Here is a 112,073-nt window from a genome sequence, read left to right on the forward strand (position 1 = left end):
CCCTGTACATGGAAATGCTCGAACGCGCGGTGAAGTCGATCCGCAAGGGCGAGCAGCCCAACCTCGACCAGCCGCTGGGTGGCGGCCCGGAAATCAACCTGCGTCTGCCGGCCCTGATTCCCGAGGACTACCTGCCCGACGTGCACGCACGCCTCATCCTCTACAAGCGCATCGCCTCGGCGGTGGACGAGGACGGTCTCAAGGACCTGCAGGTGGAGATGATCGACCGCTTCGGCCTGCTGCCCGAGCCGACCAAGAACTTGGTGCGCCTGACCCTGCTCAAGCTTCAGGCCGAGCAACTGGGCATTACCAAGGTCGATGGCGGCCCGCAGGGTGGACGCATCGAATTCGGCGCCAGCACGCCGGTCGATCCGCTGACCCTGATCAAGCTGATCCAGAGCCAGCCCAAGCGCTACAAGTTCGAAGGCGCCACGTTGTTCAAGTTCATGGTGCCGATGGAGCGCGCCGAGGAGCGTTTCAACGTCATCGAGGCGCTGTTCGAACGCCTCACGCCGAAAGCCGGTTGATATGCCCGATGAGCGCTTGATCGATACCCTGCAACCGCGCCCTCGGTTGTGGCTGGGCAGTGTCGAGTTCAGCGCTTTCGAACCGCGCAACGGCAAGATGCAGCGCTACGTGCAGCACCGCGCAGCGCTGGCCTACGGCTACGCGGGCGAGTATGTCAGCGGCCCGCGGCCTACTGCCGTGGCACGCCAGTGGAACAACCAGAGCGCTCGGATCCAGCGCCAGCCGGCCGCCGAGCGGGCCCTGCGTGAGCAGCTGCAGGGCATCGGTTTCAAACTCGCCACCCGTCAGAGCAAGGCTCTGCCCGAAAGCGCCGGCGAAATCTTCGAGCTGCCCAGCGATGCCGCCTGGCTGCGTTTCATCCTCAACGAACTGCCGGGGTTGCGCGAGCAAGGCTGGGAAATCGAATACGCCGAGGATTTCGCGTTCGACCTGACGCCGGTAGAGCGCTGGTACGCTGCAATCGAAGAAGGGCCGGAACGCGACTGGTTCGATCTGGAGCTGGGCATCGTGGTCGACGGCGAGCCGTTGAGCCTGCTGCCGATCCTGCTCAACCTGCTGCGCAGCCACCCCGAGTTGCTCAACCCGGCGCACCTGGCGCGACGGCGCGACGACGAGCAGATTCTGGTGCCCATCCACACCTCCCACCTCGGCTTCCAGCGAACCCTGCAGGTCGCCCTGCCCTATGGGCGGCTGAAGCCGGTGCTGGCGACCCTGGGCGACTTCTACCTGCGCGAGCCTGGGGAAACCTCGATCCGCCTGGCTACAGCCGATGCCACGCGCCTGGAAGGGCTGCAGGCATTGTCCCTGGACTGGCAAGGCGGCGAGCAGGTACGCCATTTCGCCGAACGGCTGCGTGACATTCGCCATTGCCCGGTGGCAGCGCCCGAGGGCCTGAATGCAACCTTGCGCCCCTACCAGCTGGAGGGCGTGAGTTGGATGCAGGCCTTGCGGCAGCTGGAAGTGGGCGGCATCCTGGCCGACGACATGGGCCTGGGCAAGACCCTGCAGACCCTCGCCCACCTGCTGATCGAGAAACAGGCGGGGCGCCTGGATCGCCCGGCCATGGTGGTGATGCCCACCAGCCTGGTGCCCAACTGGCAGGACGAGGCTGCCCGCTTCGCGCCGACCCTCAAGGTCCTCGCGCTGCACGGTGCCGCGCGCAAGAAACACTTCGCCCATCTGGCCGACTACGACGTATTGCTGACCACCTATGCCCTGCTGCCCAAGGACATCGAGGTGCTCGAGCGGGTGCCGCTGCACGTATTGGTACTCGACGAAGCCCAGTACATCAAGACCCCTGGCAGCAAGGCCGCGCAGACGGCGCGCCAGCTCAACGCGCGGCAACGCCTGTGCCTGAGCGGCACGCCCCTGGAAAACCACCTGGGCGAACTGTGGTCGCTGTTCCATTTCCTCATGCCCGGCTGGCTGGGTGACAGCAAACAGTTCAGCCGCAACTACCGCGTGCCGATCGAAAGGCGGGGCGACGAGGCACGCTTGCAGCATCTGAACGCGCGCATCAAGCCGTTTCTGTTGCGTCGGACCAAGGAGCAGGTGGCCACCGAGCTGCCGGCCAAGAGCGAGATCGTCCACTGGGTCGAACTCAATGACGCACAGCGCGACGTGTACGAGACGGTACGCCTGGCCATGGACAAGAAGGTCCGGGCCGAGATCGACCGCAAGGGCCTGGCGCGCAGCCAGATCATCATTCTCGAAGCGTTGCTCAAGCTGCGCCAGGTCTGCTGCGACCTGCGTCTGGTCAACAGCGTTGCGCCGCCTGCACCAGGGCACAGCTCGGGCAAGCTGACCAGTCTGCTGCAATTGCTCGACGAACTGCTGGGCAACGGTCGACGCATTCTGCTGTTTTCCCAGTTCACCTCGATGCTGGGACTGATCGAACAGGAGCTGCACAAGCGCGGCGTGCCCTATGCGCTGCTCACCGGTACCACCCGCGACCGTCGGGCACCGGTCAAGGACTTCCAGGACGGCAAGCTGCAGATCTTCCTGATCAGCCTCAAGGCCGGCGGGGTGGGCCTGAATCTGACGGCGGCGGACACGGTCATTCACTATGACCCGTGGTGGAACCCCGCAGCCGAGCACCAGGCCACCGACCGCGCCTACCGAATCGGCCAGGAGAAACCGGTGTTCGTCTACAAGCTGATCACCCGTGGCACGGTAGAGGAAAAGATCCAGCGCCTGCAGCAGGAAAAGTCGGCCCTGGCGGCGGGCGTTCTCGATGCCCGCGAAGGCAGCGACTGGCGCCTGCAGGGCGACGATATCGACGCCCTGCTCGCACCGCTGCCCAGCCCTCCCTCCCAGCGCCGCTGAACGCAGGTTCAGTCGAGGAAATCGGCGACCGTTTCGCGCTGCCCCAGCAGGAACCCATCGGCCACCAGGCGCAGAGGCTGCAAGTCGGTATCGCTTCGACCGGCCTCGATCAACTGCGCGAAATAGTGGTAGAGCAATGGGTATTCGCCTGTCGTGGCGAGCGTCTGTGGCACGTCGTCGATCAGCAGGTGTGCACCGCCATGGGTCAGGCGCAGGCAGCCTTCGGCGCAGCGCACCTCGATCTGCCAGAGTTCGTCGTGGCCGTGGTCCCAGTCGAACGCGGCGCTGACCGTCAGGCCGGTGGCGTCACTCATGGTCAGGTCGGCCGCAATCGGCGCCTGCCGGTTGCCGGGAAAGCGCAGGCTGGCGTGGGTGACGAACAGCGGTTCGGGCAACACGTGGCTGATGATCGACAGGGCGTTGATACCCGGATCGAACACACCCAGCCCCCCGGCCTGCCAGATCCACTGCTGGCCCGGGTGCCACTTGCGCACGTCCTCCTTCCACTGGACCGTGACCGCCTGCAGCTGCTTGCCCACCAGCCAGGCCCGCGCGGCCTCGACACCTGCGGCGAAGCGCGAGTGCCAGGCGAACAGGCACGTCACGCCCTTCTCGGCGGCCAGTTCGACCAATGCCATGGCCTCACCGAGGCTGGCGCAGGGTGGTTTTTCCACCAGCACATGCTTGCCGGCCTGGAGGGCTTCACGCACTTGTGCATAACGGCCCTGGGGCGGCGTGCAGAAGGCCAGCGCCTGGATGTCCGGGCCGTTAGCGAGCAGCTCGCGCAGGCTGCCGAAATGCGCGACACCGGGGCAAGGTGCCCCCAACGTGGCCACTGCGGCCAGCTCGAAGGCCGGGTTGTCGCGCAGGGCGGGCACATGCTGATCCTGGGCGATCTTGCCGTAGCCGACCACGCCGAGACGAATGGGGGACATCGTTCACTCCTTTTTTATTGTTTGGCTCGGGCGTTATAGCAGTTACGCGGCTGCCGGCATACGCAGCGGCGTACAAGCGGCCAACGGGGATCGGACCGGGACTTGCATGCAGTCGGGCTGTCCATCACCGAAGTTGCGAGCCCGCCATGCCCGACCGCGCCCTGCCAGACCGCCCCATGCCCCCTGCCCTGCGCTTCATGCTGGCCGCCCGCCGCAGCGAGCTGGAAGGTCTGCGCGGACTTGCCGACACCTGCGAACTGGTGACCTTGATCAGCCGCCTGGTCCACGCGCTGCAGCGCGAGCGGGGCTACACCAATGTCTACCTGGGCAGCCAGGTCGAAACCTACCGCAGCCAACTCGACCTGCATACGGAACAGGCGCGGGCACTTGAACAGGACGTGCTGCAGCGGTTGCAGGCCATGGACCTGAACGCGGCCAGCGCTGCCGACCGTGCCCGCCTGTTCAATCGTGTGGCCTACGTGCTGCACGGCTTCGACGAACTGCCCGGCCTGCGCCGTCGCATCCGCGAACGTCTGCTGAGCCCCAGCGTCGCCACGGCGGCCCTGACCCGCCTGGTGGGTGGGCTCATGGCCGTGGTGTTCGAAGCGGCCGACACCGCCATTGATCCGAGTATCACCCGAGTGCTGGTGGCGCTGTTCAATTTCATGCAGGGCAAGGAGCTGGCCGGCCAGGAACGCGCCACCGGCGTGGCGGGCTTCTCGGCAGGCTTCTTCGATGCCGGTGTGCAGGAGCGCATCCTGCACCTGACGCAAAGCCAGCAGCGCTGCTTCCAGACCTTCGGCGAGTTCGCCGACCCAGTGGCCGGGCAGCGCTGGGCCGACCTGCAGCACAGCGAGATCACCGCACAGTTGCTACGCCTGCGCGAAGTGGGTATGCGCACCTCGGCGCAACACCCCGTGGACCCCGGCCTGTCGCAGCTGTGGTTCGAGCTGCACAGCCAGCGCATCGACCAGATGCACGAGGTAGAGACACACCTGGCCGAACAACTGCTCGCCAGCTGCCAGAGCAGCATCAAGCTGGCCAATGCCGACCTGGACAACCACCGCGTGCTGCTGCAACGCCTGGCCAGCCTGGAAACCATGGGCTGTGGCGATGCCCGCCTGTTCAGCGTGCAGGCCAGCGATCTCGACAGCCCGGCGCCCGACGGCCACGGCCCGCAGATGGGCCGCTCGTTGCTGGACCTGCTGCAGGCCCAGACCCACCGCCTGCAGGACGCCAACCTGCAGCTGGACGAAGCACGCCAGGCGCTCAACGAACGCAAGTTGGTGGAACGCGCCAAGCAGTTGCTGATGAACGAATACGCGTTGAGCGAGAGCGAGGCCTACACCCGACTGCGGCAATCGGCGATGTCGCGCGGGCTGCGCATGGTCGACATGGCGCAGAACGTACTGGCCGTGGCCGGCAAGGGTTGATGCCGACATTGCGCCCTATTTGCACATCCCACGGGCGGCATGCTCCGCATCCGTGCACGGTGACGCGGCCTGAAGCTGGCAAACGGCCGCAGCGCCTGGCGCAGGCCGCCTTGGCACGCAACCTGCTTTGAGACCAACAGGACCGCAGCCACCTGTGGTCGACATTTCGAATCCTGGACAACGGTGTCCACGCGCTCCCGACAGCATTGCCGGGAACGGGTGAACGCCGTTTTTTTTGCATTTTTTTTTGGCCGCCACCAGCAGGGGAATCAGCGATGGATGACAAGCCTTTCAAAGGACACCCGGAAAGCGCACACGACGCCAGGCGTCGGCACTTTCTCAAGCAGTCGTTGACCGTCGCCGGTGCCGGCGCAGCCCTCGGCCTGCTGCCACCGGGACTGTCTTCGGCGGTGTGGGCGGCGGGCAGCGACGGCCTGGAAACCACCACGGCCAAGCTGGGCTTCATCGCCCTGACCGACGCCGCGCCGCTGTTCGTCGCCGACGAGAAAGGCTTTTTCGCCAAGCATGGCATGACCGGAGTGGAAGTGCTCAAGCAGTCCTCCTGGGGTACCACGCGGGACAACCTGGTGCTGGGCTCGGCCGCCAATGGCATCGACGGTGCGCACATTCTCACCCCCATGCCCTACCTGATCGCGGCCGGCAAGGTCACCCCCAACAACCAGCCGGTGCCGATGTACATCGTCGCGCGGCTGAACCTGGCCGGCCAGTGCATCTCGGTAGGCAACGAACACGCGGACCTGGCGCTGGGCCTGGATTCCGCGCCGTTCAAGGCCGCGCTGGCCAGCAAGCGGGCCAGTGGCAAGGCCGTCAACGCGGCGATGACCTTCCCCGGCGGCACCCATGACCTGTGGTTGCGCTACTGGCTGGCGGCAGGCGGGATCGACCCGAACAAAGACCTGTCGACCATCGTCGTGCCGCCGCCGCAGATGGTTGCCAACATGAAGGTCGGCAGCATGGACAGCTTCTGCGTGTGCGAGCCGTGGAACGCCCAGCTCATCAACCAGAAGATCGGCTACACCGCCAACACCACCGGCGAGATCTGGAACAAGCATCCGGAGAAAGCCCTGGCCCTGCGCGCCGACTACGTCGACAAGAACCCCAACGCGACCAAAGCACTGCTCAAGGCGGTGATGGAGGCGCAGATGTTCTGCGAGCAGCCACAGAACAAGGAAGAAGTCGCGCAGATCTGCGCCAAGCGGCGCTGGATCAACGCGCCTGTCGCCGACATCACCGAGCGCATGAAAGGCAACTTCGATTACGGCAACGGCAAGGTGGTCAACAACAGTCCACACATCATGCGCTACTGGGATGACTTCGCCTCCTACCCATTCAAGAGCCACGACCTGTGGTTCCTCACCGAGAACAAGCGCTGGGGCTACCTGCCCAAGGACTTCGACAGCCAGGCCTTGGTCGCCAAGGTCAATCGCTCCGACTTGTGGCGCCTGGCCGCTGCGGAACTGAACGTGCCAGCGGCGCAGATTCCCGATTCCGACTCGCGCGGCATCGAAACCTTTTTCGACGGCAAGACCTTCGATCCCCAGAACCCCCAGGCCTATCTCGACAGCCTGTCCATCAAGGCCCTGGCCTGATGTTTCCCGCACGCACCGGAGGTCATCATGAATGCTGAAGTGAAGAAGCTGCACAGCGCCGCGCAAGCGGTCGCCAAGGCTCAGGTCAAGCCGCCGGTACTGGCGGGCCTGCTGAAGAACACCCGGCGCTTCGTGCTTCAGCAGTGTCTGCCGCCGGTGGTGATCGGTGCCCTGCTGTTGCTGGTCTGGCAATTGGTCTGCAGTGGCAAGGGCGCAGCGCTGCCGCCGCCCACTCAGGTCATCACCGACACCTGGGAGCTGATCGTCGATCCGTTCTACGACAACGGCGGCAATGACAAGGGCATGGCCTGGCAGTTGCTGGCGAGCCTGTCGCGGGTCGCCTATGGCTACGCCCTGGCCGTGGTGGTGGGGATCAGCCTGGGCGTACTGGTGGGGCAATCGACCTGGGCCATGCGCGGGCTCGATCCACTGTTCCAGATCCTGCGCACCGTGCCACCCCTGGCCTGGCTGCCGCTGTCGCTGGCCGGCTTCAAGGACAGCTATCCTTCGGCGATCTTCGTGATCTTCATCACCGCCATCTGGCCGATCATCATCAACACCTCGGTCGGCGTGCGCAACATTCCCGAGGACTACCGCAACGTGGCCAAGGTGCTGCGCCTCAATGGCGCGGAATACTTCAGCAAGATCATGCTGCCGGCTGCCGCGCCCTACATCTTTTCCGGCCTGCGCATCGGCGTCGGCCTGTCGTGGCTGGCGATCATCGCTGCCGAGATGCTGATCGGCGGCGTCGGCATCGGCTTCTTCATCTGGGACGCCTGGAACGCTTCGCGCATCAGCGACATCATCCTCGCCCTGGCCTACGTGGGGGTGGTCGGCTTCTGCCTCGACCGCCTGGTGGCGATGGTCGGACGCCTGGTCACCCGCGGCACTTCGCAAAGCTGAGGAGGCAACATGAGCCATTACTTGAGTATCGAAAACGTCGACAAGCACTTCGAGCGCGATGGCGTTACCAGCCAGGTGCTGCGCGGCATCAACCTCAACGTCGCGCGCGGTGAGTACATCTCCATCATCGGCCATTCAGGCTGCGGCAAGTCGACGGTGCTGAACATCGTCGCCGGGCTCATCGAGTCGAGCAATGGCGCGGTGATCCTCGACGGCAAGGAGGTGCGCCAGCCGGGGCCCGATCGCAGCCTGGTGTTCCAGAACCACTCGCTGCTGCCCTGGCTGACCGTCTATGAAAACGTCGCGCTGGGGGTGGACAAGGTCTTCAAGCGCAGCAAGAGCAAAAGCGAACGCCACGCCTGGACCTTGCACAACCTGGAAATGGTCAACATGACCCACGCCCTGCACAAGCGTCCGAGCGAGATATCCGGCGGCATGAAGCAGCGCGTCGGCATCGCCCGCGCGCTGGCGATGCAGCCCAAGGTGCTGTTGCTCGACGAGCCGTTCGGCGCGCTGGACGCGTTGACCCGCGCCCATTTGCAGGACGAGGTGATGCGCATACAGAGCGAGCTGCACAATACCGTGATGATGATCACCCACGATGTCGACGAGGCAGTGCTGCTCTCCGATCGCATCGTGATGATGACCAACGGCCCGGCAGCGACCATCGGCGAAATCCTCACCATCGACCTGCCGCGCCCGCGCAGCCGACTGGCCCTGGCCGACGACCCGAAGTACAACCAGTACCGCCTGGCGGTGCTCAGCTTCCTCTACGAGAAGCAAGGCAAAGTCATCGAAGCGGTGGCCTGATCCACCGCATTGATCGCCGACGCGGCTCGCGCCGCTGCTACAGGGGAATGCAACCCTCCTGTAGGAGCGGTCCGTGGCCGCGAAACGGACGACGCGGCGCATCTGTCAATCCGCGGTGCCCTTTTCGCGGCCGATGACCGCTCCTACGTTGACCGCCCTCCTGTAGCAGCGGTCCGTGGCCGCGAAACGAGCGCCGCGGCGCATCTGTCAATCCGCGGTGCCCCTTTCGCGGCCGATGACCGCTCCTACGGGATACTTGCCGCGGGGCGCGGGCGAACGAACGCTGGTTGGGGTCGGTCTACTGAATGCCGACCAGCGCGTGCAACCCGTGCAAATTTGCAGGCAACGCCTGCATTAATCTGCATTGAAAGCTGCAAACTTGCCTGTCACGATCGCCTGGTCCGCTTATTTATCTCAGGAAATCAATAACAAGCAGGGATTCAGCGATGACAGCTCAGGTCTTTCCCCCGCCCCAGCGCTCTTCCCTGGGGCTCGACGATCAGGTACTCGGCGAAGTCCGCAACCATATCGGTCACTTGACCCTCAACCGGCCTGCCGGTCTGAATGCACTCACCCTCGACATGATCCGTACCCTGCGCGGCTACCTGGATGCCTGGGCGCTGGATCCGCACATCCATGCCGTTGTAATGCGCGGCGCCGGCGACCGTGGCTTCTGCGCCGGTGGCGACATCCGCAGCCTCTACCACAGCCATCTCAACCAAGACGCCCTGCGCGAAGTGTTCTTCAACGAAGAATATGCGCTGGACCAATGCCTGCATCTGTACCGCAAGCCAGTCATGGCGCTGCTGGACGGCTATACCCTAGGCGGTGGCATGGGCCTGGCGCAGGCAGCCGAGCTGCGGGTAGTCACCGAACGCAGCAAACTGGGCATGCCCGAAGTGGCCATCGGCTATTTTCCCGATGTCGGCGCCAGCTACTTCCTGAGCCGTATCCCCGGCGAAATCGGCACTTACCTGGGGGTTACCGGCATCCAGATCGAGGCGGCCGATGCACTCTACTGCGGCTTGGCCGACTGGTACCTGGAAAGCGACCGCCTGGCCCTGCTGGACGAGCGCCTGGACAGACTGCAATGGAGCGACAACGCCCTCAAGGACCTGCAGGGTGTGCTTGCCCGCCTTGGTGTGCAAACGCTCGCGGATGCCCCGCTGCACCGCTTGCGGCCGGCCATCGACCACTTTTTCGGCCAGGACGACCTGACCAGCCTGGTCGAACAGCTGGAACACGTGAACGTCGCCGACAGCCAGGCGTGGGCACAGAACACCGCGCGGCTGATGCGCACCCGCTCACCGCTGGCCATGGCGGTCACCCTGGAGCTGCTGCGCCGCGGTCGCCACTGCTCCCTCGAGGAATGCTTTGCCCTGGAGCTGCATCTCAACCGCCAGTGGTTCGAACAGGGCGACCTGATCGAGGGCGTGCGTGCTTTACTGATCGACAAAGACAAGAACCCGCGTTGGAACCCACCGACGCTAGACCGGCTTACCCGCGCACGCGTCGAGCCATTCTTCCAAGGCCTCTGAGGCCGGAGTCTGCCATGCAAGACCTGGAACTGAGCGAAGAACAGATCATGATCCGCGACATGGCGCGCGATTTTGCCCGCGCCGAAGTGGCGCCCCATGCCCGTGCCTGGGAACAGGCAGGCTGGATCGACGATACCCTGGTGGCGCAGATGGGTGCCCTTGGCCTGCTGGGCATGGTGGTGCCCGAACAATGGGGTGGCAGCTACACCGATTACGTCGCCTATGCCCTGGCCGTCGAAGAGATCTCCGCTGCCGACGGCGCGCTGGGTGCATTGATGAGCGTGCACAACTCCGTAGGCTGCGGCCCGCTGCTCAACTACGGCAGCCCGGCGCAGCAGGACACCTGGCTGGCCGCCCTGGCCAGCGGCGAGGTCATTGGCTGTTTCTGCCTCACCGAGCCCCAGGCCGGTTCCGAAGCCAACAACCTGCGCACCCGCGCCGTGCTCGACGGCGAACATTGGGTGATCGACGGCGCCAAGCAGTTCGTCACCAATGGGCGACGGGCCAAGCTGGCCATCGTGTTTGCGGTCACCGACCCGGAGCTGGGCAAGAAAGGCCTGTCGGCCTTCCTGGTGCCCACCGACACCCCAGGTTTCAGCGTCGACCGCAGCGAGCACAAGCTCGGCATCCGTGCCTCCGACACCTGCGCAATCACCTTGAGCCAGTGTCGCGTGCCGGCCGCCAATCTGCTCGGCGAACGCGGCAAGGGCTTGAACATCGCCCTGTCCAACCTCGAAGGCGGCCGCATCGGCATCGCTGCCCAGGCGCTTGGGATCGCGCGGGCCGCCTTCGAAGCGGCGCTGGGTTACGCCCGTGAACGCGTGCAGTTCGGCAAGCCGATCATCGAACACCAGAGCGTGGCCAACCTGCTGGCCGACATGCAGGTGCAGGTCAACGCTGCACGCCTGCTGGTGCTGCACGCCGCACGCCTGCGCAGTGCCGGTCTGCCCTGCCTGTCCGAAGCTTCGCAGGCAAAGCTGTTCGCCTCGGAAATGGCCGAACGGGTCTGCTCCAGCGCCGTACAGGTGCACGGGGGCTACGGTTATCTCGAAGATTACCCCGTGGAAAAGTATTACCGCGATGCACGCATCACCCAGATCTACGAAGGCTCGAGCGAGATCCAGCGCATGTTGATCGCGCGCGAGCTGCGCAACTATCTGCTGTAGTGCCGCATGCAACACGTGCCATCGAGGGGGGCTGGTCGACGACCAGTCCCCCTTTTTGCTCAATGACCCTTGAACTGCGGCTCGCGCTTGGCGATGAACGCCGCCATGCCTTCTTTCTGATCTTCACTGGCAAACGCCGCGTGGAACACCCGCCGCTCGAAGCGCACGCCTTCGGACAGGCTCACTTCGAAAGCGCGGTTGACGCTCTCCTTGACCATCATGGCGATCGGTAGCGACTTGGCTGCGATCTGCTGCGCAACTTCCAACGCCTCGTCGAGCAGTCGGTCGGCGGCCACGATACGGGCAACCAGCCCTGCCCGCTCCGCTTCCTCGGCGCCCATCAAACGACCGGTCAGGCACAGCTCCATGGCCTTGGCCTTGCCCACCGCATGGGTCAGGCGCTGGGTGCCGCCCATGCCCGGCAGCACGCCCAGCTTGATCTCCGGCTGGCCGAACTTGGCATTGTCGGCGGCCAGGATGAAATCGCACATCAACGCCAGCTCGCACCCCCCGCCCAAGGCAAAGCCGGCCACGGCAGCGATCATCGGCTTGCGCCGATTGGCGACCCGGTCGCTCTCATGGAACAGATCGTCGAGGTAGATCTGCGGGTAGCGCAGCTCTGCCATTTCCTTGATATCGGCGCCGGCGGCAAACGCCTTGGCAGACCCGGTAAGGACGATGCAACCGACCTCGCGATCGCTTTCCAGGCGATCGAGCGCCTGGTTCAATTCGTCGATCAACTGGGCGTTGAGGGCATTCAACGCCTGCGGCCGATTGAGCGTGATCAGGCCCACGCGACCGCGAGTTTCCAAGAGGATGGTTTCAAAAGCCATGGCATGTCTCCAGATAGAGGCATTGTCTGCCTCGCTGATTATTGTTGTATCGACCCCTGGGCGGCGAACTGCCCAGGATCGCGTCGTGTTTGTAGCATTCTGAAACCTGATAGCGGACATTCTTTCGCCGCAGCTCGGCACCACCTGGGCGTGCAAACCTCCAATGGATGCTACGGTACAGACCTGCGACACCCTGTGCCGGCGTGTCCACGTCACTTCACAGCCCACTCCAGGAGGTCCCCCATGCTTCGCCTGTCCATGCTGGCGCTTGCCAGCGTCTTCGCCCAGCCACTGCTGGCCGCCGATTCATCGCCCACCTATGGTCCCGAACTGCAGGGTTTCGATTATCCGTACACGCTGCAACATTACGCCTTCGAGTCCCAGGGCAAAAGCCTGCAGATGGGTTATATGGACGTTGCTGCCAACGGCAAGGCCAACGGCCGCACGGTGGTACTGATGCATGGCAAGAATTTCTGCGGCGCCACCTGGGAAAGCTCGATCAAGGCCCTCAGCGATGCCGGTTACCGGGTGGTCGCGCCCGACCAGATCGGCTTCTGCACCTCCAGCAAGCCTGAGCACTATCAATACAGCTTCCAGCAGTTGGCCAACAATACCCATGACCTGCTGACCCGTATCGGGGTCAAGGAAGCGGTGATCATGGGCCACTCCACCGGTGGCATGCTCGCCACTCGCTACGCCTTGATGTTCCCCGAAGACACCGAGCGCCTGGCCATGGTCAACCCCATCGGCCTGGAAGACTGGAAAGCCATGGGCGTGCCCTATCGCAGCGTCGACCAGTGGTTCGACCGTGAAACCAAGGTCACCGCCGAAGGCATCCGCAACTACGAGCGCACCACCTATTACGGTGGTCGCTGGAAGCCTGAGTATGACCGCTGGGTAGACATGCTTGCGGGGTTGAACAAGGGTCCGGGGCATACCTTGGTGGCATGGAATTCGGCGCTGATCTACGACATGATCTTCACTCAGCCGGTGGTCTACGAGTTCAAGGACCTGCAGGTGCCGACCCTGCTGCTGATCGGCGACGCCGACACCACGGCGATCGGCAGTGACATCGCACCGCCCGAAGTCAAGGCCACGCTGGGCAAATACACCGTACTGGGCAAGCAGGCCAGCCGGCTGATTCCTCACAGCACCCTGGTGGAATTCGCCGGGCTTGGCCACGCCCCGCAAATGGAGGAGCCGGCGCGCTTCCACAAGGCCCTGCTCGACTGGCTGGACACTCCCCAGAAACCGCTTTGACAAGAGGCAACCCCCCATGCGAATAGCCGTCATCGACGACTGGCAATCGGTCGCTGAAAACGTGGTCGACTGGACCCCGCTGCAGGCCGTAGGCGACCTCGACTTCATTCACGATTACAGCGGCGGGAGCGCGGCGCTGGCCGAGCGCCTTGCGCCCTACGCCATCATCTGCGTGATGCGTGAACGCACGCTGTTCGACGCCGGCCTGCTGGAACGACTGCCGCAGCTCAAGCTGCTGGTGACCGGCGGCATGCGCAACGCAGCCATCGACCTGCAGGCGGCGACCCGGCTGGGCATCCAGGTGGCCGGCACGGACAGCTACAAGCACGCCGCGCCGGAACTAACCTGGGCACTGCTGATGGCGCTGACCCGCGACCTGCTCGGTGAAGCGAACTCGCTGCGCGCTGGCGGTTGGCAGATCGGCCTGGGTGGCGATCTGCACGGCAGCACACTGGGCCTGCTGGGCCTGGGCAGTATCGGTGAAAAGGTGGCGCGCTTCGGTCAGGCGTTCGGCATGCGCGTGATTGCCTGGAGTCAGAACCTGACACCCGAGCGTGCCGCGCAGGTGGGCGTCGAATACGTGAGCAAGCAGCAACTGTTCGAGCAGGCCGATGTGCTCAGCGTGCACCTGGTGCTGAGCGAACGCAGCCGGGGGCTGGTCGATGCCCAGGCGCTGGGGTGGATGAAGCCGGGCGCGCGGTTGGTCAACACGTCGCGCGGCCCGATCGTCGACGAAGCAGCGTTGATTCAGTCCCTGCGTGATGGGCACCTGGGCGGCGCGGGGCTGGACGTGTTCGATCAGGAGCCCCTGGCGCTGGACCATCCGTTCCGGACCCTGCCCAATGTGCTGGCAACGCCGCACATCGGCTATGTCAGCGGCAACAACTATCGGCTGTTCTTCAGCCAGATGATCGAAAACATACTGGCCTGGCATTCGGGCCAGCCAGTGCGCCTGCTGACCCGCTGACCGCAACCCTCAGTCGATCAGGCCGGCACTGCGCAATGCCGCTGTCGCCTGCTGCCAACGCGGATGCCGGCGGTACTCGAAGTCGGCGTGGCTCCGCCCGCGCATGGCGGCGATGCGTGGCGAGGGCTGCACGCCCATGCGCTGCGCCGCGCTCAAGGCCAGCTCGGCCGCCGCCCGGTCGTTGCACACCAGGCCCATGTCGCAACCAGCGCCAAGGGCCGCCTCGATACGGCTGGCGGCGTCGCCGACCACATGGGCGCCGGCCATCGACAAGTCGTCGCTGAAGATCACCCCTTCGAAGCCCAGCTCGCCGCGCAATATGTCCTGCAGCCAACGGCGCGAAAAGCCGGCTGGGTTGCTGTCCACCTGGGGGTAGATGACATGGGCCGGCATGACCGCCGCCAGCTTGCCCGCCAGCCGCGCGAATGGCACCAGATCGCAGGCGCGAATCTGCTCGAGGCTGCGCTCGTCGGTGGGAATTGCCACGTGAGAATCGGCTTCCGCCCAGCCGTGACCGGGAAAATGCTTGCCGCATGCCGCCATGCCTGCCGCATTCATGCCACGGATGAACGCGCCCGCCAGCAGCGTGGCCCGCTCGGGATCGCCTTCGAACGCGCGGGTGCCGACCACGGCGCTGTGCCCGTGATCCAGGTCCAGCACCGGCGCAAAACTGAGGTCCAGCCCGACCGCCAGTACTTCGGCGGCCATCAACCAGCCGCAGTGCTCGGCCAGGACGGCCGCATCCGCGTGGTATGCCAGCTCGCGCATGGCCGGCAGGCGCACGAAGCCCTGGCGTAGCCGTTGCACGCGTCCACCCTCCTGGTCCACCGCCAGGATCAGGTCGGGCCGCACCGCGCGGATGGCGGCGGTCAATTCGCGTACCTGACGCGGATGCTCGATGTTGCGCGCGAAAATGATCAACCCGGCCACTTCGGGCTGGCGCAGCAGATGGCGGTCCTCTGCGCTGAGCCAGGTACCGGCGACGTCGACCATCAGGGAGCCTTGCAGACGAGCGCTCATGGATTTTCCTTGTAGAGAGGGATCTGGAGGGCGACCGGGCACACGTCAGGCCTTGGCAACCGCCGGGGCGCTCTTGCTGCGTGGCCGCAATTGAGCGGCGGCCATGGCCTGGTCGGTCACCGCACTCTGCGCGCGCATGCCTGCAGCGAGGAACGGCACCATCAAGCGCATTACCTGTTCGATCGAGGTATCGACGCCGAAGTCGGTTTCCGCGATGGCACGCAGTGCCTTGATCCCGGACATGCTGAAGGCGGCAGCGCCCAGCATGAAATGCACGCGCCAGAACAGTTCGAGGGGGGGAATGCGCGGTGCGGCTTCGTTGACCAGCAGCATGTAGCGACGAAAGACCTTGCCGTACATGTCTTCCAGGTAACGGCGCAAGTGACCCTGGCTCTGGCTGAAGGCCAGGCCCAGCAAACGCATGAAGATGGAGAGATCGTTGCCGCTGCGCGGCTGGACCACGAGCGCCTGCTCTACCAGAATTTCCAGCAGCTCTTCGAGGCTGGCCTTGGGCATCGCGCTGGTCTGCCGCCGTTCCAGCTCGCGGTCGAGGCTGGCACAGAAAGGCCCGAGAAATCTGGAGAATACCGCCTGGATGAGCGCTTTCTTCGAACCGAAGTGGTAGTTCACCGCCGCCAGGTTGACCCCGGCCTTGCTGGTGATCAGGCGCAGCGAGGTTTCCGCGAAGCCTTTCTCTGCAAAAAGCTGTTCGGCGGCATCGAGGATGCGTTCAACGGTTTCCGACTGGGCCATGGCAACTCCGCCTGACAAACACTTGTTTGAAACATACGTTTCAAAGTGCGTGACTGTCAAGTCCATACAGGCTTTTCGTGGCCATGCGGTCACGTATTAAAGCATACAAATTCATCGCCTTAGCGCAGCATGCGAACTTCGGCAGGCGACGCGCCCGGAAAACGGTATTGCCAAGGGCCATCTACTGTATATAATCCCAGTCACTGTACAAAAAGACAGAGCCATCGACATGTTGAAATTGACGCCACGCCAAGCTGAAATTCTGGCCTTCATCAAGCGCTGCCTTGACGACAATGGCTTTCCACCTACCCGTGCGGAAATTGCTCAGGAACTGGGGTTCAAGTCACCCAACGCGGCCGAGGAACACCTCAAGGCCCTGGCGCGAAAAGGCGCCATCGAGATGACTCCAGGCGCTTCGCGGGGCATCCGCATCCCCGGCTCCGAAGCCCGCAACGACGACGCCAGCCTGCCCGTCGTCGGGCGCGTCGCTGCTGGTGCGCCGATTCTGGCGCAGGAACACATCGAAGAGTCCTGCAAGATCAACCCGGGCTTCTTCCATCCTCGCGCCGACTACCTCCTGCGCGTACAGGGCATGAGCATGCGTGACGTCGGCATTCTCGACGGTGACCTGCTGGCCGTGCACACCTGCCGCGAAGTCCGCAACGGGCAGATCGTGGTGGCGCGCATCGGCGACGAAGTCACCGTGAAGCGGTTCCAGCGCGAAGGCAACAAGGTTTTCCTGGTTGCGGAAAACCCCGACTTCGCACCCATTGAAGTCGACCTCAAGGATCAGGATCTGGTCATTGAAGGTCTGAGCGTCGGCGTCATTCGTCGATAAGGAGGCATCATGCAGTTTCCCCTGTCACCCCAACAAGCACAAATGTCGCTGTTCGAAGCATTCATGGCTGCACCGGTAACGCCGCTGTTCAAGGAGGCCGTAGAATCGCCCTGGACTGTCGCCGATCCGGATGTATTCAGCGAGATGTCTCTGCGTGGTGCCGCGGGGAACTGCCTGAACCTGCTGGCACCCATGCTGCGGGAATTGAGCGAAGAGCAAGACGCGCGCTGGTTGACGCTGATCGCTCCGCCGGCAAGCCTGACGCAGGCCTGGCTGCGCGATGCAGGGCTCAATCGCGAACGCATATTGCTGCTGCAGCCGCGCGGTATGCAAAGCGCCCAGCAGTTGGCGTGCGAGGCGCTGCGCCTGGGGCGCAGCCATACCGTGGTGAGCTGGCTCAACCCACTGCCGTCCGTGGCGAGGCAGCAATTGATGGCAGCGGCGCGCCAGGGCAGCGCACAGAGCCTGAACATCCGTTTGGGGTGATACCTGCGGTCAAACGATACTGCCCGCCAAGGCCAGCGCAAGGCGCTCGCTGCGTGGCAGGATCAGTGCAGGACGTGCGGCCCGTCGTCCTTGTCGATTTCGCCTTCCACCAGCTTGCCGGCCATCTGCACACCGACACTGAGCATGGCCTTGGCCACTTCCACGTGCTGGCCCTGCAGGAATGCCTTGGCATCTTCGGAAAAATTCAGCGTCACCAGCGAACCTTCGTCCTCGGCACGACGCAACTCGATGCGGCCGTCAGGCAGCTCGACAATCTCAAGAAAGGACGTTGGCATAAGGACATGTTCTCCACGAAAGGCGGGCATTGTAGCAGTGCCAGTGCAAATCAGCACTCACTCAGCCCTTCGCGGAAACGAACGGTCAGGCCCTTGAGCTGCTGACGCCAGCTTTCGAGCACCTCGCGGCTGAGTTCCGGCTCTTCCACTTCATCCAGATTGACTGCCTGGATGAGTGGCTGGGTCACATCGCCCTTGGGCTTTTTGGGCGCCTTGGGCGGCACGAACAGCGCGCTGTGCGCCGCAAGCAGTTGCGCCAGCCAGGTATGCGAATGCTGGGCCAGCTCCACCAACTCCGCCAGCTCGGGAATGGACGTGCCGTCGAGCGCTTGCGGGGTCAGCAGGTTTTCCGCACGGGCAGTGCCGGCCTGAGGCAGGCGGTAATAACCAGCGATCTCGTGACACAGCCCCAACAATGCACCGTACAGGTGGAACAGCGCGGATTCGCGCTGCGCCTGCAGCTGAGCCTGCGCATTGATGGCCTGGCCCAGTTCGGCCTTGCCCATGGCTTCCAGCGCCAGCCCGGCGAAATAGATTTTCTGGTTGGTACGGGTATAGAGCTCATAGGCCATGCTGGCGATCTCCGCAGTGAACACTCGACTGCCACAGTGTCGGGAACCTGCCCAGCCAGTGCAAGCCACAAATGAAAAGGCCGCACAGCCCTGGGGACGGTGCGGCCTTGGTGCTGACAGCGCTTCAGCGCTTGTCTTCGACCTTCCACGTCTTGCCGTCGTAGAACGCCTTCCAACCGGTCGGTTTGCCCTCGACCTCGCTCTGCACGTACTGCTCCTTGGTCTTGCGGCTGTAGCGAATCACGGTCGGACGGCCGTCCGGGTCCTTGATCGGCGCGTCGAACAGGAAGCTGTACTTGGGATCGATCTCATCCTTGTGCGGGATGATCTCGAGCACCAGCGGGGCACGGGTTTCGCGGTTCTTCGGAAACTGGCTGGCTGCCAGGAACAGACCCGATGCGCCATCGCGCAGCACGTAGGTGTCGTTGACCTTCTCGCACTTGAGCTCGGGCATCTTCACCGCGTCCATCTTGGGCGGTGCGGCTTCGCCACTCTTGAGCAGCTTGCGGGTGTTCTTGCACTCCGGGTTGGTGCAGCCGAAGAACTTGCCGAAACGGCCGGTTTTCAACTGCATCTCGCTGCCGCACTTGTCGCATTCCAGGCTGGGGCCTTCATAGCCCTTGATGCGGTAGTTGCCCTCTTCGATCTCGTAGCCAGGGCAGTCGGGGTTGTTCCCGCAGATGTGCAGCTTGCGCTTTTCATCCAGCAGGTACGCATCCATGGCGGTCGCGCAGACCGGGCAGCGATGCTTGCCGCGCAGAATCTGCGATTCGGACTCGCCTTCGTCGTCGGCCGCGATCTCGTCGCCTGGAATCAGGTTGATGGTGGCCTTGCAGCGTTCCTTGGGTGGCAGCGCATAGCCCGAACAGCCCAGGAACACCCCGGTGGATGCGGTGCGGATCATCATCGGCCGACCGCATTCGCGGCAGGCGATGTTGGTCAGGGTCGGCAGGTTGGCGCGCATGCCGCTGTCGGCCGCACCGGCAACGTCCAGTTTGCCCTTGAAGTCGCCGTAGAACTCGTCGAGAACGTTCTTCCAGTCGCGCTCACCGTGCGCCACATCGTCGAGGTTCTCTTCCATGCCGGCGGTAAAGCCGTAGTCCATGAGGTTGGAGAAGCTTTCGGACAGCCGCTCGGTGACGATGTCGCCCATCTTTTCCGAGTAGAAGCGACGGTTGTGCAGCGCCACGTAGCCACGGTCCTGGATGGTCGAGATGATCGCCGCGTAGGTGGACGGACGACCAATGCCGCGTTTTTCCATCTCCTTGACCAGGCTGGCTTCGGAATAGCGCGCAGGCGGCTTGGTGAAGTGCTGGGTAGGGTCCAGCTGCAGCAGCTTGAGTTGCTCACCCTGGTTCATTTCCGGCAGCACGTCGTCGTCGCCCGGCTTGCTCATCTGTGGCAGCACACGGGTGTAGCCGTCGAACTTGAGGATACGGCCCTTGGCGCGCAGCTCGAAATCAGCGGCAGCGACGGTAACGGTGGTCGACAGGTACTGGGCAGGCGGCATCTGGCAGGCGAGGAACTGGCGCCAGATCAATTCGTAGAGGCGCTCGGCATCGCGTTCCATGCCGTTCAGCTTGCTCGGATGAGTGTTCACGTCCGATGGGCGAATGGCTTCGTGCGCTTCCTGGGCGCCCTGCTTGCTGCCGTACACCATCGGTGCTTCCGGCAGGTACTTCTTGCCGAACTCGTTCTCGATGTAGGCGCGGGCCATCTCCACGGCGTCGACCGACAGATTGGTCGAGTCGGTACGCATATAGGTAATGTAGCCGGCCTCGTACAAACGCTGCGCCATCATCATGGTCTTCTTCACGCCGTAGCCCAGGCGGTTGCTCGCGGCCTGCTGCAGCGTGGAAGTAATGAACGGGGCCGACGGCTTGCTGCTGGTCGGCTTGTCTTCGCGCTTGACGATGCTGTAGCTGGCATCCTTGAGCTTGGCCAGCGCGGCCATGGCGTGGGCTTCGTTCAGGGGCTTGAAGGCTTCGCCGTTCTCGCGAGCCACTTCGAAACGCACCTTGGCGGCCTTGGCCGACGCCAGGTCGGCGTGCACTTCCCAGTATTCCTCGGGATTGAACGCGCGGATTTCACGCTCACGCTCGACCACCAGCTTCACCGCGACAGACTGCACGCGACCAGCGGACAACCCGCGGGCGATCTTCTGCCAGAGCAGCGGCGACACCATGTAGCCAACCACGCGGTCGAGGAAACGCCGCGCCTGCTGGGCGTTGACACGGTCGATGTCCAGCTCGCCGGGGCGGGAGAAAGCTTCCTGGATGGCCTTCTTGGTGATCTCGTTGAACACCACACGCTTGTAGCGGCTGTCATCGCCACCGATGGCTTCGCGCAGGTGCCAGGCAATGGCTTCCCCCTCGCGGTCCAAGTCCGTCGCCAGATAGATGGTGTCGGCGTCCTTGGCCAGCCGGCGCAGTTCCTCGATGACCTTTTCCTTGCCGGGAAGGATCTCGTACTTGGCCTTCCAGCCCTGGTCTGGATCGACGCCCATGCGTGCCACCAACTGCTTGCGGGCCTTTTCCTTGGGCGACAGCGCCGGCGCGTCGGCAGCCGCAGCCTTGCCGCGCTTGGCGGCCGGCTCCTTGCTGGCGCTCGCCGAACCGCTGGTGGGCAAGTCTCGGATATGGCCGATACTCGACTTCACCACGTACTGGTCACCCAGATACTTGTTGATGGTCTTGGCCTTAGCCGGGGATTCCACAATGACCAGCGATTTGCCCATGGATCGGAAAATTCCTGAATACTTGAAATGAAAGGCATGCGGCGCCTTGCGAGGCCCCGCTATATATAGTGGTGAGAACGTGAGGTCAAGCGCCGAGGTTCAAGCGGTCGGCGCCTGCGGAACGGAAAACAGGCTGGGTTCGGCCTTCACCAAAGCAAAGCGCGGGACGCTCTCGCCGTCAACCTCGACCGACTCCAGGAACATGCTCAGCGGGCGCACCCAGAGGCCGAATTCACCGTACAGCGCCTGGTAGAACACCACTTCCTGTTCGTCCTCGGAACTGCGCGCGACGCCGTAGACACGATACTCGGGGCCTTTGTAATGACGATAGAGCCCTGGTTGTATATGCATGTTGCGCCTCGCTTGAAATACTTTTTCGAATGAACCGGGAAAAAACAAAACCGGGACACTGGGCCCCGGTTCGTTCGACTCGCTCGTCAGGACTAGACGCGCTCGAAGACCGTGGTGATGCCCTGCCCCAGGCCTACACACATGGTGGACAGGCCGAAAGTGCCGCCATTCTGCTTCATGACATTGAGCAAAGTGCCGGAAATTCGTGCGCCTGAACAGCCAAAAGGATGCCCCAGGGCGATCGCGCCGCCATGCAGGTTAACCTTCTCGTTCATCTTGTCGAGCACTTTCAGATCCTTCAGCACAGGCAGGGCCTGTGCGGCGAAGGCTTCGTTGAGTTCGATGAAGTCGATGTCGGCAATGCCCAGACCTGCGCGCTTGAGCGCTTTCTGGGTGGCCGGAACCGGCCCGTAGCCCATGATCGCGGGGTCGACGCCGGCCACTGCCATGGAGCGGATTACCGCCAATGGCGTGATGCCCAGGTCCTGGGCGCGCTGCGCCGACATCACGATCATGCACGAGGCACCGTCGGTGATCTGCGACGAAGTACCGGCCGTGACCGTACCGCCCTTCGGGTTGAAGGCAGGCTTGAGCGCCGCAAGGCTTTCCAGGGTGGTGTCGGGGCGAATCGTTTCATCGTAGTCGAAGACCTTGATGAAGCCATTTTCGTCGCAACCCTGCATCGGGATGATCTCGTCCTTGAACTTGCCCTGGACCGTGGCCTGATGGGCCAACTGGTGCGAGCGCACGCCGAAGGCATCCTGCTGTTCGCGAGTGATGCCGTGCATTTTACCGAGCATCTCGGCGGTAAGCCCCATCATGCCCGAGGCTTTCGCGGCGTACAGCGACATGTGCGGGTTCGGATCCACGCCGTGCATCATGCCGACATGGCCCATGTGCTCGACGCCGCCGACCACGAACACGTCGCCGTTGCCGGTCATGATCGCCTGGGCGGCAGTGTGCAGCGCACTCATGGACGAGCCGCACAACCGGCTGACGGTCTGGCCGGCTGCAGTGTGCGGGATCTGCGTCATCAGCGACGCCATGCGGGCGATGTTCCAGCCCTGTTCCAGGGTCTGGTTGACGCAGCCCCAGATCACGTCCTCGACTTCGGCCGGATCGACCTTGGCATTGCGCTCCAACAGCTTGCTGATCAGGTGCGCCGACATGTCCTCGGCGCGGGTGTTGCGGTGCATGCCGCCTTTGGAACGGCCCATGGGGGTGCGACCGAAGTCGACGATCACCACGTCTCTAGGATTCAAGCTCATCAGTCATTCACCCTTGTTCTGTACGTTGGCCGCTTGCCCGAAGAAGGTCTGGCCAGCACGCGCCATTTCACGAAGCTTCTGCGTAGGCTGGTACAGCGGACCCAGTTCGGCGTAGCGGTCGGCCAGTTCCACGAATTCGGCCACGCCCAGCGAATCGATGTAGCGCAGCGCCCCGCCGCGGAACGGAGGGAAACCGATGCCGTAGACCAGGCCCATGTCGGCCTCGGCCGCGGTTTCGACGATCCCGTCTTCGAGGCAGCGTACGGTTTCCAGGCACAGCGGGATCATCATCCAGTTGACGATGTCCTCATCGGAGACCTCGCGCTGTTCGTAGATCACCGGCTTGAGCACGTCCAGCGCCGCAGGATCGGCCACCTTCTTCGGCTTGCCGCGCTTGTCGGTTTCGTAGGCATAGAATCCCTTGCCGTTCTTCTGCCCCAGGCGATTGGCCTCGTACAGCGCGTCGATGGCGGAGCGACGCTCGTCTTTCATGCGATCCGGGAAGCCTTCGGCCATCACGTCACGGCCATGATGGCCGGTGTCGATGCCGACCACGTCCATCAGGTAGGCCGGGCCCATGGGCCAGCCGAATTTCTCCATGACCTTGTCGATGCGCACGAAATCGACACCGGCGCTGACCAGCCGGGCGAAGCCGCCGAAGTACGGGAACAGTACGCGGTTCACCAGGAAGCCGGGGCAATCGTTGACCACGATGGGGTTCTTGCCCATCTTGCGGGCATAGGCCACGGTGGTCGCCACGGCAACCTCACTGGACTTCTCGCCACGGATCACTTCGACCAGCGGCATCATGTGCACCGGGTTGAAGAAGTGCATGCCGACGAAGTTTTCCGGACGCTTGAGTGCCTGGGCCAGCAGGTTGATGGAAATGGTCGAGGTGTTGGACGCCAGGATGGTGTCGTCCTTGACCTGCGCCTCGACTTCGGCCAGCACTGCCTGCTTGACCTTAGGGTTTTCCACCACCGCTTCGACGACGATGTCGACATGACCGAAATCGCCGTAGGACAGCGTCGGACGAATGTCGTTGAGCGCTTCGGCCATCTTCGCCGGGGTCAGGCGACCTTTTTCAACGCGCGCGCCGAGCAGCTTGGACGCCTCGGCCAGGCCCTGTTCGATGCCCTTCTCGTTGATGTCCTTCATCAGGATCGGCGTGCCCTTGAGCGCCGACTGATAGGCGATGCCACCGCCCATGATGCCAGCGCCCAGCACGGCCGCCTGACTCACATCGCGGGCCACCTTGTCGTAGCCACGGGCCTTGCGCTTGAGCTCCTGATCGTTGAGGAACAGGCCGATGAGGCTTTGCGCAGCCGAGGTCTTGGCCATCTTGGCGAAGCCGGCGGCTTCGATTTCGAGGGCTTTCTCGCGACCGAAACTGGCTGCTTTCTGGATGGTCTTGATGGCCTCGACCGGCGCCGGATAGTTGGGCCCGGCCTGGCCGGCGACGAAGCCCTTGGCGGTTTCGAACGCCATCATCTGTTCGATGGCGTTGAGCTTGAGCTTGACCAACTTGGGCTGGCGCTTGGCCTTGTGATCGAACTCGCCGCTGATGGCGCGCCTGACCAGGTCTAAAGCAGCAGCTTCCAGCTTGTCCGGCGCCACCACCGCATCGACCGCACCCACCTTGAGCGCATCGTCGGCGCCGTTTTCCTTGCCCGACGCAATCCACTCGATGGCATTGTCGGCGCCGATGATGCGCGGCAGGCGCACCGTGCCGCCGAAACCTGGGTAGATGCCCAGCTTGACCTCGGGCAGGCCGATCTTCGCTTCGCTGGACATGACCCGGTAGTCGGCAGCCAGGCACATTTCCAGGCCGCCGCCCAGGGCGATGCCGTTGATGGCGGCGACCGTCGGCACTTCGAGGTCCTCGAAGTCGCTGAAGATGCGATTGGCCTGCAGGTTGCCCGCGACCAGCTCGGCTTCGGGCAACTTGAAATTCTCGACGAATTCGGTGATGTCCGCACCGACGATGAAGACGTCCTTGCCACTGGCGACGATCACGCCCTTGACCGAAGCGTCGGCCTTGATTGCCGCGATCGCTTCGCGCAGCTCTTCGAGCGTGAGGCGGTTGAATTTGTTGACGGACTCGCCCTTGAGGTCGAACCGCAGTTCGACGATGCCGCTTTCAAGAGCCTTCACCGTGATGGCTTTACCTTCGTAAATCATCCACTGATCTCCACGATATGGAAGCTGAACAGTACACGCCTGACGCTGGATAAAAGGGGGCGATACATGGCCGCCGCTCTCTGTAGCCAGGCATACCCGTCAGCGCGGTAGTCGGGATAGTGCTGGAGCGTGACTGAAAAACGCTCGATTCATACGCCCGTTTGATTGGGCTGCGTGTACATTCACGGAATTGCGGGCGATTGTCAAATGCCGCGCCGGCCGCGAGAAAACGCGACTTTGCGGTCATTTCTGGAATGCGCAGAAACGCGCACCTGCGACAGCCTGCCGCAGGCATATGACGATAGCTCGAGACAACGATCAAGCCAGTGCTTGCAGGACCTTTGCAATATCCTGAAGCACCTTTTCGTCACCCTTTTCGCCCCAGTACAACGCGAGCATCTGCGGCCCGGCTTCGAGCTTGTAGACGTCGGCGGGCAACGTGGCCAAGTGAGGCAGCAGCAGCGGATCGATACAGGCTTCGCGCCACTGGTTGCACCAGACCCCCGGCTCGGTCTGCCAGTAGCTCCAGCTGTCGACCCTGCCCTTGCGGCGTGGCCGATGGTATTGCGCACAGGGGTCGGGTGGCTCGACGCTGAGCCAGTGCGGCCACTGCTGGGGAGCCAGCTGCATGGCCAGGCCCATCCGCCGCGCCTGCAGGCGCACGGCCATGCGGCCGCTCTGGCTGCGCGACGGCCGCAGCCATACCATGGGGCTGAGAATCAGCGCAAGGATTGACACGACTATCCACACCGTCATAAAGAGTACACCCGCTAAGCGTTTCAAATAGATCGGCGAGGGTTGTTCATGTTGCGCCCCGCCTAAACAGTCCATACTCAAGCTATCGCAATCGTCAGGAGTGCTTCTCATGCCCTACCAACACATTCTGGTCGCCGTCGACCTCACCGAGGAGTGTGACCCGGTCATCAAGCGGGCCCGGGAGCTGGCGGTCAGCAACGGCGCCAAGCTCTCGCTGGTGCACATCGTCGAACCCATGGCCATGGCTTTCGGCGGGGACGTGCCGATGGACCTCTCGCAGTTGCAGCAGCAGCAGTTCGATCAGGCCAAGGAGCGCCTGGAAACGCTGAAGGTCAAGTACCCGGACCTTGTCGTCGGCGATTGCCACCTGACCTACGGCCAGCCGCGTCAGGAGATTCACAACCTGGCGAAGAAATCGGAATGCGACCTGGTGGTGGTCGGCAGTCATGGCCGTCATGGCCTGGCATTGCTGCTTGGTTCGACAGCCAACGACGTGTTGCACGGTGCGCCGTGCGACGTTTTGGCGGTGCGCCTGGTCAAGCGCGCCGAATAAGGATCATCAGCGGGGCCGAGCAGCAGCTGCGGCCTCGCTGATGATTCCAGGGTCGAGGGCTCAGGCGTCGAGTTCGGCCCAGCGCTCGACCATGACTTCCAGCTCGGCCTGCGAGGCTTCCAGCTTGGCCATCACTTCCGCCGTCTGCGCGGCAGGCCGCTGATAGAACCCGGCATCGGCCATCTCGGCTTCCAGCGCAGCGATTTCCTGCTCCTTGGCTTCGATCTGGCCCGGCAGGGCTTCCAGCTCGCGCTGCAGCTTGTAGCTGAGCTTCTTCTTGGCGGGCGCCGGTGCTTCCACAGGTGCAGGCTCTGCGGCCTTGACCACGGCGCTGTTGAGCTCGGCCTTGCCTGACTTGTTCTCGGTCACGCCGAGCAGCTTGGGCGAGCCGCCTTGGCGGATCCAGTCCTGGTAGCCACCGACGTATTCGCGAACCTTGCCCTCGCCTTCGAACACCAGCGTGCTGGTGACCACGTTGTCGAGGAAGGCCCGGTCGTGGCTGACCATCAACACGGTACCCTTGAATGCGGACAGCACTTCTTCGAGCAGTTCGAGGGTCTCGACGTCGAGGTCGTTGGTCGGTTCGTCCAGCACCAGCAGGTTGGCCGGCTTGCTGAACAGCTTGGCCAGCAACAGGCGCGCACGCTCACCGCCCGACAGGGCCTTGACCGGCGTGCGTGCGCGCTGGGGGCTGAACAGGAAGTCGCCCAGGTAGCTCAACACGTGGCGGCTCTGACCGTCGATGTCGATGAAATCGCGGCCCTCGGCAACGTTGTCGATGACGGTCTTTTCCAAGTCGAGCTGGTGACGCAACTGGTCGAAGTAGGCGACGTCCAGGCGCGTGCCGACGTCGACCGAGCCGTTGGTGGGCTGCAGGTTGTCGAGCATCAGCTTGAGCAGCGTGGTCTTGCCGGTACCGTTCGCCCCCAGCAGGCCGATACGGTCCTCGCGCTGCAGGACCATGGAGAAATCCTTGATCAGCATCGGCCCACCCGGATGGGCGAAGCTGACGTTGTCGAGGACCATCACCTGCTTGCCGGACTTGTCTGCGGTATCGAGCTGGATGTTGGCCTTGCCGGTGCGCTCGCGGCGTTCGCCACGCTCCACACGCAGTGCCTTGAGCGCACGCACCCGGCCTTCGTTGCGGGTGCGTCGGGCCTTGATGCCCTGGCGGATCCACACTTCTTCCTGGGCCAGGCGCTTGTCGAACAGCGCGTTGGCGGTTTCCTCAGCCGACAGCATGGCCTCTTTGTGCACCAGGAAGCTGGCGTAGTCGCCGTTCCAGTCGATCAGGCCGCCGCGATCGAGTTCGAGAATGCGCGTGGCCAGATTCTGCAGGAAGGAACGGTCGTGGGTAATGAACAGCACCGCGCCCTGGAAATCCTTGAGGGCTTCTTCGAGCCAGGCGATCGCGCCGATGTCCAGGTGGTTGGTCGGTTCGTCGAGCAGCAGCAGGTCAGGTTCGGACACCAGCGCCTGGGCCAGCAGGACGCGGCGGCGCCAGCCACCGGACAACTGCTTCAAGGTCTTGTCGGCAGGCAGCTGCAGGCGGCTCAGGGTGCTGTCGACCAGTTGCTGCAAGCGCCACCCGTCACGGGCTTCGAGATCCTGCTGGACGTGCATGAGCTTGTTCAGGTCTTCGTCGGTGACGATGTTCTGGCTCAGGTGATGGTACTCGGCCAGCAGCGCGCCGACCCCGTCCAGGCCCTCGGCAACCACGTCGAACACAGTCCGGTCGTCGGCCACCGGCAGTTCCTGCGGCAGCTCGCCGATCTTCAGCCCCGGCGCACGCCAGACGGCGCCGTCGTCGGGTTTCTGCACGCCCTTGACCAGCTTCAGCATGCTGGATTTGCCAGTGCCGTTGCGGCCGATGATGCACACCCGCTCACCACGGGCGATCTGCCAGGACACCTTGTCCAACAACGGCATCGCGCCGAATGCAAGGGACACATCGCTGAATTTGAGCAGGGTCATGAGCTTCTCCAAAAACCGGGCGCGCATTCTAACCGACTTTTGCCCTGGCAGACCGAAGGCGGCAATAAAATGAATGATCCTGAACGCTTTCATCGCGCCTGCCCTAGAGGCTAAGCTAGGCTCACTTCTTTAGTGCTGGCACTGCCGACACTTGTCACGTCTTTTCTGCCTGGAAGTCTCATGCGCAGTCGCCTGTTCAGCTTGTTGTCCTGCCTCATCCTCTCCGCATCCAGTGTCGCCAACGTCCAGGCCGCCGACCTGGCCACGCAGCGTCAATACTACGACGAGGCCAAGCGCGCCCTGGCCAAGGGCGACAGCGGCCCGTACATGCGCTACGCCGCCGAGCTTCAGGACTACCCGCTGGAGGCCTACCTGGCCTACGACGAGCTCACCCCGCGCCTGCGCAGCGCCAGCAACGCCGAGATCGAAGGCTTTCTCGCCAAGCACGGCGACCTGCCCCAGGCCAACTGGATGAAACTGCGCTGGCTGCGGCAGCTGGCCGAGCGCGGCGAGTGGGCGCCGTTCGTCAAATACTACGACCCCAAGCTCAACTTCAAGGAGCTCGACTGCCTGTACGGCCAGTACCAGCTGAGCAACAGCCAGCTGCGCGCCGAAGGCTATGCCAATGCCGACAAACTGTGGCTCACCGGCAAATCGCTGCCCACGGCCTGCGACGGGCTGTTCCAGCGCTGGGCCAGCGAAGGCCAGCTGACCGAGAACAAGCGCTGGCAGCGCGCCAAGCTCGCGGCCCAGGAGCGCAACTACCCGTTGGCCACCAGCCTGGTGCAAAGCCTGACCAGCCTGTCGAGCCAGGGTCGACTGCTGCTGGATGTCGCGCAGAAACCCGAACTGCTCGACCAACCGGCGCGTTTCATGCCGGTCGACGAAGCCATGTCCGACGTGGTCGGGCTGGGGCTGCGCCGCCTGGCCCGTCAGGACCCGGAAAAAGCCATGCGCATGCTCGACAGCTATGCCAGCAGCATGCGTTTCTCGGCCGAGGAGAAGGTTGCCATCGCTCGCGAGATCGGCCTGACCCTGGCGCGGCGCTACGACCCGCGGGCGCTAGAGCTGATGACTCGCTACGATCCGGAGCTGCGCGACGACACCGTGACCGAATGGCGCCTGCGCCTGCTGCTGCGCCTGGGCCGCTGGCAGGACGCCTACGATCTGACTACCCGCCTGCCCAAGGACCTGGCCAAGACCAACCGCTGGCAGTACTGGCAGGCGCGCAGCCTGGAGCTGGCCCAGCCGCAGAGTGCCAAGGTGCCTTCGCTGTACAAGGCGGTGGCCAAGGAGCGCGACTTCTACGGCTTCCTGGCGGCCGACCGCATCCAGGCGCCCTACTCGCTCAACAACAAGCCGCTGGTGATGAGCCAGGCGCTGGTCAACAAGGTGCGCAACACCGCCGGTGTACGTCGTTCGCTCGAGCTCTACGCACGTGGCCAGATCGTCGATGCGCGACGCGAGTGGTATCACGTCAGCCGCCATTTCGACCGCGACGAGATGGTCGCCCAGGCCAAGCTGGCCTACGACATGCGCTGGTACTTCCCGGCCATTCGCACGATCAGCCAGGCGCAGTACTGGGACGACCTGGACATCCGCTTCCCGATGGCCCACCGCGACACCCTGATTCGCGAAGCCAATGTGCGAGGCCTGCACACCAGCTGGGTGTTCGCCATCACCCGTCAGGAAAGCGCCTTCATGGACGACGCCCGTTCCGGCGCCGGCGCCATGGGGTTGATGCAGTTGATGCCCGGCACCGCCAAGGAAACCTCGCGCAAGTTCAGCATCCCGCTGTCGTCGCCCCAGCAGGTACTCGACCCTGACACCAACATCCAGCTCGGTGCGGCATACCTGAGCCAGGTGCACAGCCAGTTCAACGGCAACCGGGTACTGGCCTCGGCCGCCTACAACGCGGGTCCCGGGCGCGTACGGCAGTGGCTCAGAGGCGCGAATCACCTGAGCTTCGATGTCTGGGTGGAGTCCATTCCATTCGATGAAACCCGCCAGTACGTGCAGAACGTGCTGTCCTACGCGGTCATCTATGGCGAGAAGCTCAACGCGCCGCAGCCGGTGGTGGACTGGCACGAACGCTTCTTCGACGACCAGTGAGCCGAGCCTGGCAGCCCGCCGGCTGCCGGCCCGTCACTCGAGCACGGTGATCGGCATGCCCACTTCCAGCACGCCGGCGCCATCGCATACCAGATTCTGGCCGAACATGGCGTGGCCGTCCTGCTGGCGGTAGCGCTTGAGGGTTGCCAGGGGCTCGCGATCGGCGCTGCGCTCCCCGGTGTGCGGGTCGAGCGTGGTCAGAATGCAGCGCGCGCAGGGCTTGAGCACACGAAAGTCCAGGCCACCGATGCGAATGCGCTTCCAACCATCCTCGGCGAAGGCGGCGCTGTCCTGGACGACCAGATTGGGCCGAAACCGCGCCATCTCCAGCGTCCGTCCGACCCGTGCGGACAGGTCGTCCAGCGAGCCCTGACCGATCAACAACAGTGGAAAGCCATCGGCAAAAGCCACCTTGTCGCCGCCCTCGCCGTAACCGGCGCTGACGGTACGGGCGCGCTCGGTGGGCACGTACACCAGTCGAGTCGGCTTACCGACGAAATCGCTGACCCAGCGCGCTGCTTCCTCGCCGGCGTCGGGCACGCGGAAGCTGTCGTTCCACAGCGTGACTCCGCGCAGTTCGCCTGACTCCGGGACCGCGACGTTCAGCTCAGGGTATCCGCTTGCGCTCAGGCGCAGGCCTGCGTCTTCACCGACTTGCGTACCCAACTGCCCCAGGCGAGGGTCTGCGCGCTGGCTGAGGAACCGACCGCTCTGGGCGTCGACCAGCATCCAGCGCCGATCGCCGAGCAGCCCCAGGCCATCCACAGGCGACTGCTGCAGCGACTGGCCAATGGCCGATTTGAGCGGGTAACGGTACAGCGCGGCAAGGCTCGACATGGCCCGGCTCCTCAGGACAGAGAAAAACCCAGTCTAGCGGAACCGGCAGGAGAATAACGAGGGCCTGTCAGCGTTGATCCAGCTCCAGGCGCTGGCGAACCACGTCGACCAGTTTGTCGGGCTGGAACTTGGACAGGAAGTTGTCACAGCCGACCTTTTTCACCATCGACTCGTTGAAGCTGCCCGACAACGAGGTGTGCAGCACCACGTAGAGGTCGCGCAGTCGCGGATCGTTGCGGATCTCGGTGGTAAGCCGGTAGCCGTCCATTTCCGGCATCTCGGCGTCGGTGAAGACCATCAGCAGTTTGTCGGTCATGCGCTCGCCGGTGTCGGCCCACGCCTTGAGCTTGTTCAACGCCTTGAGGCCATCGCTGGCCACGTGCATCTTGATGTCCAGCTGCGACAAGGTATCGCGCAGCTGAGCCAGTGCCACCGTCGAGTCATCCACCAGCAGCACTTCCCGGCCACGAGCGCGCGCCAGCAAAGGGTCGTCGAGCTTGTCGCGGGAAACGCGGGCGTTGTAGGGGACGATTTCGGCGAGTACCTTTTCCACGTCGATGATCTCGACCAGTTGCTCGTCGACCCGGCTGATTGCGGTCAGATAGTGCTGGCGCCCGGCACTGGCCGGAGGCGGCAGGATGGCTTCCCAGTTCATGTTGACGATGCGGTCGACACCACCGACCAGGAAGGCCTGGATCGAGCGGTTGTATTCGGTGACGATGATGGTACTGCTCGGCCCCGGCACCAGCGGGCGCATGCCGATGGCCTGAGACAGGTCGATCACCGGCAGGGTCTGCCCACGCAGGTTGATCACACCGCAGACATACGGATGGCGCTGCGGCATCAGCGTCAGCTTGGGCAACTGCAGGACTTCCTGGACCTTGAACACGTTGATCGCGAACAGTTGCCTGCCGGCCAGGCGAAACATGAGCAGCTCCAGACGGTTTTCACCCACCAGCTGCGTACGTTGGTCAACCGAGTCAAGAATGCCGGCCATGTAAAACTCCAAAGCCCAAGTGAAAGAAGAGGTACCGGGCTATCGGCGCTGGCGCGAATATCTTGACTGCCGTCGGCGCTGTTAAGTCAGTTGTCCATGGCTCAGCAGCGGCGACCCCGCGGGCAAATGAACTTTCAATGCCTTGGGCATGGTGCTGAAGCGCAGGTTTTCACCCCGCAATGGCTCGCCATCGAGGTTGATGTCGAGGTTTTCCTTGCTGTTGATTTCAACCCACGGCAGCCGCGCACGCACGAACAGTGTTTCCAGTCCGCCGCCGCCTAGCAGGCTTTTCAGGGTGCCGACCACTTCGGTCGGTGCCGGCAGAATGCTGATCTCCAGCAGTCCGTCGTCGACCACGGCTTCGGGGCACAATTCGTGGCCACCACCGGCCTGGCGTCCATTGCCGATGCCCAGCGCCAGCAGATCGCCTTCCCAATGGAAGTCCGGGCCGCTGAGCGAGGCGGAGGCAGCGCGCAATTCGCTGAACCGCGACAGCCCGGTGAACAGGTAGGCGGCGCCACCGAGAACCTTCTTCAAGTCTTCGGAGGTATTGGCCGTGACCTGACTGCCGAAACCACCGGTTGCCATGTTGAGAAACACCTGCCCGCCCACTTCACCCAGATCGATGGCCTGAGGCTCGCGGGCAAGCAGCGCCAATGCGTGTTCGGGTTCGAGGGGAACGCCGGCGGCACGTGCGAAATCGTTGGCTGTGCCCAGGGGCATCAACGCCAGGCTGGCGTCGGTCTTGGCCAGCGCCATCGCTTCGGCCACATCGCGCAGGGTGCCGTCGCCACCGCCGGCGATGATCTGGGTGTAGCCGGCTTGCAGTGCCTCATCGACCAGACGCTGGGCGTCGCCGCCTTCCCAGGTCAGACGCACGTCCAGCGCGTTACCTTGCTCCCGGTAATGCTCCACCGCGCTGCGGACGTCTTCGTTGGAAGCTTGTTTGCCGTGCAATATCAGGATTGCCTTGCGCTCGCTCATGCTGCATGTCTCCGGTGGCCAGTAAGTGGAACTGTGCCTGATGTGACCACAGCCGCAGGAAAAAAAGCCCCGACGAAAAGTTTTTAACCATTCGTACATTTACCACTCGCCAACCGTTCTCGTTTAGGCTTTACTGCGAAGCAACTGGCCACTATCGAAGTCGCCGTTACCTCCCGATTCCTGCACGTCCAGCCCGTCTCCAGGCGGGCGGTAGCATTGTCGAATCGCCGAATCCTGCGCCCTGCCCTTCTTCATCTACCTTTTCATGCATCCAGCCCGGCTGGACGTGTGCGCTTGCCTTCGCAGGTGCCGTCCGCCACCTTCAACTCGAGGCTCGACCTATGACGACTCTGATTCCCTGCATCATCGCCGGCGGCTCCGGCACCCGCCTGTGGCCCGTATCGCGCGAAGCCATGCCCAAGCCGTTCATGCGCCTGCCGGACGGCGAAAGCCTGCTGCAGAAAACCTTCACCCGTGCCTCGCAATTGCCAGGCGTGGAGCGGGTGCTGACGGTGACCAACCGTGAGGTGTTCTTCCGCACGCTGGACGACTACCGCCAATTGAACGACCGCGATGCCCTGCTTGACTTCATTCTCGAGCCGGCGGGCCGCAACACTGCGCCAGCCATCGCCAGCGCCGCCTTGCATGCCGCCAAACACTACGGCGCGTCGGCGCAATTGCTGGTACTGCCGGCCGATCACCTGATCCGCGACATCGACGCCTTCCAGGCCGCGGTCAGTGCAGCACGCAAGAAAGCCGACGAGGGCTGGCTGGTGACGTTCGGTCTGGTGCCGCAAACGGCGGAAACCGGTTTCGGCTACATCGAGCGCGGCGCCGACCTGGGCGATGGCAGCTATCAAGTCGCGCACTTCCGGGAAAAGCCGGACCAGGCCACCGCCCAGGCCTACCTGGACAGCGGTGACTACCTGTGGAACGCCGGCATGTTCTGCATGCGCGTGGACGTGCTTCTGCGCGAACTGGAAAAGCACGCACCGGACGTGCTGCTGGCGGCCACCACCTGCCTGCAGGTCAGCCACAGCAAGCAGGGCAACCGCGAGCTGCAGGTCGAGCTGGACAGCAGCACCTTCGCCCTGGCGCCGGACATTTCCATCGACTACGCACTGCTCGAACGCTCCGACAAGGTGGCGGTCATTCCGTGCCAGATGGGGTGGAGCGACATCGGTTCGTGGCAGGCGGTGCGCGAGCTGACCCCAGCCGACGCACAGGGCAACCAGTGCAACGGCGAAACCGTGCTGCATGACGTGAGCAACTGCTACATCGACTCGCCACGCCGCCTGGTCGGCGCCGTCGGCCTCGACAACCTGGTGGTGATCGATACGCCTGACGCACTGCTGATTGCCGACGGCAGCCGCACCCAGGACGTCAAGTTCCTTGCCCAGCAGCTCAAGCGCCAGGGTCACGATGCCTTCCGCCTGCACCGCACGGTCACTCGGCCATGGGGTACGTACACCATCCTCGAGGAAGGCAAGCGCTTCAAGATCAAGCGCATCGTGGTCAAGCCCGGCGGCACCCTGTCGCTGCAGATGCACCACCACCGCAGCGAGCATTGGATCGTGGTCAGCGGCATGGCCCGAGTCACCAACGGTGACAACGAATTTTTGCTCGATACCAACGAGTCGACCTTCATCAAGCAGGGCCACGTGCACCGCTTGGTCAACTCCGGGGTGATCGACCTGGTCATGATCGAAGTGCAGAGCGGTGAATACCTGGGCGAAGACGATATCGTGCGCTTCACCGATATCTACGGCCGCGCACCGGCGGCCGTCGAAGCGACCAAGAGCAACGCTTAAAAAAGCTCGCTGAACGGAATGAAGGCGACCAGTTCGCCTTCATTCAATGTGCAGCCTTCGCGTATTTCCACCAATCCATGGGCCCAGGCCGCGCTGAGCAGCACGCCGGAGCTCTGGTTGGGGTAGATCACAGCCCGGCCCTGCTCGATACGCCCGCGCAGGTACTCGCGACGGGTACCGGCGCGCGGCCAGGCAAACCCGGCTGGCACCTGGAAGCTCAGCGGCGCAACGTCGCGAAAACCCAGCCGACGCAGCAGGTAAGGCCGTGCCAGCAGGGTGAAAGTGACCAGTGTCGATGCCGGATTGCCCGGCAGGCCGATGACCGGTACGCCACGGAAGTGGCCGAACGTCAGTGGCTTGCCGGGTTTGATCGCCAGTTTCCAGAGGGCCAACTGCCCTTCCTCGCGCAAGGCGATGCCGAGAAAATCGGCTTCGCCCACCGAGACGCCCCCCGTGGACAGAATCAGGTCCACATCACCCAGAGCCGCCAGGCGCTGGCGTGTCTGCTGCAGATCGTCGGGCAGAATCCCGGCATCCACCACCTCACAGCCCAAACTATTCAAGGCACTGCACAGCACCTGACGATTGCTGTTATAGATCTGCCCTGGCCCCAGCGGCTGACCTGGCTCGACCAATTCATCTCCTGTGGACAGCACCGCCACCCGTGGCCGACGGACCACGTCGATGTGCGCATGCCCCATGGAGGCCAACAGGCCCAGTTCGATCGCACCCAAGCGGCTGCCAGCTTCGAGCAGGCGTTCGCCGATGCGGGTTTCCTGGCCCTGGGGACGTATGTTCTGGCCGACCCTCAAGGGCTGGTCGAAGCTCACCCGCTGGTCGTCCACGATTTGCACGTTCTCCTGCATTTCCACGCAGTCGGCGCCTTCGGGCAGCGGCGCGCCGGTAAAGATGCGTGCGCACGTGCCTGGTTCCAGGGGCGCGGGCACGGCGCCCGCGAACACGCGCTGGCTGACCCGCAACGGCTCGCCCTGCCAGTCTTCGCGGCGCAGCGCGTAACCGTCCATGGCACTGTTGGGCCAGGGCGGCAGGTCCAGCGTGGCGATCAGGTCAGTGGCCAGCACGCGACCGACGCCCTGGGCCAGGGCGACCCTTTCGCGCTCGCGCACAGGCGTGGCATCGGCCATGGCCAGCAGTTGCGCCAGTGCCTGTTCTACCGGAAGCAGCGGCTGCGCCGCCGGCAACTCAGCCACGGCTGACGCAGGGCTCGGCCTGCTTGAGGTGCACGACGAAGTTGCACGGCCGGTGACGCACGTCCAACTGCTCGGCGAGAATCCCATCCCAGCCGGTGCGGCAGGCGTTGGTCGAACCGGGCAGGCAGCACACCAGGGTGCCGTTGGCGAGCCCGGCGAGCGCACGCGACTGCACGGTCGAGGTGCCGATGTCGGCGACGGAGATCTGCCGGAACAGCTCGCCGAAGCCATCGACTTGCTTGTCCAGCAGGCAGGCCACGGCTTCCGGCGTACTGTCACGGCCGGTGAAGCCGGTGCCGCCGGTAATCAGCACCACCTGGCATTGGTCATCGGCGATCCACTGCGCCACCTGTGCACGGATCTTGTACAGGTCGTCCTTGAGCAGCACGCGGGCGTAGAGCCCGTGGCCCGCCGCGCTCAGGCGATCGACGAACAATTGGCCAGAGGTATCGGTTTCCACGCTGCGGGTGTCGCTGACAGTCAAAACCGCAATATTGAGCGGCACAAAGGGTACATCTGCCTTGGCTTTCATTGGCTGGGTCCGGTTGTTTGGCGGGATGGACGGTGTTATATCACAGCCCCACAGCCACTGTCCGAGGCCCCGAATGAACCCTGCCGACACCTTGCCCCCCTGCTCTGTCCTGCTGCTGGCAGGCGGCCGCGGACAACGCATGGGCGGCCGCGACAAGGGCCTGATCGACTGGCATGGCCGGCCCTTGATCGAGCACCTGCAGCAACGCGTGCGACCCCTGACCGATGACCTGATCATTTCGTGCAACCGTAATTATCCGCGATACGCAGCCTTCGCCGACCGCTTGGTGCACGACGACAGCAGCGACTTTCCCGGACCGCTGGCGGGCATTCTGGCCGGCCTGGCCGCCGCTCGACACCCGCTGCTGCTGGTATTGCCCTGCGATGTGCCGGGCGTGGACGAGGCCCTGCTCGACGCCATGCGCCATGCGCAGCAAACTCATCCAACCCAGCCGCTGATGGTGCGTCAGGGTGAGTTCTGGGAACCGTTGCTGTGCATCGTTGGCAAGGTGCATCAACCGCTTGTGCGACAAGCCTGGGATGCCGGCGAACGGAGCCCGCGCAAGGTCTTGCTGGCACTCAACGCCCAGCCGCTGCAATGTGCCGAGAACGATCCGCGCCTGGCCAATTTCAATACGCCTCAACTGCTGGGTCGCTGAGCAGGTCGGCAAACGCTAGACTGCACCGGTCGGACCAACGGAACTTTGCTGGCGCAAGCAGCGTCTTATTCCCGTATACGCCAGCACCCTTTTTTGTTTTGTGGAGAAACACAATGACTCACCGGATCCTTCCCGCTTTCATGCTCGCGCTGGGCCTGGCATCGCTTGCCGGTTGCGCATCGCCTACCGTGATCACCCTGAACGACGGTCGTGAAATCCAGGCGGTGGACACGCCCTCCTACGACGAAGACGCTGGCTTCTACGAATTCGAGCAGCTGGACGGCAAGACTACCCGTGTCAATAAAGACCAGGTACGTACCGTCAAGGAACTCTGATCAAACAGAGTTTAAGTGTTGCAAGACAAAGCCCGCCCTCTGGCGGGCTTTGTCGTTCTAGAACGTCAGCTTCAGTTGTGTCTCGAAATTGCGCAGGCGACCGTCGAGCGGGTCGTGGAACTGCAGCGAGCGTGCCAGCAGCTTCAACGGCCGGGCATAGTCGTCCACCTCGGTATGGCTGAGGTGCGGGTAGAACGGATCGTTGCAGATGCTGGCGCCCAGCGCGGTCATGTGGACGCGCAACTGGTGAGTCTTGCCGGTGACCGGGTTGAGCACGTAGCGCCACACGTGTTCGCCTTTCTCGGCGACCTCCAGGCGAGTTTCACTGTTGCTCTGCCCCGGCACTTCGCGCATGCGAAAAAACGGCTCGCCATGCTCCAGACGGCTGCGGTGCACCAACGGAAAGGCCAGCTCGGGCAGTGCGGGCGCGATGGCCTCGTAGCGCTTTTCGATCTGTCGAGTGGGAAACAGCTGCTGATAGGCACTGCGTGTCTGCGGATTGGCCGAGAACAGCACCAGACCTGCCGTATGCCGGTCAATGCGGTGCAGCGGCACCAGGTGCGGGTTGTCGAGACGGCGGATGAGCCGCCGCAGCAAGGTGTGTTCGACGTACTCGCCGGTCGGGGTGACCGGCAGGAAGTGTGGCTTGTCGGCCACCACCAGATGCTCGTCGACGTGCAACACCTGCTCCTGTGCAGCGATCGGCCGTTCGTTCGGCACTTCGCGAAAGTAGTGGATGCGCAGGCCCTGGCGGTAGGCATGGGCAGGTCCGATGGGTACGCCGTCGGCGTCCAGCACCCGGTCCCTGGCCATGCGGCTCAGCCACTGAGCGCGATCGATGGCCGGAAAATGTTCGCACAGGCAATCCAGCACGGTTGCCCATTTGCCGGGTGGCAGGCACAGGGTGCTGGCCTGATGCGCAGCAGGGTCGAATTTGGGTGCAGACATGCCTAGATCCACGATGGTTTCAGGCCGCGAGTATCGCCCACGGCGTTACGGCTGTCATCGCGCGTGGACAGCCTCGGCTGCCTCGGTGAATTCCTTGAGCCAACGCAGCACCTCGACCGCTTCCCAGCGGGTTGGGTCGTACAAGGCGTACAGCAGGCCCTTGTAGCCGACCACATCCAGCGGTCGGTGATAGCCGGCACGCTGGAACAGCGCCTCGACCTCGGCAAAACAGGTGTTGAAGTGCAGCTTGCTGAATGGGGTCTTGCCTTCGGTAACCAGGCCGTCGAGACGCAGTTCCAGCACGGCTTCGCGAACTACGTCCGGGGCCATGCGGTTGACGCTGTACTTGAGTTGTTCGACGTTGAGCATGGGCGAGTGATTATCCATATACTGTATCTTTATACAGCATAAGGCAGCCGTCCGAGACCCGTCAATTGCCCCGACATGTCGATAATGGGCTATACAAAGGATTATGCCGCGCAATGGCACTGAACCTTCAGGATCACCCTCACTCGAAATATCCAGACGCCACCCATATGGAGATCAACATGGCCACCCCGAGCACCAAAGCAGCCCAAGAAGTTCTCAAAGCCGATTTTCAGACCCTGGTCCGTGACACCGAGAAACTTCTCGAACACACCGCCAGCATCGCCGGCACCCAGGCCGAAGAACTGCGCGCGCAGATCAACGAGAGCCTGCTGAAGGCTCGCGAGTCGCTGCAGCAGACCAAAGAAACCGCAGCCGAGCGCAGCCAGGAGGCCGTAGTCGCAGCCGAAGGCTACGTACAGGAAAACCCATGGCAGTCCGTCGGCATCGCCGCAGGCGTAGGCTTCCTTCTGGGCCTGCTGGCCACAAGGCACTGATATGTCCCTCCTCGACTCGGATACCACAGACAACAGCACCGGCTCCACCTCTCGGCGCCTGGGTGCTGCCATGCTCGGCCTGCTTCGCAGTCATGTCGAACTGTTCGGCATCGAGTTGCAGGAGCAGAAATCTCGAACCGTCAGCCTGTTGCTGTTCGCAGGCCTGGCCCTGGTCTTCGCCTTGCTGGCACTGGTGGCGTTGTCCGGGCTCATTCTGATTCTGCTGTGGGACAACTACCGCATGGCCGGCATGGTCGGCCTGGCGGTGTTCTACGTACTGGCAGGTATTTTCTGCGCATTCCGCCTCAAGGCGGCTGTGTTCGATGAATCCTCGCCATTCAGTGGGACACTGGAAGAACTGGCCAATGACCGGGAGCGCCTGCTGCCATGAGCCGAAACGAACCTACCAGCGCCCAGTCACGGCGCGACATGCGCAAGTCGTTGATTCGCCTGCGCATGGAAATGCATCGCCAGGAGTTGCGGCACGAGTCGCGGCAACTGGTAAATCCGCTCAACCGCCTGCGCGGATTGGGTCAATCGGTGCAGACCGGCATGGGTATCAAGCATGCCTCGCTGTGGGGCATCGCAGGCGTCACCCTGATGGGCTTCCTGACCGGACGCGGGGCTGGCAACAGCGCCCGTGCGCCGGTAGTCGCGCCGGTGCGTGGTCCGGGCCGTCTTTCGCGGCTGGCCAAGGTCGGCACGTTACTGTTACCGGTGATCAAGCTGGCCATGCAGGGCTCTTCGCGCAGACGCTAGGCTTGGCTGAAAGAGCAACCCGGGTGCGGTCGTAAACGTATCCGGGTTGCTTTTTTTTGCCTGACATTCCTGGCTGCACCTACCTGCTCAATACGTTCAAGGCCCGATGCCAGCCTTGCCAGCCAGCCCTCGCAGGCCGACACTGCAGGCTCGATCGGGTCCCGGAGGAATCGCCTTGGATTGGCACACACTGCTTACACGCGAACGCTTGGGCAAGCCCCTGCACAGCCCGGAAGAACTGGGCCGCAGCCCGTTCCACAAGGATCACGACCGCATCATCTTTTCCGGCGCCTTCCGCCGGCTGGGGCGCAAGACCCAGGTCCACCCGGTGTCGAGCAACGACCACATCCATACGCGCCTTACCCATTCGCTGGAAGTCAGTTGCGTGGGCCGCTCCCTGGGCATGCGCGTGGGCGAAACCCTGCGCGACCAGCTGCCGCAATGGTGCGAGCCCAGCGACCTGGGCATGGTCGTGCAGTCGGCCTGCCTGGCGCACGACATCGGCAATCCGCCCTTCGGCCATTCCGGTGAAGACGCCATTCGCCACTGGTTCCGCCAGGCAGCCGGGCGTGGCTGGCTCGACGCGATGAGCGAAGTGGAGCGGGACGACTTCCTCAATTTCGAAGGCAATGCCCAAGGCTTCAGGGTGCTCACCCAGCTCGAGTATCACCAGTTCGACGGGGGTACCCGGCTGACCTACGCAACTCTGGGCACCTACCTCAAGTACCCCTGGACGGCGCGCCACGCCGATGCATTGGGCTACAAGAAGCACAAGTTCGGTTGCTACCAGAGCGAACTGCCGCTGCTCGAACAGATCGCCGGCAAGCTGGGTCTGCCATTGCTCGAAGAGCAGCGTTGGGCCCGGCATCCGCTGGTGTACCTGATGGAGGCCGCAGACGACATCTGCTATGGCCTGATCGACCTGGAAGACGGCCTGGAAATGGAGCTGCTCGACTACGCCGAAGTCGAAGCACTGTTGCTCGACCTGGTAGGCGATGACATCCCGGACACCTATCGCCAGCTCGGCCCACTGGACTCGCGGCGGCGCAAGCTGGCGATCCTGCGCGGCAAGGCCATCGAGCACCTGACCAATGCTGCCGCGCGCGCGTTCGTCGAACAACAGCAGGCGCTGCTGGCGGGCCAGCTCAGCGGCGATCTGGTCGAGCACATGCATGGTCCGGCCAAGCGCTGCGTGCTCGACGCCAAGGACATGGCGCGCAAGAAGATTTTCCAGGACAAGCGCAAGACCCTGCACGAGATCGGCGCCTACACCACCCTTGAAGTGCTGCTCAATGCGTTCTGCGGGGCGGCGCTGGAGCAGCACACCACAGGCAGGTTGTCTTTCAAGCACCAGCGCATTCTCGATCTGCTGGGGCACAACGCGCCGCAGCCGGACTGGCCGCTGCACAAGTCGTTCCTGCGCATGATCGATTTCATCGCAGGCATGACCGACAGTTATGCCGCAGAGATGGCTGGCGAAATGACCGGGCGCTCGAACTCGTTCTAGTCTGTAGCGTGGAAATAAACGAATACAAACGATAGTTGACTCTTTGGAATCAAACTATCTTTGTATTCCGTTACGTTTATATCTGTAGGAAGTTTCCTAGAATCACTCTTTCCCGAGTCCATTCGTATGCCCTTCGAAGCAACTGGGCTAAGGTGCGCGCTTTTACTGGATCGTTCAGGAGAGGCTGCATGCGTAATGTATTCATCATCGATGATCACCCTGTCATTCGGCTCGCCGTCAGAATGCTTCTGGAAAACGAAGGCTACTGCGTCGTAGGCGAAAGCGACAACGGGGTGGATGCCATGCAGATGGTGCGCGAGTGCCAGCCTGACTTGCTGATTCTCGATATCAGCATTCCCAAGCTCGACGGGCTCGAAGTACTGACCCGCTTCCATGGCATGAACGTCCCCTACAAGATCCTGGTACTGACCGCTCAGGCCCCGGCCCTGTTCGCCATACGATGCATGCAGTCGGGCGCCGCCGGTTTCGTCTGCAAGCAGGAGGCCCTGAGCGAGTTGATCAGTGCCGTCCGCGCAGTGTTCTCTGGTTACAACTACTTTCCCAGCCAAGCGTTGATTCCGTCACGAGAAGATGAAGGCCAACTTCAGGAACTCGAACTGTTCAAGACCATCAACGACCGCGAGTTGATGGTCTTGCAGTTGTTCGCGCAGGGCCGCAGCAACAAGGAAATTGCCACAGGCATGTTTCTCAGCAACAAGACAGTCAGTACCTACAAGAAACGCCTGATGCAGAAACTTCAGGCGAACTCATTGGTTGAACTTATCGAAATGGCCAAGCGCAACGCGCTGGTGTGACTGCACACATGAACATCATCGACCCACTCAACGTTTTGACCGGCGGTAACAGCGCGCTCACGCGGCGACTGCTCGAGGAAGTGCTGCGCAGTTGCACGGAGGATAGCCAGCGACTGCTTGCCATTGCCGACGACCACCACCAGGGCGTGGTGGAGATTGCTCACAAGATCAATGGCGCCGCTCGCATCGTCCAGGCGCACGCGGTCTATGAAGCGTGCCTGGCGCTGGAAGCAAGCCACCCATGGGACGATCTGCGTCCGGGACGTGAGGCCTTGCACCTGGCGTTGCTGGAATTGCAGACGCAGTTGCGCCTGGCACTGGCCGGGCTGGGCGAGTAGGTGCAGGGCAAGTCATTTGTCACTGAATCAGGCAGGCGCCTGGCTTAACTGGTAGACTGCGCCGCGATATTACCTAAGAGGATTGTTTCATGGCCACTAACCGCTCCCGTCGTCTGCGCAAAAAACTGTGCGTCGACGAATTCCAGGAATTGGGTTTCGAATTGAACCTGGACTTCAAGGAGGATTTGGCTGACGAGCAGATCGACGCATTCCTCGATGCGTTCCTGACCGAAGCAATGGACGCCAACGGCCTCGACTATGTTGGCGGCGACGACTTCGGTCTGGTTTGCCTGGCCAAGCGTGGTTCCGTCACCGAAGAGCACCGCGCTATCGTCGAAGCCTGGCTCAAGGGTCGCAGCGAACTGACCCGCGTCGAAGTCAGCCCATTGCTGGACGCCTGGCACCCAGAGAAGCCGATCAACTCGGCAGCTTGATGTACCGCTGAAAAAGGCCATCTTCGGATGGCCTTTTTTGTGGGCGCGATTCGCTAACGGGGTACCGCTGCGGCGGCGTGGGCGCGCGCTACGCGCGATGCGCTCTGCCTGCCCAGCGCGAGCATGATCGACTGCCCTACCTGCACGACCTGCGCCAGATCCACGCCGGTAGCGATGCCCAGCCCGTGCAGCAGGTAGAGGACGTCCTCGGTCGCGACGTTGCCGCTGGCGCCCGGCGCGTAGGGGCAACCGCCCAGCCCCGCCACCGAGCTGTCGAACACCTGCAGGCCTTCCAGCAGGCAGGCGTAGATGTTCGCCACGGCCTGGCCATACGTATCGTGAAAGTGTCCGGCCAGATGCGCTCGGGGCACGCGCTGTGCAACCACCTCAATCAGTTGTCGCGCAGCCCCAGGCGTACCGACGCCGAGGGTGTCGCCCAGGGAAATCTCGTAGCAGCCCATCTGCAGCATGGCGCTGGCCACGTCGCGCACCTGCACCGCAGCGATCTCGCCTTCGTACGGACACCCGAGCACGCATGACACGTAGCCACGCACCTTGATACCGCGCTGGGCGGCGGCCGCCAGAACCGGTTCGAAGCGCTGCAGACTTTGTGCGATGGAGCAGTTGATGTTGCGCTGGGAGAAGGATTCAGACGCCGCGGCAAACACCGCCACCTCCGATGCACCAGCTTGAATGGCGGCCTCGAAGCCTTGCAGGTTCGGCGTCAGTGCCGCGTAGGTCACCCCCGGCGAACGCTGGATGGCGGAAAAGACCGCCGCGCTGTCGGCCATCTGCGGCACCCAGCGCGGCGACACGAAACTGCCGACCTCGACATGCTGCAAGCCCGCCGCGACCAGCGCGTCGACCAGCGCGACCTTGTCTTCGACGCGCACACGGCCCTGCTCGTTCTGCAACCCGTCACGGGGCCCGACCTCGACGATCCGCACCCGTTCAGGCAGCATGTTCGGCCTCCTGCAACTCGATCAATACCCTGCCTTCGCTGACCATCTCGCCCTCTTCGCAGCACAGCGCCTGAACCACGCCTGCGCGGTTGGCACGCACGGTGTGCTCCATCTTCATGGCCTCCAGCACCACCAAGCCATCGCCCAACGCCACCTGCTGGCCCGGACTGACCAACAGACGGACGATGCTGCCGTTCATGGGCGCAGCGAGCGAGTCGTCGGACGCATGGGCACCGGTGCCCGCCGCCAGGGAATCAACCAGCGCGACCTCGTAGGGGTCGCCTTGCCACTGCAGGTAGACGACGTCGCCGCGGCGGCCGATCAGCCGTGCTTCATCCGGGCCGGCGCAAGCGTTGCTCAAAGCCACCGTGCACAATCGGCTCTGGGCGCCACAGCGCAGGTCGAGCGTGGCTTGCGCAGGCATGAGTTGACGCCAACCGGTGACAGCGCTCCAGGGTGAATGCGGGTCTTGTTCACAGGCAACAAGCGGGGCCGAACGCAGGAAGGCACGCGCGGCGCTGTGCCAGAACGCTTCGGTCAGCGCCGGTGGCGCAGGCAACAGCGCGTCGGCGTGGCGTTCGATGAAGCCGGTGTCGATTCGGGACGCGGCGAACGCAGGCGTGGCAAGGATGCGCTGCAGCAGGGCCAGGTTGCTCTTGATACCGCCGACCGCCGTTTCGGCGAGCATCGCCAGCAGGCGCAGCCGGGCCTCTTCGCGATTTTCACCCCAGGCAATGAGCTTGGCGATCATCGGATCATAGAATGGCGAAATCACGTCGCCTTCGCGCACCGCGCTGTCCACTCGCCGACCGGGTCCGGCTGCCGGTTCCCGATACAGTGCCAATTGCCCACTGGCAGGCAGGAACCCGCCTGCTGGATCTTCGGCATACAGGCGCACCTCGATGGCGTGCCCGAACAGGGGAACCTGCGCCTGGGTCAGCGGCAGGGCTTCACCACGCGCGACGCGAATCTGCCAGGCCACCAGGTCCAGCCCGGTGATCGCTTCGGTCACCGGATGCTCGACCTGCAGGCGGGTATTCATCTCCATGAAGTAGAAACGCCCTTCCCCATCCAGCAGGAACTCCACCGTGCCTGCGCCCACATAGCCAATCGCCTGGGCTGCGCGCACCGCGGCTTCGCCCATGGCCTGGCGCAGGGAGGCATCGAGCCCCGGTGCCGGTGCTTCCTCCAGTACTTTCTGATGCCGTCGCTGGATGGAGCAATCCCGCTCGTGCAGATAGAGGCAATGCCCGTGTGCGTCGGCGAAGACCTGGATCTCCACGTGCCGGGGTGCCACCAGGTATTTCTCGACCAGCATATGACCGTCGCCGAAGGCTGCCACGGCCTCTCGCCGCGCCGAGTCCAGGGCAGGTGCCAGTTCGGCGGCGCACTCGGCCACCTTCATGCCCTTGCCGCCACCTCCGGCAGCGGCCTTGAGCAGCACCGGGTAGCCGATGCGCTGCGCCGCATCGGCGAAGGTCGACAGGTCCTGGGCCTGGCCGTGGTATCCGGGCACCAGCGGCACTCCGGCGCGCTCCATCAGGGCCTTGGCCGCCGACTTGCTGCCCATGGCTTCGATGGCCTCGGCGGGCGGGCCGATGAACAGGATGCCCTCAAGCGCCAGGCGCCGGGCGAATGCGGCGTTTTCCGAAAGAAAGCCGTAGCCGGGATGGACCGCGTCGGCGCCACAGGTCAAGGCAGCGGCAACCACCTTGTCGATCTGCAGGTAGCTGTCGGCGGGTTTGCTGCCACCCAGGGGGATGGCCAGATCGGCCTCGTGCACATGGCGGGCATCGGCGTCGGCGTCGCTGTAGATGGCCACGCTGCGGATGCCCATGGCCCTGGCGGTGCGGATGATGCGGCAGGCGATCTCGCCACGGTTGGCGATCAGCAGCGTTGCCACGGTCTGCGGGAGTGGCTTCATGGGGTTACCTCTGCCCAGGCGGGCGCGCGTTTATCGAAGAAGGCCTGCATGCCTTCCTGGCCCTCGGCGCCAGTGCGCAGCCGGGCGATCAGAGCCTGCGCCTGGGCCTGGCGTGGCGCCGTGACCTGGCCATCGCCGATAGCCAGCAGCAGCGCCTTGCAGGCGCGCATCGCTTCGGGACCGTTACCCAGCAGACGCCGTTGCCACGCCTGTACCGCCCGTTCCAGTTCGGCGCGCGGATACACTTCGTCGAGCAATCCCAGTTCGCGGGCTCGCACGGCATCGAAACGCTCGGCGCTGAGCGCATAGCGGCGCGCGGCGCGCGAGCCGATGGCCTGGACCACGTAGGGACTGATCACCGCCGGCGCCAGGCCCAAGCGCACTTCACTGAGACTGAACAGCGCGTCGTCGGCTCCGATGGCCATGTCACAGCAACTGACCAGGCCCATTGCCCCGGCGAACGCGGCACCCTGCACCACCGCGACGGTGGGCAGCGGCAGCCGCTGCAGCTGCTCCATCAGCTCGCTCAGACGCGTGGCCTCGGCGAGGTTTTCCGCGTAGCTCAGCCGGGCACTGGCTTGCATCCAGGCCAGATCGGCACCGGCGCTGAAGTGTTGCCCATGGCCACGCAGGAACATGAAGCGCAACCCTGGCCGCTGGCTGATGTGGTCGAAAGCCTGGCGCAGCTCCTCCAGCATGAGCGCATTGAATGCGTTGTTCTTGTCCGGTCGATCGAGCCAGACGCTGGCCACGTGTTCGGCGCTGATGTGCAGCTGTATCGTGGAGAATTCGTGCATACCCTGATCCCCGATTCCTGATAAATGCATGGGCTACATGCGGAAGACGCCGAAGCGGGTTTCGGCCAGCGGCGCGTTCAACGCCGCTGATAAACCCAGCGCCAGTACGGTTCGGGTTTGCGCAGGATCGATCACGCCGTCGTCCCACAGACGTGCCGAGGAATAGAACGCGTGGGCCTGTTGTTCGTACTGCGCCACCATGGGCTCGGCCAGTTGCCGGGCCTGTTCGTCGCTGAACGCCTGACCCTGGCGCTGGGCCTGCTCCTGCTTGACCTGGACCAGCACGCCGGCCGCTTGCTGGGCGCCCATCACGCCGATCTTGGCGTTCGGCCACATCCACAGGAAGCGCGGATCGTAGGCGCGCCCGCACATCCCGTAATTGCCCGCGCCGTAGCTGGCACCGATGATCACGGTGAACTTGGGCACCTTGGCGCAGGCCACCGCCGTGACCAGCTTGGCGCCGTGCTTGGCGATACCGCCGGCCTCGTATTTCTGGCCGACCATGAAGCCGGTGATGTTCTGCAGGAACACCAGGGGTATTCCACGCTGGCACGCCAACTCGATGAAGTGCGCGCCCTTCTGCGCGGCTTCGGCGAACAGCACGCCGTTGTTTGCCAGGAGGGCCACCGGGTAGCCATGGATATGGGCGAATCCACAGATCAGGGTCGGGCCGAACAGCGCCTTGAACTCGTCGAAGGCCGAGTCGTCGACGATGCGCGCGATGATTTCGTGGATCGGCAGTGGCTGCTTGGGATCAGTGGGGACCAGACCGTAGATCTCGTCTGCGGCATGGCGTGGCGGCCGCGGTTCGATACAGGCCAGCCAGCCCTGCTTGCGTCCGTTCAGATGGGCGACGCAGCGCCGGGCGATGGCCAGTGCGTGCTGGTCGTTTTCGGCGTAGTGATCCGCCACCCCCGACTGCCGGCAATGCAGGTCGGCACCGCCGAGGGCCTGCGCGCTGACCACCTCGCCGGTGGCGGCCTTGACCAGCGGCGGGCCAGCCAGAAAGATGGTCGCCTGATCGCGAACCATGATGGTCTCGTCACTCATGGCCGGCACATAGGCGCCCCCGGCCGTGCACGAGCCCAGCACCACGGCGATCTGGGCGATGCCCTGGGCGCTCATGTTGGCCTGGTTGAAGAAGATCCGCCCGAAGTGCTCGCGGTCTGGAAACACTTCGTCCTGACGCGGCAGGTTGGCGCCCCCGGAGTCGACCAGGTACAAACAGGGCAGGCGGTTATGCTGGGCGATTTCCTGGGCGCGCAGATGCTTCTTCACGGTCAGCGGGTAATAGCTGCCGCCTTTGACCGTGGCATCGTTGGCGATGATCATGCACTCGACGCCGGACACCCGTCCGATACCGGTGATCAAACCGGCAGCGGCGACCTGTTCGGGATACACCTCATGGGCGGCCAGCAGGCCCAATTCGAGGAAGGCCGAGCCTGGGTCGAGCAGCACGTCGATACGCTGCCGCGGCAGCAGCTTGCCGCGCGCGACATGCCGCGCCTGCGCCGCTTCACCACCGCCCTGGTGAATCTGCGCCGCGCACTGCTGCAGCGTTTCGAGCTGCCGCAGCATGGCTTCGCGATTGGCGGCGAAGTCGGCGGAACGGGTGTTGATCTGGGTGTGCAGAATGGCCATGGGCATTTCCTGTGCGAATACGGCACCAGAGGGACGCGTCAGCGGTTGCGGGCTCAGCGGGTCTGCTCGAACAGCTCGCGGCCGATCAGCATGCGACGGATCTCGCTGGTGCCTGCGCCGATCTCGTACAGCTTGGCGTCACGCCATAGCCGCCCGGCGGGAAATTCGTTGATGTAGCCATTGCCGCCGAGGATCTGGATGGCTTCACCGGCCAGCCAGGTGGCTTTTTCGGCGGCATACAGAATGACCCCGGCGCAGTCCTTGCGCACCTGGCGCACGGGTGCCTGGCCCAGTGCATCGAGGTGCCGGCCCACGGCGTAGAGGTACGCCCGGCATGCCTGCTGGGTGGTGTACATGTCGGCCAGCTTGCCCTGGATGAGCTGAAACTCACCAATGCTCTGGCCGAACTGCTGGCGATCGTGGACGTACGGCAACACCAGGTCCATGGCCGCCTGCATCAACCCCAGGGGGCCACCGCTGAGCACGGCGCGCTCGTAGTCCAGGCCACTCATCAGCACACCGACGCCCTGCCCCGTCTGGCCCAGCACGTTCTGCAGCGGCACTTCGACGTCCTGGAACACCAGCTCGCCGGTGTGCGAGCCGCGCATGCCCAGCTTGTCGAGTTTCTGCGCGACGCTGAAGCCGGGCGCGCCTTTCTCCAGGATGAACGCAGTGATGCCCTTGGCGCCGGCCGCCATGTCGGTCTTGGCGTAGACCACCAGCACGTCGCAGTCCGGGCCGTTGGTGATCCACATCTTGGTGCCGTTGAGCACGTAGCGGTCGCCCTTGAGGTCGGCGCGCAAGCGCATGGAAACCACGTCGGAACCAGCGTTGGGCTCGCTCATGGCGAGTGCACCGATGTGTTCGCCGCTGATCAGCTTCGGCAGGTAGCGGGCCTTCTGTTCGGCAGTGCCGTTGCGGTTGATCTGGTTGACGCAGAGGTTGGAATGGGCGGCGTAGGACAAACCGATGGCCCCGGAGCCGCGGGAGATTTCCTCCATCGCGACCATGTGCGCCAGGTAGCCCATGCCCGTCCCGCCCCACTCTTCGGCCACGGTCAGGCCCAGCAGGCCCATGTCGCCGAACTTGCGCCACAGGTCGGCAGGAAACTGGTCGCTGCGATCGGCCTCGGCGGCACGCGGGGTGATCTCGCGCGCCACGAAGGCAGCCACGGAATCGCGCAGCATGTCGATGTCTTCGCCAAGGAAGAAATCCAGTCCCGGTACTGAAATCATGTTCGCCACCCACTTGTTGTTTTTTTTGGGGAGAAAGCTGTTGAGCACAATCATCTTGCAGGAAACGTTACAGGGGGCACTGCGCACCGCAGACGCGCTCCGGTCAAGTCTGCAGCGCGGCGCGGCAGCGTTCTTCAGCGGTGTCGAGCTCCACCTGCATCTGTTCGATGTCCAGCATCTGCTGCTGCAACTGCGCCCGGCGCTCGGTGATTTTCTCCAGAAAACGGTCGAGTTGCTTGCGGTTGCCCGACGGGTCGTACATGTCGATGAGCTCTTTGCATTCGGCCAGGGAGAAGCCGATGCGCTTGCCGCGCAGGATCAGTTTCATCGCCACCAGGTCGCGCGGCGCATAGATCCGCTCCTGGCCACGGCGCGTCGGCGTGACCATGCCCTGCTCTTCATAGAAACGCAGGGTCCTGGGCGTTACGTCCAACAACTGGGCTATGTCGGAAATGCTGTAGGTCGTGCTCACGTCGATCGACTTCCTGGTGCTTTACGTTAACGTAAACGTCAGCGAGAGGCCTGTCAATACACGCCGCTGTGCTATCGAGGGGCGGGAAGTCTCGGGACGCGATCCTGGGAGCGCGTCATCGGCAGCGGTCAGGCGAAGGCCGGCACACCGCTGTGGAAGCGAAATTCGGGGTCGGGCGTTTCGATCAGTTCGGCTTCGGCCACGCGAACCCTGTCGACGGTCTGGGCGATATCGGCGGCATCGCCGTATTGATGCGCCAGTTTCAGGTAGCCCTGGTAATGCCGCGCTTCGCTCATGAGCAGGCCGTTGTAGAAGGTACCCAGCTCTTCGTCCAGATGCGGCACCAGAGCCGCGAAACGCTCGCAGCTGCGCGCTTCGATGAAAGCGCCAACCACCAGGGTATCGACCAGCTTGACGGGCTCGTGGTTGCGCACCTGCTTGCGCAGCGACGAGGCATAACGGCTCGCCGACAGGGGTTGCAGTTCGATCTTGCGGCGCTTCATCAGACGCAGGACCTGCTCGTGATGCACCAGCTCCTCGCGGGCCAGGCGCGACATCATATTGATCAGATCGGCATGGGTGCAGTACTTGGCGATCAGGCTCAGGGCCGTGGAGGCTGCCTTGAATTCGCAGTTCTTGTGGTCGATCAGCAGGGTGTGCTGGTCGGCCAGCGCGGCCTGGACCCAGGCATCGGGCGTAGGGCAGCCGAGAAAGGCATGAATTTCAGACAACATGGCCAGGCACCTGGAAAAAAGGGGGCGATTATACCCAGCTCGCCTGCAACTAGGTATGTGCGCCGAACGACCGGCGCTGCGAGGCGATCAGTCGCTTTTCTTGCGGATCCAGTAGCGGTAGGTACCGCCCTCCTCGTCCTGCTGAACCAGCTCATGGCCCAGGAATACGCAGAACTTGGGGATGTCGCGACGGGTCGAGGGGTCGGTGGCAATGACTTTCAGCAGGCCGCCTGCAGGCAGGTCGCGCACATGCTGGTGCAGCATCATCACCGGTTCCGGACAGCTCAGGCCGGTGGCATCCAGGGTACGGTCGGCAGGCAAGGTTTGGGTCATGAAAAGCTCCAGGTCAAGCGGGCATTCAGGCGCACGTTCGAAACCAATAGTGTAGCGCCAGCGCGCGGTCCGAGCGCAGCGTGCGACGCCAGGCCGCAGCGCTCGGATCGATCAGCGCCGGCCGCCGTCGAGTCGACGCAGGTGGCAGGTGACTTCCTCGCGGTCATGGTAGAGCTGCTTGCAGCCGATCTGCACCTTGATGCCGCGCGCCTTGAAACCCTCTTCGATGCGCTCGAGCAAGCGCCGGACTTCGGCATAGCGCTGCTTCATCGGCAGCTTCAGATTGACCACCGCTTCGCGGCAGAGGTTCTCGCCCAGCCAGGTTTCCAGCAAGGCGGCGTTGCGCGCCGGCTTCTCGACGATGTCGCAGACCATCCAGTCTACCGTCTGCTTGGGCCGATAGGTGAAGCCGTCGGCCATCAGATGGGTGACCAGTCCGGTGTCCATCAGGCTCTGTGCCATGGGCCCGTTGTCGATAGCGGTAACCAGCATGCCGCGGCGTACCAGCTGGTAGGTCCAGCCACCGGGTGCGGCGCCCAGGTCGACACCGGTCATGTCGCCGTGCAGGCGTTCGTCCCATTGCTCGCGGGGAACGAAGTGATGCCATGCCTCTTCGAGTTTCAGGGTCGAACGGCTGGGCGCTTCGCGGGGGAACTTGAGCCGCGGGATGCCCATGGGCCACATGGCGAAATTACCCGCGTCGGCCATGCCCAGGAAGACTTCGCGACCACTCTTGAAGGTCAGCAGCAGGCGCGGCAAGGCAGGATCGTCCACCAGCCTGCCAGCACCCAGCAGGGCCTTGCGCAGCGGTGCTTCGAACTTCTTGCAGAAATTCGACAGCTCCTTGCCATCGTTGGTGTCGAGCACTTCCAGCCACAGGCTGCCACACACTGGATAGGCCGCCAGGTGGTCGAGCAGCACGCTGATGCGGTCGGTTTCGGGCAACTGCACGAAATCGCCCCTGGCCCACTGCCGTGGAAATATCAAGTCACTAAAACGCAACTCGCGCATCAACCGCGCCGGACCGGCCGGTTCGTAGCAGATGAATTCGGCGCAGGCGGTCAGCGGCTTCGCCTTGGCATACCCGGCAACCCCCAGCCGTGCGGCGTGTTCGGCGATCTCCGAGCAGACCTCGCCTTCGAAGCCGGGGCGGCAATGCATAAACAGCGTATTCATAAAGAGACTTTCACCGCCGGGGTGCTCAAATCGGCGCATGATAAAGGAAATCGGAACCCTGGGCATGCACTGGAAGTCCCTGACTGAAAGAACCTGTTTATCCAGCCCGTGCCGTGCGGGCCTGAAAAGGAGCTGATCCATGTCCTCCCTCGATAGCCTGAAAAGCCTGAAGACGCTCGACGTCGCGGGCACGTCCTATCACTACTTCAGCCTGCCCGATGCCGCCAACAGCCTGGGTGACCTGCAGAAACTGCCGATGTCGCTCAAGGTCCTGCTGGAAAACCTGCTGCGCTGGGAAGACGGCAAGACCGTGACCGGTGCCGATCTGCAGGCTCTGGCCGATTGGCTGCACAAGCGCCGTTCCGATCGCGAGATTCAATACCGCCCGGCACGGGTGCTGATGCAGGATTTCACCGGGGTACCGGCGGTGGTCGACCTCGCCGCCATGCGCGCGGCCGTGGCCAAGGCCGGCGGTGACCCGCAGCGAATCAATCCGTTGTCGCCGGTGGACCTGGTGATCGACCATTCGGTCATGGTCGACCGTTATGCCACCGGGCAGGCATTCGAGGAAAACGTCGACATCGAGATGGAGCGCAATGGCGAGCGCTATGCGTTCCTGCGCTGGGGTCAGAGCGCGTTCGACAACTTCAGCGTGGTCCCGCCGGGCACCGGCATCTGCCACCAGGTCAACCTCGAATACCTTGGCCGCACCGTCTGGACCAAGGAAGAAGACGGCCGCACCTACGCCTTTCCCGACACCCTGGTGGGTACCGACTCCCACACCACCATGATCAACGGCCTGGGGGTACTGGGCTGGGGCGTCGGCGGTATCGAAGCGGAAGCCGCCATGCTCGGCCAGCCGGTGTCGATGCTGATTCCCGAGGTCATTGGCTTCAAGCTCACCGGCAAGCTCAAGGAAGGCATCACGGCCACCGACCTGGTGCTGACCGTGACGCAGATACTGCGCAAGAAAGGCGTCGTGGGCAAGTTCGTCGAATTCTACGGTGATGGCCTGGCCGATCTGCCCCTGGCCGACCGCGCGACCATTGCCAACATGGCGCCGGAGTACGGTGCCACCTGCGGTTTCTTCCCGGTGGATGACGTGACCCTGGGTTACCTGCGCCTGTCCGGACGCCCGGAAGCCACCGTGCAATTGGTCGAAGCCTATTGCAAGGCGCAGGGCATGTGGCGCCTGCCCGGCCAGGAGCCGGTATTCAGCGATACCCTGGGGCTGGACATGGGTGAGGTCGAGGCCAGCCTGGCAGGGCCGAAGCGCCCGCAGGATCGCGTGGCACTGCCCAAGGTCAGCGCGGCGTTCGACGATTTCATCGGCCTGCAGCTCAAGCCGACCAGCAAGGAAGAAGGCCGCCTGGAAAGCGAGGGCGGCGGTGGCGTGGCGGTGGGCAACGCCGACCAGACCGAGGGCACGCCGTATACCTGGCGCGGCCAGACGCACAATCTGCAGCACGGCGCAGTGGTCATTGCGGCCATCACCTCGTGCACCAATACCTCCAACCCCAGCGTGATGATGGCCGCCGGCCTGGTGGCGAAGAAGGCGGTCGAGAAAGGCCTGACCACCAAGCCGTGGGTCAAGACTTCCCTGGCCCCCGGCTCCAAAGTGGTGACCGACTACTATCGGGCTGCGGGCTTGACCCAGTATCTGGACACGCTGGGCTTCGCCCTGGTCGGTTATGGCTGCACCACCTGCATCGGCAACTCGGGGCCGCTGGACGAGCCTATCGAGCAAGCCATCCAGAGCGCGGACCTGACCGTGGCTTCGGTGCTCTCGGGCAACCGCAACTTCGAGGGGCGGGTGCACCCGCTGGTGAAGACCAACTGGTTGGCATCACCACCACTGGTAGTCGCCTACGCCCTGGCCGGCAGTGTGCGTACCGACATCAGCAGTGAACCCTTGGGCACCGGCAGTGACGGCCAGCCGGTCTACCTGCGCGACATCTGGCCCACCCAGCAGGAGATTGCCGACGCAGTGGCCAAGGTCGACACCGCGATGTTCCACAAGGAGTACGCCGAGGTGTTCGCCGGCGATGCGCAATGGCAGGCAATCGAAGTGTCGCAGGCGCCTACCTACGTCTGGCAGGCCGACTCGACCTACATCCAGCATCCACCGTTTTTCGAGGATATCGCCGGTCCCGCGCCTGTGATCGCCGACGTGCAGGGCGCAAGCATTCTGGCGTTGCTGGGTGATTCGGTCACCACTGACCACATCTCCCCTGCGGGCAACATCAAGGCTGACAGTCCGGCGGGCCGTTATCTGCGCGACAAGGGCGTGGAACCGCGTGATTTCAACTCCTATGGATCGCGCCGGGGCAACCACGAAGTGATGATGCGCGGGACCTTTGCCAACATCCGTATCCGCAACGAAATGCTCGGGGGTGAAGAAGGTGGCAACACCTTGTTCATTCCTACGGGCGAGAAGCTGCCGATCTACGATGCGGCCATGCGCTACCAGCAGGCCGGCACACCGCTGGTGATCATTGCCGGCCAGGAGTATGGCACCGGTTCGAGCCGCGACTGGGCTGCCAAGGGGACCAATCTGCTGGGCGTCAAGGCCGTGGTGGCGGAGAGTTTCGAGCGTATCCACCGTTCCAACCTGGTGGGCATGGGCGTGCTGCCCTTGCAGTTCACCGACGGGCAGAGCCGCAAGAGCCTCGCCCTGACCGGCCGCGAGACCCTGGACATCGTCGGTTTGAGTGGTGCCCGGCTGCAGCCGCACATGCGCCTGGACCTGCGCATCCGCCGTGAGAACGGCCAGCAGGAAACCGTCGAACTGCTGTGCCGGATCGACACCCTCAACGAAGTGGAGTATTTCCGTTCCGGCGGTATCCTGCACTACGTCTTGCGCCAGTTGATTGGGAACCCGGTGGTGTAAAGCACCTGTAGGAGCGGTCAGCGGCCGCGAAAAGAACACCGCGGATGATCTGACATGCCGCGGTGTCTGGTTCGCGGCCGCGGACCGCTCCTACGGGGGATCGAAGGGATTGCTCCCGTTGACCGGCGGGTATCAACCACAACGGGGCCTGCAGCGCTTTCTGAAACATTAGGTTTCAAATGATTGCACCCGTAATTCATTTGGTTCTTGTTCTCATTCTTGTTTATCCAGTGCAATAGCCGCCATCCAAATCCATGGCCACCTGTTCGCTGGATCCGGAACCTGCCCTCAGGCGACCGGCTTCGTGAATCGAGAACGTTTTCCCATGTCCAAGAAATCCCGCTCGAAAATCTGGTTCCTGGTGCACAGCTGGTTGGCCCTGCCGATCTGGTTTTTCGTGCTGATCGTATGTGTGACCGGCACCCTGGCCGTGGTGAGCACTGAGATCATGTGGCTGATCAATCCGGAAATGCGTGCCAACAAACCGTCCGACGACGCCCAGCCGTTGAACTACGACCAACTGATGGCCGCCATCGAACGCGATCATCCCGAGCTGCGAGTCAGCAATCTCATTCACCCCGACGGCGACTACTTCGCCGTCAACGCCAGTGTCACCTACCCGGACGGCCGCTCGCCAACGGTCTATGTGAACCCCTATACCGGCGTGCTGCAAGGCGTCAGTCCGGCGTTCGACTTCCCGGCCTTCACCCGCGCCCTGCACGGCTGGTGGCTGGTGCCCTTCACCAACGGTTTCTCCTGGGGCTGGTACCTGGTGTCGTTCCTCGGCCTGCCGCTGCTGGTGTCCTTGATCACCGGCCTGGTGGTCTACAAGAAGTTCTGGAAGGGCTTTCTCAAGCCCACCTTGCGCCTGAACCAGGGCGCACGGGTGTTCTGGGGTGACTTCCACCGCCTCAGCGGTATCTGGTCGATCTGGTTCATCGCGGTCATCGCCATTACCGGCGTGTGGTTCCTGATTCGCGCCATCCTCTACGACAACCAGATCAGCATCTCCAGCTACTCGCCGGTCACCTCGGTGATTGCCCGGGCCGACGTGCCGCTGGTGGCCGACGGCACGCCGGCACCGATGATCCCGGTCGAGCAGGCCATTGCCGTGGTCAAGCAGCAAGTGCCGGGCCTCGATGCCAGCTACGTGTCGCTGCCGCTCAACGCCTACAGCCCGATGGAAGTGGGTGGCCGCAGCTGGTACCCGCTGATGTTCCAGACCGCCAGCATCAACCCCTACACCGGGCAGCTGATCAGCTCGCACCTGCTGGGCGACCGCAATGCACTGGAGTTCGTTACCGAGTCCATGCGCCCGCTGCACACCGGTGACTTTGGCGGGCTGTGGATCAAGCTGATCTGGGCTTTCTTCGGCCTGCTGCTGAGCATGATGGTGCTCAGCGGCTTGATGATCTGGAGCAAGCGCACTGCCCTGGCCACGGCCCAGGCGTTCAAGCGCGACGCCCGCCACGAAACTGCGCAGACGGCCACCGGCAGCCTGCACCCGATTGCCCACAAGACCGCGGAGCGCAGCCTGTGAGCCGAGTCCTCAGTGCCCCCACGCCTTCGCCCCTGTCGCGTTTCTGGCGCAAGTGGCGGTTCCATATCAACGTGCTGCTGGTGTTCATCCCGCTGAGCTTCATGCCGCACTATTTCGCCGAGAACGCCATGGATCGCGGCGACAGCGGCCTGGGCGAGCGGACAGTAGGCGACATCGCCGTCGGGCCGTGGAGCCTGACCTTGGCCGAACGCCGCATCGAAGGCCCGACCGCCGAAAGCGGCCAGGACATCAAGTACTTCAACGCGGCCCTGTGCAAGACCTGCATCGACCAGGTCAAGGCCACCTACCTGCGCATCGGCAAGCCACGCAGCCTGAGGGCTGCAGGCGTGATCTTCTTCGGCAGTGGCTACCGCATGTTCGCCGGGTTGCCAGTGCCGGCCAAAACCCAAGCCGATGCTCAGCTGTGGATCACCATGGAAGGCTGGGACGGCTCGATGCACCAGACCTCCATTCCATTGAGCCAGGCATCACCCGCGACGGTGGCCTGGCTGAACCGTCAAGGAACCCGACCATGACCCGCGTTTCATTCATCCGCTGGCCCGCCCTGGCACTGGGGCTGCTCGCTGCCGCCTGCAGCGGCGTGGCCCTGGCGCACAACCCGATGTGCGAATGCAAGCAGATCGACGACCAGCAGATCCGCTGCACCGGCGGATTTTCCGACGGCAGCGGCGCGCCGGGGGTGACCCTGGACGTGGTCGGCTATGACGAAAGCATCCTGGTACCCGGCAAGCTGGGCAGCGATTCGACCGTGACCTTCAAGCGTCCGGATGCCGAGTTCTATGTGCTGTTCGATGCCGGCCCCGGCCACGTCGTCGAAATCGACCAAGCCGACATCGAGGCACCATGAGCACGCCCGTCACGCACATCGTGCGCCCGGCCGGTGCGGGCCATGAAACCCTGTACGTCGGCCTGCTGTGCCTGTTCATCCTGCTGGCGGCTGCCGGCGTCGTGTCCTGGCACGGGGTCAGCCACGAAGCCGTCGCGGTACCGTCCCACCAGCTCGACGCCCGACGCGACCTGAGCGCCGCCGAACAGGGCATCTACGCCGACCTGCGAGTGACCCTCGACGAGGTCCGCCTGCTGGCCGAGGAACAGCCCGATCCGGTCACGCCCGAGCAACTGGCCCGCGAGGGCTTCCCACCCTTCGCCCAGGACGCCAGCTCGGTCAGCCGCGGCAGCCACGCCTGGCAGATGGTCCAGGGCGCCTACGTGGGCCTGAGCCAGGCGCCAGAGGTGGCGGGCTCGTTCCTGCTGCGCATGAACGGCGCGGACGCCGATGTCTGGCTCAACCGCGCACCCTCCGCCAGTGCACCGGCGCTGCTGGACGACACGTCGCTTGCCGACAGCGGCTGGCAGCAGGTCATCGCCCAGTTCGACACCGGTGTCACCCGCCAGCATCGCCATTGAATACGCCCTCTTCACCAGGATTCTTCATGCCCAGATCTATCGCCCGCCGTCCGTTGCTGCGACTCCTGTCCGTTGCCGTGCTGGGCACCCTGTTCACCAGCACCGCCTGGGCCGCCGACGGCAAGCCGCTGCGTATCGGCATCACATTGCACCCCTACTACAGCTATGTGGCGAACATCGTCGGCGACAAGGCCGAAGTGGTGCCGTTGATCCCGGCCGGGTTCAACCCCCATGCCTACGAGCCACGCGCCGACGACATCAAGCGCATCGGCAGCCTGGACGTGATCGTGCTCAATGGCGTCGGCCATGACGATTTTGCCGACCGCATGATCGAAGCCAGCGAGAAACCCGATATCCACGTGATCGAGGCCAATGCCGACGTGCCCCTGCTGGCGGCCACCGGGACGATGGCGCGTGGCGCCGGCAAAGTGGTCAATCCGCACACGTTCCTGTCCATCAGTGCCTCTATCGCCCAGGTCAACAACATCGCCCGCGAACTGGGCAAGCTCGACCCGGACAACGCCAAGTTCTACACCGCCAATGCCCGGGCCTACGGCAAGCGCCTGCGCACGCTGCGCGCCGACGCCCTGGCCAAGCTGACCCAGGCGCCCAACGCCGAGCTGCGGGTGGCCACGGTACACGCGGCCTACGACTACCTGCTGCGCGAGTTCGGCCTGGAAGTGACCGCCGTGGTCGAGCCGGCGCACGGCATCGAGCCCAGCCCCAGCCAGCTGAAGAAGACCATCGACCAGCTGCGTGAACTGGACGTCAAGGTGATCTTCTCGGAAATGGATTTCCCTTCGACCTATGTGGAAACCATCCAGCGCGAGTCGGGAGTGAAGATGTACCCCCTCTCGCACATCTCCTATGGCGAGTACAGCGCCGACAAGTACGAGAAGGAAATGGGCGGCAACCTCGACACCGTGGTCCGGGCCATCCAGGAGGCCGGCGCATGACGGCCGCCGAACCCCTCGCCCTCGCCCGCAGCGGCCCCGCCATCGAGTTCGCCGAAGTGGGCCTGGTGCTGGGCCGCACGCTGATTCTCGACCAGGTCTCCTTTCGCGTGGCCAGCGGCAGCGTGCACGCGCTGGTCGGACCCAACGGCGGTGGCAAGAGCTCGTTGATCAAGACCCTGCTGGGGCAGATGCCCCATCGTGGCCAGTTGAGCCTGCAGTGGCCGGGCAGCCCCGGGGTGATCGGCTATGTACCGCAGGCACTGGAATTCGACCGTGGCCTGCCGATGACGGTCGACGATTTCATGGCCGCCATGTGCCAGCGTCGGCCTGCCTTTCTCGGCCTGTCGAAACACTATGCCGGCGCCATTGGCGAGGCCCTGGAGCGGGTCGGCATGCAGGACAAGCGCAAGCGCCGCATGGGCGCGTTGTCGGGCGGCGAACGCCAGCGCGTGCTGTTGGCGCAGGGCCTGATCCCGGCGCCGCAGCTGCTGATCCTCGACGAGCCCATGTCGGCGCTCGACGAAGCCGGCATCCAGGTGTTCGAGCGCCTGCTGCTGGACTGGCAGCAAGCCGGCATCACGGTCATGTGGATCGAGCACGACCTGGAAGCGGTCAAGCGTCTGGCCGACCACGTTACCGGGCTCAACCGACGCGTGCTGTTCGACGCCAGGCCGGCGGACGCACTGACGCCAGACCGGCTGTTGACGCTGTTCTCCACCCATCCACGCGCCGGGGGCCTCGCCTGATGGACTACGAACAGTTTCGCCTGGCCATCCAGGGCCTTGCCTCGGACGGCTACCTGCCCGCTGCACTGGCCTATGGTTTCGTGGTCAACGCCTTGATCGCCGGGTTGCTGATCGGCCCGGTACTGGGCGGCCTGGGAACGCTGGTGGTGGTCAAGCGCTTTGCGTTCTTTTCCGAAGCGGTCGGGCATGCCGCGCTCACCGGCGTGGCCATCGGCATCCTGCTCGGCGAACCCTACACGGGCCCCTACGGCAGCCTGTTCGGCTACTGCCTGTTGTTTGGCATCGTGCTCAATTACCTGCGCAACCGCACCGGCCTGGCGCCGGACACGCTGATCGGCGTGTTTCTGTCGGTCTCGCTGGCCTTGGGTGCCAGCCTGCTGTTGACCCTGGCCGGCAAGATCAACGTGCACATCCTCGAGAACGTGCTGTTTGGCTCGGTACTGACAGTCAACGGCAACGATCTGCTGGTACTGGCCGTGGTTGGTACCCTGGTCCTTAGCCTGAGCCTGCCGCTGTACAACCGCATCATGCTGGCCAGCTTCAATCCGCAGCTGGCCGCGGTGCGCGGGGTGGCGGTGAAAGCCCTGGATTACCTGTTCGTGATTCTGGTGACGCTGATCACCGTGGCAGCGGTGAAGGTCATCGGCGCGATCCTGGTCGGTGCGCTGCTGGTGATTCCGGCAGCGGCGGCACGGCTGCTGAGCCAGTCGCTCAAGGGCTTCTTCTGGATCTCGGTGATCATTGCCACGGTGAGCACCCTGTGCGGGATCCTGCTGCCGATCCTCTTCGATCTGCCGGTGCCTTCCGGGGCGGCCATCATCCTGGTCGCAGGCCTGGCCTTCGCTCTCGCCGCCATCGCCCGCGGCACCTTGCCCAGCCTCAAAGGGAACATCGGATAAATGTCTACTCTGCGCAAACTGACAGTCGCCCTGGCCCTGTGTGCGGCGCTCGCCCCTGCGATCCAGGCGGCAGAGCCGGTGAAAGTCCTCGCCAGCCTGCCGATCACCTACGGCCTGGGCCAACTGCTGCTCAAGGACAGCGGCGTGCAACTGCAACGTGCGGCCGCTGCCAACCTGCCCGGCTCTCGACAGAATGCCTATTTCACCGGCCGCGGCGCAGAAGCCCTGGCCGGACTGGCCGGCGCTGCCGACGCGGTGATCGGGCTGCGTTCGCTATGGCCTGACGATTCCCTGTACCCGCTGGCGCGTCGCAGCAACATTCGCATCGTCGAGATCGACGCTGCGCGCCCGGTCGACGGGGTACTGCCCGGTATCGCGGTACAGCCGGGCGTGAGCGGACTGAACAGCCAGCCGTGGCTGTCGAGCAACAACATGGGGCGCATGGCCGACGTCATGGCTGCCGACCTGGTACGCCTGGCTCCGGCCGCCAAACCGCGGATCGACGCCAACCTGGCCGCACTCAAGCAGCAACTGCTCAAGCTCAGCGCCGACAGCGAGGCACGCCTGGCAAAGGCGGACAATGTCAGTGTGGTCAGCCTCAGCGACCGCTTCGCCTACCTTGCAGCCGGTCTCAATCTGGACACGGTGGCCACCCAGGTGCTCAACGACGAACAGTGGGACACCGCGCAGCTGGAAAACCTGAGCATGACGCTCAAGGACAACGACGTTGCCCTGGTCATCGACCATCGCCAACCGCCCGAAGCGGTCAAGGCGGTGATCACTGCCGCAGGCAGCAAGCTGCTGGTGCTGGCCGAGGAAAGCGACGACCCGATCGCCGACCTGCAGGCTCACATGAGCGCCGTCATCCAGGCCCTTTGACCCTACCCTGCCGTAAGCAGGCTGCGGTTCCCGGGCCTGCTCGGCAATGACTTTGAAGCCCTCCCACCGCCCTTCGCCGATATCCCATTCAATCTTTTCCCGAGCTGGCCGAGAACCTGTCAAAGCCCCACGGAATGAATGGACACTCATGCGTAACAATCAGCCTATCACCCAGCGCGAACGGACCTTCCCTGCCCAGCAGCGCCTGATTTCCACGACCGACACCCAAGGAATGATCACCTACTGCAATGATGCTTTCGTGGAGATCAGCGGGTTCACCCGCGAGCAGCTGATTCGCGCGCCGCACAACACCGTGCGCCACCCGGACGTGCCTTCGGCGGTGTTCGAGCACATGTGGGCGACGCTGCGCCAGGGCCTGCCATGGATGGGCATCATCAAGAACCGTTGCGAGAACGGCGACTACTACTGGGTCAACGCCTACGTCACTCCGGTACTTGAAAACAAGCAGGTGGTGGGTTACGAATCGGTACGGATCAAGCCGACGGCCGAGCAGATCCGCCGTGCCCAGTCGCTCTACGAACGCTTGAACAACGGCAGGTCGGCGGTACCCGGCCGCGATCGCTGGATGCCGGTGCTGCAGAACTGGGTGCCGTTCATTCTGGTCAGCCAGGTCGGTTTCATGATCGGCACCTGGCTGGATACCTCGTGGGGGTTCGCCCTGGCCGCCGGGCTGTCGCTGCCACTGGGCCTGATGGGCCTGAGCTGGCAGCAGCGGGGTATCAAGCGCCTGCTCAAGCTGGCGGACCAGACCACCTCGGATCCGCTCATCGCGCAAATGTACACCGACAGCCGGGGCGCCCAGGCGCGCCTGGAAATGGCCATTCTGAGCCAGGAAGCGCGCTTGAAGACCTGCCTGACCCGTTTGCAGGACACCGCCGAGCACCTGACCGGTCAAGCCCGGCAATCCGACGCTCTTGCACACCAGAGCTCCCAGGGCCTGGACCGTCAGCGCCTGGAAACCGAGCAGGTAGCCGCTGCGGTGAACCAGATGGCGGCCACTACCCAGGAAGTGGCCAGCCATGTGCAGCGCACTGCCGACGCCACCCAGGAGGCCAACCGCCTGACCAGCCGCGGGCGCGACATCGCCGGCGAAACCCGCGAGGCGATCCAGCGCTTGTCGGTGGTCGTCGGGGAAACCGGGCAGACCGTGACCCAGCTGGCCAAGGACAGCGATGAGATCGGCGGCGTGGTGGATGTGATCAAAGGTATCGCCGACCAGACCAACCTGCTGGCGCTCAACGCAGCCATCGAAGCGGCACGCGCCGGCGAAATGGGCCGCGGCTTCGCCGTGGTCGCCGACGAGGTGCGTCAGCTGGCACAACGCACCAGCGAGTCGACCGGGCAGATCCATGGGCTCATCGCCAAGCTGCAGCAGACCGCCAACAATGCCGTGCAGACCATGGATGCCGGTCACCGTCAGGCCGAGGAAGGCGTGGCTCGCGTGCTGGAAGCCGACCAGGCGTTGATCGGCATCAGCGAAGCGGTCGCCAACATCACCGACATGACCACGCAGATCGCCGCAGCCACCGAAGAGCAGAGTGCAGTGGCCGAGGAGATCAGCCGCAACATCACCACCATCTCGCACCTGGCCGATGAAACCAGCGAACAGGCGCAGAACTCGGCACTGCTCAGCGAAGAGCTGACCAAGACCGCCAACAGCCAGTATTCGCTGGTGGAGCGTTTCAACCGCTGACTGCCCCCTGCCCTCGCATCGCAGCCTGCATGGCAGGCCACGTGTCGGCTACGCGAGTCAGGACAGGAAGGCCACGATCCGGTCGGCGGCGGTCTGCAGATGCTGGTCGTGGCTGAACCCGGATGACTTCAAGGGTTTGAGGTCATGATCGGCGGCGCTGAGCCAGTACAGCTCGACTTGCTCCGACAACTCATAGCCTGCCACTGTCTCGCAGTTGCCCAACGCATCGCGCTCGCCCTGGATGATCAGGGTTGGCGTGCTCAGGTCGGCCAGGTGTTCGACTCGCGGCTTTTCCGGCTTGCCCGCCGCGTAGAAGGGATACCCCAGGCACACCAGTGCATCGGCACCCAGTTCGTCCGCCAGCAGGCTGGCCATCCGTCCGCCCATGGATTTGCCCCCCACGGCCAGGGTTCCCGTCACCAGCGGTCGCACCAGGGCATAGGCCTGTCGCCAGCTTTCCAGCAGGCTTGCCTGCGGACTGGGCGGACGCTTGCTGCCGCCGCTGCGGCGCTGGGCCATGTAGGGAAACTCGAAGCGCACCACGCTGACCCCGCCAGCGGCCAGGCGCTCGGCCATGCTGTTCATGAAGGCACTGTCCATCGGCGCGCCGGCACCGTGCGCGAGGATCAGGCACGGCGCCTGCGCGCCAGTCTGGGCAGGGTTCCACAGCCAGCCGTTGTCTTGCATGCGTTGGCTCCACTGATCTTCGCTCATCATCCTTCCGTCGACGTTTGGCACTATTGGCGATTCACAGACTCTGAGGCAAAACGCGGCACAGGAAAAGTGCCCTGTGCATGATGGCGTGCACGACGTCAGCGTGCAGGCGCGGCTCGCCCCCTCCCCTATACTCAATGATCTTTTCGCGAAGGATAGCGATTCATGAACTTCGACTGGCACAGTGCTCCCATCACCCGTTACACCCCCCTGGACAGAGGCTATCGCAACACTCAGAACGTGCGGCGTTTCCTGACCGAGGCATGCGGCCCGAACTTTCATTTCGACCGCCCCTTCATGGCCTGGCTCAAAAGTGGCGAAGCCAAGACCATGGGCCAGGTCGCGGACCACTGGAACCTGCTGCATCGCCGCTGACGCGCGAAGCGCTGGCCAGGGTGCGAAACGCTGCTTTAATGAGTGCAACCCTCACCGCTTGGTGTCTTCCGATAGGAGTGCCCGATGGATCGCCTCAGTGCCAAGGATTTTTCCCCCGAGTTGCTGGAACTGTACGACTTCTATGCCCATGGCAAGATCAACCGCCGCGAGTTCCTCGACCGCGCGGCGTTGTTCACCTTTGGGGGGCTGACGGCAGGCGCCTTGCTGGCCAGCCTGAGCCCGAACTATGCATTGGCCCAGCAGGTGGAATTCACCGACCCACAGATCGTGGCCGAATACGTCACCTACCCCTCGCCCAGTGGCCATGGCCAGGTGCGTGGCTACCTGGTGCGGCCGGCCCAGGCCACCGGCAAGGTGCCAGGCGTGGTGGTGGTGCATGAGAACCGCGGGCTCAACCCCTATATCGAAGACGTCGCACGGCGGGTCGCCAAGGCCGGCTACATGGCCCTGGCCCCGGATGGCCTGACCTCGGTCGGCGGCTATCCGGGCAACGACGACAAGGGTCGGGCGCTGCAGGAGAAGGTCGACCCGACCAAACTGATGAATGATTTCTTCGCTGCGATCCCCTGGCTGATGGCGCACGAGGGTGCCACCGGCAAGGTCGGCATGACTGGCTTCTGCTATGGCGGCGGTGTGTCCAATGCGGCGGCGGTGGCCTATCCCGAGTTGGCGTGCGCGGTGCCGTTCTATGGCCGTCAGGCCGATGCCAAGGATGTAGCGAAGATCAAGGCGCCGCTGCTGCTGCATTTCGGCGAACTGGATACGCGCATCAACGAAGGATGGCCCGCGTACGAGGCAGCGCTCAAGGCGGCAGGCAAAACCTACGAGGCGTACATCTATCCCGGCGCCAACCATGGCTTCCACAACGATTCGACCCCACGCTATGACAAGGCTGCCGCCGACCTGGCCTGGGAGCGCACGCTGGGCTGGTTCGAAAAATACCTGAGCTGACGTAGAATGCCTGCCCTTCGAAGCCGTGATCCTTGCCATGAACGCCGACGCTCTCGCCACCTTGCACAAACACCTGCTGCAAGCCCTCGCCCAGCCGCCGCTGGAAACTCGCCGGTTGCTTCACGGCCGCGGTCGGCGCTGGCCGGGGCTGGAGCAACTGACCGTGGACTGGCTGCAGGGCATCGTGCTGGTGTCGCTGTTCAAGGAGCCGCTTGCCGAACAGCTGGCAGGCTTGCAACAGCTGCTGGCCCGACTGGCGCAGCAACCGGCGTGGGCCGCCAGCGGTGCGCGCGGTCTGGCCCTGCAGCACCGCTATCTGCCCGGCAGCGATGTGCACTGGCTGATCGGAGAAGCGCAAGAGCAGGTGATCCTGGTCGAGAACGGCCTGCAGTACCGCATCGACCTGGGGCGTAAACAGAACAACGGCTTGTTTCTCGACATGCGCCACGGTCGCGACTGGGTACGCGAAAACGCCCAGGGTCGACGTGTGCTCAACCTGTTCGCCTACACCTGCGGTTTCTCGGTGGCCGCCATAGCTGGCGGCGCAGCCCATGTGATCAACCTCGACATGTCTCGCGCCGCCCTTACCCGGGGACGCGAGAACCACCACCTCAATGGCCACGACCTGGGCAAGGTCAGCTTTCTCGGCCACGATCTGTTCAAGTCCTGGGGCCGGGTCGGCAAGGACGGCCCTTACGACATGGTGATCATTGACCCGCCGTCGTTCCAGAAAGGCAGCTTCCTGCTGACCAAGGATTACCAGCGGGTACTGCGCCGCCTGCCGGAACTGCTCAGCGAATCGGGCGTGGTGCTGGCGTGCATGAACGACCCGGCGCTGGGCCCCGAATTTCTCGTCGACGAGCTGCGCCGCGAAGCACCGCAGCTGCGCCTGCAGCGGCGCCTGGACAACCCACCGGAGTTTGCCGACATAGATCCAGCCAGCGGCCTCAAGGCCATGGTGTTCGCGCGGGAGTGATTACCGAATAGAGCAGGGGAAGGGCCTAACATACCGTACGGCGACTGGCCATCTTAAAGATTGAACAATTTCACGTGCCCGGCGAACCAAGTAAAGGAGAGCCACCGGGAGGTGAGAGTCCCGGCGGCTCGGGTGACACATCGAATGAAACCCTTGAGAGGTATCCGCCATGTCAGCGCAGGAATATAACACCATCCGCCATACCCCTGTCAGTGCATTGGGCACAATCCCGGCCAGCCAGTTGATCGCCTTCGTCGAAGCCTGCCGCCCGCTGGTGCGCGACGCGATCCTGAACGCCAGGTTGACTCGATGAGCCCGCTGGTTGTGAGCAGCCCCGCCATGGCGGGGCTTTTTCATGGCCGCAGAACAGGTTTCAAAGCTGGCGCTGCGTGATCAGCGTGCGCACGCGCTCGCTCAGCGCCTCCAGGGCGAACGGCTTGGTCAGCACCTCGGTGCAAGGCTGCAGATGGCACTGATCCAACGCCAGGTTCTGCGCGTAGCCGGTGATGTACAGCACCGGCAAGCCTGGCCGGGCCGAGCGCCCCAGCTCGGCCATCTGCCGGCCATTGAGCCCGCCAGGCAAGCCCACGTCCGTGACCAGCAGGTCGATGCGCGCAGCCGATTGCAGCAGGTCTCGGCCCTGGGCGCTGTCGCCGGCCTGCAGGACCACATAGCCCAGGCTTTCCAGCAGCTCGGCTACGGAACCGCGCACCGAGGCTTCGTCGTCCACCACCAGCACGGTCTCGCCGCTGCCACCGAGGTCGATGGGCGCCTGGCTGGGCACCACCGCTTCTGTCTCGATACCGGCACAATGCCTGGGCAGGTACAGGCTGACCGTCGTGCCAAGCCCCGGCCGTGACTGGATCTTCACCAGTCCGCCGGACTGCCTGGCAAACCCGTAGATCATCGACAGACCCAGGCCGGTGCCCTCGCCCACCGGTTTGGTGGTGAAGAACGGCTCGAACACCTTGGCCATGACCTCCTCGCTCATCCCCGAACCGTTATCGGTCACGTGAACCACCAGGTACTCGCCGGCCTGTACCTCGTGATTGGATGCATCGCTGTGAGGCAGCCACTGATTGGCGGTTTCGATGGTGATCCGCCCACCACCGGGCATGGCATCGCGGGCATTGATACACAGGTTGAGCAAGGCGTTTTCCAGCTGGGTCGGGTCGATCAGCGCCGTCCACAGACCCTGGGTATGGCGCACGCTCAGTTCGATGGAGGGTCCGACCGAACGTCGCACCAGTTCTTCCAGGCCGTGGATCAGCGCGTTGACGTCGGTGGGCACCGGAGCCAGGGTCTGCCGCCGGGAGAACGCCAGCAGGCGATGAGTCAGTGACGCGGCGCGCTTGACCGCCCCCTGAGCGACGTCCAGATAGCGTTCGAGGTCAGCGGTACGGCCCTGTTTCAAGCGCATGTGCATCAATTCAAGGCTGCCGGACAGGCCCGCCAGCAGGTTGTTGAAGTCGTGGGCGATACCCCCGGTAAGCTGGCCCACGGCCTCCATCTTCTGCGCCTGGTGCAACGCTGCCTCGGCTTTTTCCCGCTCGGCAATGGCGATGCGCACGCGCTCTTCCAGGGTCTGATTGAGCTCGCGCACAGCAGCCTCGGCTTTCTTGCGCGCGGTGACGTCGATGGAGGACCCGATCAGGCCAATGACTTCGCCGTCCTCGTCGAGCAGAGGCGTCTTCAGCGACAGCCAGGTCGCGGCGGTGCCGTCGGCCTGGCGCACCTCCTCTTCCACCTCCTGGGTGTGCCGACCTTCCATGATGCGTCGGTCGGTTTCCATGATCACCCGAGCCTGGACCTTGTCTTCCAGGAACTCCATATCGGTGCGGCCGATGTACTGCTCGGGCGGTTTGCCGATGAGTTCGGTGGTGCCGCGATTGGCAACCAGCATCCGGCCCTGGCGATCCTTGGCGTACACCACACCGGGCACCGCGGCGGTGAAGGTGCGCAGCAGGTGGGTCATGCGATCGCGCTCGGCCTCGGCGCTGCGGCGTTGCTGGATGTCCAGCAGCACGCCGGGAAAACGCTGCGGACGCCCCGCCTCGTCGAATTCGACGTGGCCGTTGGCTTCGATCCAGCGATAGCTGCCGTCGCTCTGCAGCACGCGATACTCGCAACGATAGTGACCGCCGTTGCCGAGGGTCTCGAACACGGCTGCTTCGACCCGCGGGCGATCCTGCGGATGGACGCTGGCCATCGCTTGCTCCAGCGGCAGGCCCTGGGCACAGACCTTGCCGGACAGACCGAAGGTGCGCGCGAAGCGTTCGTCGGCACTGAAGTGGTCGGCCGCAACATCCCACACCCAGGTACCGACGATGGCCCCGGTATCCAGAGCCAGCTGCAGGCGCTCGGCGGCATCCTGGGCGGGTGTCTCCTCAGGTACGGAGGGGGCGCGAAAATGTTCGGGAGGCTGGGTCGGCATATCGGCTCACAGCGGAACGCAGGGTGCCCTGATGGTGACGTTGGCGTTTAGGTAATACAAGCCTGCGCAACGCGAAATCCGCGCGCAAGACCGACAAGCCGCGTCGGCAACCCCGCAAAACACCAGACAGCCCCTGTAGCAGCGGCGCAAGTCGCGTCCGGCAACCCCGCAAAGCACCAGACAGCCCCTGTAGCAGCGGCGCGAGCCGCGTCCGGCAACCCCGCAAAACACCAGACAGCCCCTGTAGCAGCGGCGCGAGCCGCGTCCGGCAACCCCGCGCAACTTCAGACACGCCGCCTGAGCAGATAACTGTCCATGATCCAGCCATGCTGGCTGCGCGCCTGCTGCCGCGCATCGGCAATGGTCTGCGCCATGTCGTCCAGCCTTCCCGACAGCAGCACTTCATCGGCCGTACCGACGTAAGCCCCCCAATAGATATCCAGATTCTGGCCGACCAGCGCCTTGAAGCTGTCCTGTGCATCGAGCATCACCACCACCGTGTCGACGCCCTCGGGCATGCCCGCCGACAGGCGTCGACCCGTAGTGATCTGCACGGCACCGGCAATGCTGTTGAGGGTGATCCGGTGCGCCGCGGTTAGCGCCTGAATGCTGGTCACACCGGGAAACACCTCATAGTGCACCGCTCGCGCGCTGTTGGCAGCGATTGCCTCGACAATGCGCAGCGTGCTGTCGTACAGCGAAGGATCGCCCCACACCAGAACGCCCGCGCACTCCCCGTCCGCCACTGCATCATCGAGCAGCCGCTCGAAGGCCGCCTGCTTGCGCGCATTCAGGGTATTCACCGACGTCCGATAGTCCGGCCCGGCCGGACGCTCGGGCTGCCGCACCTCGACCACCCGATACGCCCCAGGCGTTGCATGACGCTCGAGGATCTCTTTGCGCAGGGCATTGAGCTTGCCCTTGTGATCGCCCTTGTCCATCAGAAAGAACACATCGACCCGCGCCAAGGCACGCGCCGCCTGCACCGTGATGTGCTCGGGATGACCAGCGCCGATGCCGATGATGAGGAGTGTTTTCAAAAGTGCTCCGCCGGACAGTTCACCACAACGCGCCTATGGCCGTGCCGATAGGGGCCCCTCTGCACAACTGGCCCATGCCAGACCTTACAGCGTCCGTTTCAAGGTGAATACAGGGTTGCGCGAATTGGCACAGTTCCAGCTGTCCACGCCCTTTCGGCCTTGACACGTATGGGCATCTGCTACGAATGCCTGTGATGATCGACGGGCGGGCGCATTGCACGCCCGCCCTCTCGGTCACTGGATCACAGCGACCACTTCAGCGAGAACATCAGGTTGCGCGGGTCGCCGTAGGTGCCACTGCCGGTCGCGGTAGGAATACCCTGCCAGTACTTCTCGTCCAGCACGTTGTTGAAGTTGACGCGGGCGTCCCAGTGTTCGTCGAAGCGATAGCCGGCCATCAAGCCCAGTACCGCGTAGGAATCCTGCTCCGCATGACCGGTTCCGACACGGCCGTAGGTTGCGCTCTGCGCCAGCACGTCGGCACCGATACGCAGCCTGTCCAAGGCACCTTCGAACTGGTAAGTGGTTGCGGCCTTGAACAGATGCTTGGGCTGGTTGGGCGCGAACAGATTGCCTTTCTCGTAGGTACGGTCTTTCACGTACTGGCTGAGCACCAGGGTATAGGCGGCCGAGAACTGCCAGTTGGGCGTGAAGGCGCCACTGATTTCGGTATCCAGGCCACGGCTGCGTACCTCGCCCGCAGCCTCGTAGCAGGTGCGGTTGGTGGCCCGGCAGCTGGCCGGTTGATCGGGAATGGCGTAGGCGCGGTTCTGCTGGGTCATGTCGAACATGGCCACGGACGCATTCAGGCCGCCATCGAAGTACTCGCCCTTGATGCCGATCTCATAGCTTTCACCGGTCATCGGGTCCAGCACCGTGCCGCCGACATCCTGCTGCGTCTGCGGCTTGAAGATTTCGGTGTAGCTGGCGTAGACCGAGTAGGTATCGTTCAGGTCATAGATGATGCCGGCGTAGGGCGTGACTTCCTGGGTCACTTTGTAATCACCCGTGCCCGAGCGGTTGTCGTAGTCATACCAACTGACCCGGCTGCCAACGATGATGTGCAGCGGGTCCAGCGGGTTGAAACGCGCGGCGGCGTAGACACCCTTCTCGGTCGCCGTGTTCTTGCTCTGGTAGAGCCGATAGTCGCTGCGAGTACGCGAAGGCTTGGCAATGACACCCGGATCGAAGTTGTAGATATCGATGGGCGTGGAGTCATTCCAGTAGCCGCCGGTCTGGTCGAACTTTTCCTGGCGACGGCTCGCGCCGAGGGTCAACTGATGCTCGCGACCGAACAACTGGAACGGGCCGGCCAGGGAGGCATCCACGTTGGTCTGCACGTCGGTGGTGTCGTAGGCGCCCGTGGCCTGCCCGTACACACCATTGCGAGGCGCCGTCAGATAGCTGGAAAAGGTGTTGGACTCGGCCCATATCTTCGCGGCCGCAGCCTTGGCGGTCCAGCCGTTGTCGAAGCGGTGGGTGACGTCGGTGAACACGCTGACGTTGTCCCGGTCCCAGTAGGCCCAGTCATTGCTCAGGAAGGTGGAACGCGACAGATGCAGGTCTTCGCCATTCGGACCGGACGGCAGGCTGCCCCAGTCCGAGGTGGCATCATCGCGCTGCTTGGAAGCCCCGAGGGTCAGGGTAGTCGCCTCGCTCAGGTCCGCTTCGAATACGCCGTAGAAGGTCTGGCGCTGCTTTTCACGCTCGTCGATGTAGCTGTTGTCGTCTTCGTAGGCGGCCACCACCCGGCCACGCAGGGTGCCGGACTCGTTGAGCCGGTTCGACGCATCCACTTGCGTGCGGTAGCGGTCCCAGGTACCGGCGCTGGTGGTGATGCTGACCTGAGGGGTGGCGGTAGGACGCTTGCGCACCAGGTTCAGGGTTGCCGACGGGCTGCCGGCACCGGTCATCAAGCCGGTGGCGCCGCGCACCACTTCAACCCTGTCGTACAAAGCCAGGTCGGCACCGGCGATGGTGTCTAGGGTGAACTGGCCGATGCTGGTCGGCAGGCCGTCGTACATGATGTTGTCGATGTTGAACCCGCGCGCCTGGAACGCCTGGCGGTCGCCGCCAAACTTGCGCAAGGTAATGCCGGGCGCGTACTTGACCACATCGTTGAGGTCGTTCATGCCTTGGTCGTCCATGCGCTGGCGCGTGATGACGCTGACCGACTGCGGGGTTTCGCGGATCGACAGCGGCAGCCCGGTCGAGGTGCTCATGCTGCCGGTGGTGTAGGAGCCGGAGTGTTCGGTAGTGGCCGTGCCGGCTATGGAACTGGTGGCGGCCGAGACGGCCGTCGCGCCCAGTACCACCGCGCCGCCAGTGGACGCTGTAGCGGGGGCGGTGACGCTGACCACGTCGCCCTGCACCGTACCGACCAGGCCGCTGCCCGCCAGCAGGCGCTGCAGTGCCAATGCGGGTTCCATCCGGCCGGTGACCGAAGGTGCGGTCTTGCCGGCAATCGCCGCTGGTTCGAACACCACTTGCAGGCCGCTGGCCTGACCCAACTGGTTCAGCGCTTCGCCCAAGGGTTGCGCGGGCAGATTCAGCGCAATCGGAGCTGCCTGCGCCAGGCCGGCAATGGACAAAGAGATGCACAGCGCAACACTGCGCAACGGAAAATGATTCATGGCATGACCTCAGGAACCCACACAAGGCGGTCTGCCCCCCCCGGGCGAAGACTCGAATGCGGGCTGTAGGAAGCCACGCAAACTTGTGTGCGAAACCGCGTTGAATGCGGAAGCGGCGCAAGGCTATGCAAATGTCAAAAAAATGTAAATGATAATTCATGGCACTTGGCAAGCATTCGCGGCTGCCAACCAGAAGCATTGGTCTTTGCCAGCGAGCGCGCAGGCTGAATAAGTGCGTATGAAGAGCGCAGAGCGTGCGGGCTGCACGATGGAGAGGGGTCGTTGCAGGGGGCGTCAGGATGGATGTCCCGGCAGTGATGAACGCCACCGCCGGGAAATTATTACTGGATATGTCTAGCTATTGGCGCAACCGGATCAGCCGCGCGCGGGAAGTTTCCAGTCGGGACGTACGAAATGGCAGGTGTAGCCGTTGGGAATACGCTCCAGGTAATCCTGATGCTCGGGCTCGGCTTCCCAGAAATCACCTGCAGGGGCAAGCTCGGTGACGACCTTGCCGGGCCACAGGTCGGAGGCATCGACGTCGGCGATCGTTTCCAGTGCGACGCGTTTCTGCTCCTCGGTGTTGTAGAAGATCGCCGAGCGGTAGCTCAGGCCTACATCGTTGCCCTGGCGGTTGGCCGTGGACGGATCGTGAATCTGGAAGAAAAACTCGAGGATCTGACGATAGCCGATCACGCTGGGATCGAAGACGATCTCGATGGCTTCGGCGTGGGTGCCGTGGTTGCGGTAGGTGGCGTTGGCGACATCGCCGCCGCTGTACCCGACCCGCGTCTGCAGGACGCCCGGATAACGACGGATCAGGTCCTGCATGCCCCAGAAGCAGCCACCCGCCAGCAGAGCGGTTTCGGTCTGGACTGTCATATCGATTACCTTCGCTGAATGAACGTGGCCCATTCTAATACAACCGCTACGAAGGTGCCGTACAGGCCGTCAGAGGTTGGTGAAACGCGCCACCGCCTCCACCACTTTCTTCGCCCCGTCCTGGATCTCGACGATCACGTCACCGGCCTGACCGGCCAGTTGTACGCCCTGCTCGGCCTGCTGCCTGCTGTTGGCCATGTCGCGCACGGTGCCGTCGACCAGTGCCTGGTTCTGCTGCACCACGGCGGCGATCTCGTCGGTGGCGGTGCTGGTCCGGCCCGCCAGTTGCCGGACTTCGTCGGCCACCACGGCGAACCCGCGCCCCTGTTCGCCGGCGCGGGCCGCTTCGATGGCGGCGTTCAGCGCCAGCAGGTTGGTCTGTTGGGCGATGCTGCTGATGGTCTGGATGATCGAGCTGATCAGCAGCGATTGCTTGCCCAGCGCTTCCACACCGCTGGACGCGGACTGCATGTCGTCGGCGATCTTGCGCATGGTCTGCACGGTATCGGTCACTACCACCGCGCCACGCTGGGCGCTGATGTCGGTGCTGCGCGAGATTTCATAGGCGGTCTGCGCCGCCTGATTGACCTCGGCCTCGCGCTCGACCTGCTCGGTGACCACGGTAGCGAACTTGACCACCTTGTAGAGCTTGCCTTCGGTGTCGTAGACGGGGTTGTAGGTCGCCTCGAGCCAGATGGTGCGGCCCATGCTGTCGAGGCGCTTGAAGCGCCCGGCGACGAACTCACCGCGATTCAGGTTTGCCCAGAATTCGGTGTAGCTCGGCGAACTGGTTTCTTCGCTGTGGCAGAACATGCGGTGATGCTTGCCCTGCACCTGCGCCAGGGTATAGCCCATGCCGCGCATGAACTGGTCGTTGGCCGACAGCACGGTGCCTTTCAAATCGAACTCGATGACCGCCGTGGAGCGCAGCAAGGCGTCGATGAACGAAGCGTTCTCCGCTGCTTTCTCCATGCTCTTGGTGACATCGGTGGCAAAGCACTTGATGTGCATCAGCACACCTGCCGCATTGCGGATGGGCTTCCAGTGCGCATTGACCCAGACCAGGCTGCCGTCCGCCCTGAGGTAGCGATAGTTGTCCGACACCGAAGTGCCCGCTGCCACCGCCGCACGAAAGTTGTTGTAGCACGGCAGTTTGGTCACGTAGGTGGGGACCAATTCGGTCATCAGCCTGCCAACCAGCTGGGCTTCGGTATAGCCCAAAGTGGTCGCAAACAAGTCGTTGCAGGCGATGATGCGCAGCGATGCGTCGATGTCCAGGCTGAGCATCTCGTGGGTCATGCCGGCTACCAGTTGACGCAATTCCACCAGTTCGTCGGCTTGGGCGCTGAGTTGCTGCTTGAGTTTGTTGTTGAACATAAGGCACCGGCATCAGGGTCATGGTCGTGTTATCGGCGGCAATGGCCGAGGGTTTAGCCCCAGGTGACAGATGTCTGCCCTTTCGGACCCGACCAACCCCGTGCCAGAGCGCGTCCTTGGGACAATCCACAGAAGCTGTGGATAAGTCAGTGGACAACCCCCCCCTGCCCCTCGCAAACCCATATGGAATGGGGCCTGAAGTCAAACTGTCGATTTTTTCACCAACTCGAAAAGACGTTTTTTTTCATTGACTTGCGTGAGTCATACCGAGTAGCCATGATCGACGAGGCACGATCAGACCGGACAGACACGTTTTCTTGCACTTGCAGTGACCGGGTCTTCGTTTGCGTCTTCAAGGTAGCAATAAGGTATTTTTTCGGAATATCGCTTGCGCTTCTCATAGCCGATGCGATAGTCTTCGACCCGTTAGTACCAAGCTGAAAGTCAATTCAGGTCGACCACCCTGTTCACACGGGCTCGACCAACATGATGGTCTCCAGGTAACGCTCCCCGACTTGCGAACAAGTCCGGCATCAAGCGAATTACTCTGCCCCGACCAACCTACGATTGATCAGGATCTGCATCCAGGGCCCCGAACCTTAGCCCGGAATGTTGCCTGCCCTCCTAAGTACCTACCAGTCAGCCCAACAGCCAAAACGATAAAGCGCTGTTCACTGGCTGTCTTGTTCCAGACAGGTTCTTCGCCCGGCCCAAAGGCCCGCGCTACTGGAACGTTTTTATCGATCACGGCTCCAAGTCGTGACCATTGCAGGAACATACAACAACATGACTCATATCCAGACCCAGGATGCCATCCGCACCCTCACCCACGCCTTCGCTCCGATGAACTGCCTGATCATGGCCGCGCGCAAAGGCTGCTTCAGCTTCACCATCGTCAATGAGCACGGTATCGCCCGTCACAGCGAACGCTTGTATCCGGAACAGTACTCCAGTGCCGAACCGCTGCAGGCCGTGATCGACCGTACGCGTCAGGCCCTGGTTGCCTGATCGCTGCAGCGATGCACCACGATGTGATGTATAGAAAAGCCTCGACCCGTCGGGGCTTTTTCATGCCCGCGATTTGGGGGAGGCGCAGGCCTTGGCATGCTGTCGATGCATGCAACTGTAAACGCACATTACAGTTCGCCAGTCCGGCCGAAGGACCACCGCGCGTCGCCCACTGACTCGCGATCGAAAATCTGACGTCATTTTTCTGCACGCCAATGACCCCGTCTTGCCCGAGCTAGACAGCTGCGTGGAATCTACCAGGCACCGGCGTGCGCCCATGGCACAGGCGTGGCGCATACGCGGCCCCTGGAAGCTGCATTCGGGCGCCCGTAAATTCTGGTCGGATTGTCCTACAAAACCGCTCTAGCCAGAGTGTTTCAGGCTATAGCGTTGCAGTGAAAATGTTGGTAGCTTGCGCCTCAGTGCCCCCCTAGAGTTAAAACAATGAAAAGACCAATGCTCAAGACCACTCTCGGCTTCGCTGTCACCCTGGCATCCAGCCAGCTTTTCGCTGCCGGCTTCGCCCTCAATGAACAAAGCATCAGCGGCATGGGTACCGGCTTCGCCGGTCGCTCGTCGTCCGCCGAGGACGCCAGCACTGTCTATGGCAACCCTGCCGGCATGTCCCGCATCAAACGTGAACAGGTCAGCGTCGGCGCTGCGGCCATCGTCGCCAAGACCGACATCAGCGGCCGTGGAACCTTCGGCGGCAGCAACGACGGCGACATGGTCCCGTTCGTTGGCGTCCCGATGGGCTACTACGTCAAACCACTGGATGACAACTGGACCGTCGGTTTCGGTCTGTACGCGCCTTTCGGTCTGGTCACCGACTATGAAAGCGGTTTTGCCGGCCGCTACTGGGGCGACAAGAGCCATGTGGCGGTCGTCACGCTGCAGCCTACCGTCAGCTATGCCTTCAACGAGCGCGTGTCGATCGGCTTCGGTCCGACCTTCAACCGCCTTGAAGGCGAGCTGACGTCGGCCGCGCTGAACCGCGCGACGCCAGGCCGCAACGACGGCGAAGTCAAGATCAAGGGCGACGATACCGCCGTGGGCTTCAACGTCGGCGTGCTCGTTCAGGCCACTGACGATACCCGCGTGGGCCTGACCTACCACTCCAAGGTCAAGTACAAGCTGGACGGCCATACCAAGGTCGAAGGTTCGGGGTTCGGGCCGTTCAACGGCAGCAAGTACGATGCATCGCTGGACATCGACACGCCTGAGTCGGTGGACTTCTCGGTCACCCACGAACTCAACCAGGACTGGACCCTGTACGCAGGCAGCACCTGGACCCGTTGGAGCCGCCTGAAGGAAATCTCGGTCGAGAACGAAGGCGTGCCTGCCGCGCTGCGCTCGTCGATCGGCACCATCACCGAAGAACAGAACTGGCACGACACCTGGTCTCATGCCGTGGGCGCCGCCTACAAACTGAACAAACAGTGGACGCTGCGCACGGGCTTTTCGGTTGACCAGTCGCCGACCAACAACACCAACCGTTCGCCACGCATCCCGACGGGCGACCGCGCCATCCTCAGCCTGGGTGCTGGCTGGAGCCCGACGGACGACCTGACCTTCGACTTCGCCTATTCCTACCTGAAGGAAGAAGACACGAAGATCAACCTGGTCAGCGCCACCAAGGGTGCCTACCAGGCCAAGTACGAGAACAGCGCACATGGCTTCGGTACTTCAGTGACCTACCGCTTCTGATCGATCAGGTAATACGAAAAGCCCCGACCGGTTCGGGGCTTTTTCATGTGTGACGTCAGCACAGGCTCATGTTCATTTGCAGCAGGGCCAGTCCGCCCTGCTGCCAGCCCCACCACGCCAGCCCCAGCAGCGCCGCCAGTGCGCATGCCATGGCGAGTTGCACGCTGCGGAGTCTGCTCATGCGCTCGCTCCCTGCGCCTGCAGCCGGGCAACGGGGCGTTCGCGCACCGGCCAGTTGAGCGCACCGGCGAGCAGGCTCAACGCAATCGACAGCTGCCAGACCAGGTCATAGCTGCCGGTCTGGTCGTACACCAGGCCGCCCAGCCAGCCTCCCAGAAACGCGCCCAGCTGGTGGAAGAGAAACACGATGCCACCGAGCATCGACAGGTTGCGCACGCCAAACAGCGTTGCGACGGTACCGTTGGTCAAGGGAACGGTGGATAACCAGAGCAGCCCCATCGCCATGCCGAACAGGCAGGCGCTGACGGTAGTGACCGGGAACCACAGGAACAGCACGATCACCACGGCGCGCATCAGGTACAAGGCGGTCAGCAGTCGCGGCTTGGACATGCGCCCACCCAGCCAGCCGGCGATGTAGGTGCCGAAGATGTTGAACAGCCCGATCAGCGCCAGGACCGTGGTGCCGACGCTTGCCGGGAGGTGCTGGTCGACGAGGTAGGACGGCAGGTGCACACCGATGAATACCACCTGGAAACCACACACGAAGAAGCCCAGCGCCAGCAGCCAGAACCCTGAATGGCCGCACGCCTCACGCAGCGCCTGGCCAAGGCTCTGATCGTGGGCCTGGGCTGGCAGTGGCCGGTCCTTGAGCATGCGTACCAGGGGGACGATGAACGCCACCAGTACGCCCATCACCAGCAAGGCCGTCGACCAGCCCAGCCAACTGATAAGGCCGAGCGTGCCGGGCAGCATCGCGAATTGCCCGAACGAGCCGGCAGCGCTGGCGATCCCCATGCCCATGCTGCGGTGTTCAGCGGGCAGGGCTCGCCCGACCACGCCCAGAATCACCGAGAACGACGTACCGGAGAGCCCCAGGCCGATCAGCAGGCCAGCGCTGAGGCTCAGGCTCAACTCGGAGTTGGCCAGCCCCATGCAGCCAAGGCCGACCGCGTAGAGCACACCACCCACCGCAACCACCCGCCCGGCGCCGAAGCGATCCGCCAGGGCGCCGGCAAAGGGTTGGGCCAGGCCCCAGATCAGGTTCTGCAGCGCGATGGCCAGCGCGAATACGCCCCTGCCCCAGCCGAACTCCGCACTCATGGGCGCCAGGAACAGCCCGAAGCCGTGGCGAATGCCCAGGGACAGGGCAAGGATCAGGGCTGCGCCGAGCAGGACCCAGCCGCTGGTACGCCATACCGATGTCATTATTGTGTGCTCCGGGCATGAGGGGACAGGCAGCTCGATTGTATGCCTGTTCATCGCCGACAGGCAGCGCCGCATGCAACCATCTGCCAGGCAGGTTCTACAGCGCAGCGCCCAGCAGCAGCAACAGTTCGAGCAACTCGAGCATGGCGCCGGCGGTGTCACCGGTGGTGCCGCCCAAACGCTTGATCATCTGGCGTCGCAGCGCCACGAAGCCAGCCAGCACCAGCAGGCTGATCCAAACCCCGCAGAACGCCAGGCTGACCAGTGCCACGCCTGCCAGCAACCAGGCGCCGGCACGACGCGGCAGGTGGTCGGCCAGGGCCTGGCCCAGCCCGCCAGCGCGCACGTAGGGCGTGGTCATGAACAGGCCGAGCATGGCGGCCCGCCCCAGTATCGGGGCCAGCATCAGCGCGGCCTGCTGGCCCTGCTCGAGCAAGGCCAGCAGCGCACAGAACTTGAGCAGCAGCACCAACATCAGCGTCACCACGGCCATGGGACCGCTGCGTGGGTCCTTCATGATCAGCAAGGTGCGTTCGCGGTCGCCGAATCCGCCCAGCCAGGCATCGGCACTGTCCGCCAGACCGTCCAGGTGCAGGCCACCGCTGAGCACCACCCACAATGTCAGCAACAGGGCGGCGTGCAGAAGCACTGGCGTTCCGGCGAGCAGCGCACTGGCGGCCCACAAGAGCACGCCGAACAGCAGCCCCACCGCCGGATAGAACAACAGCGAGCGACCCGAATCCTGCGGGCTGGGCATACCGGGCAGGCGCACCGGCAAGCTGCTGAGAAACTGCAAGGCGATCCAGAACGGCAGCATGCTCAGGACGGCTCGCTCAGGCTGCCGTCGGCTGCCATCACCACACTGAACAAGGCAGCGTGTCCGACCTCGACTTGGAGCAGCTGTTCGCGTGGCAGGGCGCGTGCTTCGGCCAGCAACAGGCGCATGACCCCGCCGTGCACCACCAGCAGCAACCGCTCGCCCGGATATTGCAGGTGCAACCTGCGCAACGCGGCATGGATGCGCGCGGAAAAATCCAGCATGGGCTCGCCGTCGGGTGGCGTGAAGGCGTAGGGGTCGTTCCAGAACAGACCCAGGCCGGCTTCGTCGGTCTGCATCAATTGCGCCGCACTCAGGCCTTCCCAGGCGCCGAAATGCAGCTCCTGAAGACCGCCTTCGAAGCTCAGCGGCAGACCGCGCTGTTCGGCCAGCACCTCGGCGAAGCGTGCGCATCGCTGCAGCGGTGAGCTGACGATGCGGTCCCAACCGGAACGGTCGGCAACCGCCGCGTGCAGTTGGGCCCAACCGCGCTCGGTCAGGGCGTCATCGAGGCTGCCGCGAAACCCGCCGATCTCGGTTTCGCCATGGCGCAGCAGATCCAGGTGCAAGATCATGCCGGACGGTCCGCGACAGCCGCTTCGGCGAAGGTCGCCATCTGCCCGTGGAGGTCGCACGCCAGGCGCAACAGCGGCACGGCCAAGGCGGCGCCACTGCCTTCGCCCAGGCGCAAGCCCAGTTGCAGCAACGGTTGCGCCTCGAGGGCTGCCAGGACATGGCGATGGCCGGGTTCGGCGCCGTTGTGAGCGAACAGCAGCCAAGGCCGGATGGACGGGTTCAACTGCACCGCCAACAGCGCCGCGACACTGCAGATGAAACCATCCACCAGCGCCACGATGCCCTCCTGGGCACAGGCCAGGTAGGCGCCGACCAGCGCGGCAACCTCGAAGCCACCGTAGCAGAACAGGCGCTGCAGTGGTTCGTCGGGCAGCCCGGCATGGGCCTTCAAGGCGCGCTCGATGACCTGCACCTTGTGGGTCACGCCAGCGGCGTCCAGACCGGTGCCCGGCCCGGCCAGATCGACCACGGCGCACGCCAGCGAGGCGCAGGCCAGCGCGGTGGCAGACGTGGTGTTGCCGATGCCCATCTCACCGCCGATGAACAGCTCGGTGCCGCTGGCTTTCGCCCGCAGCACGCTGTCGCGACCGGCCTGCAGTGCCTGCGTGCCCTGCTCGAAACTCATCGCCGGCGCGTCGATGAAACTGCGCGTACCGGCAGCGATCCGCACATGCTGTACGCCAGGCAGATCGCCCAGCGGCGTCGCGGTACCGAGGTCCACCACTTCCAGGCGTGCCTGCAGGCGGCGGGCCAATACGCTGATGGCCGCACCGCCGTTGACGAAGTTGTGCACCATTTGCGCAGTGACTTCCTGCGGATAGGGCGAGACGCCCTCGGCGACGATGCCGTGGTCGGCAGCGAACACCGAGATCCAGACCTGCTCGACCGAGGGCTTGAGCCGCCCTTGCAATGCGGCCAGTTGCACGGCCACCTGTTCCAGCGCGCCGAGCGAGCCGGCCGGCTTGGTCAACTGCTGCTGACGCTCCAGCGCCTCGCGATGAATGCGGGCATCGGCGGCACGGGCAGTGTGCAGCCACCAGGCTGAGTTCATAACGCAGGTCCTTTCAATACCATGGGAAGGCCGGCCACGGTGAACACCACTCGCTCGCAGCGTTCGGCCAGGGCCTGGTGCAGCAGGCCCGCCTCGTCGACGTAGCGGCGGGTCAGTTCACCCAGCGGCACGACGCCCAGGCCGGTTTCGTTGCTGACGAAGAGGATGTGTCCCGGCAGGCCAGGCAGTGTTTCCAGCAGAGCTTGACGCTCTGCCTTCAAGCGCTCGGGCTCGTCGAGCATGAGCAGATTGGTCAGCCACAGGGTCAGGCAGTCAACCAACAGGCAGCGATCGCTGCGCGCTTGAGCACGCAGCACGTCGGCCAAAGCAAGTGGCTCTTCCACCAGCCCCCAATGATCGGGACGGCGCTCGCGGTGCAAGGCCACCCGCTGGTCAAGCTCGCCATCCACCGGCTGACTGGTAGCAATGTATACGACGTGCAGCTGGCTGTCGGTGGCCAGCCGTTCGGCCAGGCGGCTCTTGCCGGAGCGGGCACCGCCGAGGATCAGTTGCAGCATGTCAGGCACCTCCCCCAGGCAAGCCGCACAGCTCGCGCAGGCGCGCGGTGTCCAGGTGCTGCTCGACCAGGTCGGCCAGGCGCTCGATGTCGGCCTCGCGCAACGCGTGGTAATCCACCGACTGCACGTCGGCCAGCCCCGCCCAGCGCAGCAATGCCACCGATGACTGCGGCGCTTCGAACAAGCCGTGCAGGTAGGTGCCCAGAATCTGCCCGTCGGCGCTGATCGCGCCATCGCGGCGACCGTCGCTCAATTGCACCGCCGGATGATCCAGCGCCGCCCCGGTGGTCACCCCGGCATGGATCTCGTAGCCGCTGACGGCGGCCTGTTCAAGGGTCAACTGGCCGGTCACGTTGCGCAGCTGCTTTTGCGCCTGCAGTTCGGTGGTGAACTCCAGCAGGCCCAGCCCCGTACTGGAACCGGCTGCGCCTTCGAGGCCCAGCGGGTCGTCGATGCGCGTGCCGAGCATCTGCAGCCCGCCGCAGATGCCCAGCACTTTGCCGCCATAACGCAAATGGCGGGAGATCGCTTGTTCCCAGCCCTGGGCACGCAGGTGGGCCAGGTCGGCACGCACGCTCTTCGAGCCGGGCAGGATGATCAGGTCGGCCGGGGGGATGTCATCGCCCACGCCGATGAACTGCAGGTCGACCTGCGGGTGCAGGCGCAGCGGGTCGAAATCGGTGTGGTTGCTGATGCGCGGCAAGACCGGCACGATCACCTTGAGCACCTTGTCGGCCTTGCTTGACTGACGCCGATCCAGGCCGTCTTCGGCCTCCAGGTGCAGGTCCATGACATACGGCAGCACACCGATCACCGGCTTGCCGGTACGGGCCTCCAGCCAATCCAGGCCTGGCTGGAGCAAGGCGATGTCGCCGCGAAAGCGATTGATGATGAAGCCCTGAACCCGCGCCTGTTCAGTCGGCGAAAGCAGTTCCAGGGTACCAACCAGATGGGCGAATACACCGCCGCGGTTGATGTCGGCGATCAGCAGCACCGGGCAGTCCACCGCCTCGGCGAAGCCCATGTTGGCGATGTCGCCGGCGCGCAGGTTGATCTCCGCTGGCGACCCGGCGCCTTCGACCACCACCACCGGGTAGCTTGCGCTCAGCCGTTGGTGCGAAGCCAGTACCGCCTGCATGGCGATGGCCTTGTAGTCGTGATACGCGACGGCGTTCATGCTGGTCACGGCGCGCCCATGGATGATCACCTGGGCACCGGTGTCGCTGTTGGGCTTGAGCAACACCGGGTTCATGTCGGTGTTCGGCTGCAGGTACGCGGCCTGGGCCTGCACCGCCTGGGCGCGACCGATCTCGCCGCCGTCGGCAGTCACCGCACTGTTGAGCGCCATGTTCTGCGGTTTGAACGGCACCACCGCCACGCCCTGACGGGTCAGCCAGCGGCACAGCGCGGTGACCAGCGTGCTTTTCCCGGCATCGGACGTGGTGCCCTGAACCATCAATGTGCTCATGCATGCTCCTTGCGATACTCGCCCAGGGCGGATTCGAGTTGTGCCCAGTCGCCCTCGCGGGCAGGCAGGCCGAAGCGCAGGCGGCTGTCCTGCTTGAACAGCCGCACGAGGATGCCGCGACGGGCGAGGAAATCCTGCAGGCGCTCGGCCCCTTCGTACGCCACCGACTGGAACAGTGCGCAGCCGCCCTGTGGCGCCAGGTCGTGGCGCCGCAAGCATTGGGCAAGGCGCTCGCTGGCGGCGGCGCAGCGGGCGATCTGCGCCTGCTGCGACGGCTGGTCGAGCAGGCAGGCCTGCCCCAGCTGGCGTGTCGGTCCGCTCACTGCCCAAGGGCCGATCAGGTCGGCCAGCAAGCGCAGCAGGCGCGGCTCGCCGAGGACGAAGCCCAGCCGTACACCCGCCAGCCCGAAGAACTTGCCGAACGAGCGCAGCACGATCAACCCAGGTTGTACGCCGTAGCGAGCCAGACCGGCACGCGGGGTGTTGTCCATGAACGCTTCATCGACCACCAGCCAGCCGCCCCGGCTGTTCAGACGCGCATTCCAGGCCAGCAGGCAGTCGGCGGACAACAGCCGGCCAGTGGGGTTGTTCGGGTTAACGACGACCAGCACGTCGAGACTGTCGATGAAGTGCTCGACCTCGTCTTCGCTGATTTCGCGTACCACATGCCCCGCTTGTCGCCAGCCCTCGGCATGTTCGGCGTAGCACGGCGACAGCACCCCTACCCGACCACTGCGACGAAGGCGTGGCAGTGTCTGAATGGCCGCTTGCGAGCCCGGCACCGGCAGCACGTGCGCGAAGCCGTAGTAGCTGCGCGCGGCGTCTTCCAGGCCGTCTTCGTTTTCCGGCAGCCGCGCCCAGGCGCGCGCTGTGATCTCGGGCAGGGGGAAAGCCCATGGCGCAATACCGGTGGACAGGTCGACCCAGTCGTCTTCGGCGATACCGTATTCGAGCACCGCCTGGCGCAAGCGCCCTCCGTGTTCAAGCATCGAGCAAGCCTCCCAGACACAGCACCAACAGCCACAGCCACACGCCGCGCTGGACCAGGTTCCAGCCGCGCTCGATGCTGTCGGCATCGGCCGGCGCACCCTCGCCCAGCACGGCCCGCTGATGCAGCTCGCCGTGATAGATAGCCGGACCGCCCAGCTGCACGCCCAATGCGCCGGCCCCTGCCGCCATCACCGGGCCTGCGTTGGGGCTGTCCCACTGCGGTGCCTGCCGGCGCCAGCAGCGCAAGGCCAGGCGGGTCTTGCCCAGCACGGCATAGGTGAGCGCAACCAGGCGCGCCGGGATGTAGTTGAGCACGTCGTCGATCCGCGCCGCCGCCCAACCGAAACGCTCGAAGCGTTCGTTGCGGTAGCCCCACATGGCGTCCAGCGTGTTGCTCAAGCGATACAGGACAACCCCGGGCGCGCCGGCCACGACGAACCAGAAGATCGCCGCGAACACCGCATCACTGCCGTTTTCCAGCACCGATTCGGTGCCGGCCCGGGCCACTGCTTCGGCGTCCAGCTCATCGGTCTGCCGGCTCACCAGATAGCCGACACGCTGACGAGCGCTGGCCAGGTCGTCGCTGCGCAGGGCCTGGGCCACGGGCATCACGTGCTCCCCCAGGCTGCGCATGCCCAGCGCCAGGTACAGCGCGCCAATCTCCACCAGCCAGCCGACCAGCGGCAGCCAGGACAGCAATGTCGCCAACAGGGTCAGGGGCAACACGGCCAGGAACCAGGCGGTGACACCGTGGCTGCGCCAGCCACGTCCGGCACGGTTGAAACGTGCTTCGATCCGGTTGGCCAGACGGCCGAAGGCAACCAGCGGATGGTGCCTGCGCGGCTCGCCCAACAGGGCATCGAGCGCCACCCCGGCCGCCGTCATCAACGCAATGCTCACAACGATTTTCCCCATTGGTTTTCGTACAGCATGTGTTCGAGCGGCTGGGGGGCAGCCCAGCCTTGAAGTTCCAGCATCGGCGCATCGTAGAAGCCTTCGACCGGCCCCAGGCACAGTACCGCCACCGGCTTGGCTCCAGCGGGCATGCCCAGTACCTCGGCCAGTGCATGGGGATCGAACAGCGACACCCAACCCATGCCCAAACCCTCGGCGCGCGCCGCCAGCCACAGGTTCTGGATGGCGCAGGACACCGAGGCCAGGTCCATTTCCGGCAAGGTCCGGCGGCCGAACACATGGCGCTCGCGATCGTCCATCAGCGCCGCCACCAGCACCTCGGCGCAGTCCGCGATCCCTTCGACCTTGAGCTGCATGAACTGGTCCGAACGCTCGCCCATGGCGTGTGCGGTGCGCAGTCGCTCTTGCTCGACCAACGCCTGGATGCGACCGCGCACGCCCGCGTCGCTGATGCGGATGAATCGCCAGGGCTGCATCAGGCCGACGCTGGGCCCCTGGTGGGCGGCCGCCAGCAACCGCGCAAGCAGCTCCGGAGGGACGCTGCCGCCGGCGAAGTGACGCATGTCGCGGCGTTCGGCGATCACTCGGTAGATGGCGGCGCGCTCGCTGTCGCTGTAGGGCTCGCTCATGACGCCGCCCGATGCCCGGCTGCAGGCGCGCGATCATCGGGCGCGAACAGTGCGGCCACCGCCGCTGGATTGGACGGGAAATAGAAATGCACGTAAGAGGCCGTCATCCGTCCCTGGCGGTAAACCGCCTCGGCGCCGCGACCGCCATTGGGGCTGATGCCACGAGCAATTGGCTGCAGCTCGGTACTGGTCAGCGAGTGGTGATAAGTGTGCCCGCGCAATACCCCCTCCGGCAGCTCGACCGCCTGCAAGGCCAGGGCCGCCAGGCGCTTCTGCATGACTGCTTCGCCGGGCAGCAGACCCAGCAGTTGCGCGCGGGCCCCTTCGACGTCGGTCAGTGCGTCGAGCAAATAGAGCATGCCGCCACATTCGGCCAGCAGCGGCTTGTCCGCGGCATGGTGAGCGCGGATATCGTCGAGCATCGAAACGTTGACGGCCAGCGCCAAATGGTGCAGCTCGGGGTAGCCACCAGGCAGGTAAAGGCTGTCGCATGGCGGCAGCCGCAGGTCGTGCAACGGCGAGAAGAACACCAGCTCGGCGCCCATGTCGCGCAACATATCCAGACTGGCGTCGTAGACGAAAGCGAACGCGGCATCGCGGGCCACACCAAGGCGCACGCCATCGAGCAGGCGCGCCACCGAGCGTTCGACCGGGGCGGCGAAGGTGACCGCAGGCGGCAAGGCCACCTGGCAGGTCTGGGCCAGGGCGGCGGCCGCGGCATCCAGGCGGGTATCCAGGTCGTTGAGCTCGCTGGCCTGGACCAGCCCCAGATGGCGGCTCGGCAGCTCGATCCCGGTTTCCCGGGACAACGCGCCGTACCAGCGCAGACCCTGGGTCAGGCTGCCCTCGAGCAGTTGCGCGTGACGCACCGTGCCGACCCGGTTGGCCAGGACGCCGGCGAACGGCAGGTCGGGTTGGTAACAGGCCAGGCCCAGGGCAAGAGCGCCGAACGTCTGCGCCATGGCTGTGCCATCGATCACGGCCAGCACCGGAACGCCGAAATGTCGCGCCAGGTCAGCGCTGGACGGCGTGCCGTCGAACAGGCCCATGACGCCTTCGATGAGGATGATGTCGGCTTCCTGCGCCGCTTCCCATAACAGCCGCCGGCTGTCCTGCTCGCCGACCATCCACATGTCCAACTGGTAGACAGGCGCGCCGCTGGCGCGAGCGAGGATCATCGGATCGAGAAAGTCCGGGCCGCACTTGAACACCCGCACCCGCCGCCCCTGATTGCGATGCAGGCGCGCCAGGGCGGCAGTCACCGTGGTCTTACCCTGCCCGGAGGCCGGGGCGGCGATCAGCACCGCCGGACACTGGCGCGGCTCGGTCATAGCTCTATGCCCTTCTGGGCACGGATGCCGGCCTGGAACGCATGCTTGACCACGCCCATTTCGGTGACTGTGTCGGCCAGTTCGATCAGCTCGGGCTTGGCCCCGCGACCGGTGACGATCACATGCTGCATGGGCGGACGTGCCTGCAGATCATGCAGCACGGTGTCCAGGTCGAGATAACCATGCTTGAGGGCAATGTTGAGTTCGTCGAGCACCACCAGGCCAATGGCCGGATCGCTCATCAGCTGCCTGGAGACGTCCCAGGCAGCCTCGGCCGCCGCGATGTCTCGCTGCCGATCCTGAGTTTCCCAGGTGAACCCTTCACCCATCACGTGGTAGCGCACCTGCTCGGGAAAGCGCCGGAAGAACATTTCCTCGCCGGTGCTGTTGCGCCCTTTGATGAACTGCACCACGCCGCACTGCAGGCCGTGGCCCATGGCTCGCGCGAGCATGCCGAACGCCGAACTGCTCTTGCCCTTGCCGTTACCGCTGAGCACCAGCAGCAAGCCACATTCGTTGGGAGAATTGGCGATGCGTTCGTCCATCACGGCTTTCTTGCGCAGCATGCGCGCCAGGTGACGTGCGTCGCGTTCGGTCGTTTCGTTCATGGTGGCTCTCCGCTACACCTGCACGCAGGCAGCATCGACGCGACACCGCGGCCGGCTGGCCGAACAGTGAACGTCAATGCCGCTCTCCCCGCGCGACAGTACATGGGTCAGGGCACGGCCCGGCGCAACGACACCCGAGAATGAGCGCCGGCCCTGCAGCGTGCCGTAAAGGTGGACCAGGCCGGTCTCCGGGCTCACGAGCGGGGCTGTACACACCCAGGCCGCACGCCTTCCCGAATCACTTCAGTGGCATCGTGTGCAGCCTTGACTCGTCTACCGTTGCGGGGGCAGCGCCGGGATGGCGCGTCGAACGCTGCGCACCGGCTTCCCTGTTTCACTCGTCTGGATCGTCCGATCGCCGAGCACCTGGAACAGCCGCGCAGGTTAGAGGGTTGAGCCAGGAGCGTCAATTGATCCGCAGCACCTGATCCCCTGCTGCCGCTGACCGGCAACGCGGTTGAACCTTGCCAACCGCCAGTGCCTCTACCTTCTGTGAACAAAACCTCAGAGAGCCCGACCATGCACAAGACCCGCCTCGCTACATTGATTCTGCTGGCTGCCGGCCTTGCCGCCTGTGGCGAAACATCGTCATTGCAGGTCAGCGACGGGACGGGCCCCTCGCCCAAGCTGCCCGAGCCCAACAAGACCCTGATCCCTACCGTCAACATCGCACCGGCGGTGGGCTGGCCCGAAGGTGGCAAGCCAACGGCGGCGCCCGGCACCCAGGTGGCCGCATTCGCCGCAGACCTGGACCACCCGCGCTGGCTTTACGTGCTGCCCAACGGTGACGTGCTGGTGGCGGAAACCAACTCGCCGGCCAAGCCTGACGACAGCAAGGGTATTCGCGGCTTCGTCATGGAGAAGGTGATGAGCCGGGCGGGCGCCGGCGTGCCCAGCGCCAACCGGATTTCGCTGCTGCGCGACAAGGACGGTGATGGCGTGGCCGAGACCCGTACCGTCTTCATTGCCAACCTCAATTCGCCGTTCGGCATGACCCTGGTCGGCAACGATTTCTATGTGGCGGACACCGACAAGCTGCTGCGCTTCAAATACACCGATGGCGCCACCTCGATCAGCGGCGCGGGCGAGAAAGTGGTGGACCTGCCGGGCGGCACGCTCAACCACCACTGGACCAAGAACGTCATCGCCAGCCCAGATGGCAAGAAGCTGTACGTCACCGTTGGCTCCAACAGCAACGTGGGCGAGAACGGCATGGATCAGGAACAAGGCCGCGCAGCAATCTGGGAAGTGGATGCTGCCACGGGCCAGCACCGGATTTTCGCCTCCGGCCTGCGCAACCCCAACGGCATGGCCTGGGAACCCAAAACCGGCAAGTTGTGGACGGCGGTCAACGAGCGCGACGAGATCGGCAGCGACCTGGTGCCGGATTACATCACCTCGGTCAAGGATGGCGGTTTCTACGGCTGGCCCTATAGCTATTACGGGCAGCATGTAGACGTACGCGTCGAGCCGCAGAATCCCGAACTGGTGGCCAAGGCCATCGCGCCGGACTATGCAGTCGGGCCGCATACGGCATCGCTGGGCTTAAGTTTCGCCGACGGCAGCGGATTGCCTGCCCCCTTCACTACGGGCGCACTGATCGGCCAGCATGGATCGTGGAATCGCAAGCCGCACAGCGGCTACAAGGTGGTGTTCGTGCCGTTCGTGGACGGCAAGCCGAGCGGCCAGCCCATCGACCTGCTCAGTGGCTTCCTCAATGGCGACGAGAAAGCCATGGGTCGCCCGGTTGCGGTACTGCCCGACCACAAGGGCGGTGTGCTGGTTGCCGACGATGTGGGCAACAAGATCTGGCGAGTCACTGCCGCCAAGTGATCGAGCCTGGCCGGGGCGAGATCACTTGCCCCGTTCGGGTCACGGATTGCGCGCCAGCTGGCCGGGTTGCAGCACCCGCTTGGCGTTGAGATAGGCTTTTTGCCAATAGGGCTTGTTCAGATAATCGAGCTTGACCGTGCCGCCGCTCGACGGGGCATGCACGAAACGCCCCTCCCCTACGTAGATACCGGCGTGACTGACTTGCGAGCCACCGCTGGTGGCAAAGAACACCAGATCCCCGGACTGCAGGTGCGACTGGTCGACATCCGGCGAGCGCATCACGATCATTTCCCGCGTCGAGCGCGGCAGGGCAATGCCGGCGGCATCGCGATAAACGAAGCTGATCAGGCCGCTGCAGTCGAACCCGGAGTCGGGCGTATTGCCTCCCCAGCGGTACGGCGTGCCCACCAATCCCAAGGCCCGAAACAAGACGTCGTCGGCGGCGCCGACCATGTCGTTGTTGGGGTTCATGACGATCGGGTTGATGACCTTGGGCCTGACTACCTTGGCCGGAGGCGCACTGGCGCAGCCGGCAAGCACGGCGGCCAATGCGATTGAAACGAAAACGCGTGCCTGGGTAGACATGTACCGAACCATCCTGAGCCGACTGCCGTAATAGACTAGATTCATTACCCGAAAACACAAACGGCGCTGAGGTTTTCACCTCACCGCCGCTTCGTTGCGCTGCATCCGTTATTTGCTGGAGATCATCGTGGTGGGCGCCATGGCCAGGGCCCGCTTGGCCTCGATGAAAGTCTTGCTCCAGTAGCTGTCGCCCAGGCTGTCTACGCGAACGCCACCGCTGCGGCGGCTGCTGGAGTGGATGAACTGGTCATCGCCCAGGTAGATGCCGGCATGGCTGACACGACCACGGCCGTTGGTGCTGAAGAACAGCAGGTCACCGGGCTTGAGCTTGTTGCGGGCAACCAGTGGGGCCTTGACGTTGATCATCTCGCGAGTCGAGCGCGGCAGGTTCATGCCCGCCTCTTCGCGAAACAGATAGCCGATGAAACCACTGCAATCGAAACCGGAAGCCTTGTCGGTGCCGCCGAAACGGTAGCGGGTACCGATCAGGGATTTGCCACGCTCAAGGATGCTGTCGGCCAGGATCGGCAAGCTGTAGCCCTTGCTGCCGTCGAACTGGGCCAGCTCGTCTTCGGTGGCGATTTCTTCTTCGAACAGCAGCGAGGCTTTCGAAGGGGATTGATGCGGCTGGACGGCGGTGACCGGGTCCAGAACCTGCTGCTGGGAGACCGGCGCTTGCGCCGCGCAACCGACCAGAAGGGTCAACAGTGCGATGGGCACGAGGGGTGCTAAGCGATTGAGCATGGGCACGACCGTGACGAGGAATAGTGAAAGAGAAGCGACTATACCTGTATCGCGATTATTTGCAAATTCAATCGAACGAAATGTGACTCAGGAGAATTACGGTGACATCTAACGCCCCATTTTGCGGCCCCGCTCGCATCCCGTTGCACGATAATAACGCAGGATCCCCGGATTCATTGGTCGAAAGATAATCGCGAAATGCCACCATCCTGACTGGACGTCTATACAGATAAGCATGCTGCAGAGGCGGACTTAGAACCGATTGGAACACCGGTGAAACAGGTCATAGAGCGGCTGAATCGACCTGCCTTTTCTACCACCCCAGCGTTTCCTTGAGGAAAGGGATGGTCAGCTTGCGCTGCGCCTGCAGCGAGGCCTGATCGAGGCGCTCGAGCAGCTCGAACAGTGCACTCATGCTGCGCGTGCCACGGGTGAGAATGAAATGGCCGACCTCATCGGTCAGGTGCAGGCCGCGACGCGATGCACGCAGCTGCAGGGCGCGCAGTTTGTCCTCGTCGGACAGCGGGCGCATCTGGAAGATCAGGGCGAGGGTCAGGCGCGACTTCAGGTCGGCAAGCTTCACCGGCAGTTCGCGGGGCGAGTGGGACGCAGCGATCAGCAGCCGGCGGCCACTGTCGCGAAGGCGGTTGAACAGGTGGAACAGAGCTTCTTCCCACTCCGGCTTGCCGGCCACCACATGCAGGTCATCCAGGCACACCAGCTCGTACTGGGCCAGATCATCGAGGATGCCGACGCCACGATCGAGCAGTTCGGCCAGCGGCAGGTACACCGCCGGTTCGCCCAGTTGCTCGAAACGCAGGCAGGCTGCGTGCAGCAGATGAGTGCGCCCTACCCCGTGCTTGCCCCACAGGTAGATGAGGCTTTCGGTCCAACCGGCGTCTGCTTCGCACAGGCGCTCGACGTAGCCGAGTGCCGCGGCATTGGCGCCTGGATAGTAATTGATGAAGGTCGCGTCATCCCGCAGACGCACACCTAGGGGCAGCTGAATCGGTTTCATGCTGGCTGAACAGCCCTGGGATCGAGCTGCAACGGGCCTCAATGTGAAGTGTGCAAAGTCTATACCTGCCCGGGCAGCCGCACAATGCGCAACACTGCTTGGAAAATCAAAGGTTTACAGTTTGGCTGCAGCGAGCCCCGCAGGGCCCGCCGCGCTTACAGGTCTGGATCCTCGGAGCCGGCGTAGATGTTCGAGTCCTTGTACAGGTCGTGCATGTGCCGCACCAGGACCATGATCACTGCAGCCACCGGCAGCGCCAGCAGCACGCCGGTGAAACCGAACAGCTCGCCGCCGGCGAGAATGGCGAAGATCACCGCCACCGGGTGCAGACCTATGCGATCGCCCACCAGCAAAGGCGTGAGCACCATGCCCTCCAGCGCCTGGCCGATCATGAATACGGCGACGATGGCGATCATATGGAACGGGTCCAGGCCGAACTGGAACAGGCCGGCGATGATCGCCGAACCGATGCCGATGACGAAGCCCATGTACGGCACGATGGCCGCAAGCCCGGCCACGACGCCGATCAACAGGCCCAACTGCAGGCCCACCAGCATCAATCCGGTGGCGTAGATGACACCCAGGGCCAGCATCACCAGCAGCTGGCCACGCACGAACGCGCCCAGCACCTCGTGGCACTCACCCGCGAGGCGCACGATCTGCCCTTCCCGTTGCCGTGGCAGCAGGCCGCGGATTTTCGCCATCATCAGGTCCCAGTCGCGCAACAGGTAAAAGGCGACTACGGGGATCAGCACGAAGTTGGCCAACCAGGCCATGAACGCCAGACCGGACGCCGTGGCCTGGGACAGGATCACCCCGACCACATCGGTGGTCTGTCCCATATGGCTGCTGATGGCGGCCTTGATCTGGTCGAATTTCCAGAATCCTTCGGCCAGGCCCAGCCGCGTCTGCACCCATGGCAGCGCCGAATGCTGCAACCAGTCGAGCATCTGCGGGGCCATCTGGTACAGGCTGACCAACTGCTTGGCGAGCATGGGGATGAGCACCAGCAGCGCCAGCACCAACAGCAGCGTGAACAGGGCGAACACCACCACCACGCCCCAGGTGCGCGACAGCTTCCATTTCTCCAGTCGATCGACCAGCGGATCCGCGAGATAAGCCAGCAGGATACCGACCAGAAAAGGCGAGAGAATCGGATGCAGCAGGTAGAAGAACACGCAGAGCAGCAGCACTGCTCCCAGCCAGAACCAACGGCGCATATCAGTCATCGGACAGCCCAGCTATATATAGAAGAGACAAAACGGGAATTGGGTGCGACGCCAGCGCGGCGTCGCATTGGCGTCGCTGGCTTACCAGCGAAAGCTCAGGTCCGGCGCGGGCTGGGGCGCTGGCGCCGGCGCGCCGGGAGCCGCCTGGGCATCGACCGGTACCACGGGCGCCTGGTACGGCACCTCCTGCAGCTTGGCCAGGCCCAGTTGCGCGCGCAACTGCTCGGCACTGCCCGTCACGCGGTAGACGACCTTGTCGCCGTCCACCGTGCGCAGGCGCGCACCGTAGGATTCAAGCAGGCGACCCATCTGCGCGTAACGCTCCAGGTTCATGCCTTCGACTGCCAGGGTCATTTCGCTACTGGCGCCGGGCTTGGCCACGAAACGCGTGGCCAGGCGCTGACTGACGGCCAGCAGCACGGCATCGGCAAGGGCCGCCTGGTCGGCGCCCTCGGCCTTGCCCTGTTCGCGCTGGTTGCCCAGCCACAGGCGCCAGGTGCCCGACCATTTGCCTTCCTCCTCGCGCGAATGCACAGCCAGCAGGCCATCGGCACCGTAGCGCTCGGACGCGCCACGCAGCGCCGCCGGGTCGCTGGCTTCGAGGTTCTGTGCAGTCCCCACGCCCTGCTCGCCGAGGTCGGCCAGGGGCAGGCGCAATGGCAGACCGCGATGCTGTGCGGCGCGGCGCAGCGGCTCGGCGGCGGATTGGCCGTCACCGACCAGGCTGCTGCCCTCGACGCTGTCGCTCAACCACCAGCCCAGGATCGAAGGCCGATTGCTGCCCCAGGTCGGCAGACCCGCCGAGCGCAAGGCGGTGTCGGTGCTGGCCATGTCGAAATCGACCTGCAGCGACTCGGGCGGGCCTGCATCGTAGCCGTACTGGCTGATGATCTGCTGTGGATCCTTGCGCACGCTGGCCAGGCCTGGGCTGGCAAACGCCTTGGCGTCGCCGGTCAGGCGCAGCACCAGGGTTTCCAGCGCACGCTGGGTGGCCTGGGTACGCTCTTCGGGCGTCTGGCTGGCCACGGGCTCGCGCACCTGATACAGGTTGCTGATTGTTTCGGCGTGCAGCGGCACGCTCGACAGGGTAATGCAGGTGGCTAGCAGGTAGTGGCGCAGACGCATGGACGTTTCCCGACGGTAATAGCGGATTGAGGCTGTGACCGTACAATCGGCAAAAAGCTCAGTGGTCAAGCTCGGCGCCCAATGTAGCATGCCCGCGCGCGCCTTGGCTGCGGGCGGGCGCAAGCCGGCAATGGCACAACCGTCGAACCGCGCTGGTGACGTTCGGACAAGCCTGATAAAATCGCGCGCCTTCGTGGATCGACGACGGTCGACTCCCCCGACTCCCTCCTTTAAAGGCCTGGATCATGAGCAATAAACCCTCCGTGAGCTACAAGGACGCCGGTGTAGACATCGACGCCGGTGAAGCATTGGTCGAACGCATCAAAGGCGTCGCCAAGCGTACCGCGCGCCCCGAGGTCATGGGCGGCCTGGGCGGTTTTGGTGCCTTGTGCGAAATCCCGGCCGGCTACAAGCAGCCCGTGCTGGTGTCGGGCACCGACGGCGTGGGGACCAAGCTGCGCCTGGCACTGAACCTCAATCGCCATGAAAGCATCGGCATCGACCTGGTTGCCATGTGCGTCAACGACCTGGTGGTGTGTGGCGCCGAGCCGCTGTTCTTCCTCGACTACTACGCCACCGGCAAGCTCAACGTCGACACCGCCGCCACCGTGGTCACCGGCATCGGCGCCGGCTGCGAACTGGCCGGTTGCTCTCTGGTAGGCGGCGAGACGGCCGAGATGCCGGGCATGTACGAAGGCGAAGACTACGACCTGGCCGGCTTCTGCGTGGGTGTGGTCGAGAAGGCCGAGATCATCGACGGCAGCAAGGTCGCCAACGGCGACGCGTTGATCGCCCTGCCGTCTTCGGGCCCTCACTCCAACGGCTATTCGCTGGTGCGCAAGATCATCGAAGTCGCCGGTGCCGACATCGAGACCGTCGAGCTCGACGGCAAGCCGTTGACCGACCTGCTGATGGCACCCACGCGCATCTACGTCAAACCCCTGCTGCAACTGATCAAGGACACCGGAGCCGTCAAGGCCATGGCCCACATCACCGGCGGCGGGCTGCTCGACAATATCCCGCGGGTCCTGCCCAAGGGTGCCCAGGCCGTGGTCGACGTCGCCAGCTGGCAGCGTCCTGCGGTGTTCGACTGGCTGCAGCAGCAGGGCAACGTCGATGAGCACGAGATGCACCGGGTGCTGAACTGCGGCGTTGGCATGGTCATCTGCGTGGCCCAGGCCGATGTCGAGAAAACGCTGGCGTCCCTGCGCGCCGCCGGCGAGCAACCTTGGGTCATCGGTGAAATCGCCCAGGCCGCTGAAGGTGCCGCACAGGTCGAACTGAAGAACCTCAAGGCTCACTGATGCCTTCGACCTGTAACGTCGTGGTGCTGCTGTCGGGCACTGGCAGCAACCTGCAGGCCTTGCTCGACAGCCTGCAGGCAGGCAACCCCGCCCGCATCGCCGCGGTGGTTTCCAACCGGGCCGATGCCCTTGGCCTGCAGCGCGCACGCGATGCAGGCATCGAGGCACGCGTACTGGAGCATCAGGGGTTCGCCGACCGCGAAGCCTTCGATGCTGCCCTGATCGACCTCGTCGACCGGTACCAACCCCACCTGGTGGTCCTCGCCGGCTTCATGCGCATCCTCAGCCCGTCTTTCGTGCGCCACTACCAGGGCCGTCTGCTCAACATCCATCCCTCCCTGCTGCCGCGTTACAAGGGTCTGCATACCCACCGTCGCGCGCTCGAGGCCGGGGACCGGGAGCATGGCTGCAGCGTGCACTTCGTCACCGAGGAACTCGATGGCGGGCCACTGGTCGTACAGGCAGTGATTCCGGTACAGTCGACCGACACGCCAGACACCCTGGCGCAACGGGTGCATGCCCAGGAACACCAGATCTACCCGCTGGCAGTGCGCTGGTTCGCCGAAGGCCGTGTGCGCCTGGGCGAACAGGGTGCACTGCTCGATGGCCAGCCGTTACCGGCTTGTGGCCATTTGATTCGACTCTAGGAGTTTATATGCGTCGCGCCCTGCTCTTCGCCGTTGCCCTGCTGGCCCTTCCGCTTCACGCCGCAGAGCTCAAGCCCTTTTCCGCCAGCTACACGGCCGACTGGAAACAGCTGCCCATGAGCGGCACTGCCGAGCGCAGCCTGAGCAAAGGCGCCAATGGCGATTGGACGCTGGCATTCAAGGCCTCGATGATGATTGCCAGCCTGAGTGAAGTCAGCACCCTGCGTGTCGACAAGGAAGCCATGCTGCCCGAGACCTACAATTTCGAACGTGGCGGGCTGGGCAAGGCCCGCAAGGTCAACCTCGACTTCGACTGGGCGGCCAAGAAGGTCACCGGTACCGACCGAGGCGACCCGATCAACCTGCCCCTCAACACCGGCGTCCTGGACAAATCCACCTATCAGCTGGCTCTGCAGCACGACGTTGCCGCAGGCAAGAAGAGCATGAGCTACCAGGTGGTCGATGGCGACGAGATCGACACCTACGACTTCCGCGTGCTGGGTACCGAGAAGGTCGAGACCAAGGCGGGCCAGGTCGACGCGATCAAGGTCGAGCGCGTGCGCGATCCCACCCAAAGCAAGCGCATCACCGTGCTCTGGTTCGCCAAGGATTGGGACTACCTGCTGGTGCGCCTGCAGCAGGTCGAGACCGACGGCAAGGAGTACAACATCATGCTGCAGGACGGCACGGTGGACGGCAAATCAGTAAAAGGCAGCTGAGTGGCTGCGTTGCGGTAACGACAAGGGCCCTGCGGGGCCCTTTTTCGTGGGCGGATATCCGCCACGGTTTCGGCGCGGGGAGGCGCACAGGGCGGATTCCCGCCACTTGTACAGCTATGTGACGACAACCATACGCCTGCCCAGGCCACAGCCACCCGTGTTGTGCCATCAGTACGCAACTATGGCACGGCACCTGCAATACATTCCGCAGAGGTTTGCCACCGTGCAACTCGCCCACAACAAATCCCTCCAGACAGGAGGGTTCGTGCTTTAGGTGTCGCGAACACTCCGGAACGGGTGCCAGGCGATACACTTGAGGAACTTGCAAAATGACGACTCGTCAGCCGCTGTACAAATCGCTGTATTTCCAGGTGATCGTCGCGATCATCATCGGTATTCTGATCGGCCACTTCTACCCTCAGTTCGCGGTCAAGCTCAAGCCTTTCGGCGACGGCTTCATCAAGCTGATCAAGATGGTCATCGCCCCCATCATCTTCTGCACCGTGGTCAGCGGCATCGCCGGCATGCAGAGCATGAAGTCGGTCGGCAAGACCGGTGGCTACGCCCTGCTGTACTTCGAAGTCGTCTCGACCCTGGCGCTGATCATCGGCCTGGTCGTGGTCAACGTGGTCCAGCCCGGTGCCGGCATGCACGTCGACGTATCGACCCTGGACGCCAGCAAGATCGCCAGCTACGTTTCGGCAGGCGCTGACCAGAGCATCGTCGGCTTCATCCTCAACGTGATCCCGAACACCATCGTCGGCGCCTTCGCCAACGGCGATATCCTTCAGGTACTGATGTTCTCGGTGATCTTCGGTTTCGCCCTGCATCGCCTGGGTGCCTACGGCAAGCCGTTGCTGGACCTGATCGATCGCTTCGCCCACGCCATGTTCAACATCATCAACATGATCATGAAGCTGGCGCCGCTGGGTGCGTTCGGTGCCATGGCCTTCACCATCGGCGCCTACGGCGTGGGTTCGCTGGTGCAACTGGGCCAGTTGATGATCTGCTTCTACGTCACTTGCGTACTGTTCGTGCTGCTGGTGCTGGGCGCCATCTGCCGCGCTCACGGTTTCAGCGTGGTCAAGGTCATCCGCTACATCCGTGAAGAGCTGCTGATCGTTCTGGGCACGTCTTCCTCGGAATCGGCACTGCCACGCATGCTGATCAAGATGGAACGCCTGGGCGCGCAGAAGTCGGTCGTAGGCCTGGTCATTCCAACTGGCTACTCGTTCAACCTGGACGGTACCTCGATCTACCTGACCATGGCCGCCGTGTTCATCGCCCAGGCGACCGACACCACCATGGACCTGACTCACCAGATCACTCTGCTGCTGGTGCTGTTGCTGTCTTCCAAGGGCGCTGCCGGTGTCACCGGTTCGGGCTTCATCGTGCTGGCCGCTACTCTGTCGGCCGTTGGCCAACTGCCGGTCGCAGGCCTGGCACTGATCCTGGGTATCGACCGCTTCATGTCCGAAGCGCGCGCGCTGACCAACCTGGTCGGTAACGCGGTTGCCACCCTGGTGGTTGCCAAGTGGGTAGGCGAGCTGGACGAGAAAGTCCTGCAGACCGAGCTGGCTTCCGGTGGCCGCGCCATCGTCGACGGCCGTCCGGAAGACGACCTGGGCGTTGCCGAAGGCCGTGATGCCGACACCACGCCACAGAGCACTACCCTTCGCTGATCCCGTGCAGCGATAAAAAAACCCATCTTCGGATGGGTTTTTTGTTGGATGAAATTTGTTTCACAGCACTGAACCCGCTGCGACAATCCGCCGCAGCGCACGCCCCACGGGCGTTTGCCGATTGCTGCTATTTCAGTAAAAAACTGTTGCAGGATTCGTCTGTTTACTTAGCAAGCTACCCAACTCTATAACAAAGACCTGCACACGCCAGGTTGCAGATATTCGAGAAAGGAGCTTTCCCATGACTGTAAAAGTGACCGAACGCGACGAAGCCCATATGTCCCACGAAGGCGTGGCGGCAGGCATCCAGATCTGGGATGTCTATCAGCAGGACCTGTTGGTAGGGATGTTCCACAACGAGAACGATGCCCACAGCTACAAGAACGAACTGGAAACACTCGAAAGCCAACGCCCTTCGAATTGACCGTTCGCCGCGCAAGAAAAACCCCGCTCAGGCGGGGTTTGTCGTTTCAGGGCGTTACCACATCAGGTCGTCCGGAATCTTGTAGGCGGCGTATGGATCTTCTGCCGACTCGACTTCTTCGGTGGCCACATTGAGCATGACGATGCGCTGCGGCGCGCGCTCCTGGACCTTGAGCGCGGCCTCGCGCGGAATCACCTCATAGCCTCCGCCATGCTGCACGATCGCCAGCGAACCGTTGCTCAGCTTGCTGCGCATGAGGTTGTTGACCGACAGGCGCTTGACCTTCTTGTCGTCGACGAAGTTGTAGTAGTCCTCGGTGGTGAGCTTGGGCAGCCGGGTCGCCTCGATCAACTGCTTGACCTGCGCGGCGCGGGCCTTCTCCTCGACCTTGTCCTGCTGCTGGCGATTGAGCTCCTGGTCGCGGCGCGCCTTCTCGGCCATGGCTTGCTGGGCGATACGCTGCTGCGTGTCGTCCACCTCGACCTGGCCCTTGTTCTCCAGACGCTTCTGCTTCTGCTTGTCCTTGCTGACTTGCTTGACCTGCTTCTGGTTGACCAGTCCAGCTTTCAACAATTGGTCGCGGAGGGAAAGGCTCATGGTGTTCTGCTCACTTATAAAACGGCTCAGCCACAGCTGGGCAGATTCTGTTCCTGACGTTTGGCCTCGCCCCACAGGGCGTCCATGTCTTCCAGGGTGCAATCTTCGATGTTGGTATGGGTGTCGCGCAATGCCTGCTCGATGAAGCGGAATCGCCTGTCGAACTTGACGTTGGCACCGCGCAGGGCATTTTCCGGGTCGACCTTGAGGTGACGGGCCAGATTGACCACGCTGAACAACAGGTCGCCGATTTCTTCGGCCACCGCTGGCGCATCGTCGGCGGCCATGGCCTCCAGTACCTCGTCGAGTTCTTCCCGGACCTTGTCGAGCACCGGCAGCGGTCCCGGCCAGTCAAAACCGACAACCGCGGCACGCTTCTGCAACTTGGCAGCACGCGACAACGCCGGCAGCGCTGCGGGCACGTCGTCAAGCAGCGACAGCTGCTCGCCCGCCCCGCCCTTCTCGGCACGCTCCTGGGCTTTGATTTCTTCCCAGCGCTGCTTGACCTGTTGCTCGTCCAGCTGCGGCGTGTCCAGGGCCGCGTAGAGCTCGCCGGTGGGGAACACGTGGGGGTGGCGGCGAATCAGCTTGCGGGTGATGCCATCGACCACGCCATCGAACTCGAAACGGCCTTCCTCGCGCGCCAGCTGGCTGTAATAGACCACTTGGAACAGCAGGTCGCCAAGCTCGCCTTGGAGGTGCTCGAAGTCCTCGCGTTCGATGGCGTCGGCCACCTCATAGGCTTCTTCCAGGGTGAACGGCACGATGCTGGCGTAGGTTTGCTTCACATCCCACGGGCAACCGTGCTGCGGGTCTCGCAGCCGGGCCATGAGGTTGAGCAGGTCTTGCAGTGTGTACATGCTCGGGCTCTTTGCAAAAGTGTCGGGATCCGCCGGTTCACGGCGTCCGGTTACGGCGTGTCTCGATGATGTTCGGCAACTGCGAGATGCGTCCGAGCAGGCGTCCGAGGGCGTCGAGGCCGGGGATCTCGATGGTCAGCGACATCAAGGCGGTGTTGTCTTCCTTGTTCGAGCGGGTATTGACCGCCAACACGTTGATCCGCTCGTTGAGCAGGATCTGCGAAACGTCGCGCAGCAGGCCCGAACGGTCGTAGGCACGGATGATGATATCGACCGGATAGGTCAGCACCGGCACCGGGCCCCAGCTGACCTGAATGATCCGCTCCGGCTCGCGCCCGCCCAGTTGCAGCACCGATGCGCAGTCCTGGCGGTGGATGCTCACGCCGCGGCCCTGGGTGATGTAGCCGACGATGGCATCGCCCGGCAGCGGCTGGCAGCAGCCGGCCATCTGCGTCATCAGGTTGCCGACGCCCTGGATCTGGATATCGCCGCGCTTGCCAGGCTTGTAACCGGTGGCCTTGCGGGTGACCAGCTCCATCGGCTCGTTGCCGCGCTCGGGCTCGACCAGTTGCTGCGCCGAATTGACCAGATGCGCCAGGCGCAGGTCGCCCGCGCCGAGGGCGGCGAACATGTCCTCGGCGCCCTTGTGGTTGGCCTTTTCGGCCAGCTGGTCGAAGTCGACCTGAGGCAGGCCCAGGCGACTGAGCTCGCGCTCGAGCAGCGACTTGCCGGCGGCGACGTTCTGGTCGCGGGCCTGCAACTTGAACCAGTGGACGATCTTCGCCCGTGCGCGGGACGTGGTGACGTAGCCAAGGTTGGAGTTGAGCCAGTCACGGCTGGGCGTGCCGTGCTTGCTGGTGATGATCTCGACCTGCTCGCCGGTGTTCAGGCTGTAGTTGAGCGGGACGATGCGGCCGTTGATCTTGGCGCCGCGGCAGTTGTGACCGATCTCGGTGTGCACGCGGTAGGCGAAGTCCAGGGGCGTAGCGCCCTTGGGCAGGTCGATGGCGTGGCCGTCGGGGGTGAATACATAGACTCGATCGGGTTCGATGTCGACCCGCAACTGGTCGGCGAGGCCACCGATGTCGCCCAGCTCCTCGTGCCATTCCAGCACCTGGCGCAGCCAGGAGATCTTTTCTTCGTATTGATTGGACCCGGACTTGACATCGGTGCCCTTGTAGCGCCAGTGCGCGCAAACACCCAGCTCCGCCTCTTCGTGCATGGCGTGGGTGCGAATCTGCACTTCAAGCACCTTGCCCTCGGGACCGATCACCGCAGTGTGCAGCGACCGGTAGCCGTTCTCCTTGGGGTTGGCGATGTAGTCGTCGAACTCCTTGGGGATGTGCCGCCAGAGGGTGTGCACGATGCCCAGCGCGGTATAGCAATCGCGCATTTCCGGAACCAGCACGCGAACCGCGCGCACGTCGTAGATCTGGCTGAACTCCAGGCCCTTGCGCTGCATCTTGCGCCAGATGGAATAGATGTGTTTTGCCCGCCCGCTGATGTCGGCCTTGACCCCGGTGTCGAGCAGTTCGTTGTGCAGCTGGCTCATCACCTCGGTGATGAAACGCTCGCGATCCAGGCGGCGTTCGTGCAGCAGCTTGGCGATCTGTTTGTATTGGTCGGGCTCCAGGTAGCGGAACGACAGGTCCTCGAGTTCCCATTTGATGTGGCCGATGCCCAGTCGATGCGCCAGCGGTGCATAGATGTCGAACACCTCGCGGGCCACGCGGTTGCGCTTTTCGTCGTCGGCGCTCTTCACCGCGCGGATCGCGCAGGTACGCTCGGCCAGCTTGATCAGCGCCACGCGAACATCGTCGACCATGGCCACGAGCATCTTGCGCAGGTTCTCGACCTGTACCTGCGAGCCCAGCACCATGGACTGGCGCGGGCTGAGGCTGGCGCTGATGGCCGCCATGCGCAGCACGCCGTCGATGAGCTTGGACACGGTGCTGCCGAAGCGCCGGCCGACCTCTTCCAGGCTCGCCTTGCCCTCGCGGACCGCGCGGTAGATGACCGCGGCCATGAGCGAATCCTGGTCGAGCTTGAGGTCGGCGAGAATCTCGGCGATCTCCAGCCCCGCCTGGAAACACGACGTGCCGTCGGCCCAGGAATGCTGGGCCGGGTTGCCGACCAGTTCGGCGGCCTGGGCGAACTCGCAGGCCTGCTTCAGGGCCTCGCGATCCAGCACCAGATCCACGCTGACGATATGATCCAGCCATGCATCGAGATTGATACTGCCGTCGGTGTTGATCGGCTGGCGTGCTCTCACCTGTACCATCTTGCTTACCTTTCCCTACAACACGCCGAAGCGCATCAACAGTCGCTGGCTATGACCAATGCTGGGCCGGCAATGGTCAGGCGTTTCGCGCGCCAGTCGGATTGGACGGGCCATCCTGGCCCGCTTCGAATAACGCCATGGCCTCGACATGCGCAGTTTGCGGAAACATGTCGAGGATCCCGGCTCGTTTTAGCCTGTAGCCTTGCCTCAACAATTCGACCGTATCGCGGGCCAAAGTTGCCGGGTTACAGGAGACATACACCAGACGTTGCGCACCCAGTGCGCGGATCGTGCGCACCACCTCGAAAGCACCGTCGCGAGGTGGATCCAAGAGTACCGCAGAAAAACCTTCACCCACCCACTCGGCGGCGTCCAGAGGCTGCGACAGGTCGCTCTGGTAAAAACCAGTGTTATGCAAATTGTTGCCAGCGGCATTGTCGGCAGCACGCCGCACCATGGCCGCCACGCCTTCGACCGCCACCACTTCGCGCGCGCGCTGGGCCAGGGGCAAGGCGAAGTTGCCGAGCCCGCAGAACAGATCCAGGACTCGATCGTGGGGTTCGGGTGCCAGCCAGTCCAGCGCCTGGGCGATCATGGCATCGTTGACGGCCGCGTTAACCTGGACGAAGTCACCGGGTCGGTACGCCAGCTCGAGTCCCCAGGGCGCCAGGGCGAACCCCAGCGTTGCGCCTGCGACCAGCGGTGCCGGCTCGCCTTCGCCGTGCAGCCACAACTGCAGGCCCAGGTCCGTGCAGAAGGCCTGCAGCGCCGCCAGGTCAGTATCGGCCAGCGCGGCGGTATGACGAAGCAGCAAGGCCAGTGCGGTACCCGCGTACAGCTCGACGTGGCCCAGCGACTGAGGTTTGACGAAGCTGCGCAGCAGCTGTGGCAACTGCTCGATGACCGGCTGCAACGCCGGCACCAGCACCTGGCACTGGCTGATGTCGACGATGTCCTGGCTGGCTGCAGCGCGAAAGCCCACGGCCAGATGACGCGCCTTGGGATCCCAGCGCACTGCCAGCCGGGCGCGTCGGCGATAGCCCAGCTCGGGCCCGCTCAACGGTGCTGCCCATTGCTCGGGCGCGACTCCGGCCACGCGCGACAACTGCTCGGCCAGCAGACCTTGCTTGAGCGCCAACTGCCGGTCGTGCGGCAGGTGCTGGAGGCTGCAGCCACCGCAGGTGCCGAAATGCGGACACGGCGCCGGGCGGCGCAGTTCGCTGGCCACGAGCACGCGCTCGCAGCGCGCTTCGACGATCTTGCCGTGGGCATTGAGCACCCGCGCCTCGACCTGCTCGCCGGCCAGGGCGCCACTGACGAACCACGTCCGGCCTTCGAAGAAGGCAATGCCGCGGCCGTCGTTGGCCAGGCGCTCGATCGGCAGGCGCTGTTTCTTGCCGGTCGGTACCTGTGGCGCACGGGTGCCGCCTGTCGGCTGGAAGCGCAGGCCCGGTTTGGTTCTGGCCATCAGTTGGGCGCGTCGAAGATGCCGCTGGACAGGTAGCGGTCGCCGCGGTCGCAGATGATCGCGACGATGACCGCATTGCTCACTTCGCGCGACAGGCGCAGCATGCCTGCCACCGCGCCGCCGGACGACACGCCGCAGAAGATGCCTTCTTCGCGCGCCAGCCGACGGGTGGTTTCTTCGGCTTCGTGCTGGGCCATGTCGATGATCCGATCGACCCGATCGGCCTCGTAGATGCGCGGCAGGTATTCTTCCGGCCAGCGGCGGATGCCGGGAATGGCAGCCCCCTCCATGGGTTGCAGGCCAACGATCTGCACCGCAGGGTTCTGTTCCTTGAGAAAACGAGAGGTGCCCATGATGGTGCCGGTGGTGCCCATGGAACTGACGAAATGGGTAATGGTACCGGCGGTCTGCTGCCAGATCTCGGGGCCGGTGCTGCGATAGTGCGCCTCGGGGTTGTCGCCATTGGCGAACTGGTCGAGGACCTTGCCGCGCCCTTCGCGCTGCATGCGCTCGGCCAGGTCACGCGCGCCTTCCATGCCCTGCTCGCGGGTGACCAGGATCAGCTCGGCGCCATAGGCGGTCATGGCCGCCTTGCGCTCGGCTGTCGAGTTGTCGGGCATGATCAGGATCATCTTGTAGCCCTTGATCGCCGCCGCCATGGCCAGGGCGATACCGGTATTGCCGGAGGTCGCTTCGATCAGGGTGTCGCCGGGCTGGATCTGCCCGCGGCTTTCGGCGCGGCTGATCATCGACAGCGCCGGGCGGTCCTTCACGGAACCGGCCGGGTTGTTGCCTTCCAGCTTGAGCAGCAAGGTGTTGCTGGTCTCGCCGGCCAGGCGCTGCAGGCGCACCAGCGGCGTGTTGCCGACGCAGTCGGCGATGGTTAGGTACTGCGGGGTCATGGCGTATTCGCAATCCAGACTGCGGGGGTGGCCTATCATACCGGCAAACGGCGCCTACCCATATCACGCAAAGTGCGCACCTTATAGCGCGAAAGCATAAGCAGCCGGTGCGGCACCTTCACACGCGCAAGTCCAATGCCCTTCCATGACCTTTGGTCGTTCTGGTTCAGCCCCTGGCGACCTTGCACATGCCATTGGCCCAACGCCGCGGCGCGCGCGACTGGCGCATCGGCACGCCCCGCTGTATTTTCCCAGCATTGCTCAGTCAGAAAGGCGCCTGCGGCGTGTTGAAGAAACTCGGTATCAAAACCCGCGTGCTGTTGCTCGCGCTCATTCCGGCCACCTGCATGGCGCTGATCCTGGGGGGTTATTTCACCTGGATGCAGCAGTCCGACCTGCAGCGGCAGTTGCTGCAGCGCGGCGACATGATTTCCGAACAGCTCGCGCCGCTGGCCGCACCGGCACTGGCGGCCAAGGACCGCGAGCGCCTGGAGCGCATCGCCGCGCAGTCCCTGGAGCTGACCGACGTGCGCTCGGTGACCTTCCTGGGGGCGGACAGGACGCTGCTCGCCCATGCCGGGCCGATGATGCTCAACGCGGTGCCGATCGGCAACAGCACGCACTCGCTGCAGCGCAGCGGCTTCGACGCCACGCGCTATCTGATGCCCGTGTTCGGCCGCCATCGCGACCTGGCCAGTGACGAGGTGCCCGGCGAAGTCGATCACCTGCTGGGCTGGGTCGAACTGGAACTGTCCCATGACGGCACCTTGCTGCGCGGCTACCGCAGCCTGTTCGCCAGCCTGCTGCTGATCCTCACCGGGCTGAGCATCACCGCGCTGCTTGCCGCGCACATGAGTCGCAGCATCAGTGCGCCGATTCGGCAGATCAAGGACACCGTCACGCAGATCAAGGACGGCAATCTGGAAAGTCGCGTACCGGCCATGGGCAGCCATGAAATGGACGCCCTGGCCGCCGGCATCAATCGCATGGCCGAAACCCTGCAGGACGCCCAGGAAGAACTGCAGCACAGCATCGACCAGGCCACCGAAGACGTCCGGCAGAACCTGGAAACCATCGAGATCCAGAACATCGAACTGGACCTGGCGCGCAAGGAAGCGTTGGAAGCGAGCCGGATCAAATCCGAATTCCTCGCCAACATGAGTCACGAAATCAGGACCCCACTCAACGGCATACTGGGCTTCACTCATCTACTGCAGAAAAGCGAGCTCACCCCGCGCCAGCTGGATTACCTGGGCACCATCGAGAAATCCGCAGACAGCCTGCTCGGCATCATCAATGAAATCCTCGACTTCTCGAAGATCGAGGCCGGCAAGCTGGTACTCGACAATATTCCCTTCAATCTGCGCGACCTGCTGCAGGACACGCTGACCATCCTCGCACCCGCCGCCCATGCCAAGCAGCTCGAACTGGTCAGCCTGGTCTACCGCGACACCCCGCTGTCGCTGGTCGGCGACCCGCTGCGGCTCAAGCAGATCCTGACCAACCTGGTCAGCAACGCCATCAAGTTCACGCGCGAGGGCACCATCGTCGCCCGCGCCATGATGGAGGACGAGAACGAAGACAGCGTGCAACTGCGCATCAGTGTCCAGGACACCGGTATCGGCCTGTCCGGCCAGGATGTGCGGGCGCTGTTCCAGGCGTTCAGCCAGGCCGACAACTCGCTGTCGCGGCAGCCCGGCGGCACGGGCCTGGGGCTGGTGATCTCCAAGCGTCTGGTCGAACAGATGGGTGGCGAGATCGGGGTCGACAGCACGCCCGGCGAGGGCTCGGAATTCTGGATCAGCCTCAATCTGCCCAAGGCGCGCGACGATGCCGAGGACCTGCCGTCGGCGCCCCTGCTCGGCCGTCGCATCGCGATCGTCGATGGCCATGAACTGGCGCGGCAGGCCCTGCAGCATCAGCTCGAAGACTGTGGCCTGGACGTCACCGACTTCAAGTCGCTGGACAAGCTGGTACTGGCCACCCACGCTGCGCGGCAGGCAGGCCAGCCGCTCGATCTGGCCGTGCTGGGCATCACCGCCCATGAGATATCGCCGGAACGCCTGGGCGTGCAGATTCGCGAGATCGAGCAGAGCGGCTGCCAGGTGCTGGTGCTGTGCCCGACTACCGAACAAGCGCTGTTCCATGCCGCAGTGCCCAATGCGGATCGTCAGCTGCAGGCCAAGCCCAGTTGCACACGCCGACTGCGCCGAGCGCTGGCGGACCTGATCAACCCCAAGCAATTGCGCTACGAAAGCCCCGAGGGCAGCGGCGAGCGCGCACCGCGCGTGCTGTGCGTGGACGACAATCCGGCCAACCTGCTGCTGGTGCAGACCCTGCTCGAAGACCTCGGCGCCGAAGTGCGTGCGGTGGACAAAGGTGCGGCGGCGATCAAGGCCGTACAGGAAGGCGGGCTCGACCTGGTGCTGATGGACGTGCAGATGCCGGAGATGGACGGCCGCGAAACCACCGAGCGCATCCGGCTGTGGGAAAGTGCCCAGACCGGTGCCGCCCTGCCCATCGTGGCGCTGACTGCCCATGCGATGGCCAATGAAAAGAGGGCCTTGCTGCAGAGCGGCATGGACGACTACCTGACCAAGCCCATCAGCGAACGCCAGCTGGCCCAGGTGGTGCTGAAATGGACCGGGCTGGCGCTCAGCGCGCAGGGCCTGGACAAGACCGCGGACCTGCCGCTGGAAAGCAATACCCTGCAGGTGCTCGATGCCGCCGAAGGCCTGCGCCTGGCGGCAGGCAAGGCCGATCTGGCCGCCGACATGCTGGCGATGCTGCTGGCGTCACTGCAGGCCGACCGCGAAGCCATTCAACTGGCGCGAATCAATGCCGATCAGAATGCCATGATCGAGCGGGTGCATCGCCTGCACGGCGCCACACGCTATTGCGGCGTGCCGCAACTGCGTGCGGCCTGCCTGCGCAGCGAAACCCTGCTCAAGCAGAACGATCCGGCAGCCTTGGCGGCGCTGAATGAACTGGACGACGCCATCACTCGCCTCGAGGAACAGGCCCGCGCGATGGCCTGAGGCCCCGCCGTGGCCGGCGTGCTAGCATGTCGCGTCTATTTGGAGGACCCATGGTCGAACACGATTTCCGCTTCAGTCTGCTCAACCCGCAGCACACCTTGATCGAGTGCCGCGCGCTCATGCCCGGCCGTTACCAGGTCACCGGCAACGGCGGCTCGATCCACAACACCGACACCCTGCTGGTCACCCTCAAGGGCAGCAAGGATCTTTCGATGCGCCTGGTGGTGGAGAAGGTCCGTCATCTGATCAACCCGCCTGGCCAGTGGGTGGCCGTGGCCACCGGCCCGGTGTTCGGCGAACTGGCGATCCATCAGTGGAAAGTCAATTGCGACAGCTGCGGCAAGGTCCTCGACTTCGAATTTGCGGTGGACGCCAAGCTCGGTACCAAGGCGCAGAAACCTGCAGCGGAGGCGCGCATTGCCGAACTGGGCTGGGCCAATCGCAATGGCAAGCATATCTGCCGACAGTGCCAGGCCGCCCCGGCGGGCTGAACGCGGCAGCCGCATAACGCAGTTGGGCATGTGGTGTTCGCTTTGGGGATGCAGCGGACGGTGCGGAACGTGGACTAATTGACATGGCGCCACGGCACACGAGGGCGCTTTAGCTGCACTCGCCTTTCCCTGGAGCCATAGCCCATGAAAACCGTCGCGGAACTGTTGAAGAGTAAAGTCCAGCACAACCAGCAGGTGCACACCATCGAGCCGCAACAGATGGTGTTCGATGCCCTCAAGCTCATGGCGCAGATGAATGTCGGCGCCCTGCCGGTGGTGGTCGAGGGGCGCGTGGTGGGTATCGTCAGCGAGCGCGACTATGCACGCAAGATGGTGCTGCTGGGGCGCTCGTCGATTGGCACGCCGGTCAGCGAGATCATGAGCGCCCATGTGATCACCGTGACTCCCCAACAGAACATCGATCATTGCATGGCATTGATGACCGAGGGTCGTCTGCGCCACCTGCCGGTGGTCGACAACGGCCAACTGCTGGGGCTGCTATCCATCGGTGACCTGGTCAAGGAAGCCATCGCCGAACAAGCCAGCCTGATCGAGCAGCTGCAGCAGTACATCCGCGGCGAATGAAGCAGCCAGCGTGGTAAACCCTGTGGGAGCTGTGCTACCCCTGACACACGGCAGCGCCTGCTTCGCGGGCAGAGCCTGCTCCCACAAATTTCGCGGCCCACTCCCACACATTGATCCCACGGGCTGCCTGCGGGCAGGAATTCTGGACAAAAAAAAAGCGACCCGAAGGTCGCTTTTTTTTGCTTCAGAGAGTTCAAGGGCTCTGAGGCGGAATTAATGGCGCAGCGGACGGGACTCGAACCCGCGACCCCCGGCGTGACAGGCCGGTATTCTAACCGACTGAACTACCGCTGCGCGTAACACTGAGAGAGATTGGTGGGTGATGACGGGATCGAACCGCCGACCCTCTGCTTGTAAGGCAGATGCTCTCCCGGCTGAGCTAATCACCCTTTGTCTCTCGGTGTGGCGCGCATTCTACGGAGCGACCCAAACTCTGGCAAGCACTTTTTCAAAAAAATTTTCGAGGCCTTCCAAACACTTAGCACAGGGATGGCGTCGGCTTCGCACACGGAGAATAATGCCTGCCTAATGTTGAGGAGTGCTTCACCCCATGTGGTTCAAAAACCTGCTTGTCTACCGTCTTACCCAGGATATCCCCTTCGACGCCGAGGCTTTGGAAACCGCACTGGCGACTAAACCGGCACGCCCATGTGCCAGCCAGGAACTGACCACCTACGGTTTCGTGGCGCCGTTCGGCAAAGGCGAAGACGCCCCGTTCGTGCATGTCAGCCAGGATTTCATGCTGATCGCCGCACGCAAGGAAGAGCGCATCCTGCCGGGCAGTGTCGTGCGTGACGCGGTCAAGGAGAAGGTCGAGGAGATCGAGGCCGAGCAGATGCGCAAGGTCTACAAGAAGGAACGCGACCAGATCAAGGACGAGATCATCCAGGCCTTCCTGCCGCGCGCGTTCATTCGTCGCTCGTCGACCTTCGCCGCCATTGCGCCCAAGCAAGGCTTGATCCTGGTCAATTCGGCCAGCCCGAAACGCGCCGAAGATCTGCTGTCGACCCTGCGTGAGGTGATCGGCTCGTTGCCGGTGCGCCCGCTGACCGTGAAGGTGGCGCCGACCGCGACCATGACCGAGTGGGTGAAGACGCAGAAAGCGGCCGATGACTTCCATGTTCTGGACGAGTGCGAACTGCGCGACACCCATGAAGATGGCGGTATCGTGCGTTGCAAGCGCCAGGATCTGACCAGCGACGAGATCCAATTGCACCTGAGCACTGGCAAGCAGGTTACCCAGTTGTCGCTGGCGTGGCAGGACAAGCTGTCATTCGTGCTGGATGACAAGATGGTGGTCAAGCGTTTGAAGTTCGAGGAATTGCTGCAGGATCAAGCCGAGCAGGACGGTGGCGAGGAAGCGCTGGGGCAGCTGGATGCCAGCTTTACCTTGATGATGCTGACCTTCGGTGAATTCCTGCCCGTGCTGTTCGAGGCGCTGGGCGGCGAAGAGCTGCCCCAGGGGATTTGACCGGCAGCGCGCCCTTCGCGGGCAGAGCCCGCTCCCACAGGGGTTGCGCGATTTCTGTGGGGGTGGGCTCTGCGGTGAGTCAGGCAGACCGTGGTGCGGCTTTCGCGGCCGCGGACCGCTCCTACAGGGGGTGCGCGATTTCTGTGGGAGTGAGCGCTGCCCGCGAAGGGGCGCTGCGGTGAGTCAGGCAGACCGTGGTGTGGCTTTCGCGGCCGCGGACCGCTCCTCCAGGGGTTTGCGGGTACCAACATGATGATTCTATATAAGAAGGAACTACCCCATGCGCGCCTTGGCCGCTTTGAGTCGCTTCGTTGGCAATACCTTTGCCTACTGGGTCCTGCTGTTCGCCATACTGGCGTTTCTGGCGCCTGAATGGTTCATCGGCCTCAAGCCGCTGATCGTGCCGCTGCTGGGCCTGGTGATGTTCGGCATGGGCCTGACCCTCAAGCTCGACGATTTTGCCGAGGTCGGGCGTCATCCGTGGCGCGTGGCGCTGGGCGCGGTCGCGCACTTCGTGATCATGCCAGGTGTCGCCTGGCTGTTGTGCCAGGTGTTCCATCTGCCGCCGGAGATCGCCGTCGGTGTGATTCTGGTCGGTTGCTGCCCGAGCGGCACCTCGTCCAACGTGATGACCTGGCTGGCCAAGGGCGACCTGGCGCTGTCGGTGGCCATCGCGGCGGTGACTACCCTGCTCGCCCCGCTGCTCACCCCTGCCCTGATCTGGCTGTTGGCTTCGGCCTGGCTGCCGGTATCGTTCATGGAAATGTTCTGGTCGATCCTGCAACTGGTCATGCTGCCGATCGTCCTGGGCGTCGTTGCCCAGAAGCTGCTCGGTGCACGGGTCCAGCTGGCGGTCGATGTGCTGCCGCTGGTGTCGGTGGTGAGTATCGTGTTGATCGTCTGCGCCGTGGTCGCGGCCAGCCAGGCACGCATTGCCGAGTCGGGCCTGTTGATCATGGCGGTGGTGATTCTGCACAACAGTTTCGGTTTCCTGCTCGGCTACTTCACCGGCAAGCTGTTCAAGCTGCCGCTGGCGCAGCGCAAGTCATTGGCCTTGGAAGTCGGGATGCAGAACTCGGGACTGGGCGCAGCCTTGGCCAGTG

The 112,073-nt window shown here is 63.9% G+C and carries 107 protein-coding genes, 2 tRNA genes, 1 pseudogene and 1 riboswitch (2 of these 111 cut by a window edge); of the genes and pseudogenes, 51 read left to right on the forward strand and 59 right to left on the reverse strand.

Going from position 1 to position 112,073, the window contains the following annotated elements; all coding sequences use genetic code 11:
- On the forward strand, positions 1–527 hold the end of the coding sequence (gene mfd / locus H7993_RS05295) for a transcription-repair coupling factor (RefSeq protein WP_122478766.1). Its footprint begins 2,923 nt before the window's first position; only the last 527 of its 3,450 coding nucleotides appear in the window; its start codon lies off the left edge, out of view; it ends in the stop codon at positions 525–527.
- A 1-nt stretch (position 528) separates the two neighbouring features.
- Positions 529–2,853, forward strand: coding sequence for a DEAD/DEAH box helicase (locus H7993_RS05300; protein WP_185793699.1), 2,325 nt, complete (start codon positions 529–531; stop codon positions 2,851–2,853).
- Positions 2,854–2,861: 8 nt separating this feature from the next.
- On the opposite strand, the gene H7993_RS05305 is transcribed toward H7993_RS05300, so the two are convergent.
- Positions 2,862–3,788, reverse strand: coding sequence for a Gfo/Idh/MocA family protein (locus H7993_RS05305; protein WP_185793700.1), 927 nt, complete (start codon positions 3,786–3,788; stop codon positions 2,862–2,864).
- 176 nt (positions 3,789–3,964) lie between these two features.
- Here H7993_RS05305 and H7993_RS05310 point away from each other — a divergent pair, with 176 nt between their 5' ends.
- The 6 genes from H7993_RS05310 (at position 3,965) to H7993_RS05335 (ending at position 11,248) form a co-directional block, all read left to right on the forward strand.
- A complete protein-coding gene (locus H7993_RS05310) occupies positions 3,965–5,221 on the forward strand; it encodes a nitrate regulatory protein (RefSeq protein ID WP_185793701.1) in 1,257 nt (418 codons plus the stop codon).
- A 275-nt stretch (positions 5,222–5,496) separates the two neighbouring features.
- Positions 5,497–6,831: a CmpA/NrtA family ABC transporter substrate-binding protein gene (locus H7993_RS05315; protein ID WP_185793702.1), complete on the forward strand. Its 1,335-nt coding sequence runs from the start codon at positions 5,497–5,499 to the stop codon at positions 6,829–6,831.
- Positions 6,832–6,858: 27 nt separating this feature from the next.
- Positions 6,859–7,734, forward strand: coding sequence for a nitrate ABC transporter permease (gene ntrB, locus H7993_RS05320; RefSeq protein ID WP_122478773.1), 876 nt, complete (start codon positions 6,859–6,861; stop codon positions 7,732–7,734).
- 9 nt (positions 7,735–7,743) lie between these two features.
- Positions 7,744–8,544 (forward strand): ABC transporter ATP-binding protein, encoded by an 801-nt coding sequence (locus H7993_RS05325; protein WP_122478775.1) that lies wholly within the window; start codon positions 7,744–7,746, stop codon positions 8,542–8,544.
- A gap of 446 nt (positions 8,545–8,990) precedes the next feature.
- Positions 8,991–10,082 carry an enoyl-CoA hydratase/isomerase family protein gene (locus H7993_RS05330; RefSeq protein WP_185793703.1) on the forward strand — a complete coding sequence of 364 codons (1,092 nt, stop codon included), beginning with the start codon at positions 8,991–8,993 and terminating at the stop codon, positions 10,080–10,082.
- A 14-nt stretch (positions 10,083–10,096) separates the two neighbouring features.
- Entirely contained in the window at positions 10,097–11,248 is a 1,152-nt protein-coding gene (locus H7993_RS05335; protein WP_122478779.1) for an acyl-CoA dehydrogenase family protein, read from the forward strand.
- A gap of 59 nt (positions 11,249–11,307) precedes the next feature.
- On the opposite strand, the gene H7993_RS05340 is transcribed toward H7993_RS05335, so the two are convergent.
- Complete coding sequence (locus tag H7993_RS05340; protein ID WP_185793704.1) at positions 11,308–12,081, reverse strand: enoyl-CoA hydratase; 774 nt, start codon at positions 12,079–12,081, stop codon at positions 11,308–11,310.
- A 243-nt stretch (positions 12,082–12,324) separates the two neighbouring features.
- On the opposite strand from H7993_RS05340, the gene H7993_RS05345 reads away from it, so the two are divergent.
- Complete coding sequence (locus H7993_RS05345) at positions 12,325–13,341, forward strand: alpha/beta fold hydrolase (protein ID WP_185793705.1); 1,017 nt, start codon at positions 12,325–12,327, stop codon at positions 13,339–13,341.
- Between the two features lie 16 nt (positions 13,342–13,357).
- A complete protein-coding gene (locus H7993_RS05350) occupies positions 13,358–14,308 on the forward strand; it encodes a D-2-hydroxyacid dehydrogenase family protein (protein ID WP_185793706.1) in 951 nt (316 codons plus the stop codon).
- Between the two features lie 9 nt (positions 14,309–14,317).
- On the opposite strand, the gene nagZ is transcribed toward H7993_RS05350, so the two are convergent.
- Both nagZ and H7993_RS05360 read right to left on the reverse strand, forming a co-directional pair.
- Complete coding sequence (gene nagZ, locus H7993_RS05355; protein WP_185793707.1) at positions 14,318–15,328, reverse strand: beta-N-acetylhexosaminidase; 1,011 nt, start codon at positions 15,326–15,328, stop codon at positions 14,318–14,320.
- Between the two features lie 45 nt (positions 15,329–15,373).
- Positions 15,374–16,081, reverse strand: coding sequence for a TetR/AcrR family transcriptional regulator (locus tag H7993_RS05360; protein WP_122478788.1), 708 nt, complete (start codon positions 16,079–16,081; stop codon positions 15,374–15,376).
- A 229-nt stretch (positions 16,082–16,310) separates the two neighbouring features.
- Between H7993_RS05360 and lexA the strand changes: the two genes are divergently transcribed.
- Both lexA and sulA read left to right on the forward strand, forming a co-directional pair.
- Positions 16,311–16,919 (forward strand): transcriptional repressor LexA, encoded by a 609-nt coding sequence (gene lexA, locus H7993_RS05365; protein ID WP_043188277.1) that lies wholly within the window; start codon positions 16,311–16,313, stop codon positions 16,917–16,919.
- Between the two features lie 9 nt (positions 16,920–16,928).
- Positions 16,929–17,405 carry an SOS-induced cell division inhibitor SulA gene (gene sulA, locus H7993_RS05370; protein ID WP_122478790.1) on the forward strand — a complete coding sequence of 159 codons (477 nt, stop codon included), beginning with the start codon at positions 16,929–16,931 and terminating at the stop codon, positions 17,403–17,405.
- Positions 17,406–17,467: 62 nt separating this feature from the next.
- Here sulA and H7993_RS05375 read toward each other — a convergent pair whose 3' ends face one another.
- From H7993_RS05375 to H7993_RS05405, 7 genes are all read right to left on the reverse strand, one after another.
- On the reverse strand, positions 17,468–17,701 hold the full coding sequence (locus tag H7993_RS05375) for a hypothetical protein (protein ID WP_163007598.1): 234 nt from the start codon (positions 17,699–17,701) through the stop codon (positions 17,468–17,470).
- Positions 17,702–17,751: 50 nt separating this feature from the next.
- A complete protein-coding gene (locus H7993_RS05380; protein ID WP_185793708.1) occupies positions 17,752–18,273 on the reverse strand; it encodes a DUF6586 family protein in 522 nt (173 codons plus the stop codon).
- A 124-nt stretch (positions 18,274–18,397) separates the two neighbouring features.
- The gene (topA, locus tag H7993_RS05385) at positions 18,398–21,010 is read right to left on the reverse strand and encodes a type I DNA topoisomerase (RefSeq protein WP_185793709.1); all 2,613 of its coding nucleotides are present in this window, start codon (positions 21,008–21,010) and stop codon (positions 18,398–18,400) included.
- A gap of 99 nt (positions 21,011–21,109) precedes the next feature.
- On the reverse strand, positions 21,110–21,361 hold the full coding sequence (locus tag H7993_RS05390; RefSeq protein WP_122478796.1) for a DUF1653 domain-containing protein: 252 nt from the start codon (positions 21,359–21,361) through the stop codon (positions 21,110–21,112).
- A 92-nt stretch (positions 21,362–21,453) separates the two neighbouring features.
- Complete coding sequence (fadA, locus tag H7993_RS05395) at positions 21,454–22,629, reverse strand: acetyl-CoA C-acyltransferase FadA (protein ID WP_043188265.1); 1,176 nt, start codon at positions 22,627–22,629, stop codon at positions 21,454–21,456.
- A 3-nt stretch (positions 22,630–22,632) separates the two neighbouring features.
- Entirely contained in the window at positions 22,633–24,810 is a 2,178-nt protein-coding gene (fadB, locus tag H7993_RS05400) for a fatty acid oxidation complex subunit alpha FadB (protein WP_185793710.1), read from the reverse strand.
- A gap of 318 nt (positions 24,811–25,128) precedes the next feature.
- The gene (locus H7993_RS05405) at positions 25,129–25,566 is read right to left on the reverse strand and encodes a hypothetical protein (protein ID WP_185793711.1); all 438 of its coding nucleotides are present in this window, start codon (positions 25,564–25,566) and stop codon (positions 25,129–25,131) included.
- Positions 25,567–25,675: 109 nt separating this feature from the next.
- Between H7993_RS05405 and H7993_RS05410 the strand changes: the two genes are divergently transcribed.
- Positions 25,676–26,119 (forward strand): universal stress protein, encoded by a 444-nt coding sequence (locus H7993_RS05410; protein ID WP_043188257.1) that lies wholly within the window; start codon positions 25,676–25,678, stop codon positions 26,117–26,119.
- A gap of 60 nt (positions 26,120–26,179) precedes the next feature.
- Here H7993_RS05410 and H7993_RS05415 read toward each other — a convergent pair whose 3' ends face one another.
- On the reverse strand, positions 26,180–28,093 hold the full coding sequence (locus H7993_RS05415; RefSeq protein WP_122478802.1) for an ATP-binding cassette domain-containing protein: 1,914 nt from the start codon (positions 28,091–28,093) through the stop codon (positions 26,180–26,182).
- Between the two features lie 180 nt (positions 28,094–28,273).
- Between H7993_RS05415 and H7993_RS05420 the strand changes: the two genes are divergently transcribed.
- Positions 28,274–30,205 carry a transglycosylase SLT domain-containing protein gene (locus H7993_RS05420; protein ID WP_122478804.1) on the forward strand — a complete coding sequence of 644 codons (1,932 nt, stop codon included), beginning with the start codon at positions 28,274–28,276 and terminating at the stop codon, positions 30,203–30,205.
- Between the two features lie 33 nt (positions 30,206–30,238).
- On the opposite strand, the gene H7993_RS05425 is transcribed toward H7993_RS05420, so the two are convergent.
- The 3 genes from H7993_RS05425 to yegS all read right to left on the reverse strand — a co-directional run bounded on the left by H7993_RS05425 (position 30,239) and on the right by yegS (position 33,023).
- Entirely contained in the window at positions 30,239–31,042 is an 804-nt protein-coding gene (locus H7993_RS05425; protein ID WP_185793712.1) for an MOSC domain-containing protein, read from the reverse strand.
- Positions 31,043–31,109: 67 nt separating this feature from the next.
- Positions 31,110–32,039, reverse strand: a complete 930-nt coding sequence (locus tag H7993_RS05430; RefSeq protein ID WP_122478808.1) for a chemotaxis protein CheV — start codon at positions 32,037–32,039, stop codon at positions 31,110–31,112.
- A gap of 81 nt (positions 32,040–32,120) precedes the next feature.
- Positions 32,121–33,023: a lipid kinase YegS gene (gene yegS / locus H7993_RS05435; protein WP_122478809.1), complete on the reverse strand. Its 903-nt coding sequence runs from the start codon at positions 33,021–33,023 to the stop codon at positions 32,121–32,123.
- A gap of 341 nt (positions 33,024–33,364) precedes the next feature.
- On the opposite strand from yegS, the gene H7993_RS05440 reads away from it, so the two are divergent.
- On the forward strand, positions 33,365–34,834 hold the full coding sequence (locus H7993_RS05440; RefSeq protein ID WP_122478811.1) for a mannose-1-phosphate guanylyltransferase/mannose-6-phosphate isomerase: 1,470 nt from the start codon (positions 33,365–33,367) through the stop codon (positions 34,832–34,834).
- Here the strand turns inward: H7993_RS05440 and H7993_RS05445 are convergent.
- Both H7993_RS05445 and moaB read right to left on the reverse strand, forming a co-directional pair.
- Complete coding sequence (locus H7993_RS05445) at positions 34,831–36,045, reverse strand: molybdopterin molybdotransferase MoeA (protein WP_342345031.1); 1,215 nt, start codon at positions 36,043–36,045, stop codon at positions 34,831–34,833. The two genes, H7993_RS05440 and H7993_RS05445, sit on opposite strands and share 4 nt — an antisense overlap.
- Positions 36,038–36,577, reverse strand: coding sequence for a molybdenum cofactor biosynthesis protein B (gene moaB, locus H7993_RS05450; protein ID WP_122478815.1), 540 nt, complete (start codon positions 36,575–36,577; stop codon positions 36,038–36,040). Before moaB ends, H7993_RS05445 begins: the two co-directional genes overlap by 8 nt.
- 73 nt (positions 36,578–36,650) lie before the next feature.
- On the opposite strand from moaB, the gene mobA reads away from it, so the two are divergent.
- Positions 36,651–37,235 (forward strand): molybdenum cofactor guanylyltransferase MobA, encoded by a 585-nt coding sequence (mobA, locus tag H7993_RS05455; RefSeq protein WP_185793714.1) that lies wholly within the window; start codon positions 36,651–36,653, stop codon positions 37,233–37,235.
- A gap of 113 nt (positions 37,236–37,348) precedes the next feature.
- The gene (locus H7993_RS05460; RefSeq protein ID WP_043188230.1) at positions 37,349–37,570 is read left to right on the forward strand and encodes a YgdI/YgdR family lipoprotein; all 222 of its coding nucleotides are present in this window, start codon (positions 37,349–37,351) and stop codon (positions 37,568–37,570) included.
- A gap of 57 nt (positions 37,571–37,627) precedes the next feature.
- Here the strand turns inward: H7993_RS05460 and H7993_RS05465 are convergent, their stop codons facing one another.
- Complete coding sequence (locus H7993_RS05465; protein ID WP_185793715.1) at positions 37,628–38,518, reverse strand: pseudouridine synthase; 891 nt, start codon at positions 38,516–38,518, stop codon at positions 37,628–37,630.
- Between the two features lie 54 nt (positions 38,519–38,572).
- A complete protein-coding gene (locus H7993_RS05470; RefSeq protein WP_122478820.1) occupies positions 38,573–38,887 on the reverse strand; it encodes a transcriptional regulator in 315 nt (104 codons plus the stop codon).
- Positions 38,888–39,066: 179 nt separating this feature from the next.
- Between H7993_RS05470 and H7993_RS05475 the strand changes: the two genes are divergently transcribed.
- The 7 genes from H7993_RS05475 to H7993_RS05505 all read left to right on the forward strand — a co-directional run bounded on the left by H7993_RS05475 (position 39,067) and on the right by H7993_RS05505 (position 43,234).
- A complete protein-coding gene (locus H7993_RS05475; protein ID WP_122478822.1) occupies positions 39,067–39,381 on the forward strand; it encodes an ElaB/YgaM/YqjD family protein in 315 nt (104 codons plus the stop codon).
- Position 39,382: 1 nt separating this feature from the next.
- Entirely contained in the window at positions 39,383–39,772 is a 390-nt protein-coding gene (locus tag H7993_RS05480) for a phage holin family protein (RefSeq protein WP_049859111.1), read from the forward strand.
- A complete protein-coding gene (locus H7993_RS05485; protein WP_185793716.1) occupies positions 39,769–40,140 on the forward strand; it encodes a hypothetical protein in 372 nt (123 codons plus the stop codon). The genes H7993_RS05480 and H7993_RS05485 overlap by 4 nt, the downstream gene beginning before the upstream one ends.
- Before the next feature lie 175 nt (positions 40,141–40,315).
- Positions 40,316–41,647 carry a deoxyguanosinetriphosphate triphosphohydrolase gene (locus H7993_RS05490; RefSeq protein ID WP_122478826.1) on the forward strand — a complete coding sequence of 444 codons (1,332 nt, stop codon included), beginning with the start codon at positions 40,316–40,318 and terminating at the stop codon, positions 41,645–41,647.
- 188 nt (positions 41,648–41,835) lie between these two features.
- The gene (locus H7993_RS05495) at positions 41,836–42,462 is read left to right on the forward strand and encodes a response regulator transcription factor (protein WP_122478828.1); all 627 of its coding nucleotides are present in this window, start codon (positions 41,836–41,838) and stop codon (positions 42,460–42,462) included.
- 8 nt (positions 42,463–42,470) lie between these two features.
- The gene (locus H7993_RS05500) at positions 42,471–42,800 is read left to right on the forward strand and encodes an Hpt domain-containing protein (protein WP_185793717.1); all 330 of its coding nucleotides are present in this window, start codon (positions 42,471–42,473) and stop codon (positions 42,798–42,800) included.
- Positions 42,801–42,889: 89 nt separating this feature from the next.
- Positions 42,890–43,234, forward strand: a complete 345-nt coding sequence (locus H7993_RS05505) for a YggL family protein (RefSeq protein ID WP_185793718.1) — start codon at positions 42,890–42,892, stop codon at positions 43,232–43,234.
- 53 nt (positions 43,235–43,287) lie between these two features.
- On the opposite strand, the gene H7993_RS05510 is transcribed toward H7993_RS05505, so the two are convergent.
- The 9 genes from H7993_RS05510 to rlmM all read right to left on the reverse strand — a co-directional run bounded on the left by H7993_RS05510 (position 43,288) and on the right by rlmM (position 52,508).
- Entirely contained in the window at positions 43,288–44,196 is a 909-nt protein-coding gene (locus H7993_RS05510) for a hydroxymethylglutaryl-CoA lyase (RefSeq protein WP_185793719.1), read from the reverse strand.
- The gene (locus H7993_RS05515) at positions 44,186–46,120 is read right to left on the reverse strand and encodes an acetyl/propionyl/methylcrotonyl-CoA carboxylase subunit alpha (RefSeq protein WP_185793720.1); all 1,935 of its coding nucleotides are present in this window, start codon (positions 46,118–46,120) and stop codon (positions 44,186–44,188) included. The genes H7993_RS05510 and H7993_RS05515 overlap by 11 nt, the downstream gene beginning before the upstream one ends.
- Entirely contained in the window at positions 46,117–46,917 is an 801-nt protein-coding gene (locus tag H7993_RS05520; RefSeq protein ID WP_185793721.1) for an enoyl-CoA hydratase-related protein, read from the reverse strand. The genes H7993_RS05515 and H7993_RS05520 overlap by 4 nt, the downstream gene beginning before the upstream one ends.
- A gap of 33 nt (positions 46,918–46,950) precedes the next feature.
- Complete coding sequence (locus tag H7993_RS05525; protein ID WP_185793722.1) at positions 46,951–48,558, reverse strand: carboxyl transferase domain-containing protein; 1,608 nt, start codon at positions 48,556–48,558, stop codon at positions 46,951–46,953.
- Positions 48,559–48,611: 53 nt separating this feature from the next.
- Positions 48,612–49,790: an isovaleryl-CoA dehydrogenase gene (locus H7993_RS05530; protein ID WP_264382838.1), complete on the reverse strand. Its 1,179-nt coding sequence runs from the start codon at positions 49,788–49,790 to the stop codon at positions 48,612–48,614.
- 106 nt (positions 49,791–49,896) lie between these two features.
- The gene (locus H7993_RS05535; RefSeq protein WP_185793724.1) at positions 49,897–50,265 is read right to left on the reverse strand and encodes a MerR family transcriptional regulator; all 369 of its coding nucleotides are present in this window, start codon (positions 50,263–50,265) and stop codon (positions 49,897–49,899) included.
- A 128-nt stretch (positions 50,266–50,393) separates the two neighbouring features.
- Complete coding sequence (locus tag H7993_RS05540; RefSeq protein ID WP_122478844.1) at positions 50,394–50,999, reverse strand: MiaE family protein; 606 nt, start codon at positions 50,997–50,999, stop codon at positions 50,394–50,396.
- Between the two features lie 87 nt (positions 51,000–51,086).
- Positions 51,087–51,332, reverse strand: coding sequence for a sulfurtransferase TusA (gene tusA, locus H7993_RS05545; protein ID WP_122712992.1), 246 nt, complete (start codon positions 51,330–51,332; stop codon positions 51,087–51,089).
- A gap of 111 nt (positions 51,333–51,443) precedes the next feature.
- The gene (rlmM, locus tag H7993_RS05550; protein WP_185793725.1) at positions 51,444–52,508 is read right to left on the reverse strand and encodes a 23S rRNA (cytidine(2498)-2'-O)-methyltransferase RlmM; all 1,065 of its coding nucleotides are present in this window, start codon (positions 52,506–52,508) and stop codon (positions 51,444–51,446) included.
- Positions 52,509–52,647: 139 nt separating this feature from the next.
- Between rlmM and acnA the strand changes: the two genes are divergently transcribed.
- From acnA to H7993_RS05600, 10 genes are all read left to right on the forward strand, one after another.
- Positions 52,648–55,398 (forward strand): aconitate hydratase AcnA, encoded by a 2,751-nt coding sequence (gene acnA, locus H7993_RS05555; RefSeq protein ID WP_185793726.1) that lies wholly within the window; start codon positions 52,648–52,650, stop codon positions 55,396–55,398.
- Positions 55,399–55,723: 325 nt separating this feature from the next.
- Entirely contained in the window at positions 55,724–56,938 is a 1,215-nt protein-coding gene (locus H7993_RS05560; RefSeq protein WP_122478852.1) for a PepSY-associated TM helix domain-containing protein, read from the forward strand.
- The gene (locus H7993_RS05565) at positions 56,935–57,474 is read left to right on the forward strand and encodes a thiamine pyrophosphate-binding protein (RefSeq protein ID WP_122478854.1); all 540 of its coding nucleotides are present in this window, start codon (positions 56,935–56,937) and stop codon (positions 57,472–57,474) included. The genes H7993_RS05560 and H7993_RS05565 overlap by 4 nt, the downstream gene beginning before the upstream one ends.
- Positions 57,471–57,806, forward strand: coding sequence for a hypothetical protein (locus H7993_RS05570; protein WP_122478856.1), 336 nt, complete (start codon positions 57,471–57,473; stop codon positions 57,804–57,806). The genes H7993_RS05565 and H7993_RS05570 overlap by 4 nt, the downstream gene beginning before the upstream one ends.
- Positions 57,803–58,366, forward strand: a complete 564-nt coding sequence (locus H7993_RS05575) for a DUF6162 family protein (RefSeq protein ID WP_185793727.1) — start codon at positions 57,803–57,805, stop codon at positions 58,364–58,366. Before H7993_RS05570 ends, H7993_RS05575 begins: the two co-directional genes overlap by 4 nt.
- Positions 58,367–58,392: 26 nt before the next feature.
- Positions 58,393–59,322 (forward strand): metal ABC transporter substrate-binding protein, encoded by a 930-nt coding sequence (locus H7993_RS05580; protein WP_122712999.1) that lies wholly within the window; start codon positions 58,393–58,395, stop codon positions 59,320–59,322.
- Complete coding sequence (locus H7993_RS05585; protein WP_185793728.1) at positions 59,319–60,068, forward strand: metal ABC transporter ATP-binding protein; 750 nt, start codon at positions 59,319–59,321, stop codon at positions 60,066–60,068. The genes H7993_RS05580 and H7993_RS05585 overlap by 4 nt, the downstream gene beginning before the upstream one ends.
- Complete coding sequence (locus tag H7993_RS05590; RefSeq protein WP_122478864.1) at positions 60,068–60,967, forward strand: metal ABC transporter permease; 900 nt, start codon at positions 60,068–60,070, stop codon at positions 60,965–60,967. Before H7993_RS05585 ends, H7993_RS05590 begins: the two co-directional genes overlap by 1 nt.
- Positions 60,968–61,846, forward strand: coding sequence for a metal ABC transporter substrate-binding protein (locus H7993_RS05595; protein WP_185793729.1), 879 nt, complete (start codon positions 60,968–60,970; stop codon positions 61,844–61,846). It begins immediately after the preceding gene.
- A 148-nt stretch (positions 61,847–61,994) separates the two neighbouring features.
- Entirely contained in the window at positions 61,995–63,560 is a 1,566-nt protein-coding gene (locus H7993_RS05600; protein ID WP_185793730.1) for a methyl-accepting chemotaxis protein, read from the forward strand.
- A gap of 57 nt (positions 63,561–63,617) precedes the next feature.
- Here H7993_RS05600 and H7993_RS05605 read toward each other — a convergent pair whose 3' ends face one another.
- Positions 63,618–64,274, reverse strand: coding sequence for an alpha/beta family hydrolase (locus H7993_RS05605; protein WP_244646855.1), 657 nt, complete (start codon positions 64,272–64,274; stop codon positions 63,618–63,620).
- Positions 64,275–64,439: 165 nt separating this feature from the next.
- On the opposite strand from H7993_RS05605, the gene H7993_RS05610 reads away from it, so the two are divergent.
- The 4 genes from H7993_RS05610 (at position 64,440) to H7993_RS05625 (ending at position 66,910) form a co-directional block, all read left to right on the forward strand.
- The gene (locus tag H7993_RS05610; RefSeq protein ID WP_122478872.1) at positions 64,440–64,649 is read left to right on the forward strand and encodes a DUF6434 domain-containing protein; all 210 of its coding nucleotides are present in this window, start codon (positions 64,440–64,442) and stop codon (positions 64,647–64,649) included.
- 84 nt (positions 64,650–64,733) lie between these two features.
- Entirely contained in the window at positions 64,734–65,621 is an 888-nt protein-coding gene (yghX, locus tag H7993_RS05615; protein WP_185793732.1) for a YghX family hydrolase, read from the forward strand.
- Between the two features lie 37 nt (positions 65,622–65,658).
- Positions 65,659–66,597 carry a class I SAM-dependent methyltransferase gene (locus H7993_RS05620; protein ID WP_185793733.1) on the forward strand — a complete coding sequence of 313 codons (939 nt, stop codon included), beginning with the start codon at positions 65,659–65,661 and terminating at the stop codon, positions 66,595–66,597.
- A gap of 169 nt (positions 66,598–66,766) precedes the next feature.
- Positions 66,767–66,910 carry a hypothetical protein gene (locus tag H7993_RS05625; RefSeq protein WP_163007599.1) on the forward strand — a complete coding sequence of 48 codons (144 nt, stop codon included), beginning with the start codon at positions 66,767–66,769 and terminating at the stop codon, positions 66,908–66,910.
- A gap of 60 nt (positions 66,911–66,970) precedes the next feature.
- Here H7993_RS05625 and H7993_RS05630 read toward each other — a convergent pair whose 3' ends face one another.
- The 6 genes and pseudogenes from H7993_RS05630 to H7993_RS20905 form a co-directional block, all read right to left on the reverse strand.
- Positions 66,971–69,031 carry a hybrid sensor histidine kinase/response regulator gene (locus H7993_RS05630; protein WP_185793734.1) on the reverse strand — a complete coding sequence of 687 codons (2,061 nt, stop codon included), beginning with the start codon at positions 69,029–69,031 and terminating at the stop codon, positions 66,971–66,973.
- 284 nt (positions 69,032–69,315) lie between these two features.
- Positions 69,316–70,071: a precorrin-6A synthase (deacetylating) gene (gene cobF, locus H7993_RS05635; protein ID WP_185793735.1), complete on the reverse strand. Its 756-nt coding sequence runs from the start codon at positions 70,069–70,071 to the stop codon at positions 69,316–69,318.
- Between the two features lie 242 nt (positions 70,072–70,313).
- Complete coding sequence (locus H7993_RS05640; RefSeq protein WP_185793736.1) at positions 70,314–72,704, reverse strand: TonB-dependent siderophore receptor; 2,391 nt, start codon at positions 72,702–72,704, stop codon at positions 70,314–70,316.
- 375 nt (positions 72,705–73,079) lie between these two features.
- The gene (gene msrA, locus H7993_RS05645) at positions 73,080–73,586 is read right to left on the reverse strand and encodes a peptide-methionine (S)-S-oxide reductase MsrA (protein WP_122478881.1); all 507 of its coding nucleotides are present in this window, start codon (positions 73,584–73,586) and stop codon (positions 73,080–73,082) included.
- A 69-nt stretch (positions 73,587–73,655) separates the two neighbouring features.
- Positions 73,656–74,207, reverse strand: coding sequence for a methyl-accepting chemotaxis protein (locus tag H7993_RS20900; RefSeq protein ID WP_425311991.1), 552 nt, complete (start codon positions 74,205–74,207; stop codon positions 73,656–73,658).
- A pseudogene (locus H7993_RS20905) lies at positions 74,187–74,963 on the reverse strand (PAS domain-containing protein); the annotation flags it as partial. The pseudogene H7993_RS20905 and the gene H7993_RS20900, both read right to left, overlap by 21 nt.
- Positions 74,964–75,749: 786 nt before the next feature.
- On the opposite strand from H7993_RS20905, the gene H7993_RS05655 reads away from it, so the two are divergent.
- Both H7993_RS05655 and H7993_RS05660 read left to right on the forward strand, forming a co-directional pair.
- Positions 75,750–75,971 (forward strand): hypothetical protein, encoded by a 222-nt coding sequence (locus H7993_RS05655; protein WP_122478886.1) that lies wholly within the window; start codon positions 75,750–75,752, stop codon positions 75,969–75,971.
- Positions 75,972–76,415: 444 nt separating this feature from the next.
- A complete protein-coding gene (locus H7993_RS05660; RefSeq protein WP_185793737.1) occupies positions 76,416–77,678 on the forward strand; it encodes an OmpP1/FadL family transporter in 1,263 nt (420 codons plus the stop codon).
- A gap of 55 nt (positions 77,679–77,733) precedes the next feature.
- Here the strand turns inward: H7993_RS05660 and H7993_RS20815 are convergent, their stop codons facing one another.
- The 12 genes from H7993_RS20815 to cobO all read right to left on the reverse strand — a co-directional run bounded on the left by H7993_RS20815 (position 77,734) and on the right by cobO (position 87,967).
- Positions 77,734–77,859: a hypothetical protein gene (locus H7993_RS20815; protein WP_264382555.1), complete on the reverse strand. Its 126-nt coding sequence runs from the start codon at positions 77,857–77,859 to the stop codon at positions 77,734–77,736.
- Complete coding sequence (locus tag H7993_RS05665) at positions 77,856–79,064, reverse strand: MFS transporter (RefSeq protein WP_185793738.1); 1,209 nt, start codon at positions 79,062–79,064, stop codon at positions 77,856–77,858. Before H7993_RS05665 ends, H7993_RS20815 begins: the two co-directional genes overlap by 4 nt.
- A gap of 97 nt (positions 79,065–79,161) precedes the next feature.
- On the reverse strand, positions 79,162–79,881 hold the full coding sequence (locus H7993_RS05670) for an adenosylcobinamide-GDP ribazoletransferase (protein WP_185793739.1): 720 nt from the start codon (positions 79,879–79,881) through the stop codon (positions 79,162–79,164).
- Between the two features lie 2 nt (positions 79,882–79,883).
- Positions 79,884–80,456 carry an alpha-ribazole phosphatase family protein gene (gene cobC, locus H7993_RS05675; RefSeq protein WP_185793740.1) on the reverse strand — a complete coding sequence of 191 codons (573 nt, stop codon included), beginning with the start codon at positions 80,454–80,456 and terminating at the stop codon, positions 79,884–79,886.
- The gene (gene cobT, locus H7993_RS05680; protein ID WP_185793741.1) at positions 80,453–81,508 is read right to left on the reverse strand and encodes a nicotinate-nucleotide--dimethylbenzimidazole phosphoribosyltransferase; all 1,056 of its coding nucleotides are present in this window, start codon (positions 81,506–81,508) and stop codon (positions 80,453–80,455) included. The genes cobC and cobT overlap by 4 nt, the downstream gene beginning before the upstream one ends.
- Positions 81,505–82,026, reverse strand: a complete 522-nt coding sequence (cobU, locus tag H7993_RS05685) for a bifunctional adenosylcobinamide kinase/adenosylcobinamide-phosphate guanylyltransferase (protein WP_185793742.1) — start codon at positions 82,024–82,026, stop codon at positions 81,505–81,507. Before cobU ends, cobT begins: the two co-directional genes overlap by 4 nt.
- A 1-nt stretch (position 82,027) precedes the next feature.
- Complete coding sequence (locus H7993_RS05690; RefSeq protein ID WP_185793743.1) at positions 82,028–83,494, reverse strand: cobyric acid synthase; 1,467 nt, start codon at positions 83,492–83,494, stop codon at positions 82,028–82,030.
- On the reverse strand, positions 83,491–84,483 hold the full coding sequence (gene cobD, locus H7993_RS05695) for a threonine-phosphate decarboxylase CobD (protein WP_185793744.1): 993 nt from the start codon (positions 84,481–84,483) through the stop codon (positions 83,491–83,493). The genes H7993_RS05690 and cobD overlap by 4 nt, the downstream gene beginning before the upstream one ends.
- Positions 84,476–85,369 (reverse strand): adenosylcobinamide-phosphate synthase CbiB, encoded by an 894-nt coding sequence (gene cbiB, locus H7993_RS05700; protein WP_425311992.1) that lies wholly within the window; start codon positions 85,367–85,369, stop codon positions 84,476–84,478. Before cbiB ends, cobD begins: the two co-directional genes overlap by 8 nt.
- Positions 85,370–85,380: 11 nt before the next feature.
- Positions 85,381–86,028: a 5,6-dimethylbenzimidazole synthase gene (bluB, locus tag H7993_RS05705; protein WP_185793746.1), complete on the reverse strand. Its 648-nt coding sequence runs from the start codon at positions 86,026–86,028 to the stop codon at positions 85,381–85,383.
- On the reverse strand, positions 86,025–87,359 hold the full coding sequence (locus H7993_RS05710) for a cobyrinic acid a,c-diamide synthase CobB (protein WP_185793747.1): 1,335 nt from the start codon (positions 87,357–87,359) through the stop codon (positions 86,025–86,027). The genes bluB and H7993_RS05710 overlap by 4 nt, the downstream gene beginning before the upstream one ends.
- Positions 87,356–87,967, reverse strand: coding sequence for a cob(I)yrinic acid a,c-diamide adenosyltransferase (gene cobO / locus H7993_RS05715; protein WP_185793748.1), 612 nt, complete (start codon positions 87,965–87,967; stop codon positions 87,356–87,358). The genes H7993_RS05710 and cobO overlap by 4 nt, the downstream gene beginning before the upstream one ends.
- A 162-nt stretch (positions 87,968–88,129) precedes the next feature.
- A riboswitch (cobalamin riboswitch) is annotated at positions 88,130–88,352 on the reverse strand.
- A 134-nt stretch (positions 88,353–88,486) separates the two neighbouring features.
- Between cobO and H7993_RS05720 the strand changes: the two genes are divergently transcribed.
- Positions 88,487–89,800 carry a PQQ-dependent sugar dehydrogenase gene (locus H7993_RS05720; protein WP_122478909.1) on the forward strand — a complete coding sequence of 438 codons (1,314 nt, stop codon included), beginning with the start codon at positions 88,487–88,489 and terminating at the stop codon, positions 89,798–89,800.
- Positions 89,801–89,839: 39 nt separating this feature from the next.
- On the opposite strand, the gene H7993_RS05725 is transcribed toward H7993_RS05720, so the two are convergent.
- From H7993_RS05725 to H7993_RS05745, 5 genes are all read right to left on the reverse strand, one after another.
- A complete protein-coding gene (locus tag H7993_RS05725; protein WP_185793749.1) occupies positions 89,840–90,385 on the reverse strand; it encodes a C40 family peptidase in 546 nt (181 codons plus the stop codon).
- Between the two features lie 108 nt (positions 90,386–90,493).
- Positions 90,494–91,129: a C40 family peptidase gene (locus tag H7993_RS05730; RefSeq protein WP_122478913.1), complete on the reverse strand. Its 636-nt coding sequence runs from the start codon at positions 91,127–91,129 to the stop codon at positions 90,494–90,496.
- A gap of 313 nt (positions 91,130–91,442) precedes the next feature.
- Positions 91,443–92,147 carry a DnaA regulatory inactivator Hda gene (gene hda / locus H7993_RS05735; RefSeq protein WP_122478914.1) on the reverse strand — a complete coding sequence of 235 codons (705 nt, stop codon included), beginning with the start codon at positions 92,145–92,147 and terminating at the stop codon, positions 91,443–91,445.
- Positions 92,148–92,302: 155 nt separating this feature from the next.
- Positions 92,303–93,376: an AI-2E family transporter gene (locus tag H7993_RS05740; protein WP_122478916.1), complete on the reverse strand. Its 1,074-nt coding sequence runs from the start codon at positions 93,374–93,376 to the stop codon at positions 92,303–92,305.
- Between the two features lie 81 nt (positions 93,377–93,457).
- Positions 93,458–94,501 carry a DUF2066 domain-containing protein gene (locus tag H7993_RS05745; protein ID WP_185793750.1) on the reverse strand — a complete coding sequence of 348 codons (1,044 nt, stop codon included), beginning with the start codon at positions 94,499–94,501 and terminating at the stop codon, positions 93,458–93,460.
- Positions 94,502–94,746: 245 nt separating this feature from the next.
- Here H7993_RS05745 and purM point away from each other — a divergent pair, with 245 nt between their 5' ends.
- From purM to H7993_RS05770, 5 genes are all read left to right on the forward strand, one after another.
- Positions 94,747–95,805: a phosphoribosylformylglycinamidine cyclo-ligase gene (gene purM / locus H7993_RS05750; protein ID WP_122478920.1), complete on the forward strand. Its 1,059-nt coding sequence runs from the start codon at positions 94,747–94,749 to the stop codon at positions 95,803–95,805.
- The gene (gene purN, locus H7993_RS05755) at positions 95,805–96,452 is read left to right on the forward strand and encodes a phosphoribosylglycinamide formyltransferase (RefSeq protein WP_122478922.1); all 648 of its coding nucleotides are present in this window, start codon (positions 95,805–95,807) and stop codon (positions 96,450–96,452) included. The genes purM and purN overlap by 1 nt, the downstream gene beginning before the upstream one ends.
- Before the next feature lie 8 nt (positions 96,453–96,460).
- The gene (locus tag H7993_RS05760) at positions 96,461–97,171 is read left to right on the forward strand and encodes a DUF3108 domain-containing protein (RefSeq protein WP_122478924.1); all 711 of its coding nucleotides are present in this window, start codon (positions 96,461–96,463) and stop codon (positions 97,169–97,171) included.
- A gap of 329 nt (positions 97,172–97,500) precedes the next feature.
- Positions 97,501–98,853, forward strand: a complete 1,353-nt coding sequence (locus H7993_RS05765; protein WP_185793751.1) for a dicarboxylate/amino acid:cation symporter — start codon at positions 97,501–97,503, stop codon at positions 98,851–98,853.
- A gap of 241 nt (positions 98,854–99,094) precedes the next feature.
- Complete coding sequence (locus H7993_RS05770) at positions 99,095–99,277, forward strand: hypothetical protein (protein ID WP_185793752.1); 183 nt, start codon at positions 99,095–99,097, stop codon at positions 99,275–99,277.
- 54 nt (positions 99,278–99,331) lie between these two features.
- Here H7993_RS05770 and H7993_RS05775 read toward each other — a convergent pair whose 3' ends face one another.
- The 5 genes from H7993_RS05775 to cysM form a co-directional block, all read right to left on the reverse strand.
- Complete coding sequence (locus H7993_RS05775) at positions 99,332–99,874, reverse strand: DUF2058 domain-containing protein (RefSeq protein ID WP_122797447.1); 543 nt, start codon at positions 99,872–99,874, stop codon at positions 99,332–99,334.
- 26 nt (positions 99,875–99,900) lie between these two features.
- Positions 99,901–100,734, reverse strand: a complete 834-nt coding sequence (gene mazG / locus H7993_RS05780) for a nucleoside triphosphate pyrophosphohydrolase (protein WP_185793753.1) — start codon at positions 100,732–100,734, stop codon at positions 99,901–99,903.
- Positions 100,735–100,771: 37 nt separating this feature from the next.
- Positions 100,772–103,015 (reverse strand): GTP diphosphokinase, encoded by a 2,244-nt coding sequence (gene relA / locus H7993_RS05785; RefSeq protein ID WP_122478932.1) that lies wholly within the window; start codon positions 103,013–103,015, stop codon positions 100,772–100,774.
- Positions 103,016–103,091: 76 nt separating this feature from the next.
- A complete protein-coding gene (gene rlmD / locus H7993_RS05790) occupies positions 103,092–104,483 on the reverse strand; it encodes a 23S rRNA (uracil(1939)-C(5))-methyltransferase RlmD (protein WP_185793754.1) in 1,392 nt (463 codons plus the stop codon).
- The gene (gene cysM / locus H7993_RS05795; RefSeq protein ID WP_163007601.1) at positions 104,483–105,385 is read right to left on the reverse strand and encodes a cysteine synthase CysM; all 903 of its coding nucleotides are present in this window, start codon (positions 105,383–105,385) and stop codon (positions 104,483–104,485) included. The genes rlmD and cysM overlap by 1 nt, the downstream gene beginning before the upstream one ends.
- Before the next feature lie 284 nt (positions 105,386–105,669).
- Between cysM and H7993_RS05800 the strand changes: the two genes are divergently transcribed.
- The 3 genes from H7993_RS05800 to H7993_RS05810 all read left to right on the forward strand — a co-directional run bounded on the left by H7993_RS05800 (position 105,670) and on the right by H7993_RS05810 (position 109,499).
- On the forward strand, positions 105,670–108,423 hold the full coding sequence (locus H7993_RS05800; RefSeq protein ID WP_185794186.1) for a response regulator: 2,754 nt from the start codon (positions 105,670–105,672) through the stop codon (positions 108,421–108,423).
- 50 nt (positions 108,424–108,473) lie between these two features.
- The gene (locus H7993_RS05805; protein WP_185793755.1) at positions 108,474–108,914 is read left to right on the forward strand and encodes a hypothetical protein; all 441 of its coding nucleotides are present in this window, start codon (positions 108,474–108,476) and stop codon (positions 108,912–108,914) included.
- 144 nt (positions 108,915–109,058) lie between these two features.
- Complete coding sequence (locus tag H7993_RS05810; protein WP_122478939.1) at positions 109,059–109,499, forward strand: CBS domain-containing protein; 441 nt, start codon at positions 109,059–109,061, stop codon at positions 109,497–109,499.
- 217 nt (positions 109,500–109,716) lie between these two features.
- On the opposite strand, the gene H7993_RS05815 is transcribed toward H7993_RS05810, so the two are convergent.
- Both H7993_RS05815 and H7993_RS05820 read right to left on the reverse strand, forming a co-directional pair.
- Positions 109,717–109,793: transfer RNA gene (locus H7993_RS05815), tRNA-Asp, on the reverse strand.
- Positions 109,794–109,812: 19 nt separating this feature from the next.
- A tRNA-Val gene (locus H7993_RS05820) sits at positions 109,813–109,888 on the reverse strand.
- A 161-nt stretch (positions 109,889–110,049) separates the two neighbouring features.
- Here H7993_RS05820 and rdgC point away from each other — a divergent pair.
- Positions 110,050–110,970, forward strand: coding sequence for a recombination-associated protein RdgC (gene rdgC / locus H7993_RS05825; RefSeq protein ID WP_185793756.1), 921 nt, complete (start codon positions 110,050–110,052; stop codon positions 110,968–110,970).
- Between the two features lie 280 nt (positions 110,971–111,250).
- Positions 111,251–112,073, forward strand: partial view of a bile acid:sodium symporter family protein gene (locus tag H7993_RS05830; protein WP_185793757.1) — the 5' portion only. The gene runs 134 nt beyond the window's last position; only the first 823 of its 957 coding nucleotides appear in the window; the start codon lies at positions 111,251–111,253; the stop codon falls past the right edge of the window.

It is taken from the genome of Pseudomonas baltica (assembly GCF_014235765.1).
GTDB classification, from domain to species: Bacteria; Pseudomonadota; Gammaproteobacteria; order Pseudomonadales; family Pseudomonadaceae; genus Aquipseudomonas; species Aquipseudomonas baltica.

Bases quoted from the DNA above. Each gene is read 5' to 3' on its own strand.
- H7993_RS05730 (WP_122478913.1), bottom strand. From the start codon at position 91,129: ATGCTCAATCGCTTAGCACCCCTCGTGCCCATCGCACTGTTGACCCTT.
- msrA (WP_122478881.1), bottom strand. From the start codon at position 73,586: ATGACAGTCCAGACCGAAACCGCTCTGCTGGCGGGTGGCTGCTTCTGG.
- H7993_RS05640 (WP_185793736.1), bottom strand. From the start codon at position 72,704: ATGAATCATTTTCCGTTGCGCAGTGTTGCGCTGTGCATCTCTTTGTCC.
- H7993_RS05470 (WP_122478820.1), bottom strand. From the start codon at position 38,887: ATGCTCAACGTCGAACAACTCAAGTACAGCGTCAACCGCATGGCCCCG.
- H7993_RS05440 (WP_122478811.1), top strand. From the start codon at position 33,365: ATGACGACTCTGATTCCCTGCATCATCGCCGGCGGCTCCGGCACCCGC.
- H7993_RS05660 (WP_185793737.1), top strand. From the start codon at position 76,416: ATGAAAAGACCAATGCTCAAGACCACTCTCGGCTTCGCTGTCACCCTG.
- H7993_RS05485 (WP_185793716.1), top strand. From the start codon at position 39,769: ATGAGCCGAAACGAACCTACCAGCGCCCAGTCACGGCGCGACATGCGC.
- H7993_RS05575 (WP_185793727.1), top strand. From the start codon at position 57,803: ATGAGCACGCCCGTCACGCACATCGTGCGCCCGGCCGGTGCGGGCCAT.
- H7993_RS05300 (WP_185793699.1), top strand. From the start codon at position 529: ATGCCCGATGAGCGCTTGATCGATACCCTGCAACCGCGCCCTCGGTTG.
- rdgC (WP_185793756.1), top strand. From the start codon at position 110,050: ATGTGGTTCAAAAACCTGCTTGTCTACCGTCTTACCCAGGATATCCCC.
- H7993_RS05540 (WP_122478844.1), bottom strand. From the start codon at position 50,999: ATGTTGTCTGAAATTCATGCCTTTCTCGGCTGCCCTACGCCCGATGCC.
- cobO (WP_185793748.1), bottom strand. From the start codon at position 87,967: ATGAACGAAACGACCGAACGCGACGCACGTCACCTGGCGCGCATGCTG.
- H7993_RS05390 (WP_122478796.1), bottom strand. From the start codon at position 21,361: ATGCATATACAACCAGGGCTCTATCGTCATTACAAAGGCCCCGAGTAT.
- H7993_RS05610 (WP_122478872.1), top strand. From the start codon at position 64,440: ATGAACTTCGACTGGCACAGTGCTCCCATCACCCGTTACACCCCCCTG.
- H7993_RS05560 (WP_122478852.1), top strand. From the start codon at position 55,724: ATGTCCAAGAAATCCCGCTCGAAAATCTGGTTCCTGGTGCACAGCTGG.
- H7993_RS05345 (WP_185793705.1), top strand. From the start codon at position 12,325: ATGCTTCGCCTGTCCATGCTGGCGCTTGCCAGCGTCTTCGCCCAGCCA.
- H7993_RS05585 (WP_185793728.1), top strand. From the start codon at position 59,319: ATGACGGCCGCCGAACCCCTCGCCCTCGCCCGCAGCGGCCCCGCCATC.
- H7993_RS05665 (WP_185793738.1), bottom strand. From the start codon at position 79,064: ATGACATCGGTATGGCGTACCAGCGGCTGGGTCCTGCTCGGCGCAGCC.
- H7993_RS05510 (WP_185793719.1), bottom strand. From the start codon at position 44,196: ATGCTGCCTGAACGGGTGCGGATCGTCGAGGTCGGGCCCCGTGACGGG.
- H7993_RS05380 (WP_185793708.1), bottom strand. From the start codon at position 18,273: ATGGCCTATGAGCTCTATACCCGTACCAACCAGAAAATCTATTTCGCC.
- H7993_RS05710 (WP_185793747.1), bottom strand. From the start codon at position 87,359: ATGACCGAGCCGCGCCAGTGTCCGGCGGTGCTGATCGCCGCCCCGGCC.
- H7993_RS05315 (WP_185793702.1), top strand. From the start codon at position 5,497: ATGGATGACAAGCCTTTCAAAGGACACCCGGAAAGCGCACACGACGCC.
- moaB (WP_122478815.1), bottom strand. From the start codon at position 36,577: ATGAAAGCCAAGGCAGATGTACCCTTTGTGCCGCTCAATATTGCGGTT.
- topA (WP_185793709.1), bottom strand. From the start codon at position 21,010: ATGGGCAAATCGCTGGTCATTGTGGAATCCCCGGCTAAGGCCAAGACC.
- H7993_RS05500 (WP_185793717.1), top strand. From the start codon at position 42,471: ATGAACATCATCGACCCACTCAACGTTTTGACCGGCGGTAACAGCGCG.
- H7993_RS05690 (WP_185793743.1), bottom strand. From the start codon at position 83,494: ATGAGCACATTGATGGTTCAGGGCACCACGTCCGATGCCGGGAAAAGC.
- bluB (WP_185793746.1), bottom strand. From the start codon at position 86,028: ATGAGCGAGCCCTACAGCGACAGCGAGCGCGCCGCCATCTACCGAGTG.
- H7993_RS05460 (WP_043188230.1), top strand. From the start codon at position 37,349: ATGACTCACCGGATCCTTCCCGCTTTCATGCTCGCGCTGGGCCTGGCA.
- fadB (WP_185793710.1), bottom strand. From the start codon at position 24,810: ATGATTTACGAAGGTAAAGCCATCACGGTGAAGGCTCTTGAAAGCGGC.
- H7993_RS05625 (WP_163007599.1), top strand. From the start codon at position 66,767: ATGTCAGCGCAGGAATATAACACCATCCGCCATACCCCTGTCAGTGCA.
- mobA (WP_185793714.1), top strand. From the start codon at position 36,651: ATGAACCCTGCCGACACCTTGCCCCCCTGCTCTGTCCTGCTGCTGGCA.
- mazG (WP_185793753.1), bottom strand. From the start codon at position 100,734: ATGTACACACTGCAAGACCTGCTCAACCTCATGGCCCGGCTGCGAGAC.
- H7993_RS05770 (WP_185793752.1), top strand. From the start codon at position 99,095: ATGACTGTAAAAGTGACCGAACGCGACGAAGCCCATATGTCCCACGAA.
- H7993_RS05725 (WP_185793749.1), bottom strand. From the start codon at position 90,385: ATGTCTACCCAGGCACGCGTTTTCGTTTCAATCGCATTGGCCGCCGTG.
- H7993_RS05670 (WP_185793739.1), bottom strand. From the start codon at position 79,881: ATGCTGCCGTTCTGGATCGCCTTGCAGTTTCTCAGCAGCTTGCCGGTG.
- H7993_RS05405 (WP_185793711.1), bottom strand. From the start codon at position 25,566: ATGACGGTGTGGATAGTCGTGTCAATCCTTGCGCTGATTCTCAGCCCC.
- cobC (WP_185793740.1), bottom strand. From the start codon at position 80,456: ATGATCTTGCACCTGGATCTGCTGCGCCATGGCGAAACCGAGATCGGC.
- cobU (WP_185793742.1), bottom strand. From the start codon at position 82,026: ATGCTGCAACTGATCCTCGGCGGTGCCCGCTCCGGCAAGAGCCGCCTG.
- H7993_RS05505 (WP_185793718.1), top strand. From the start codon at position 42,890: ATGGCCACTAACCGCTCCCGTCGTCTGCGCAAAAAACTGTGCGTCGAC.
- cobD (WP_185793744.1), bottom strand. From the start codon at position 84,483: ATGCTTGAACACGGAGGGCGCTTGCGCCAGGCGGTGCTCGAATACGGT.
- H7993_RS05595 (WP_185793729.1), top strand. From the start codon at position 60,968: ATGTCTACTCTGCGCAAACTGACAGTCGCCCTGGCCCTGTGTGCGGCG.
- H7993_RS05495 (WP_122478828.1), top strand. From the start codon at position 41,836: ATGCGTAATGTATTCATCATCGATGATCACCCTGTCATTCGGCTCGCC.
- sulA (WP_122478790.1), top strand. From the start codon at position 16,929: ATGCAGTTTCCCCTGTCACCCCAACAAGCACAAATGTCGCTGTTCGAA.
- cbiB (WP_425311992.1), bottom strand. From the start codon at position 85,369: ATGACGGCGGCCGGGGTGGCGCTCGATGCCCTGTTGGGCGAGCCGCGC.
- acnA (WP_185793726.1), top strand. From the start codon at position 52,648: ATGTCCTCCCTCGATAGCCTGAAAAGCCTGAAGACGCTCGACGTCGCG.
- H7993_RS05590 (WP_122478864.1), top strand. From the start codon at position 60,068: ATGGACTACGAACAGTTTCGCCTGGCCATCCAGGGCCTTGCCTCGGAC.
- H7993_RS05325 (WP_122478775.1), top strand. From the start codon at position 7,744: ATGAGCCATTACTTGAGTATCGAAAACGTCGACAAGCACTTCGAGCGC.
- H7993_RS05570 (WP_122478856.1), top strand. From the start codon at position 57,471: ATGACCCGCGTTTCATTCATCCGCTGGCCCGCCCTGGCACTGGGGCTG.
- H7993_RS20815 (WP_264382555.1), bottom strand. From the start codon at position 77,859: ATGAGCAGACTCCGCAGCGTGCAACTCGCCATGGCATGCGCACTGGCG.
- H7993_RS05765 (WP_185793751.1), top strand. From the start codon at position 97,501: ATGACGACTCGTCAGCCGCTGTACAAATCGCTGTATTTCCAGGTGATC.
- cysM (WP_163007601.1), bottom strand. From the start codon at position 105,385: ATGACCCCGCAGTACCTAACCATCGCCGACTGCGTCGGCAACACGCCG.
- H7993_RS05775 (WP_122797447.1), bottom strand. From the start codon at position 99,874: ATGAGCCTTTCCCTCCGCGACCAATTGTTGAAAGCTGGACTGGTCAAC.
- rlmM (WP_185793725.1), bottom strand. From the start codon at position 52,508: ATGAATACGCTGTTTATGCATTGCCGCCCCGGCTTCGAAGGCGAGGTC.
- H7993_RS05605 (WP_244646855.1), bottom strand. From the start codon at position 64,274: ATGAGCGAAGATCAGTGGAGCCAACGCATGCAAGACAACGGCTGGCTG.
- H7993_RS05720 (WP_122478909.1), top strand. From the start codon at position 88,487: ATGCACAAGACCCGCCTCGCTACATTGATTCTGCTGGCTGCCGGCCTT.
- H7993_RS05430 (WP_122478808.1), bottom strand. From the start codon at position 32,039: ATGGCCGGCATTCTTGACTCGGTTGACCAACGTACGCAGCTGGTGGGT.
- H7993_RS05330 (WP_185793703.1), top strand. From the start codon at position 8,991: ATGACAGCTCAGGTCTTTCCCCCGCCCCAGCGCTCTTCCCTGGGGCTC.
- H7993_RS05340 (WP_185793704.1), bottom strand. From the start codon at position 12,081: ATGGCTTTTGAAACCATCCTCTTGGAAACTCGCGGTCGCGTGGGCCTG.
- ntrB (WP_122478773.1), top strand. From the start codon at position 6,859: ATGAATGCTGAAGTGAAGAAGCTGCACAGCGCCGCGCAAGCGGTCGCC.
- H7993_RS05375 (WP_163007598.1), bottom strand. From the start codon at position 17,701: ATGCCAACGTCCTTTCTTGAGATTGTCGAGCTGCCTGACGGCCGCATC.
- H7993_RS05520 (WP_185793721.1), bottom strand. From the start codon at position 46,917: ATGCACGAATTCTCCACGATACAGCTGCACATCAGCGCCGAACACGTG.
- yghX (WP_185793732.1), top strand. From the start codon at position 64,734: ATGGATCGCCTCAGTGCCAAGGATTTTTCCCCCGAGTTGCTGGAACTG.
- H7993_RS05525 (WP_185793722.1), bottom strand. From the start codon at position 48,558: ATGGCCATTCTGCACACCCAGATCAACACCCGTTCCGCCGACTTCGCC.
- H7993_RS05620 (WP_185793733.1), top strand. From the start codon at position 65,659: ATGAACGCCGACGCTCTCGCCACCTTGCACAAACACCTGCTGCAAGCC.
- tusA (WP_122712992.1), bottom strand. From the start codon at position 51,332: ATGACCCAAACCTTGCCTGCCGACCGTACCCTGGATGCCACCGGCCTG.
- H7993_RS05360 (WP_122478788.1), bottom strand. From the start codon at position 16,081: ATGGCCCAGTCGGAAACCGTTGAACGCATCCTCGATGCCGCCGAACAG.
- H7993_RS05475 (WP_122478822.1), top strand. From the start codon at position 39,067: ATGGCCACCCCGAGCACCAAAGCAGCCCAAGAAGTTCTCAAAGCCGAT.
- hda (WP_122478914.1), bottom strand. From the start codon at position 92,147: ATGAAACCGATTCAGCTGCCCCTAGGTGTGCGTCTGCGGGATGACGCG.
- H7993_RS05465 (WP_185793715.1), bottom strand. From the start codon at position 38,518: ATGTCTGCACCCAAATTCGACCCTGCTGCGCATCAGGCCAGCACCCTG.
- purM (WP_122478920.1), top strand. From the start codon at position 94,747: ATGAGCAATAAACCCTCCGTGAGCTACAAGGACGCCGGTGTAGACATC.
- H7993_RS05805 (WP_185793755.1), top strand. From the start codon at position 108,474: ATGGTCGAACACGATTTCCGCTTCAGTCTGCTCAACCCGCAGCACACC.
- H7993_RS05480 (WP_049859111.1), top strand. From the start codon at position 39,383: ATGTCCCTCCTCGACTCGGATACCACAGACAACAGCACCGGCTCCACC.
- H7993_RS05420 (WP_122478804.1), top strand. From the start codon at position 28,274: ATGCGCAGTCGCCTGTTCAGCTTGTTGTCCTGCCTCATCCTCTCCGCA.
- H7993_RS05425 (WP_185793712.1), bottom strand. From the start codon at position 31,042: ATGTCGAGCCTTGCCGCGCTGTACCGTTACCCGCTCAAATCGGCCATT.
- H7993_RS05415 (WP_122478802.1), bottom strand. From the start codon at position 28,093: ATGACCCTGCTCAAATTCAGCGATGTGTCCCTTGCATTCGGCGCGATG.
- fadA (WP_043188265.1), bottom strand. From the start codon at position 22,629: ATGAGCTTGAATCCTAGAGACGTGGTGATCGTCGACTTCGGTCGCACC.
- cobT (WP_185793741.1), bottom strand. From the start codon at position 81,508: ATGAACTCAGCCTGGTGGCTGCACACTGCCCGTGCCGCCGATGCCCGC.
- H7993_RS05655 (WP_122478886.1), top strand. From the start codon at position 75,750: ATGACTCATATCCAGACCCAGGATGCCATCCGCACCCTCACCCACGCC.
- lexA (WP_043188277.1), top strand. From the start codon at position 16,311: ATGTTGAAATTGACGCCACGCCAAGCTGAAATTCTGGCCTTCATCAAG.
- H7993_RS05580 (WP_122712999.1), top strand. From the start codon at position 58,393: ATGCCCAGATCTATCGCCCGCCGTCCGTTGCTGCGACTCCTGTCCGTT.
- H7993_RS05305 (WP_185793700.1), bottom strand. From the start codon at position 3,788: ATGTCCCCCATTCGTCTCGGCGTGGTCGGCTACGGCAAGATCGCCCAG.
- H7993_RS05410 (WP_043188257.1), top strand. From the start codon at position 25,676: ATGCCCTACCAACACATTCTGGTCGCCGTCGACCTCACCGAGGAGTGT.
- H7993_RS05760 (WP_122478924.1), top strand. From the start codon at position 96,461: ATGCGTCGCGCCCTGCTCTTCGCCGTTGCCCTGCTGGCCCTTCCGCTT.
- H7993_RS05740 (WP_122478916.1), bottom strand. From the start codon at position 93,376: ATGACTGATATGCGCCGTTGGTTCTGGCTGGGAGCAGTGCTGCTGCTC.
- yegS (WP_122478809.1), bottom strand. From the start codon at position 33,023: ATGAGCGAGCGCAAGGCAATCCTGATATTGCACGGCAAACAAGCTTCC.
- H7993_RS05350 (WP_185793706.1), top strand. From the start codon at position 13,358: ATGCGAATAGCCGTCATCGACGACTGGCAATCGGTCGCTGAAAACGTG.
- relA (WP_122478932.1), bottom strand. From the start codon at position 103,015: ATGGTACAGGTGAGAGCACGCCAGCCGATCAACACCGACGGCAGTATC.
- H7993_RS05515 (WP_185793720.1), bottom strand. From the start codon at position 46,120: ATGAAGCCACTCCCGCAGACCGTGGCAACGCTGCTGATCGCCAACCGT.
- H7993_RS05335 (WP_122478779.1), top strand. From the start codon at position 10,097: ATGCAAGACCTGGAACTGAGCGAAGAACAGATCATGATCCGCGACATG.
- nagZ (WP_185793707.1), bottom strand. From the start codon at position 15,328: ATGAGCGCTCGTCTGCAAGGCTCCCTGATGGTCGACGTCGCCGGTACC.
- H7993_RS05310 (WP_185793701.1), top strand. From the start codon at position 3,965: ATGCCCCCTGCCCTGCGCTTCATGCTGGCCGCCCGCCGCAGCGAGCTG.
- purN (WP_122478922.1), top strand. From the start codon at position 95,805: ATGCCTTCGACCTGTAACGTCGTGGTGCTGCTGTCGGGCACTGGCAGC.
- H7993_RS05745 (WP_185793750.1), bottom strand. From the start codon at position 94,501: ATGCGTCTGCGCCACTACCTGCTAGCCACCTGCATTACCCTGTCGAGC.
- rlmD (WP_185793754.1), bottom strand. From the start codon at position 104,483: ATGGCCAGAACCAAACCGGGCCTGCGCTTCCAGCCGACAGGCGGCACC.
- H7993_RS05630 (WP_185793734.1), bottom strand. From the start codon at position 69,031: ATGCCGACCCAGCCTCCCGAACATTTTCGCGCCCCCTCCGTACCTGAG.
- H7993_RS05600 (WP_185793730.1), top strand. From the start codon at position 61,995: ATGCGTAACAATCAGCCTATCACCCAGCGCGAACGGACCTTCCCTGCC.
- H7993_RS05810 (WP_122478939.1), top strand. From the start codon at position 109,059: ATGAAAACCGTCGCGGAACTGTTGAAGAGTAAAGTCCAGCACAACCAG.